Origin of the sequence: Providencia sp. PROV003 (assembly GCF_045040775.1) — a bacterium.
GTDB lineage: Bacteria > Pseudomonadota > Gammaproteobacteria > Enterobacterales > Enterobacteriaceae > Providencia > Providencia huashanensis.
This window is the reverse complement of the sequence record NZ_CP096369.1, coordinates 576,714-692,056: the sequence shown is the minus strand read 5'-3', so window position 1 is coordinate 692,056 and position 115,343 is coordinate 576,714. Positions and strand designations below refer to the sequence as shown.

The following is a 115,343-nucleotide window of genomic DNA, read 5'->3' as shown; positions in this document are numbered from 1 at the left end:
AAAACTTGTTAACGGCACATCCTACTGTCCAAGCGGTATTTGCTCAGAATGATGAAATGGCTCTAGGTGCTTTAAGAGCTTTACAAACTGCTGGTTATTCTGATGTTCTTGTTGTTGGGTTTGATGGCACTAATGATGGCATCAAAGCAGTAGAAAGCGGTAAATTAGGGGCAACCATAGCACAGCGCCCAGACCAAATCGGTATCGTTGGAGTACAGATAGCGGATAAAGTCTTAAAAGGTGAAAAAGTTGAATCTACGGTTCCAGTTGAATTGGAATTAGTGGTAAAACAATAAAAAATAAAAACCGCCGTTTACTATTATAACGGCGGTTCATTTAGTTTGTGGGTTATTACGTCACAATAAAAAGGAAATAAACGTTATGGCTACAGCAAAGCTAGTGGTTCTCGGTAGTATCAATGCTGATCATATATTAAATGTTAAGCAATTTCCGCAGCCGGGTGAAACGGTGAGGGGTGATCACTATCAAGTTGCATTTGGTGGTAAAGGCGCAAATCAAGCTGTCGCCGCGGGTAGAAGCGGTGCTGACATAACTTTTATTGCTTGTGTTGGTGATGATGGCATTGGTTCTAGTATTAAAAAACAGCTTAGTTTGGATAATATTAAAACTGAGTGTATTGATGCCATTCAAGATGAAACTACTGGTGTGGCATTGATTTATGTGAACCAACAAGGTGAAAACATTATTGGTATCAGTGCAGGCGCAAATGCACAATTGACGACAGAAAGGCTTGCTAGCTATCAACAAAAAATTATCGAAGCTGATGCTGTTTTAATGCAATTAGAGTCACCTCTTGATACGGTACAAATGGCTGCTGAAATTGCCAATAAAAATAATACACAGGTAATTTTAAATCCAGCACCAGCCCAGTCATTGCCAGATTCATTATTAACACTAGTCGATATCATTACACCAAATGAAACCGAAGCTGAGCATCTAACAGGGATTGCTGTTAATGATAATAAAGGAGCACAAGCAGCTGCACAGGTGTTGCACGAAAAAGGGATCAGCAAAGTGATGATAACGTTAGGGTCCCGAGGGGTTTGGTATAGTGAACAAGGCTCACAAGGGAAAATAATTCCTGCATTTAACGTAAAAGCAGTAGATACTATTGCGGCAGGTGATACATTCAATGGGGCTTATGTCACTGCACTATTGGAAGGTAAGGCAGATGAAGACGCAATTATTTTTGCTCATGCTGCCGCAGCAATTGCTGTAACTCGTCCTGGCGCGCAGCCATCGGTACCTTGGCGTAAAGAAATTGAACAATTTTTGACTCAACAGGATTAGCTTGTGGCAACAATGAAAGATGTGGCACGTTTAGCGGGGGTGTCGACATCCACAGTCTCTCACGTGATTAATCAAAATCGCTATGTTAGCGAAAGTATAACTCTGCGCGTCAAAAATGCGATAGAAGAGCTAAACTATGCCCCTTCAGCATTAGCTAGAAGCTTAAAAATGAATCGCACTAATACAATAGGGATGTTACTAACAACAAGTAATAACCCATTTTATGCAGAAGTAGTACGTGGTGTTGAACGTAGTTGCTACGAGCGCGGTTATAGTTTGATCTTATGTAATACTGAAGGTGACCTTCAACGTATGAACCATAGCTTAGAAACGTTATTACAAAAACGTGTTGATGGGCTATTAATTATGTGTACAGAAGTTCAAGGCCCATCGAAGGATGTGTTTACTCGCTACCCTAGCGTTCCGACCGTTATGATGGATTGGTCACCATTTGATTTAGTAGGAGATGTGATTCAAGATAACTCATTTCTTGGGGGGGAAATGAGTTATCTTATTGATTCGGGTTTTACCCGAATAGCCTGTATTGCGGGGCCTCAAGATAAGTCTCCAGCAAGGGCTCGTTATCAAGGTTTTATTCAAGCGATGGAACAGGCTAAAATTGAAGTTAATGAAGATTATATTATTTTCAGTGACTTCGAATTTGCTGGTGGTTTTGAATCAATGAATAAACTGCTTGAGCTATCAACGCCTCCACAAGCTATTTTTGCAGGGAATGATGCCATGGCTGTTGGGGCTTATCAGGCTATATTCCAAAAAGGAATCAAAGTGCCTGATGATATTTCAATCATTGGTTATGATGATATCGACCTTTCACCTTATATGATCCCACCATTGACGACGATCCATCAACCAAAAGATAAACTAGGCAAACAGGCTGTTGACCAACTTATTTATCGTATGGATAACCCTGAAGCAGATGCCAGTGTTTTAGTATTAACACCTGAACTTATTGAGCGTCAATCGGTCAGGAAATGCTAATTTTTAGCCTTTTTTGCTTTATTTTTTATTAAGTTATCCCCATCAGTCTTACTTAATAATAAAAAGACAAAAGCGGATATTAAGGTGATAGCACCGACAGTAATAAAGGTATAATGGAAATTATCGACGGTATTGCTGTTAGGCTGTCCACCATAGAAGTTCAATATTGCTGCGCTCACTGCAATACCGAAACTTATCGATAGCTGTTGAGTCACGGCTAACATACTGTTCCCCGCACTCGCATTATTATCTGTTAGGTCAGCCAAACATATCGTATTCATTGCGGTAAATTGTACAGACATTACCATACCTAAAATGAATAAAGGGACTATTAACAGATAAATCGACATACTTGGTGACTGCAAGGAAAATTGAGCAATCATTAATCCAATAATGATGGTGATAACAAATAATGTATTACGGTACCCATATTTAGTGAGTATTTTTGTAACAGCGGATTTTGCTGTGATTGAACCAATCGCTAATGGTGCCATCATCATACCAGCAACAACAGCTTCATAGCCAAAACCAACTTGTAGCATTAATGGCATTAGAAATGGAATACTGCCAGTACCTAGTCGAGTTGCAACATTCCCACTGATACCAATAGAAAAAGTGCGAGTTTTAAATAAATTTAAAGGAATAATGGCGTGCTTAATTCGTCTTGCATGGAAAATATAAAGAAATAGGAAAAGAAACCCAATTGCAACAAGAGATACTGGTATAGATGTAGGTAGCGATTTATCACCAAAGAAATCGAGGCTGACAGATAGCATTACTAAACCGAATCCAAACAATAAGAAACCGAGGGTATCAAATTTTCGCTTCGGCATTTTAAAATCAGGCATATGTTTTAACGCATAAAAAATACCTAAAACGCCAATAGGAATATTAATAATAAATATCCAATGCCATGTGGCGTAGGTCACTAATATACCACCTAGCAGAGGCCCTAATATTGGCCCAACTAATCCCGGTATTGTGACAAAGTTTAATATTGGCAATAATTCACTACGTGGATAGGCTCTAATTAGCGCTAAACGTGCAACTGGCATCATCATTGCCCCACCAACCCCTTGAATAACCCTTGACGTTACTAAAAAATCTAGGGAGGGTGAAAGTGCACACAATAAAGAACCTAAAGAAAATAATGAAACTGCTAAAATAAAAACACGCCGTGTCCCAAATCTATCAGCAAACCACCCACTTACAGGGATCAATAAGGCAACAGTTAATGTGTAACTGACTACTGCTGATTGCATAGCAAGGGGGGAGTGATGAAGGCTCTTGGCAATATCAGGTAAAGCCGTATTCAAAATAGTGGCATCAAGTGCTTGCATGAAAAAGGCCATGGCCGCAATCCATGGAAGACCAGACATATTTTTGGCTGTCTTGAACATCAGTTACCTATCTAAAAAATTGAATTCCAAAATCGGTGAGTTATCTCGTTAGTTTTATTTCTGAGTATTCGTTAATAAGCTATAGCAAAAATTAAGGGCATCTGCACTTTTGCCTTCAATAATTGCATTCGCGAGCTGTTGATGTGTATCAACTTCAATTACTTCATTATCAGTGATTACATCAAAATAACGCTGATAGATAGAGCGAAACAGATTAGCAAAAGAGATCAAAAAAGGGTTAGCGCAAGCTTTATAGATAGTTAAATGAAAATGGTAGTCAATTTTTATCCATCGTTCTCTATCAAATTCTTTTGCTAGTAATTGCATTTCACTCGCTAAAAGTTGTAAAGATTGTTTTTGTTCTTGTGTTGCATGTAATGCAGCAAGATAACAAGCTTGGGGCTCAATTGCGAGACGAACAACTTTAAAATGTTTAATAACAACGGACTGTTCTTCGCTATTCGACCACCACTTTAAAAGGTCTTGGTCCAAAAAATTCCAATTTGAAGAAGGCATCACACGAGTACCAATTTTAGGGCGGGCTAATACCATTCCTTTTGCCGCGAGTATTTTTATTGCTTCTCTTATTGCTGTTCTGCTTGCTTGGAATTGTTCTGATAAATCTAATTCATTGGGTAAAATGGAGTCAGGTAAATAGGTACTGCTTAAAATTAACTGTCCAAGATTCTCTGCAATAATATAAGAGCGGTTCTTCTGTGAGGCAGTTTGTTGCTTACTTAATTCCATAATTCATCTCAATACGCATTTCTTAGATACTTATATTACGCGAGTAAATGAATAATTGCTGCTGAAATAGTCAATATACAGACCTTATTTAACTTATAAAGCCTGTTTTGGCTAAAAAAAACGCGAACAAAATAAAAAAACAAAAAAACACTTGCTAGATTTTCTGGGCTCCCTATAATGCGCATCCGTTGTCACGATAAACCGGCTCGAAGAAAACCTCGAAGCCTTGTGATAACAGAGGTGAGAAAGAAAAAGTTGAAAATAAACGCTTGACTTTCTAAATAAAAAACGTAATATACGTCACCTCGCGACAACGACCTAAGTTAATAAAAACTGAGTCGAATTTCCAAAAGAAATGTCGCAACGCTCTTTAACAATTTATCAGACAATCTGTGTGGGCACTCACAGGACACTATCAAAAAAATATTTGATTTTAAGTCTTGAAGAGTGACTAACACGTTAATTCATATATATGAACTAATAGGTAATCTGGTTTCTTCGGAAATCAGGCGACAGTAAACATTCTTTGAGCATCAAACACTTTTAATTGAAGAGTTTGATCATGGCTCAGATTGAACGCTGGCGGCAGGCCTAACACATGCAAGTCGAGCGGTAACAGGGGAAGCTTGCTTCCCGCTGACGAGCGGCGGACGGGTGAGTAATGTATGGGGATCTGCCCGATAGAGGGGGATAACCACTGGAAACGGTGGCTAATACCGCATAATCTCTTAGGAGCAAAGCAGGGGAACTTCGGTCCTTGCGCTATCGGATGAACCCATATGGGATTAGCTAGTAGGTGGGGTAATGGCTCACCTAGGCGACGATCCCTAGCTGGTCTGAGAGGATGATCAGCCACACTGGGACTGAGACACGGCCCAGACTCCTACGGGAGGCAGCAGTGGGGAATATTGCACAATGGGCGCAAGCCTGATGCAGCCATGCCGCGTGTATGAAGAAGGCCCTAGGGTTGTAAAGTACTTTCAGTCGGGAGGAAGGCGTTGATGCTAATATCATCAACGATTGACGTTACCGACAGAAGAAGCACCGGCTAACTCCGTGCCAGCAGCCGCGGTAATACGGAGGGTGCAAGCGTTAATCGGAATTACTGGGCGTAAAGCGCACGCAGGCGGTTGATTAAGTTAGATGTGAAATCCCCGGGCTTAACCTGGGAATGGCATCTAAGACTGGTCAGCTAGAGTCTTGTAGAGGGGGGTAGAATTCCATGTGTAGCGGTGAAATGCGTAGAGATGTGGAGGAATACCGGTGGCGAAGGCGGCCCCCTGGACAAAGACTGACGCTCAGGTGCGAAAGCGTGGGGAGCAAACAGGATTAGATACCCTGGTAGTCCACGCTGTAAACGATGTCGATTTGAAGGTTGTTCCCTTGAGGAGTGGCTTTCGGAGCTAACGCGTTAAATCGACCGCCTGGGGAGTACGGCCGCAAGGTTAAAACTCAAATGAATTGACGGGGGCCCGCACAAGCGGTGGAGCATGTGGTTTAATTCGATGCAACGCGAAGAACCTTACCTACTCTTGACATCCAGAGAATTTAGCAGAGATGCTTTAGTGCCTTCGGGAACTCTGAGACAGGTGCTGCATGGCTGTCGTCAGCTCGTGTTGTGAAATGTTGGGTTAAGTCCCGCAACGAGCGCAACCCTTATCCTTTGTTGCCAGCGATTCGGTCGGGAACTCAAAGGAGACTGCCGGTGATAAACCGGAGGAAGGTGGGGATGACGTCAAGTCATCATGGCCCTTACGAGTAGGGCTACACACGTGCTACAATGGCGTATACAAAGAGAAGCGACCTCGCGAGAGCAAGCGGAACTCATAAAGTACGTCGTAGTCCGGATTGGAGTCTGCAACTCGACTCCATGAAGTCGGAATCGCTAGTAATCGTAGATCAGAATGCTACGGTGAATACGTTCCCGGGCCTTGTACACACCGCCCGTCACACCATGGGAGTGGGTTGCAAAAGAAGTAGGTAGCTTAACCTTCGGGAGGGCGCTTACCACTTTGTGATTCATGACTGGGGTGAAGTCGTAACAAGGTAACCGTAGGGGAACCTGCGGTTGGATCACCTCCTTACCATTGAAGTGTTTTTGTGAAGTGCTCACACAGATTGTCTGATGAAATAGAGTAGCAGTATCAATAGGCTTGTAGCTCAGGTGGTTAGAGCGCACCCCTGATAAGGGTGAGGTCGGTGGTTCAAGTCCACTCAGGCCTACCAAAATCGAATTGATGCAGCGTTATAAATCAGCTCGTTTACTCAAAAGTAAACGTCGCCAATTTATGCCTTGCCTAAATCCGATTTGTCATTTTAATGACTGAGATTGATACTGAAATTACCTTTATGGGGCTATAGCTCAGCTGGGAGAGCGCCTGCCTTGCACGCAGGAGGTCAGCGGTTCGATCCCGCTTAGCTCCACCATAAATTTTTCTGATTATTCAGAATAGATTAGTCAAATAGTCTATTGCGAATAATTATGCTCTTTAACAATCTGGAACAAGCTGAAAATTGAAAACAACGCACATTGTTTATCGCTTAAACAATGTGAGAGTCTCTCAAAAATCTCAACTTGAAGTGTTTTTCAAACACACAAACGAGTGGCATGAGCGAGCAGTGTGAAATCCAAGGCGGCTAGCGCACAGCAAGCGCAGCGTACAATAGTACGTGAGCATTGCGAGCACTACCCAACGAAGAAGTTCACCACGCACAGCCATGACGTTAAGTGTCGTCTGATAAGAAGACACCTTCGGGTTGTGAGGTTAAGCGACTAAGCGTACACGGTGGATGCCTAGGCAATCAGAGGCGATGAAGGACGTGCTAATCTGCGATAAGCGTCGGTAAGGTGATATGAACCGTTATACCCGACGATTTCCGAATGGGGAAACCCAGTGCAATTCGTTGCACTATCGTTTGATGAATACATAGTCAAACGAAGCGAACCGGGGGAACTGAAACATCTCAGTACCCCGAGGAAAAGAAATCAACCGAGATTCCCCTAGTAGCGGCGAGCGAACGGGGAGCAGCCCAGAGTCTTAATCAGCATTAGTATCAGGAGAACGGTCTGGAAAGTCCGGCAGTAAAGGGTGATAGCCCCGTATCTGAAGATATTAGTGTTGTGAACTCGACGAGTAGGGCGGGACACGTGTTATCCTGTCTGAATATGGGGGGACCATCCTCCAAGGCTAAATACTCCTGATTGACCGATAGTGAACCAGTACCGTGAGGGAAAGGCGAAAAGAACCCCGGCGAGGGGAGTGAAATAGAACCTGAAACCGTGTACGTACAAGCAGTGGGAGCCTTGATTTATCAGGGTGACTGCGTACCTTTTGTATAATGGGTCAGCGACTTATATTCTGTAGCAAGGTTAACCGTATAGGGGAGCCGTAGGGAAACCGAGTCTTAACTGGGCGAATGAGTTGCAGGGTATAGACCCGAAACCCGGTGATCTAGCCATGGGCAGGTTGAAGGTTGGGTAACACTAACTGGAGGACCGAACCGACTAATGTTGAAAAATTAGCGGATGACTTGTGGCTGGGGGTGAAAGGCCAATCAAACCGGGAGATAGCTGGTTCTCCCCGAAAGCTATTTAGGTAGCGCCTCGTGAACTCATCTTCGGGGGTAGAGCACTGTTTCGACTAGGGGGTCATCCCGACTTACCAACTCGATGCAAACTACGAATACCGAAGAATGTTATCACGGGAGACACACGGCGGGTGCTAACGTTCGTCGTGAAGAGGGAAACAACCCAGACCGCCAGCTAAGGTCCCAAAGTCATAGTTAAGTGGGAAACGAAGTGGGAAGGCTCAGACAGCCAGGATGTTGGCTTAGAAGCAGCCATCATTTAAAGAAAGCGTAATAGCTCACTGGTCGAGTCGGCCTGCGCGGAAGATGTAACGGGGCTAAACTATGCACCGAAGCTGCGGCAGCGATATGTAAATATTGTTGGGTAGGGGAGCGTTCTGTAAGCCTGTGAAGGTGTACTGTGAGGTATGCTGGAGGTATCAGAAGTGCGAATGCTGACATAAGTAACGATAATGCGGGTGAAAAACCCGCACGCCGGAAGACCAAGGGTTCCTGTCCAACGTTAATCGGGGCAGGGTGAGTCGACCCCTAAGGCGAGGCAGAAATGCGTAGTCGATGGGAAACGGGTTAATATTCCCGTACTGGTGATAATTGCGATGGGGGGACGGAGAAGGCTAGGCTGGCCGGGCGACGGTTGTCCCGGTTTAAGGATGTAGGCAGGTGAATTAGGCAAATCCGGTTCACTATATGCTGAGGTCTGATGACGAGTCACTACGGTGGCGAAGTAGCTCATGCCCCGCTTCCAGGAAAAGCCTCTAAGCTCTAGATTATCACTAATCGTACCCCAAACCGACACAGGTGGTCAGGTAGAGAATACTCAGGCGCTTGAGAGAACTCGGGTGAAGGAACTAGGCAAAATGGTGCCGTAACTTCGGGAGAAGGCACGCTGGCGCTAGGTGAAGTGGTTTACCCATGGAGCTGAAGCCAGTCGCAGATACCAGCTGGCTGCAACTGTTTATTAAAAACACAGCACTGTGCAAACACGAAAGTGGACGTATACGGTGTGACGCCTGCCCGGTGCTGGAAGGTTAATTGATGGGGTTATCCGTAAGGAGAAGCTCTTGATCGAAGCCCCAGTAAACGGCGGCCGTAACTATAACGGTCCTAAGGTAGCGAAATTCCTTGTCGGGTAAGTTCCGACCTGCACGAATGGCGTAATGATGGCCAGGCTGTCTCCACCCGAGACTCAGTGAAATTGAACTCGCTGTGAAGATGCAGTGTACCCGCGGCAAGACGGAAAGACCCCGTGAACCTTTACTATAGCTTGACACTGAACATTGAGCCTTGATGTGTAGGATAGGTGGGAGGCTTTGAAGTGTGGACGCCAGTCTGCATGGAGCCAACCTTGAAATACCACCCTTTAATGTTTGATGTTCTAACGTTGCCCCGTTATCCGGGGTGCGGACAGTGTCTGGTGGGTAGTTTGACTGGGGCGGTCTCCTCCCAAAGAGTAACGGAGGAGCACGAAGGTTGGCTAAGCATGGTCGGACATCATGCGGTTAGTGCAAAGGCATAAGCCAGCTTGACTGCGAGAGTGACGGCTCGAGCAGGTACGAAAGTAGGTCTTAGTGATCCGGTGGTTCTGAATGGAAGGGCCATCGCTCAACGGATAAAAGGTACTCCGGGGATAACAGGCTGATACCGCCCAAGAGTTCATATCGACGGCGGTGTTTGGCACCTCGATGTCGGCTCATCACATCCTGGGGCTGAAGTAGGTCCCAAGGGTACGGCTGTTCGCCGTTTAAAGTGGTACGCGAGCTGGGTTTAGAACGTCGTGAGACAGTTCGGTCCCTATCTGCCGTGGGCGTTGGAAGATTGAAAGGGGCTGCTCCTAGTACGAGAGGACCGGAGTGGACGCACCACTGGTGTTCGGGTTGTCATGCCAATGGCATTGCCCGGTAGCTAAGTGCGGAAGAGATAACCGCTGAAAGCATCTAAGCGGGAAACTTGCCTTGAGATGAGTCTTCCCTGACCCTTTAAGGGTCCTAAAGGAACGTTTAAGACTAAGACGTTGATAGGTTGGGTGTGTAAGCATAGCGATATGTTGAGCTAACCAATACTAATGAACCGTGAGGCTTAACCTGACAACACCGAAGGTGTTTTAGAGATTGAGAGATGAGGTTGATTCAATGAGCGTGAGAAGCCGAGAGGCGAGGGACACAGCAGCTTGTTCAAGATTACAGTTCTGGTTTAGTGACGAAATGTACTAAACGGGAACAAACCGAATTTGTCTGGCGGCAATAGCGCGGTGGTCCCACCTGACCCCATGCCGAACTCAGTAGTGAAACGCCGTAGCGCCGATGGTAGTGTGGGGTCTCCCCATGTGAGAGTAGGGAACTGCCAGACATTAAATTAGTGAGAAAGCCACCCATTGGGTGGCTTTTTTGCGTTTGGGGGGTAGGTGATGAGGCGTGGCAGTGTGGAGCGAAGAGTGAGGTGTTCAGTCTCAGGGCGACTCTGATTGTGAGGGCTCTGCCTAGGGTAATGAGGCATTGAGACCACTGCATATTTTATTATCCTGTAGGCTAACTTCTAACTGCTAACTTCTAACTTCTAACTTCTAACTTCTAACTTCTAACTTCTAACTTCTAACTTCTAACTTCTAACTTCTAACTTCTAACTTCTAACTTCTAACTTCTAACTTCTAACTTCTAACTTCTAACTTCTAACTTCTAACTTCTAACTTCTAACTTCTAACTTCTAACTTCTAACTTCTAACTGCTAACTGCTAACTGCTAACTGCTAACTGCTAACTGCTAACTGCTAACTGCTAACTGCTAACTGCTAACTGCTAATGTCTAGCTTTTAAATTAACAGTCTGATTAGCAGAGGACTAGGTTAACCCCTCATTACTACAGAGATATTCTTTTCCTGCCCATCTCGTTTTAACTTATTTATTCCTCAATCTTCAAGCTTTCGGTTGGTCGTGATTTGAGGCGGTGTTAATCCTCCCTCAACGGTGCAATAACATTGTTATGTTGAATAAGTGTGTGGAATTTAAAGTAGTAAGTAACAACTCACTTATCGGGGTGAGTTTAATATGCTGAAAAATAAAATTAAATCAATTACCTACGGGAGGAGCTAAGCTGGGAGTAGAGAAGTTTGGTACTAGTTTATGCGGAAAGTGTAATGATATTGGTGTGGTGAATAGGAGTGTCGTATTTAAAGTAGTGAGTAACAACTCACTGAGTTGGGGGGATCAAATGCAGTGTGAAGCTAGCGTGAGTTTGGCTGTAGAGTAAGGACTGAGCAAGGCATGAGGAAGTTGGGCATCAGTTCACTCTGAATGCACAGTGATATTGATGTGTTGAATGGGCATGTCGGATTTAAAGTAGTAAGTAACAACTCACTTATCGGGGTTAGTTTAATATGCTGAAAAATAAAATTAAATCAATTACCTACGGGAGGAGCTAAGCTGGGAGTAGAGAAGTTTGGTACTAGTTTATGCGGAAAGTATAATGATATTGGTGTGGTGAATAGGTGTGTCGGATCTAAAGTAGTGAGTAACAATTCACATTTCTAATGTAGTAACAGGAATGAGGAAAATTATTTGTCTTTACTGCTGATATGCCGCTAGCTTGCTTTATTGAGAGATAGATTATTTATAATTGATTAAAAATAATAATGACTAAATGAAACTACTTTACTTGTTTTTCCTTCTTTTGCCATAAAATATCTATCGGTTTAATGGTTTTTATGGTGTTAATTAGTTCATTAATAACGTCTGTTTTTTCATCAATAAACTCATAAATATCAATAGATAAAAATAAACTAATCAATTTTACTCATATAGAAAATTAATATTTCTTTAGCCAGTTTATGATGAAAAAAAACTCAATTGTTTATTTTTTTATATAAAAATTGTTAAATTGATGTTTCATTTACTTACATTTATACTATTTTAAAGCAGTTAATATCATTTCAAGTTATCACGTTATAGATGAAGTTTGCTTATAAATGAAATTATCAAAGGAAATAGTTAGCGTTCGGATACGAAAGATAATCGACTAAGCGCGCTGTATTTCTGGTTAACAATGTCTGTGTACCAAAGGTGGATCAGATGAATAAAACAAAAAGTGCGAATCAAAAAATTTTTGATCAGATCCTTTCTGTGAATAAGCAGAAAGAGAATGAATTTAACAATGGCCAAGATGGCGCCACGATCCTTTCCTTACTTGTGATGTTCTTTGTTCCATTTTTACTGCTAAATGTCGTAAGAAATGCTATTGGGATTGATTATAGTTTTGCTTCTGTTATTGGGATGCTGGCAATTAGTGGGATTATTACTATCGCACTGTTTAAGACATTAAAAATTAGCTCTCAATTTGCAGATAAACATATTGTTTTAGACCGATTGCTTTCTCGTTACACACCGAAAAATAAACAAGAATTCCAACAATTACAAGAGGAAAGAAAAACAAAATCTGCCGATTTTTATTCTCTTGTAGAAGATTGGGTTAATGTAGAAAAACAATACTATGCAAGATAGAACCGAATAACGATAATAAAAATATTCTTAAATATTATTAATATCCTTCTTTTCTCTACGCAGAAAGAAGGATTTTTTTTGTCTGACCTAAACCACTCACCTCCTTATGAGGCTGTCTTTTATACATAAGTCCTTCACATTATCTGAGAAATTTTTTTGAACTAAATGCTTAGCTTACGATCAGCTCTTCAACGGATTTAATTGGGGCTCCTGAGATGATGGAAAGTAATAATGAGCGGGCTAAAGAACAACGTGCACATACTAAACTTGGAGAACCAAAAAGACCGGTCAGGTTTGTAATAAATGGCCTCAAACTTGGCTCGGTATCCAAGTAAATCGGTAGTAAAATCGTTTAGCTCACTGGCCAGTATGGAGGGAGATAGGAACGTTAACATACCCGCAGAGAATATTAGTGAAGCCATTTTTAGTGCGACAGTAAAACTGGTCACTGCTATTCCTTTCTTCTCGCGATAGAAGATGCTACCAAGCTACAATCATCGTCCTACTCAAGCAGATTTAGGGTATGTGAACCAAGGTAATCATCATCGAGGTTTGCTTACTCATAGCCTTTTGTTGTTTGCTCCTAAAACACTTAATGTTATCAGGTTAATTGAACAATAAAGATGGTCGAAAGACCTGAGATATCCGTTGTAAGGGTTTAAAATGACCTTACAAAGAAAAAGAAGGTGATAAATGGGAAAGAGCATTATGTAATATCGCTGTTTATCTAGGCACCACGGTAGCTAATGTTATCGTGAAGCTGACGTCTAGAAAAAGAGGTAGATAAGTTTTACTCGAAAGATTGCTGATAGGGTTACACTATTAGCCTGTATCCTTATTGGAGCAATCACTGCGTGGTTTTAGTCTGACAATAACAAACGGCTCGATACACTGAACCGTTTGTTGTGGTAATAAAGTCAGATTTAGTGAGACTTACCTTGTTCAATACCCAAACCAATTTGTGAACGAATAAATTGCTCTTTAAAGCGTTCTCTTTCCATTTTCCCTTGTTCTGAATTGTCAGTAACAGAGAATAACCATGAGGCAACGAATGCAACAATCATGGAGAAGAAAGCAGGATATTCATATGGATAGATTGGTTTTTCATGATGAAGAATGCTGACCCATATAGTTGGACCTAGGATCATTAAGACAACGGCGGTAATCAGCCCTAACCAGCCTCCTGCTAATGCACCGCGAGTCGTGAGTTTGCGCCAGTACATTGATAGTAAAATAATAGGGAAGTTACAGCTTGCAGCGATGGAGAATGCTAAGCCGACCATGAAAGCAATATTTTGTTTTTCAAACAAAATACCAAGGCCAATTGCAACAAAACCTAAGATGACAACCGTAATTTTTGAAACGCGTAATTCATCTTTTTCGTCAGCCTTACCATTTTTCATTGCCATCGCATAAAGGTCATGAGATACCGCAGAAGCGCCTGCGAGTGTCAATCCAGCAACAACCGCAAGGATGGTGGCGAAGGCAACCGCAGAAATAAAGCCAAGGAAGAAATTGCCCCCAACAGCATCAGCAAGGTGAACTGCAGCCATATTAGTTCCGCCAATGAGCGCCCCAGCAGCATCTTTAAATGCAGGATTTGAACTGACAAGCACAATAGCGCCGAAACCAATAATGAAAGTCAGTATATAGAAATAACCGATAAATCCTGTTGCATAGAACACACTCTTACGCGCTTCTTTGGCATCACTTACGGTAAAGAAACGCATAATAATATGAGGAAGACCGGCGGTACCAAACATTAATGCCAAGCCAAGCGATAAGGCGGATATCGGGTCAGATACTAGGCCTCCAGGGCTCATAATAGAAATGCCATTCTTATGGATTTCTACAGCCTCTTTAAATAATGTATTGAAATTAAAGCCTACATGTTTCATGACCATAACCGCCATGAATGTTGCACCAGCAAGTAAGAGAATGGCTTTGATGATTTGTACCCATGTAGTTGCTAGCATCCCACCAAATAATACGTACAACACCATGAGAATACCAACGATAACCACGGCTACATGATAATTTAAGCCAAATAATAATTCGATCAGTTTACCTGCCCCAACCATCTGGGCAATGAGATAGAGTGCTACAACGACAAGTGAGCCAACAGCAGACAAAATACGAATTGGTCTTTGTTTTAATCGGTAAGATGCTACGTCAGCAAAAGTGTAGCGACCTAAATTTCGTAAGCGCTCGGCAATTAAGAATAGAATGATCGGCCAGCCAATTAAAAAGCCAATCGAGTAAATTAAGCCATCATAGCCAGAAGTATAAACAAGAGCGGAGATCCCCAAGAAAGAAGCTGCAGACATAAAGTCCCCTGCAATTGCCATCCCATTTTGGAACCCTGTAATTTTCCCACCGGCAGTATAGTAATCGGAGCGAGAACGTGTTCTTTTTGATGCCCAGTAGGTGATATATAACGTGAAGCCAACAAAAAGTAAGAACATGATAATTGCTTGAATATTGATAGGCTGACGTTCCACATCCCCTGTCAATGCGTCTGCAAACACGATTGATGAGGTAAAAAAGAGAATGAGTGAGAGCAATATTTTCATTTTTCTACCTCTTTTAAGATTTCTGCCGTTAAACGGTCATATTCACCGTTGGCACGAATAACATATAGCCCAGTTAATACAAATGAAATGACGATTAGCCCTACACCGACAGGGATCCCCCTTGTGATGTAAGAGCCTTCAGAGATAGGTGTACCTAACCAGCTTGGATCAAAAGCGATAAGAAAAATAAAACCTACATACAACACGAGCGTTATTATCGATAACAACCATGAAAAGCGACTACGTTTCCTGACCAATTCCTTGAAGCGAGGGTTATCCTCTACCTTTTCGTAAGCAGTAGCATTCATCAGAGTTCTCCTCTGTTATACTCGTCATACTTCAAGTTGCAGTGTCGTTGGCGGTGTTCACTCGTACTAGTCACATATCTATATATGCTCTTAGTGACTCATTCACTTGCCTTCTAGTTGCACCTCAAATTATTTAGAGTAAATCGTCTTATTGGGATGTATGTAAGGCCACCCGGTAAAGGCGGCCCTTTTGGCGTTATGACATACTCATAGACTGTTTTTCTTCGAGTAGTTTTTCGACAACACCTGGATCTGCCAGAGTGGAGGTATCTCCAAAGTTACTGGTATCTCCTGATGCAATTTTTCGTAGGATACGACGCATGATTTTACCGGAACGGGTTTTTGGTAATGAATCCGTCCAGTGAAGAACATCCGGTGTTGCAATTGGACCAATTTCTTTACGAACCCAATTGCGAACTTCTGTGTATAGCTCTGGAGATGGCTCAACCCCTGATATTAATGTGACATAAGCATAAATTGCTTGGCCTTTAATATTGTGAGGAATACCAACTACTGCGGCTTCAGCCACTTTTGGATGTGCAACGAGGGCTGATTCTATCTCTGCGGTACCTAAACGGTGACCTGAGATATTCAATACATCGTCAACACGACCTGTGATCCAATAATAGCCATCTTCATCACGGCGAGCACCATCTCCACTAAAGTACATACCTTTAAAGGTTGAGAAATAAGTTTGCTCGAAACGCTCGTGATCGCCAAATAAAGTACGGGCTTGCCCCGGCCATGAATCGACAATCACTAAATTACCTTCTGTAGCCCCTTCGATAGGCTCACCAAGGTTATCAACTAATGCAGGTCGAACACCAAAGAAAGGTAAAGTTGCGGAACCGGGTTTCAATGTTGTTGCACCGGGAAGTGGTGTGATCATGAAGCCACCAGTTTCTGTCTGCCACCATGTATCAACCACAGGGCAGCGGCTATTACCAATTTTTTTGTAGAACCATTCCCATGCTTCAGGATTAATGGGTTCCCCCACAGAGCCTAAGATGCGCAGAGAACTACGATCAGTGCCTTCAATGGCTTTATCACCTTCAGCCATTAACGCACGGATTGCAGTTGGTGCAGTGTAGAGGATATTGACTTGGTGTTTATCAACAACCTGACTCATTCTGTTTACTGATGGATAGTTAGGCACACCTTCAAACATTAAGGTTTTTGCCCCATTGGATAATGGCCCATATAACAAGTAACTATGGCCGGTAACCCAACCCACATCAGCAGTACACCAATAGACTTCACCTGGGTGATAGTCGAAAGTGTATTTAAACGTGAGCGTTGCATAAACTAAATAGCCCCCAGTGGTATGGAGGACACCTTTAGGTTTACCTGTAGAACCAGAGGTATACAGAATGAATAGGGGGTCTTCAGCACTGATTTCTTCAGGAGGACAGTCTGTACTGACACCTTTAACCACGTCATGCCACCATAAGTCACGTCCTTCAACCCAACTCGGTGGATTACCAGTACGCTGATAGACGATCACATTGGATACGGTGGTTACATGTGGGTTGGCTAGTGCATCATCCACATTTTTTTTCAGGGGGATTGCACGGCCTGCGCGTAGGCCTTCATCAGCAGTGATGATAAGCTTGGCTTTACAGTCAATGACACGACCAGAGACTGCCTCAGGAGAGAAACCCGCAAAAATGACTGTATGGATGGCACCAATACGAGCACAAGCTAGCATGGCTACAGCGGCTTCTACAACCATTGGCATATAGATAGCAACGACATCGCCTTTGCGGATACCTTGTTGCTTTAACACATTTGCAAACTGACAAACATCTTGATGCAATTCACGGTAAGTGACATTTTTTGACGATGATGGGTCATCGCCTTCCCAAATAATAGCTACTTGGTCGCCTTTTTCAGCCAGATGACGATCCAAACAGTTTGCACTTAAATTTAAAGTGCCATCTTCAAACCAACGGATATCGATATGTCCGGGGTCAAAAGACGTGTTCTTGACACGGGTGTACGGTTTAATCCAATCAACGATTTTTCCTTTTTCGCCCCAAAATCCTTCAGGGTCTTGAATCGAGCGTTGGTACTCATCGTTATACTGTTGTTCGTTTATCAGGGCATTTTTTGCAATTTCAGCAGGAACGGGATGTTTAGTTATTTGAGTCATATTATTATCTCCTTGCAGATGTTAATACTATGTCAAAAAATGGTTAACTAAAGCACGAAATATAAATTTGTTTTTCTTTTGCGCGGAAGATCACGTATTAATTGTAATGGGATTTGCAGAATTATCATTTGATGCTAAATATTAAATCAGTGTATTAACCTTAAAATATAGCAAATGTTAGAATTAAAGAAAAATAAAAGGCGGTGATATTGGTATTAGTTACTGTATAAGGGAGTTCTTGTAGCGAATGAGAAAACCCACATTTTTTTTATGGATTTGATAATGATTTTCATTAACAGTAAAATAACTATAATAGATAGTAATTCACAAGGTGCGAAGTTAAGCAAGTGCATACCCTATGAGCCTTGTGGTGAAAAATGAGAAACATAGCGGTATTTACGTCACTGGAGACAATAATATGAGTTATACATTACCTGCTTTACCTTATGCTTATGATGCGTTGGAACCACATTTTGACAAACAGACCATGGAAATCCACCACACTAAGCACCATCAAACCTATGTGACTAACACAAATACAGCGTTAGAAAAACTGCCAGAATTAGCAGGTTTGGACATCGATGTTCTGATTCAAAAATTAGATCAAATTCCAGCTGATCAGCGCACTTTTGTACGCAACAACGCTGGTGGTCACTCAAACCATAGTCTGTTCTGGAAAGGTTTGAAATTAGGTACTGAATTAAAAGGCGAACTGAAAGCGGCTATTGAACGCGATTTCGGTAGCGTTGATGCATTTAAAGAAGTATTTGAAAAAGCTGCTGCAACTCGTTTTGGTTCAGGTTGGGCATGGTTGGTTCTGAAAGATGACGGTAAATTAGCTGTTGTTTCTACAGCTAACCAAGATAGCCCATTGATGGGTGAAGCTATCTCAGGTACTTCAGGCTACCCTATCATTGGTTTAGATGTATGGGAACACGCTTATTACTTGAAATTCCAAAACCGCCGTCCTGATTATATTAAAGCGTTCTGGTCCGTTGTTAACTGGGACGAAGCTGCCGCACGTTTTGCAGCAAAAGCTAAATAATTAATTTTTTTATTAAATAGCGAGTGGGCGTAGCATCATAGGTGCTACGCCTTTTTATTTTCCGGTGTATTGGATTGTTATCTGTCTTGGCATTCTTTATGATGAGTCTCTATCGCTATTCAAATGGAGAATATCGTCAATGTCATGTTTACCCCAAGTTTTTATCGGTAAAGTCCAAGAGACTCAATCTTGTGGTCAAAGTGCGATCCATAAACAGGCTGCGGATGGTTTGCTGGCTTTAGGGCAATTAGGGCTAGAAGGGGATGAACAGGCAGAAAAACGTTTCCATGGTGGGCCAGATAGAGCCCTATGTCATTATCCACGTGAGCATTATCATTATTGGTTGAACGCTTACCCTGAGCTTGAGGATTTATTTGTTGCCTCTGCATTTGGGGAAAATATATCAACACAGGGTATGACCGAAGAAAACGTATTTATCGGGGATATTTTTGCATGGGGTAATGCGCGGATACAGGTCACGCAGCCTCGCTCTCCATGTTATAAGCTTAATGGGCTTACGGGGATCGAAAACTTTGCACAGTTGATGCAAGAGCGTGGTTGCTGTGGGTGGCTTTATCGGGTGATAAAAACAGGAAATGTCAGCGAAAACGAACCATTAACGCTATTAAGCCGTAATAGTGACGTTTCAGTACAAGAAGCGATTATGATTGCTTTTCATGCCCCCTATGATGAACAACTCTATCAGCGGTTGCTAAGTGCAGCAGGGTTATCCGCAAGCTGGAGTTTAACCATGCAAAATCGCTTAGAACACCACCAGATTGAAGAATTTAGCCACCGCTTGTTTGGAAAACGGGGCTAGGTTGCCGTATCTCAAAGTTAGACATGCCTAATTTTTAATTAGGCGTTTTTCTTTTTTTGGCGTTCCGTTAACTTTTTACTTTATTGTTTACTCAATTCACTACGTTTACTTTGTAGTTCGTTTTGTAATTGCGCTAATTCTGATTCAATTATAGGTATTGCCCTTTTTAAATGAGCTAGCTCTAATTTATAGATTGAAGGCATTTCATTATCGCTCAAGATACGCTGATTATTTGAGGTACTACCACGGATTAGCTTGTCATAATCGTTTTGTAATTTCTCTGTAAGCTGTGTTAATTGTGATTTTAACTGAGTTAATGCTTTAAATTTATTTGGGTTATGTTGATAACTTGAACTGAGTATATTATTTCTCGACTTTTCTATATCACTTTTTAATTTCGATAGGTTAGCCATTAGCCCTGAATATTCTTTATCATTTGGTCTCCAATACGGTTCTTTATATAAGTCATTAATAAATATATCAACTTTAGCTTTTATATTCTGGGTGTTTTCCTTAAGTTCAATAACTCTTTTTTGCTTTATCGTTTTATTTTTGGTCATTAGTTCAATGATATTGAGCGTATTGGCTCTTTGTGGCGCATTGCGTCTGAGCTCATGAATAGAGGCATCAGATAATTTATTAAATGCCATTGTGTATGCCTTATGGATACAGAGAGACTTGTTTTCAATAACGTTAGAGTGCTGAAGTGTTAAGGTTTTATTTAGTCTACTAACAGACTCTTGGATATTATAGTAATTGTTAACGGTAAGTTTTTCAGATGAATTGGAGATGTTCTTTAGGAGTTTTTTTATATCAGAATGGCTGATTTTTCCTTTTTTATCCGCTTGGTTAACAGCAGTTTCAAAAAAACACTCAAGTGATGAAGTTGATGGAGTCTGTGGTAATTCTGTACGCATGATATTCTCATTTTAACGGTAGAGGATAATTTTCATGTTTACATAAAATTATTAAAAAAGGCTTTCATTAATACCCCAAAATTATCTGTTTTTTATAATAGGGTCTTTGTTGGCTCGTACGATAAAGCTGAATATAGGTGTGAAAGAATAAATATCGAAGAGGACATTTTTTGAATTTTGAGTAAGATAACGATTTCAAACCTCCAAACACAAAGGTTGGTAAAAACGTATGCTGCAATATGATTTAAATGATCTCTATTACTATGTGAAAGTCGTTGAGCATGGTGGTTTTTCCCAAGCGGGTTTAGCTCTTGGGGTTCCTAAATCTAAGTTAAGCCGACGTATTGCAGATTTAGAGAAAAAGCTAAATGTTTCTTTAATTTATCGTTCAACTCGCCAATTTCATGTCACAGATGTAGGGCAGGTTTTTTATCAGCAATGTAAAAATGTGGTGGATGAAGCCGAAATTGCTCACGAATTGATTTGTTCTGTTCAGTCTCACCCGAAAGGTACGATAAAACTGTCTTGTCCTGTTGCATTGTTGCAAGTGTATCTTAATGAATTACTTGTTGATTTTATGGCGCAATACCCAGATATCGATATTCAGATATTGGCAGTTAATCGCCCTGTTGATGTGATCAGTGAAGGGCTGGATTTGGCAATTAGGGTGCGTTCTTTACCTCTTGATGACTCCGGTCTAATGATGAAAGTGCTGGGGTATTCTCGCAGGATATTGGTTGCAAGTCCGCAGTTATTTGTAGAACGAGGGGCACTCATTGAGCCTGAAAAGCTGGTGGATTACCCGATGTTAGCGAATACAGAGCACTCGCAAAACTATACGTTAACACTGAAAAATAGCGATGACCTGAGTTTTACACAGCATTTCACCCCTAAATTAGCCACAACTGATGTGTTAACGTTATACCGCGCGGCACTTAAAGGGATTGGCATTGCAAGGTTGCCTTATGGCGTGGTGGAAAAGGAAATTGCCTCAGGGGACTTGGTGGAGGTATTACCTGAATGGCGTTTCCCTGAAGATATTATTCATGCGGTTTATCCATCTCGCAAAGGGTTGTTACCATCAGTACAATTATTATTGAATTATTTAGCAGATAACATTTCACCGTCAGTAAAATAACCCCCCAATAGCCTAAGGTTATCGAGGGGTCATACATTATTTATTGTGTTTCAGGAATACGGCCAAATTTGCCGCTGTTGAAGTCATTTACAGCTTTATTAATTTCGTCCATGCTATTCATAACAAATGGGCCGTAACCAACAACCGGTTCGTCAATCGGGTCACCGCTTAGCAGTAATACTAAGGCATCTTCTGTTGCTTCTAGCACAATGTTGCTTTCTGTATTATCAAGGATCATCAGTTCACCTTCATTTAAGGCAGAACGCCCATCAACAAATATTGAACCGCGTAGCATGACTAACCCTACGTTACGACCTGATTTTGTCTGTATGCCAACAGTTTTTCCCTGATTGAGTTGTAAATCCCAAACATCTAACGGGGTATAGGTTTTGGCTGCCCCTTTGTGGCCTAAATAATCCCCTGCAATCACACGCAGTGTGCCTGCTTCGTTCGGCAGTGTGACTTTTGGCATAGTTTGGCTTTCCAATAACTGGTAGCCGGGTGCCGCTGATTTGTCTTTTGCAGGCAAATTGACCCACAGTTGCACCATATCAAGAGTGCCACCTTTTTTCATAAAGGCATCAGACTGATATTCTTGATGCAAAATACCCGATGCCGCAGTCATCCACTGAACATCGCCTGGACCTATCACACCGCCTTCACCAGTAGAATCATGATGAGCTACTTCCCCATCATACACTATCGTAACGGTTTCAAACCCACGATGAGGGTGCTCACCAACTCCTCGATTCTTTGCTTCTGAGCTGGGGAAATTGAAAGGACCTGCTCTATCGAGTAATAAGAATGGGTTGAGGTATTTCCCATGGTTATCGTAAGTAAACATTGAACGGACAGGAAAGCCGTCTCCTACCCAATGGCTACGAGGAGATTGATAGATACCAATAATTTTTTTCATGGTTTTGCTCCTAAACTGTTTTGATGACTGAATAATAAAGGAGCAAATCATTCGGCAGTAGGGGCAAAAATAGGTTTCATTGTTCCAATAAAAGAACAATCAAGGTTGAGGTTATTATCCTATTTATAGAACAGAGTTTATCAAAATCCAGACTACTCAGCTTAAAACTGATGAATTAATCTAAATAACACGAAAACGGAGCGGTTATCGTTCTATTTTTGATTCTAAATAAATTTCTGACTTCATCGATTGAGAGGTTTTATCATGAGTATTCCAGCAAACTTTAATGGCCAGCGCCCTGTTATTAACCCAAACGATGCTGTGATGTTATTAATTGATCACCAAAGTGGGCTTTTCCAAACTGTAGGTGATATGCCAATGACTGAATTGCGTGCTCGCGCATCTGTACTGGCTAAAATGGCTTCACTGGCAAAAATCCCAGTGATCACTACGGCTTCTGTACCTCAAGGCCCCAATGGTCCGTTGATCCCAGAAATTCACCAAAATGCACCACATGCACAATATATTGCACGTCGTGGCGAAATTAATGCATGGGATAACCCTGAGTTTGTGGCAGCGGTAAAAGCGACAGGCAAAAAACAACTGATTATTGCAGGTACCATTACTAGTGTTTGTATGGCTTTCCCTGCGATTAGTGCGGTGATGGATGGTTACCAAGTATTTGTTGTTATCGATGCATCAGGTACTTATAGCAAGATGGCACAAGAAATTACCTTGGCTCGTGTGGTTCAAGCAGGGGTTGTCCCTATGGATACAGCCGCGGTTGCTTCTGAGTTACAAGGCACTTGGAACCGTGAAGACGCTGCTGAATGGGCAATGGCCTACACGCAAATTTTCCCTGCTTATCAATTATTAATTGAAAGCTACAGCAAAGCGCAAGATGTTCTGAAAAATAATGAGCAATTAGATTCTGAACGTTAATTCGCGATAACCCCCACATTTAACTTACGAAATTAATTCAGGCAGCTTAATGACTGATAAAGCTGCCTATTTGTAATTGAATTTTAAGGAAATATGATGAAAAAGCTTACATTACCTTTGCTGGTTTCTTTGTTTGCGCTTGGTACAGCACAGGCCGCAGACTATAAATTAGATGCAACTCATACTAAAGCCGTGTTTTATATTGACCACTTTAATACTTCTACCAATAGTGGCGGTTTTCACAATATCACTGGAGATATGAGTTATTCTCCGGAAAAACAAACTGGTAGCGTCAGTGTAAAAATTCCAGCGGAGACCTTAAATACTGGGTTATCAGCATTTGATAATCATATTAAAAGTGAAGATATGTTAGATGTTGCAAAATATCCGACCATTGAGTTCAAATCGACTAAATGGAATTTTGCAGACAACAAACCTGTTTCTATTGATGGTGTGTTGACTATGAAAGGCCAATCACATCCAGTTCAGTTAAAAACTACCAAATTCGGTTGCTATTTCAGTCCAATTTTTAATGCTGATGTGTGTGGTGGTGATTTCGAAACCACTATTGACCGTACGCAATGGGGGGTTGATTTCCTAGTGAAGGATGGCATGGCCAAAAATGTCACTATCCAAATTCAAGCCGAGGCTATTAAACAGTAATTGATGGGGAGTTAAAGATTTATTATGTTGAGTTTTACACGAAAAAATACGTTTGTGACATCGACATTATTTGCTGTTGCACTGACTCTTGGTACCGCACAGGCGGCAGAATATAAAGCTAGCGATAAAGAAGGCCCAATTAAAATTGTGAACTTGGATGAATTAGAAAGCCAAGTTGCCAAAAGTATGGATAAAGGTGCTTTTGGTTATATTCGTGGTGGTGCTGAAGATGAATTGAATCTGAAGAAAAATACGCAACATTTTGATAATAAATATATTATACCAAGAGTGATGCAGGGAATTGAAATTTCAGATATCGACCTTTCAACTGATTTTTTAGGAATTAAACTAAAAACCCCTATTATTCAAGCGCCGATGGCGGCCCAAGGATTAGCACATAAAGACGGGGAAATTGCGACAGCAAAAGGTATGGCTAAAGCGGGTTCTATTTTCTCGTTAAGTACCTATGGTAATAAAACAATTGAAGAAGTTGCTGAAGTTTCAGGGGAAAACCCGTTCTTTTTCCAGCTTTATATGAGTAAAAATAATGCTTTTAACGAATTTACGTTGAAGAGAGCCAAAGAAAGTGGTGCTAAAGCGATTATTTTAACCGTTGACTCTCCAGTTGGTGGGTATCGTGAAGATGATATTCGTAATAACTTCCAGTTCCCGCTAGGCTTTGCCAACTTAGAGCTATTTGCTAAGCAAAATAGTGATGGTTCAAAAACAGGTAAAGGTGCAGGGATCAGTGAAATTTATGCGCAAGCAAAACAAGCCTTTACACCAGCAGATATTCAATACGTGAAAAAGTTATCAGGATTGCCAGTAATAGTTAAAGGTATTCAATCGCCCGAAGATGCTGATGTTGTGATCAAAGCAGGTGCTGATGCGATTTGGGTCTCTAATCATGGTGGTCGCCAGTTAGACAGTGGTCCCGCGTCTTTTGATGTATTGCCGTCAATTGCTAAGGTCGTTAATAAACGTGTTCCAATTGTATTTGACAGTGGTGTGCGTCGCGGTTCACACGTATTTAAAGCCTTAGCAAGTGGGGCAGATGTTGTGGCTGTAGGCCGTCCTATTTTATATGGCTTAAATTTAGGTGGTGCTGAAGGCGTAAACTCGGTGATCCAGCAACTGAATAAAGAACTTTCTATCAATATGATGCTAGGCGGGGCCAAAAATATTGAAGGAGTTAAAGCGACGAAGTTGTATACCGACAAAGATTTTCAATAATTAAAGTCAAACTCATTGGTTAATAAAAAACGGGAAAATTTTCCCGTTTTTTTATTCATTAATAAACCAATATCTAAGCTGTAAACCCACCATCGATATTTAAATTTGCTCCCGTTATATAAGCAGCAGCTGGGCTAGCTAGGTACAATACAAAATCAGCAATCTCATCAGCGCTAGCATAGCGTTTTAAAGCCATTATTTGTTTTAGACTATCTGCGAACTCGCTTTGTTCTGGATTCATATCAGTGTTTACAGGACCTGGCTGAACATTGTTGACAGTGATCCCTCTAGCAGCTACATCTCGAGCCATACCTTTTGTTAAGCCAATAATAGCTGATTTACTCATTGCGTAGGCAGCTCCACCTTCGAATGGAACCCGTTCTGAGTTAACACTACCAATGTGAATTATTCGTCCATTATTATTCATAACAGTTAGGGCTGATTGGCTAGCAATAAATAAGCTGCGTACATTTAGGGAATAGGAGCGATCAAATGATTCTAGAGGGAGAGTTTCTACTGAGCCAAATTCAAGAATACCAAGACTGTTAATTAAGATATCAATAGAACCAAATTTATCAAATGATTGTTTGATTGCAGCTGTAATTTCATATTCATTTGCACTATTGGCTTTTATTGCCATGACTGTACCGGAATACTGGGCTGTTTCAGTGATCAACAATTTTGCATTTTTATCTGATGAGGCGTAGGTGAAAGCAACATTTGCACCTTCTTTGGCTAGTTTTTTTACTATAGCAGCGCCAATACCACGTGATCCGCCTTGGACAATAGCATGTTTATTTTTGAATAACATAGAATGACCTTATTAGTTAAATAATTTAAAAATCACTAAATAAGGTATTTAATAGATAAAAGAGGATAGACTCCAGATAGAAAAGTAGAAGGAGTTTGTGAAAATAGTTGGCTATGTGTTAATGAAAGAAAGCGCTCACCCATTGATGAGTAAGCGCTTTTTATTTGATTAGCGTTATGGGCGTTTTACAAAACCAATAGCTTCATACACTTTATCTAAAGTTTGTTGTGCACGAGCAGACGCTTTAGTCGCTCCTTCATCCATGATTTGATTCAGAAGCGCTTCATTATCGCGGAATTCATGATAACGAGTCTGTAAGTCAGTCAACATGCCAGAGACGGATTCTGCAACAGCACCTTTAAGGTGACCGTACATTTGGCCTTCAAACTCAGCTTCTAGCTCTGCAATTTTTTTACCGGTGACACCTGACATAATATCTAACAGGTTAGAAACGCCAGGTTTGTTTTCTAAATCATAACGAATGCGTGGTGGCTCTTCTGAGTCCGTCATGGCCCGTTTGATTTTCTTCACAACCGATTTTGGGTCTTCGAGTAGAGCAATGACGTTATTGCGGTTGTCATCAGACTTAGACATTTTCTTGGTTGGGTCTTGCAGTGCCATAATTCGTGCACCGCCACCTGTAGGGATGAAAGGATCAGGAACAGTAAATATATCACCATAAATTGCATTGAAGCGTTGGGCTATGTCACGGCTTAGTTCAAGATGCTGTTTTTGGTCAATTCCAACAGGAACCTGATTAGTTTGATAAAGCAAGATATCAGCAACCATCAAAACGGGGTAGTCAAACAGGCCTGCGTTGATATTTTCTGCGTGACGCGCTGATTTATCTTTAAATTGGGTCATACGGCTTAATTCGCCGAAATAGGTATAGCAGTTTAATGCCCAACTTAATTGTGCATGCTGTGGGACATGAGACTGTACAAAAATGGTGCTTTTTTTCGGGTCAATCCCACAGGCTAAATAGAGCGCAAGTGTATCGAGGGTTCTTTTACGCAGTTCGACAGGGTCTTGGCGAACAGTGATAGCATGTTGGTCAACGATACAGTAAATGCAGTCATAGTCGTCTTGCATTTGTACCCACTGACGTAATGCACCCATATAGTTACCGATGGTTAATTCACCGGAAGGCTGTGCGCCGCTGAATACGATAGGTTTTTGGGGTTGCTGTAAATTTTCAGTGGGAGTGCTCATGTTTGTTATGTCCTTGCTTATTTTATTTCAGATAAACCAATTGTGGGTAACAAGCCTGCAAAGTGTGTCAAGACACAGTCAGGTTCGCTCAAAGCAATAGATTCACCGTAGTTATAGCCGTATGTCAGCCCGACACTCGGGCATCCCGCGCTTTGTGCTGCAATAATATCATTACGGGAATCGCCGACAAAAAGCAATTCTTCTTTACGTAAACCGAATGTGCCCATTGTTAAGTAAAGGGGAGCAGGGTGCGGTTTTAGGGCTTTTACATCGTCACTACCCAATACAAGAGAAAAATAGCTATCAATGCCTAATTTTTTTAGTAGTGGAGCAATAAACGGCGTAGCTTTATTTGTGACGATCCCCATCGGTATGTTGTGTTTTGCTAATTGTTCTAAGGTTTCTTTTACTTCAGGGAATAGCTGACTACCTGTTGTGACAGAAACTGCATAGAATTTATCAAAACTGGCTCGAGCTTTTTTTTGTAATTCAGCTGTGATGTCGGCTCCTGCCCAAGAAAGCGCGCGTTCAACGAGAACATCAACCCCGTTACCTACCCAAATAGAGACGCGCTCTTTACCTGCTGGAGGAAAACCAAACTCTTTGAGCATATTATCGATGGCTTCAGCTAAGCCACCGGCACTGTCAACGAGAGTACCATCTAAATCAAAGGCAATCGCTTTAATATCTTCTAATACAACTTGAGTCATTGAGATACCTTTTGTAGTTCGTTACGCATCGCATCGATGACTGTTTTATAGTCTGGTTGATCGAAGATGGCTGAGCCTGCAACAAAGGTATCCGCTCCAGCCGCCGCGATTTCTGCAATATTGTTCACTTTCACACCGCCATCGACTTCCAAACGAATATCATAGCCACTTTCATCAATAAGTTTGCGGACTTGGCGCAATTTATTGAGGGTTTGTGGGATAAAGGATTGCCCACCAAAGCCTGGATTAACTGACATCAGTAAAATCATATCCACTTTATCCATTACATAATCAAGGTAACTCAGTGGTGTTGCTGGGTTAAATACCAACCCCGCGGTACAGCCATGTTCTCTGATGAGTTGTAATGAACGATCAACATGTTCACTGGCTTCAGGATGGAAGCTTATATGAGTTGCACCTGCTTTGGCGAAGTCAGGGATAATCCTATCAACAGGTTTTACCATGAGGTGGACATCAATCGGCGCAGTAATACCGTAGTCACGCAGGGCTTTACAAATTGGAGCACCAAAAGTTAGGTTAGGAACATAATGATTATCCATTACGTCAAAATGCACGATATCAGCGCCAGCTGCAAGAACATTGGCGGTATCTTCGCCTAAACGAGCAAAGTCAGCAGATAAAATAGATGGGGCAATGAGAAAGTTTTTCATTATCGTCTCCGATTATTAATCGTTATCTGAGAGCCATTCAGCACTAGTCACAAGGCTTTGCATTTTTTTGTCAGTTTTTCTAGGAGAAGGGCTATTAGGTTCCCCCGTATATAAAGCCAGTAATTCATTGACTTTGCTACGGTTTAATATATTTCTACTAATGGTACGACGTACTTTTACAATATGTAATTGAGCTTGATGATACCACTCTCTGGTTAACGGGGTATCATGATTCGATATCAGCACTGGGATCCTGTTTTCCGTTGATAACTTCTGTGCCAAAATCGCTAAATTTTGTTGCTCGCTCGCATTAAAGGAATTGGTATGATAAGCCGTAAAATTGGCAGTATCAGATAAAGGAGCATAAGGCGGGTCACAGTAAATGACGGCCCCTTCTTTAGCATTGAGCAAGGTCTCGCCATAGTGCTGGGTAATAAATGTTGCTTTTTGCGATTTTTCAGCGAACCACAGTAATTCTTCTTTAGGGAAATAGGGCTTTTTGTAGCGACCAAAAGGCACGTTGAACTCACCGCGTGAATTATAACGGCATAACCCATTATAACAGTGACGATTTAAGTATAAAAAAAGGATACTACGTCTTTCAGTGTCATTGGATTGGTTAAAGGCTTCACGCATTAAATAGTATTGTTCTGAAGTATTATATTCAGGTGTGAAGATTTGCTGGGCCTCTTCGATAAAAGAATCAGCATGGTCTTTAACAGTATTATAGAGGTTGATGAGGTCACTGTTGATATCTGCCAGCATGTAAGAATCATAGCTAGTATTTAAAAACACTGACCCTGCACCAACAAAAGGCTCAATTAAGCAATCACCTTGTGGAAGATGTTTTTTTATTTCTTCCACAAGGGGGTATTTACCCCCAGCCCATTTTAAAAAAGCGCGTTTTTTTTTCATGCCGTCTTATTATTACAATCGTTTAGAGTAAAAACATTCATACTCTGTCAGGACAACACAATGCGCCCGGGGAAAAACGTTGTTATTTTTGATCCTGTTTGACTTGTTTCATATTTCTAACCCACGGCTTTTTCGCTTGAACAGCAGAAGGTAGAGTTGCTATTGCATTTTTTGCGTCAGTGACTGAATTATAATTACCGTGAATGAGAACATACCAAGTTTGCCCATTACGAATAGTTTTGTAGACCTTGTAATTGGCAAGTTTGTTTTCTTTAGCAAATGCTTCCAGCGTATCTGAACGGCTTGCACTACTAAGTTGCAGAGTGTAGGTACCCGCAGGAGCTGACATGACATTGCTGCCATGGTTATTGGCCGCAGCCTTAGTCGGTTGCTTAGGTTGTACCGGATGTTTTGGCTCAACCACTTTCGCAGGGGTTTTTTCAGGTGCTGTTGGCGGTGCCACAGGTTGCTGTTCTGCAGGTTTGATTGCTGGCGGTGTTACATTTTGTGGTTGTGTTGTTCCAGCGGTTGGTGTTTGGCCTTGATTTAAAGCATCTACCACATCACCTGGGATTTCGATCCGCTCACCCAAGCCATTAGGTTGAGTTTTTGGCTCACCTTGAGTTGGTGTCGGTGTGATTTGAGATCCTGAGATTTCTTGTGCCTGACCCGTCTGAGCTTGCTCTTGTGAGTTTGTCAAAGAGGATGAGTTAGACAAATCAATATTTTGTTGGTTGTTAGTGCCGGTTGTTTGCAACTTTTCATGCTCAGTAGGCGCTTTTAACGCAGAACTGATCGCAATAATGAGTAGTAATAAAACTAAAACACCGACACCAATCATAATATGTTGGCGTGAGAGTGCTAATTTAGGCTTTGTAGCAGCGGATTGGCGTGAACGCCCTGTCGGTCTATCTGATGTATCTGGCCTAAGATCATTTTGGCCTTGATTATCTGGTTTAAATTCGTCCATCTTCCTCTCCCGAATAAAATTTGCCTATAGTAGAGATAAAATGTCTCTTATCAGTACAACCTGTTAGCGACCAAGCAGAATATCGATGCTTATTTTTAAAGCATATATGCTTTCGTAATACCGTGCTAGCCATATTGGTATTGTGCATTTCCAGATTATTGTATCTAGGCGTAGGCATACCTTATAATTTAACGACTTTAGCGTACATCTACCAGTAACATTTTAAAACGCTTGTAAAAATTCAGGGTTTTCTCTGTTTTTGGTAACGTATCTGACCATTTTGTCATATTTTTATGGCATGCAGGAAGATATCGCTGCAATGACAGTTTGCGCATCGATGTCCGCGCGCATTTCTGAATGCCCGATAGTGGTAGGTAAAATTAAATGCAGTTTTCCACCCATTACTTTTTTATCGCGCATCATATGCGGTAGATAATCATCTGGCTTCATTTGTGAAGGGCCTTTGACAGGAAGTGATGCACGTTCTAAAAGTGCTATCACCCGTTGGGTTTGCTCCGGTGTAAATTGGCCTATCAATTCAGCAGTTCTTGCTGCCATAACGATACCTGCTGCAACGGCTTCACCATGTAACCAGACACCATAGCCCATATGAGCTTCAATGGCATGCCCAAAGGTGTGACCTAAATTGAGAAGCGCACGTAACCCACTGGTTTCTTTTTCATCAGCAGCAACGACTTGTGCTTTCAATTCGCAACAACGACGTATGCAGTAGGCCATCGCTTGGTTATCTAGCGCGACCAGAGCATCAATATTGTTTTCTAACCATGTAAAAAAGTCACCATCAAGAATTATTCCATACTTAATCACTTCTGCTAAGCCGGAGGCTAATTCCCTTTTGGGTAAGGTTTTTAAACAATCAAGGTCAATAACCACCGAGGCAGGTTGGTAAAATGCCCCAATCATATTTTTCCCTAGAGGATGGTTTACTGCGGTTTTACCGCCAACAGAAGAGTCCACTTGAGATAATAAGGTGGTAGGAATTTGGATAAAACGTACTCCGCGCTGATAGCTAGCAGCAGCGAAACCCGTAAGGTCACCGATAACCCCCCCACCAAGAGCGATGAGGGTAGTATCTCGGTTATGGTGCTTTTCAAGTAGTGCGGTAAAAACATCGTTCATGATGAATAGCGATTTGTATTGTTCGCCATCAGGAAGAATGATGCTGTCAACCTTTACGCCAGAAGATTCAAGAGCGTGTTTTACCTTTTCAAGATAAATTGGTGCAAGCGTTTCATTTGTCACTATCATTGCGCGTTGCCCAGTAGCTAATGGCCAAAATGCCCCAGGTTCGTTATATAAACTTGGCGCGATATTGATTGGATAACTACGTTCGCCCAGAGTAACAGTGACTTTTTCCATCTTGCTTTACCTTGAGTTCATTATTTTATGAAAATAACACCATGATTAATTAGTTTTTCTCTAATAGCTCAATGATTTGGCTTGCGACAACTTTAGCGCTTTGTTCATCAGTATGAATGGTAATATCAGCAATTTCTTCATACATAGGATTGCGCTCGTCAGCCAGTTTTTCCAGTACTTCACGTGCCGGTTCGTCAACTTGTAATAGAGGACGCTTTTTGTCACGTTGTGTACGGGATAATTGTTTCTCAATGGTCGTTTCAAGATAGACAACGACTCCACGAGCGGACAAGCGATTACGGGTTTCTTTGGACTTAACAGAACCGCCACCCGTTGCTAATACGATGCCTTGTTTCTCAGTGAGCTCATTGATGATTTTTTCTTCGCGATCGCGAAAGCCTTCTTCACCCTCAAGGTCGAATACCCAGCCTACATCTGCGCCAGTACGTTTTTCTATCTCGTGATCAGAGTCGAAAAACTCCATATTAAGCTGTTGAGCCAACTGACGGCCAATAGTGCTTTTGCCAGCACCCATCGGTCCAACCAGAAAGATATTGCGTTTCTCTGCCATGTTTTTTGGTATTACTACGATTATTCGTTAATGATCACCCGCCCCGCCAATCGAATTAGCGGCGGGACCTATAAACTGAAACCTCATTAGTGATGATGTGAGATCAGATAAGAAAATTATCTCAATACATCAACCCGAATTGCAACTATATAAATGCGGCACTAAGCGAACAAAGTGCCACATTTAAAATTACAGGTCTCAATGTTTGAGCCGTCTATATTGCCTAATGCATTGTTTAGCATAGTTTTAACAGGTTTTGCCTATAGGTAGTAGCGCATGATTTCTGTTATTTTTAGAGCAAAATTGTTGTAGCTGTTTTATAAGCGACTGACAGCTTGTTCTTTAATCTACGGATAGTTAGAACACTCAATGGATAACCTTGTATGCTAAAACGACGCCAGCGTCAAATTTATCCGGTAGGTTTATAGCATAAAAATATTTTTTTTGACTAATCTTTGGCTTATTGTTTATTCAACTCATTGAAGTATATGCGTTATTTTATTCGCGTTAAATATTGATAAGTTTTGGCGTTATAAAAACAATAAGAACCCTTCTATCTATATGTTCCGCAGTATTTGTAAATAATGACCCTAAGAGAGGAATTTGAGAGATAAATGGTAAACCTGTCTCTGTTTTTTCTTGTTTTTGCTGAAAAATACCACCTAATATTAGGGTTTCATTATTTTTAATAGTGACGGATGTTGATATTTCTTGCTTATTTATTGCTAAATGGTGACTTTGGCTACTGGTTAGCGCGGTATCTGGCGAGTTATGGCTAATTTTTAGGTTCAACTCTACTTTTTCATTGCGGATAATGGTCGGGGTGACATCCATACCTAGTACAGCATCTTTAAATTGTACGTGAGTTTTCTTTTCATTGCTTGTGACATAGGGTATTTCTGTACCTTGTTGAATACTCGCAGGTTGTTGGTGTGAGGCGATTAACCGAGGGCTAGCAATAATGGAGAGTAAATTTTCTTTTTCTAAAGCGTTTAATTTTAATTCAAGTAACCCATCGCTTAGTTTTAACACATTAAACGAAAATTGCCCCGGTGCGGAATGATAACGGTTATAACGGTTAAGATGACTGTTGGCTGTATTCCCCGCTAATATTCCCCACTCAAGCCCTAATTCTTGTAATGCGGTTCGGCTACTACTAATAATATGCGCTGTTATTTGAACTTGTTTATTGGGTTTATCTTTTTGTTTTATCCACTCTTCTAGTAAGGCTATTCGCTGTTGATTATCTTTGACTATCACACTATTTGTGGTGTGGTCATGATGAATAGATGCATTTTTTGATAACAATAAAGTTTTGGGGTGCTCTAGTTGAGTGCGTATTTCTAGAGCATCGATTGAAATTAATTGAAAAATTTTTTCAATTAAAGGGTCTGTATGTTGAGAAGATAGGCTCGTAGCCATCACTGGACTAGACTGTGTTTGTTCCTCTACGGGATGTAAAGGCGCAAATGGGTCTCGTATTTCTTGAGCTGATAGCCAAAAAGCAGGCAAAAAGAAACACCCTATGATAGCTACGAGTATCGGTGTGTTAATTAACTTTCTATTCATTACTATTATCATCCTTGATAGCGAAAGTGTGGTTAATTGATGAAAAAGTGACTGATGCGAGTATGGCACCTTGCTTTGAAGTTAATTTTATATCTGAGTAACGGTATCGTTGAGTATTAGGCAAAGTGAGAAGTTGCTCTATAAAGCGATAGACACTGATGAAATCCCCTTGAACTTCGAGGAAATAGCCATGGCTACTCGTTGGTTGTAGTTGGTTTAATATGACAGTTGAATGGTTCAGTAATGTATTAAGTTGTGAAAGTAGTTCTAGTGGTTCACCTTTAGCATCGACAATTTGCTTTAGAACATCTGCTTGCTGTTCTAATAGATGTAAGGGCGGAAAGTGCTGTAATTGTCTGGTTTCTTTTGTTATTTTTTCAATTAAACTATTGTTTTCCGATTCTAATTCAAGACGTAGTATTTCATTTTCTTTCCAGTATGAAAAATAGCCTGCAAATAAAAATAAACTGATAAATAGCCAAATGGGTATGGTTTGCTGCCAAAAAGGGCGATACCAAAAAGCATGAAGTGATTCACTCATTAGCTTCTCCTTGGCGTATAGCGGTTAAATGTAACCGGTGTACTTGGTTTGTACGGCTGAGCTTTTTTAATTGGATGTGGTTTAGCCCTCGCTCTTTAAGCTTAGGGCTTAGTAAGCTAACATTTTGGAAGTCATAACTGTGGGCTTTTATTTCTATTTTATTATCAACTAATTGGACGGTAGTAAGCCAACTTTTTAATGGTGTGATTAATGGCAAGTCTTGTAATAATTTGAGTAAAAACTGGTTATTGTTTATAACCTCATCCAATCTGTTTTTTTGGTTAATCAATTCGAGGAGTTGTTTTTTCTGGAGAGATACTCGTTGTGCTAACTGTTGCGTTTGCTCATATTGTTGTTGATGGTGATATTTTATTTTTTGTTGCTTTTCAATTTCCAATTGGTGAAAAAAGACTAAAAAGCAACAAGTGATAAGCACTGAGCAACCAGCAAAAAAATAATAAATAACCGTTGTTTCTTCGCAATTTGCTGCTGCCGCCAAGGCAGAAAGTTAACTTGATATAGTTTTGATAACCCCATGAGTTAAATATCTCCATGCCGTAATGCTAGCCCTGCTGCTATCACAAAATCCCCTAACTGATGGGGGATTTTAAGATTGTTATGCTGAAAAGCTTGGCGTAACTCCCAGCTATGTATTGCTTCAATGCTATGTTTATCATGAATGTTTTGATGGTCGGTAATGAGGTAAATGGGTAATATCGGTGATGACTCTTCTTGGTTGAGTAAAGACAATAATGCAGATAGCGTCTGGGTTTCGGTGTCGGGTAGATGGTTATAGTTGGCGGGTTGACTAATAGGGCCAGACCACAGCCACTCACCTTGCCTATAGTGAACTAGCCAGCTTTCATCGGGTAAGCCCGCATGGCGAGCAACATAACGCAGCGCAACGGGGGCGACATCAATTGCCAGTAGATTGAATCCGCTTTCTGCTAATAATTTTTGCCAAAAGTTAATTTCTGATTTTCGAGCCCCATTAAAATAAACGTGTTGATTGATTACTCTATAATCCATTGCCAGTTCTTGAGCATGCATAGGAAAACGTTTTTCAGCTTGCAGTTGTAGGTACCAACCTAATTCTGGTTGCTGTAGATTAATTTGGCTAGGTAATGCAAATTGTTGTTTTAGTGTCCTAACTGCAGGTAATGCGATAGATACAGAACAGTTTTTAGGTAATTTCTGACGCCATTGTATTAAAATATTCAGTAGAATCTTGTATTGTTCATGGTCTGATTTGTCAGCAATTTCGAAGGGAAGTTGTTGTTGCCAGCATTCACACAAAGACCAGTGTTTCTTGCGACGTTTAGCGGCAACTAGCTGAATTTTGCTTTGATATAGGTCGATTCCAATGTTCCATTTTGATGTGTACATAGTTAATTTCCTTATCATTAACCAATAAATTACATTTTCTATTGTGCTGTATAAGCTTTATACTATGCGTTAGTGATATCTAAACCCTCTTGTTTGCCAGGCATGGGAATTTTCAGGTGAAGTTCGTAAAATATTTTTTTATTCTTGTTTTCTGTTGCATTTTTTTGGGAACCGCTTCGATATATGGCATGTATAAATATGTTGAAGGTGAGTTGCCTGATGTAGCAACAATGAAAGACATCCGTCTGCAAATTCCAATGCAGGTATACAGCGCTGATAATGAACTGATTGCTCAATACGGTGAAAAACGTCGTATTCCATTACCGCTGACAGAAATTCCACCATTGATGGTAAAAGCATTCATCGCAACCGAAGATAGCCGTTTTTATGACCACCACGGCATCGACCCAATTGGTATTTTTCGGGCTGTTTCGGTGATGGCTTCATCGGGTCATGCATCTCAAGGGGCGAGTACGATTACTCAGCAACTGGCGAGGAATTTTTATTTAAGCCCTGAAAAAACCCTTATGCGTAAAGCTAAAGAGGCTTTCTTGGCGATTCGTATTGAGCAGCTTTTTACTAAAGATGAAATTATGGAGCTATACCTAAATAAAATTTATTTGGGTAACCGCGCTTATGGTGTTGGGGCTGCTGCTTATGTGTATTTTGGTAAAACTGTTGATGAGTTGACGCTCAGTGAGATTGCAATGATTGCAGGTTTGCCTAAAGCACCATCAACGTTTAACCCTCTTTATTCGTATGATCGCGCGGTAAACCGCCGTAATGTCGTACTTTCTCGTATGTTTGAAGAAAAATATATTACGCGAGATCAGTATGAACAAGCGAAAAATGAGAAAATAGTTGCTTCTTATCATGCACCAAAAATAGATTTTTCCGCACCTTATTTAGCCGAGATGGCTCGCCAAACACTGTATGATAAATACGGTGAAGACGCCTACACTGACGGGTATAAAGTATATACCACGGTGATCCGTAAAGATCAGGAAGCGGCAACAACCGCGGTACGTAATAACTTGATCGATTATGATACTCGCCATGGTTATCGTGGCCCTGCTGATGTGTTATGGAAACCAACAGAAACAGCTTGGGCATCAGATAAAATTATTGAAAAATTGAAAAAGATGCCAGTCTATGGCCCTTTGATGCCAGGGGTTGTTGTATCGGCAACAGGGTCTGAAGCTCAGGTCATGTTGGCTGATGGTTCGCAAATTTCAATTACGATGGCTGGTGTACGTTGGGCTCGTAAGTTTATATCGGATACGCAACAAGGCGCCTCACCAAGAGCCGTTAATGCAGTGGTACAAGCTGGCGAACAAATTTGGGTGCGTAAAGTTAAAGACAACTGGTGGTTAGGGCAAGTACCAGATGTTAATGCCGCATTTGTTGCATTGAATCCTAACGATGGGGCTATTATTGCCCTTGTTGGTGGGTTTGATTTTAATATGAGTGAATTTAACCGCGTTACTCAATCTTTACGCCAAGTTGGTTCAAATATTAAGCCGTTTCTTTATACCGCAGCAATGGATAAAGGCTTGACGTTATCATCATTATTAAATGATGTGCCGATTAGCCGTTGGGATGCGGGTGCGGGCTCAGATTGGCGTCCAAAAAATTCCCCTGCTCGTTATGATGGTCCTATCCGTTTGCGTCAAGGGTTAGGGCAATCTAAAAACGTAGTTATGGTGCGAGCAATGAGGGCTATGGGCGTTGATTATGCAGCCGATTATTTGACTCGCTTTGGTTTCCCACCTGAGAATATTAACCGTACAGAAGCGTTGGCATTAGGTGCACCTTCATTTACGCCAATGCAAATGGTACGTGGTTATGCTGTTATGGTGAATGGGGGTTACCTTATTGACCCATATTATATTTTGAAGATCGAAAATCATAATGATGAAGTCATCTTTGAAGCGAAACCAAAATTAGCTTGCCCAGATTGCACTCATATTCCAGTTATTTATGGTGATACAGAACGTACGATTGCGATTAAAGGCATTGATGATGAATCAACAGAGGAAGTGACACAATCCGGTAATAACGCAGTGGTACAAGAGCCTACAATGGAGCTGGCGACTGCTGGGAATACTGACGCAAATTCTGATGACCGGTATGCACCGCATGTGATAAATACGCCTCTCGCTTTCTTAATTAGGGATGCGATGATGACGAATATCTATGGGGAACCTGGCTGGTCTGGAACTGGCTGGCGTGCGGCAAGAGATTTAGGTGGTCGCCGTGATATTGGTGGGAAAACAGGAACAACCAATAGCTCAAAAGATGCTTGGTTCTCTGGTTATGGCCCGGATGTAGTCGCATCGACGTGGATTGGTTTTGATGATAATAAACGAACACTCGGTCGCGGTGAGGCAGGGGCGAAAAGTGCCCAGCCGATGTGGGATGATTTTATGAAATCCATCTTAGAGGGGGTGCCAGTGAAAACAATGAAGCCACCTAAAGGTGTGATTTCGGTATCGATTGATAGTCGTACAGGTAAATTAGGCTCTTCCCGTAGAGAATACTTTATTGAAGGAACCGAACCGAAAGAACATGCAATACAAGAAGTTGGAACAACAATTTCAACAGAAAGTGGCTCTACTCAAGAGTTATTTTAGGGTTATTGCCTTGTTTAACGCACCCCATTGTTGACTAAGAACATGGGGTGTTTTTTATCATGAAAGTTAAGGTAGGCATGAAAAAAATACAGAATATATGTATTATTACTTACTACTTTTTAAGTAACGCTCAAGGTAGAAAAGTGCGCTAATATTCCTTGCCTCGTTGAAGTCAGGGTGCTCTAGCAACTCCATCATGCGTGATATAGGCCAGATTATTTGTTGTAGTGGTTCCGGCTCGTCACCTTCGAGTTTTTCGTGGTATAAGTTTTCAGCTACGAGGATATTCATTTTACTTGAAAAGTAAGAGGGGGACATGGTGAGCTTGGCTAGCTGAATAATATTATTAGCACCATAACCAATTTCTTCTTTAAGCTCACGCTGTGCAGCTTCTAGAGCGACTTCGCCGGGGTCTATAGCGCCTTTAGGGAACCCTAATTCATAGTTTTCAATCCCGACTGCGTATTCGCGGATTAGGATTAGGTTATCACCCATAATAGGAATAATAAGAACAGCTTCGCGTTTTGCTGGGCGCATTCTTTCATAGACTCGTTTTTCACCGTTGCTAAATTCGAGATCAACTGACTGGATGCTGAATAATTTTGATTGAGCAACATCTTGAATATTCAAGATTTTAGGTTTTTTTAACTCTGTCATAACGATTTCCGAACAGGATGAGTGAAATCTATTGCTAAAAGCGTATTTCATTTATTTATGTGGCACATTTACCTAGTACTCTAACTATGACCTATATCAAAAAAAAATGATAGATATTATCGAGTAGATAAAATGCTGCTAGTATAACCATCGCATAAACATAGCACAGATAAATAAATAAAATATTTTTTTACAACATATTGTAATTTAAAACAAAAACCATAAATAGAATAGGAATTGGCTTATTTTGAGAAAGCAGCAGGGTTGCTATGCTTTTCTTATTCATTTTTCATTGGGGAAACAATGCTAAACCATGTCATTATAACGGCTATAATTGTTATTAGCCTAACTATAATGGCTTCCTTCCTTTATTTCAGGCGGGGGCGGCGTTCTGCTGTCTATCAAATACCCTCAGTAGCAGCTCCTTCCTTCAGAAAAATGATTGATTCAGACTACCAGATAATATCCCAGTACTTAAATTATTGTTTATCTGTATCAATGACTCCCTCTCAACTTCCGTGGCAAATCAAAAAAAACTCGATTATTGCGACCGTTTGCCATTCACTGACGCGTTTTAATTTACGCCAAGAGCAAGGGAATAGTTGGCGCTATTTTATTGATACGATTGAGGTTCAGTTACCTTCACAGCTCGAACCTTTCTTACAACGTCAAAATGTTATGGAAATTGTGGAGACCGATCACTTACCGTTAATTATCTCCATCAATAGTCATTCCTTAAGGGATTTTAGTCACGAGTGGCAGGAAGAACAAAGTTTGGGTTCAGACTGGCCTGAGGCAGCTATTCAAGAACGTGGTCAACAAAATATCGAGCGGCTACGGGTTCGTAAGGAAACAGTTGAAGAGCATCGACTTCATAATTCTACAGGCTGGCTTGGTGCCGCGATTGTTTGTTTAAGCTTTTTGTTTGGCTATTTAACGCTGATTTCTATTCCTTTGTTACAGGAGTGGGGCTTGGTGATTACGATTATTTGTTTTGTTAGCGGGCTGCTGGTCTTATTTCGCTCAAGAATGTTTCCTCGTAAATACCAAGATATTCAGTGTATTCACGGGGAACCAAAGCGTTGGGAACTCTATGGTGAGTTAGATAAAAAATATTCTACGAACACCTCAATTGGCGGTATTGATTTACATTATCCAGCTCATTGGGAAAACTATTTAAAATATGAATCAAATCAACCTGTTAATATTGATTTTTATGCATCGGGTGAGGTTGTCAGACATGGAAAATACCTTTCTTTGCATGAAGAAGAACGTTATTACCCTTACAAACGATTCAAAAAAAATGTGTTGATGCTAATAGGTGCCTTGTTTGCCATAGTATTAGTTTTCTCATATCAATCAATGAGTTTACCTATAAAACTAGGTTTTGCTTGGTTTGGCGGCACAGAAGAAATTACCGTTGAAAACCCAAGTGACCTCGCTTCCCGCCAACTTAAAATTGGGGATACGTTAGTGGCTCAAGGGAAAGGGATGTGTTACCGACCTCCTAATTTGAATAAAGAAAACCAAGCACAGTTTGTGCCGTTTGATTGTTCAGGTCTTTATTGGAGCGATGTCCGTTTACTAACAGAGCCCCAGTCTGAGGTGGTTGAACAGTCAATTTTATTACTCAATACGGTTAAAAGCCAATTACACCCGGATAAAAACGCCGTTGGTGTTAACCCTAGATTACAGCGTGATATCATGAAATCAGGTATGAATATTATCTTTGATTTCTCTGCCATTATTCTGAATACCGAACAGCTGTGTCATACTTCTAATCGCTGCCTAAAGCTAAAAAGTGCCTTAATGAATCTTGGAAGCACTGAGGATTGGCCAACTCTGGTGAGTAAAGCTTCTGCTGGAAAATTGAACGGAGCGCATGTTTTATTACGCGCAGGAAGTGCAGAGGCCTTGGAAAACATCGTAGAAGACACCACATATGAATTTATTAAGGCAGAAATAGACAGAGAAGTACGGAAAATTAATAGTCCGCCACCTGGAGGCGTGTTATTGATTAGCGATGAGAATAAGCCTTTAGTTGATTTGATATCAGGGGCTTCCTTTAATGAACTGTCACCGTTGCAGCGTTGGTATGAACTACAAAGGTTATCGAGCCTTCTGAGTAATACACCTTTTAATATTGAAGGTATAATTACCAATCTGTCTACGGATGCTAATGGCACATTGCACATTACTTTACATGAGGAGCCAAATGCAGCTGTGGTATCCCAGTATGTATGTAGCTCGCTTTTTGTACTGTTTTTGATGGCTTGTGCATTGCTCAATGGCTCACTGATTGTGCTGCGTATTTTGAATAATAAGAAGCGTTTGCGTAATATTACACAATATTATGATAAGTGCTTTGAGGCTAATAATCCTTCCTATCGTCGATAGTGTTATCCCGAAAATAGTGGGAGCCTCAACTTAGTTTGATTCAGACTGATTTTGAGGAGGCACTATGAATCAACCTTCTGTAGAACCTGTACGCCTCGATAAATGGCTGTGGGCTGCGCGATTTTATAAAACCCGTGCAATTGCTCGAGAGATGATTGAAGGCGGCAAAGTACATTACAATGGGCAGAGAACAAAACCTGGCAAAATTGTTGAACTGCGAGCATTAATTAAGCTTAGGCAAGGTAATGATGAGCGAACAGTTGAAATTATTGAAATTAGCAGTCAACGCCGAGGAGCTCCGGATGCACAGCGACTTTACTGTGAAACAACAGAAAGTATTGCTCAACGGGAAAAATTAACGCAAGCGCGGAAAATGAATGCGCTGACGATGCCACACCCAGATCGGCGCCCGGATAAAAAAGAACGGCGCACTCTGTTAAAGTTTAAACATACAAATTCTCATGAGCCGTCTTAATGATGGCCAGAGTAATAGAGAGATATTATGGCAAAGCAAGATTTACTCCATCGTTTTCTATTTGAACAACATTCTGTTCGTGGGGAAATGATCAGTGTCGATGACACTTTTGAACGTATTTTAGAAAATCATGACTATCCTGCCGCAGTAAAAGGCTTATTAGGTGAATTACTCGTTGCAACTAGCTTATTAACAGCAACATTAAAGTTTGATGGTGATATTACTGTTCAAATCCAAGGTGATGGGCCAGTTAAGCTAGCGGTTATCAACGGTAATAACTTACAGCAAATGCGTGGCGTTGCCCGTATTGATGGCCCTGTTGTTGCTGGTAGCACACTGAAGCAAATGGTTGGCAACGGGTTTATTGTGATCACCATTACACCGACCCAAGGTGAGCGTTATCAAGGTATTGTTGCGATTGAAGGCGACTCTATTGAGGAAAGTATTGATGCTTATTTCCGCCAATCTGAACAGCTACCGACTCGTTTATTTATTCGTGTAGGTGAGGTAGACGGTAAAGCGACTGCTGGTGGGATGTTGTTGCAAGTTTTACCCGCGGCTGACGAAACCAGCCATGATATTTTTGACCATCTTGTGCAACTCACTGCGACAATTAAAGGTCAAGAGCTCAGCACATTAGATGTGAAAGAGGTTTTACATCGTCTTTATCATGAAGAAGATGTCACCTTGTATGACCCTCAAACTGTGGAGTTTCGTTGTACATGTTCAAGGGAGCGTTGCGAAAGTACATTAGCAACTTTACCAAAGGAAGATGTTAAGGATATTTTGCAAAAAGATGGGAAAATTGATATGGAGTGTGAATTTTGTGGCTCACACTATGTATTTATTGAATCCGATATTCAAGGGTTAAATAATGAGCTAAATCAGCAACTTCACTGATACGATTTAGCAACCTAATTATGTGACAAGGGTGCAATTCTGCACCTTTTTTTTATAATTTTAAAGCATTATTACGTGCTCTAAGTCTCATTATGAATTAAAAAAAATTATACATTTTCAATTCTTTGATAGCAATCGCTGTTAATTAGTCGTAAAGAATTATGATCATCCGCAGATTAATTATGTTTACCAGGAGCAATATAATGAGCGCTAAAAGCATTACCCTGAAGGAACTTGAAAAGTACGGTATTCATGATGTGGCTGAAGTGGTTTATAACCCAAGTTACGAGCTATTATTCACGGAAGAAACTAAGCCCGGGCTTGAAGGTTATGAGCGCGGTACTGTGACCACCTTAGGTGCAGTTGCGGTTGATACAGGTATTTTTACCGGTCGTTCACCAAAAGATAAGTACATTGTTCGTGATGATGTGACTCGCGATACAGTGTGGTGGGCAGACCAAGGTAAAGGTAAAAACGACAATAAGCCAATGTCACAAGAAGTTTGGGCGGATCTCAAGCATATCGTGACAGAACAGCTGTCAGGTAAACGTTTGTTTATCATTGATGCATTCTGTGGCGCTAATGCCGACACTCGTCTAAAAGTCCGTTTCATCACTGAAGTTGCTTGGCAGGCACACTTCGTTAAAAACATGTTCATTCGCCCATCAGATGAAGAGTTAGTAGGTTTTGAGCCTGACTTCATTGTGATGAACGGTGCTAAATGTACTAACCCTAACTGGAAAGAGCAGGGGCTAAACTCTGAAAACTTTGTAGCGTTCAACCTGACTGAGCGTATGCAGTTGATCGGCGGCTCTTGGTACGGCGGCGAAATGAAAAAAGGGATGTTCTCAATGATGAACTACCTTCTGCCGTTGAAAGGTATTGCTTCTATGCACTGCTCTGCTAACGTCGGCGAAAAAGGCGATGTTGCTATTTTCTTCGGTTTATCAGGAACAGGTAAAACCACACTGTCGACTGATCCAAAACGTAAGTTAATCGGTGATGATGAGCACGGCTGGGATGATGACGGCGTATTCAACTTCGAAGGCGGTTGCTACGCGAAAACTATCAACCTGTCTAAAGAAGCAGAGCCAGATATCTATGGTGCTATCAAACGAGATGCACTGCTTGAAAACGTCATGGTGTTAGCAGATGGTACGGTTGATTTCAATGATGGTTCAAAAACAGAAAACACCCGTGTTTCTTACCCGATTTACCACATTGATAACATTGTAAAACCTGTTTCTAAAGCAGGCCATGCGACAAAAGTTATCTTCCTGACGGCGGATGCATTTGGGGTTTTACCACCAGTTTCTCGTTTGACGCCAGAACAAACTCAATACCATTTCCTTTCTGGTTTTACCGCCAAACTCGCGGGTACAGAGCGTGGTGTGACTGAGCCAACGCCTACTTTCTCAGCATGTTTTGGCGCTGCATTCTTATCGTTGCACCCAACACAATATGCAGAAGTATTAGTTAAACGTATGGAAGCAGCAGGTGCGAAAGCATATTTAGTGAATACAGGTTGGAACGGTACGGGTAAACGTATTTCAATTAAAGATACCCGTGCAATCATTGATGCTATTTTAAGCGGTGATATTGAAAAATCTGACATGATTAAATTGCCCGTCTTCGATTTAGAAGTCCCAACAGCATTACCTGGTGTGGATACTAATATCCTTGACCCTCGTAATACTTATGCAGACAAAGCACAGTGGGATGAAAAAGCCAAAGATTTAGCTGAGCGTTTCGTGAAGAATTTCGATAAATATACGGATACCCCAGCGGGTGAAGCATTAGTTAAAGCAGGTCCGAAACTGTAATCGTTGAATGTATATTTTCATGAAAAAGGCTCTACCTTAGGTAGAGCCTTTGTTGTTTTAGGCGTGTTATTCAGCGGCAGGTAAATCAAATAATAAGATTTCGCTGTCTTCATCTGCTTTAATCGTTAGGCTGTTTTCTTGCCAAATTGCTAAGCCGTCGCTAGTTGTGGCTTGTTGCCCATTGACTTCTACAGTCCCTTTTACCACTTGAATCCATACAACTCGTTTATCTGCAATGTTGTGAGTTTGTATTTGATCCGCGGGCAATGCCCAACGCCATAATTGCATATCTTGATAGACTTTTAATGAACCATCTTGCGCATTTGGTGAAAGCACAAGTTGTTTGCCATCTTTTGAATCAAAACGCTTTTGTTCATAACGTGGTTCAATGCCTGTTTTTTCAGGGATAATCCAAATTTGGTACAAATGCAGTTCTTTTTCATTGTCCGGGTTATATTCTGAGTGACGAATACCGGTGCCTGCACTCATAATTTGAAATTCACCTGCGGGAATTTGCTCCATATTGCCCATGCTGTCTTTATGTTCCACCGTGCCATTAAGCACATAGGTTAAAATTTCCATATCTTTGTGCGGGTGTGTCCCAAAACCTTGGCCTGCAGCAATAAAGTCTTCGTTAATCACCCTTAGTGCTGAGAACCCCATAAAATTTTCATCATAGTAACTAGAGAATGAGAAAGTGTGCCAACTATCGAGCCAACCATGATTAGCATGACCTCGTTCATTTGCTTTACGTAGATAGATCATAGTGTTATCTCCTTTACGGACTTCAACTTTGGTTGAACTCACTCTTAATGTATTGATGACAGTTTAACCTGTTTTCACTTAGAGAAAAGTAGCTACAATTAACCATAGAGTTCAAATAATTTGAATAAGTATGCCATTGTTGGATGAGATAAATCGTTAGATGAGGAAGATTCGATAGTGAACATATTACAGAACTGCTGTATCAGGTAAAAAAATAGCCAGCGCAAGGCTGGCTAAAGTAAACACTGGAAGCAATGTGAGCAATGTCGTACCCCCAACAAAAGGTGACTAAGTAACCGTATTGAGGAGGTGATGATAATGATAATAGTTATCACTATCGTTTGTAAAGCATTATTTTTGACCAAAATGATATATCTTATAATTAATAACGCAATTATATGATTTATATGAGATTAAAAATTTAACCATTATTTTTCAATGGATTAAGTATATTAGTATTAGTCGTAAAAAATAATTTTCTATTTAAAATATCTTGAATTAGCAAATACCTAATCGATATGCCCATTTGACGAGCCCCACGGAGCTGTGTGTACCTAGTTTTCTCATTAAGTTAAGACGGTGTGTTTCAACTGTTTTTATGGTGATTTTTAAATCTTCTGCAATATCGCGGTTACGGCGTTCTTCTGAGATTAGCTTTAATATTTGCCTTTCCCGAGTTGTTAGTCGTACTGGTTCTTTAGTTTGGGTTAACTCAAATATTTGAGCTTCACTTAAAGAAGGGTCAATAAAAACTCGATTCATAAAGACAACAGATTGCAAGGCTGATAATAAGGTTTGCTGAGAGCTATTCTTTAAAACATACCCCATAGCGCCCGCATTCAGTGCAGAACAGGCCCGATGCTCCACCCGATCTGCTGTCAGTACAATGATATTGAGGTCATGCCAACGTTGTTTTAGCCGACAAATGACGTCAATACCATCCATGCCAGGTAAGCCTAAGTCTAATATAACAAGATCGGGATTTAATTTCTGACAGGTTTCATAGACCTGTAAGCCATTACAGACAACACCGATAACTTCATACTCAGGAAGATATGAAAGAAAATGCTTAATACCAGCACTTAATAGTTCATGGTCTTCGACTAATAAAACTTTTTTCTTCATATTAAAAGTATAGATTCAATTATTATTGATTACATTTTTATCGATAAATAGCTATGGATGTCAAATAATATTTTTTATTTAAATTAATATATATAAATAAAATATTTAATTTATATTCTATTTTTATTTAATAAATATACTAGCCAATTATCATCATTAATCATCTCCCACGTTGCACCTTGGGATAAAAGTGATTGAGCTAACCGCTCTCTGAGTTCCGTAACTTCAGGGTTCGGGCTAGCTAACAGTAACCCACGAATGGAATTAAAATCAAAACAGCAAGATTCTAATTCGTGAATAAATTTAATAAATGAAATGGTTGCCATTCTTTTATTTTTTGAATGTGCTGTGGAGGAAAAATCACAAATTATTAGTTCTTTATCATTTAACCTATAAGTTAATTCAAAATGAGTGAACTCAACCTTCCAACCAATAAAAACACTGCTATTATTAAAGAAAGCTTTTTGAGGCTGCTTCCCTTTTCTATATAAATACTCGGTGACTGCATCTAATTGAGCCATATTTTGTATTCTTTCTTAATTTAGTATAGTCATTATTCTATTTGCAATATTTACATTCTTACAGAGGATGTAATTCTTTCTTGTAATGATATAATTTCGCGTGTTATATCTAACATACGTTTTGACGCTTCAGAGGCTTTATCGGCTGTATTTGAGAGCAATTTATGGTACTCAATCGCTGAGTTAGACTGAAAATCGCCTAATAATTGTTTTTTTTGTGCATCACGAGTTGTACTCGCCATACTTACTGATACCGACCCTTCTACCATTTTTCCAATCCCGTTAGTCCCTGCGGAAATAAACTCACCACCTAGACTTGCCCCCTTAGCCATGCCGAAGCCTGCACCACCGATACTGACGACGCCTGAAGTTGTTTTTGCAATAGCGTTGGATAAAGCTGCTTTATAATTAAGTTGTATTGAATCCTGTTTGGTCGATATTGCCGTGAGCTCTTTTTTGAATGCGGTGCTTTGTTGAGATGCAAAGAAGTCACGTTGCATATCGCGAATGTCACTATTCATTTTTTGTAGCATTGAAATGATGGCATCCATCATGGCATAAACATTCGTTGATGAGGATATCGAAGCGTTTTTTATATCAGATTGATTTGGACATATTTGTTCTATATCTATTGTATTTGAGTTGATGTTATTCATTTTTAATCCTTATTTAAGGTAATTAGTTATTTTCTAGAGAAATTTAAATAAGCGTTATCATTATTGCTAATTGCCGATGCAATTAACCCGTCATCTATGTTAATAAAACAGCTTGTGTCATTAATTAATGACTTAATTGTATTAGAGTCAATAGACTCTAATGAGTCTAGTATGGAATGACTGATGTTGGTAATTTGATTACCTAATTCAGTATAGTCATTTAATTGTTGGGCGAATACTTGTTGTATGGAACTCACCCCCTCATTTAAAACTTCACTTTTGCATGAAGTCGTTTTATTTATTTCTGGAATAGTCACTGTTGGATGGTTTTTATTTTCTGGGGAGTAATGATAATTCACTCCTGAGGTTGATATTTGTTTTAGTGCATCAGTAAATACTTGTTTACTGGAATTTATTGTACTCTGGTTAATTAACTCGGCACTCATATGGCCTAATGCATAATTTACCATATATACAGTACATAAAAGAGGTAGCACTTGCTCTCCTCTTTTGCGCATACTTTCACCAACTTTTCCTATTAATTCAATTAATAATGAAGTGATATCTGTAAACCTTGTTTTATTACAATGTGAATTTATTGGTTTAATGGCATCGTTCCAATCTGCATTTTCGGGTATACAGTTGGAAAAACTACCGGGAGCTGCCTCTTCTAATTGAGATAATAATATTTGCTGTTGGGGAAGGTTGTTTCTGACAGTATTTAATGCAATAGCGACTTCACTCAGTGCCACCTCGATAAGTTCTGAACTTAATGGTTTTTCGCTTAAGTTTCTAAGTAAAGGTGCTAATAAGCTCCCGTTAGAAACGAATATTGCGTTTGATTGATTTTCCTCTCTTTTCGTTGAAAAATAATCAATAAATTCACTATTCGGGTGCTCATGAGTTATTGAAGTGGTATGCATAGCATTAAACCATTGAAGAAGCGATATGTGCTTGGGTTGATGCTATCGTACTTAGTAATTTAGTACCATCTTGAACTACAGCGGCTTTGTCTTCTTGCAATGAGCGTACTTTTTTTACGGTTTCTTCTTTTTCTCTTTCAAAGAATTCAAACATATTTTGCAGCCAAGTTTGATCTAGCATTAATTGGTCAATTTGTTTTTGTAATTTTGCCTTTTGGATTTCTAAAGACCCTATCGTTACTTGCTGTGTGCCTGATATCACACCTCGGGATGTTTGCAAAAACATATCAACGCGAGATACTGATGCTTTACTGACGGCTTTTAAAACATCTTTTTGTATTTGTCTGGTAGTATTGCTAATCAATTGCTCTGTGGTTAGTTCTATTCCATCTTTAGCCACTTTTTTAGCTGCTTTCTTTGCCGCTTTTTCAACGGATTTAGTGACAAGTTCTTCTATTGCTTTTTGTGAAAATGAATCAATCATTTTATTAAATATTGTTTTTCCTGCTTTTTCAGCAGCTTGCTTCCCTAGTTGATTGATAATTTGATTACCAATTTGCGTACTGACTTCTTGGCCAACTGATTTAGCTATCCCTTTAATGGCTGTTTGACTGCCTTCTTTTATTGCCACATTTAGTGCTTCTCCTGCTCCTTCTTTTAAGACTTGAGTTGCCACTTTTGGAACAATTTTAGTCGCGATTGCATTACGCACTGCACTGGTAATATCAATAGCCGCCCCCATAAGTTCAAATGACATCTGTGTAATAGCAAACTTGTTGGCCGCAGCATGATATTTTTCAGCGTTATTGGGGTCTATCAGCGCCATGGTATTGGCTACCGCTTTGCCAATACCTGCAAGCCCAGCCATGAAGTCCATGCTTCCACTTGCAGCCATCATGGCATTACCTGATAAGAAGCCACCAACCATTTTGGTCACACCGACGACAACTTCTACTGCGGCAATAACCCAGTCAAAAATAACACCAAAAACACCGGCTTTTCTGGCTTTATCTTGTTGTTCAACGGCTTTTTCCATTTGCTCGCGAATATTTTTGACTTCTTCCATTCGTAGCATGTCTTGTTTTTTGGTCAGAATTTCAAGCATTTCCCCTTTAGTTGAGGCAATGTCCCCTAAAACCTGACCAACGAGTAATAATGATGCGGCAAACATTGAGTTCATTGGTAACCCTTCAATTTTGGCTAAAGACATATTTAGCATAGGGTTAGATGTATTATTTCTTTCATTATCAGGAGAGAGCTGCTGTAATGTTTGGAATACCTCTTCTAGATCAGAAGCAGCTTGTGTTTGAGAAACCTCTTCTTTACTGGCTCGTGGAGTTGCCAGTTTTATCATTGGTGTATTTTGCGCTGTAGCAACATTATTTAACTCACCAAATTGCAAAGGGGTTGTCTGATGAGTACTTTTAGGTAAAGTGGTCGATATATCATGTAACCTATTTTCTGTAGATATATCTGTTCGATAAAGAGAACGCTCAAGAAGCATTGTCATTGTGATATCTCCGATATTGGATTTAGCATTTTTTGAGCACTTTGTTTGATTTCTTGATACTCTTTTAAGTCATTACACCAGCGAATGGCAGCATGAAATGCTTTATTTGCGTATTCAGTATTACCCAGCAAGTGATAACTGAGGCCTGTAAAAAAGGCGGGGCGAGGGTCATCTATTTTAATCGTCCCTGCACGTACGAAGTTATTTATGGCATTTTCATGTTCACCTAAACGTTGATGGCATAACCCTAGAGCAAGTAAATTTTCGGGGTTCCATTGTTCTAAACAAGTTAATAGATAATAAATATTGCGTGCAGCGGAAAAATCATTGGCATTAAACAATTGGTTGGCATATGCATAGAGTCGTTCTAATTGCTGGCTATCTAAGCCAGCAATTAGTTTTAAAGAACCACCACGCGCTAAAAAATGCTGCAAATTGTCGCTATTTTCATTTTGTGACAGAGTGCTAACTGTTTTTGGCATATAAATCTCATGATGATAAAAGTATCAAAACGTTAATTAGACGAAAGTACGATATTGTTTTTTAACTACACTTTTGTTTTTTTCTGGTGAAAAAAGGTCTCTGTTTTGACCCGTATTTTCAACAGAAAGTTGTTTAAATTGTTTGCTTAATTGATTAAAAATCAGTTTTACTTCTTCTGATTTTTTAATGATTTTTTCTGCTCCAATATCACTTTGCATTACATCATTAAATTTCGCTAACTTACGTAAAGCAATTGGGTCCTTATCTGCTTTTTTATGTAACTCGCTAATTTCATTCTGTAGTACTTTGAATTCATTAATTTGCTTTTTAACATTTATTCTGCAACGTTGCAGTTCGTTAAGCATGCTTTGAAATTGATCTAATTGTTGCATCTTTAATCCTACGATATTTGGTTTTATAGATAGCTATCAATTTATTTTTAGGCTGTTAACGAATAGATTGAGCGATTGATTTAGTTGATTCAGCATTCATGCTTTGGATACTGTTTGCCATTGTGACTGCGGTATTAAAGTTTTGCATGAGTTGCTGTAGTTTAAGTTGGCTTTGTTGAACAAAATCAGAAGCACGACCGGAAGCTGATTCTAAAGCTGATTTAACGGCAGTGAGGTCACCTTTATCTAATTTGCCATTTTTTCCTTGCATAAAGTCATCAATATTTTGGTTGCCATCAATCATGATATTGTTAACGCGCATATAATGAATGACATCAGGTGGAAGCTCTCCAGTAGAGTCTGGTTTATCTAAATCAGCAATAATACGGTCAACTCGATTCGCCATATCTTGTGCATCACGAGAAACTTCTGTTTTCTTTGACATGGCTTCAAATTTAGAATTTGCTAATTCAGTAAATAACAACATAATGTTTTCCATTGTGACCATGGCTGTTCCCATAAGAGAATGATTTGTCATGGCACTTCGATAATTATTATTTTGAATACTGTTATTGTTATTATTTTGAATGCCATTATCACCATTATTTACTATCACATCACCTGTTGAGGGAGTGGTTGGTGTATAATAGCTATTTTGACCTTCATAATACCCGTTTTGATCGAAATCTATATAAACCATGTTATTACCCTTTTTGTTAAAGTTAAAATATAAAAATTTCTTAATTTAGAAGTTAGATAATAAATATTTTAATTTTGAATTTTTTCAAATTTACATGGAAACTATCATTTTTGATTTTACAATTATGATGTTATATGTAATTTATATGCTTAATTATTGTTTTAATGAGGAACAATGATGTCAGGTTAATACCTTATATTTTCTCATGCGTTTTTACTAGAAAATAAACGAATGTCTTTTTATTAATAAGGGTAATGTATGTCTGCGATAAAGTTTATTATCAGCAAAAACTCAGGTCAGTTATCTTTGAATGGAAAAACCTATACATTCCCAGAAAATTGTTTAGTCATTACCAATGATGAGGCAATTATAGTAGAGTCGATATTAAAGAATCAGCTATTATCTGTAGACTTTGATTCGAGCAGTTTACATAAGGTTTACCCTGAAATAATTAACCTATTGCTTCCTCAAGAAAAAATAACTTATTCAATTGAACCCATTAGAATTATTCGAGCAGAAAGGAATGTATTGGATGTTTTTACCTATCTATTGCAGCTTTCAGAGGATAATTTTTTACACTTTGCTTATACTTATTGTTTAGGGTTAGATAACGTATATTTTTCCTCTCTACTTTATAAATATATTTCAGGTAATAAAGACTTTTGTAGTTTTATTGAAAACCATTTTATGCGTCAGTGGTCCGTTGTTCGCTTAGCTCAGGAATTTGATTTACCTGTGCGTAAGTTTAATGAGTTATTTTTATGTACATATGGTCAAACAGCTAAACGCTGGTTGTTGGAGCGACGGATAAAACATGCAAAGAAACTGTTAAGTACAACATCCATGAGAGTCATTGATATTGCCATAGAATGCGGGTTTTCAAGTCATGCCCATTTTACGGATAGATTCCGTCGTTACATAAATTGTAGTCCAAAGCAATTTCGCAATCGTTCGCTTCAAATAAACAGCTATAACACGAGGGAGTAACTATGGACATAGAAGCGATTACTAACCAACTTTCGCAACTCGTTGATAAAGCGGGTAATGAAGTGCAATCAAAGGTGACCGCAGCTGACCTTAATGACCCAGCAAGGATGTTACAGGCACAATTTGCGATACAACAATATTCTGTTTTTGTGAGTTATGAAAGTGCGATTATGCGGGCAGTGAAAGATATGTTGTCAGGGATAATTCAGAAGATATGAATTTATTAGATTTCAGTATGAGGCAACTTATTATTGAAAGTGGATTAGCGGCTGTAAATAATGGGCTTTATATTCAAGCTGAAGCTATTCGTCATGTATTACCATATCTGACGGAAAATGAAAGTGCCTGTAATATTATTGATGCAACCATACTTATTGGAATGAATAATTTATATCTTGCCGAAGAAAAATTACAGAGTGATAAGTCTCCAGAAGCAGAGCTACTAAAGCAATTTATTGAATATATAACAATAAGCAATAATTGATTGTTATACTCATAATATATTAAAAATAGGATATTAATACGATGGATATTACATCTGTATCTACTGCCGGTGTACAAACATTAACAGAAAAACTCCCCTTCATTGAACGAGCTGAGGATGTCGATTTATTTACAAATATGCTTTTTGAACAACCCACACTTAACCCAGAAGAGATGATAATCGCTTCATTACAAGATAAATCATTGTCAATTTCAAATACAATTAATAATGCACGAGCAACTGTCGATGTTCTGAATAACCCGGCAACTATGTTAACGGCACAATCTTTTCTTAAAAATGCTATGGTGGAAGTGGATTTAATTGCAAAAGTGACAGGGCAGCTATCTCAAGGAATTAATAAACTGGTAAGTATGCAATAATGAAGTTTTTTATTCGTTTTAGTTCTATCGTGTTAATTTTATTTTTTTTAACGGGTTGTAAAGTTGAGCTTTATAGTGACTTATCTGAAGAAGAAGCAAATCAGATGATTGCTTTATTGATGCTGAGAAATATTGATGCAGAAAAAAGCATTATTAAGGGAAGCGGCGTTACTATTAATGTAGAAAAAGATGATTTTGCCAATGCAGTTGAAGTATTACGCCAGCAAGGTCTACCTAATAAACGAACAGAAAATATTGCTGATTTATTTCCTCCGGGGCAGTTAGTCACTTCTCCAGCACAAGAACAGGCAAAAATAACTTATTTAAAAGAACAAAATATAGAAAAAATGCTACTGAGTATGGATGGGGTTATTATTGCTCAAGTTGCTATATCGGAAAGTACCAATGTAAATCGTCGTGAAATACCGCCGCCTACCGCTTCAATATTTATTAAGCATGCGCCGGGTATCAATATGCAAAGTAGAGAGCCAGAAATTCGTAGAATGGTCCAAAAATCTATCTCAAATTTAACAGTAGAAAATATCAGTATCGTTATGCAAATGGCTGATTATCGACATAAACAGGCGAAGTTTCTGGATAAGACCAAAAATGGCTGGGAATGGCGAAAGTACCTTCCCTGGATAGTTGTGGCAGCCATAATGACCAGTGCTATTGTATTATTAATTGTATTAAGAAATAGACCTAATATATGAATAATATTATTGAGGTTGAACAACAACGATTACATGAGTTGGTATGGCGTCCAGGTAAATGGATGCATGCATCTTGGTGGAGAGCATTCGAGTTATCTCAATGGCAACAGGTGTATCAGCAATCTCCATCTTGCCAAGGCGCAATAGATAACATGATTCTTCGCCGCAAAGACTTATCTTTTTCTCCTATATTAAAGCAGCTTGAACCACGTCAGTATCAAATTTTGGCATTAGAAACACGTTTAATGAAGTTGTTTCTTGCGATGGGGATTCTGGTATTAGCTTGCCCTGATTATCTGGTACTTCGTCGATATCGTTGCCGTTTGACGGATATTTTCGGTGAGCAGGGTTGTGAGCAGCTATTGGCAATAGGGACCTTCTATCATTCTCCTTCTCAGGTTATTTATTCTGAAGAGGATTTCATCGAGAAAGCCCAAGGGATAGGACTAAGTTGGTGGTATGCAGAGAAAACCGATTGTGTGGTCTATCACGCGTTGAAAACAACCTTTCCAAATTACCCGCCCCAAGAAGCCCCCCGTCTTGGTAGTATTTTTCCTTGGCTATTACGTATTGGGCGTTTTTTATGAAGGTGATTTCAGTTCCTGTAATTTCATTGCCTGACTTACCTGTATTTGGGCCTATTATTCCGACAGAGGAGTTAATAAACTGTTTTTCTGCAAACAATATTATAGAAATAGCCCAACAAAAAGCTCAAATTATCTATCAAGAGTCTCAAAAATATCTAGATGAAACAAAACAGGAATGTCAGAGCTTACGAGAACTAGCTTATCAAGAAGGCATGGCTTTATTGGAAGAGGAAGCTCCATTGATTAGGCAGAAGATTGCTACTGAGTCTATTGAGTGGTTAGTGTCAGAACATCAACTAGAACAAAACATTTTAATGTGCTTGGAACCACGTTTAAGGGAAGTGCTAGTTAGCGTGCTTGATATGTTTTTTATTGAAAATGATAGTACTGGGTTATTGTTCAATCAGCTTCGCGCTAAACTAGAGGAAATAAAGAATGAAAAGTCAGCAACGCTTTATATTCATCCTAGTCAGTACAATAAATTAATAAAGCTTTTTTCTGGTTACCCGTGGCTACATATTCAAGTTGATGAGACGAAAGACAAAGATGAGGCATTGCTTTCATCATCTTTATTTAATCTCCATATTAATCTGAAAGAACAATTAGAATCAATTTGTGCACATTTGTTATTAGCTGAAGAGGAAACATGTAATGTCTGTTAAAGTAGAATCTATAGACCCGCGACTCTCTTTAGTGAAAAACCAGCAATTGGCCCAACAAAATATTGAGTTGACGCGCCAAAATGAACAAAGAAAATTAGTGACGCAAGTCATCCCTGCACAATCAGCTCTTGAAATAGCGCAAAATCAATTGAATACAGAAGTTCCTGAACTTGATAGTTATCTCTCTGATGGTTATTTGATACAAGAAACCCAAGGAAATATTGGGTTAGCCATTGGCAACTTTGTGCGAATGAGAGGTGGTCATAACCCTAGAGTATCTGAACGTCCAACCCGCAGCATGTTGCAGCGTCTAGCCAAAAACTTAGAGGATTCAGACCCTACAAGTGTGGGAGAGTTGCGCCATCGAATTGGCGGAGTAACTAAGGTTGAAGAGATTGACGACCTTCTGAATAGTTTTCAACGGCATCATTTAGATACTGCCGAATGTATTTTGCTACTTGCTAGTATGTTAAATGAAAAAGAAAATGATCAATCCTCTAGCCATGTACTGAAACAAACACTAGAAAAAGTGATGGCAGGAGATAATGAGTGGGTTTTAAAACTATTTACGCATTTAGAGTGCGGTGCTGTTACCCCACAAGCATTAGGTGAATTACGTTTTTTATATCAGCAAGCAACAAGTAACCAACCTGAATTGCTTTATTGGTTTAAACAATTTAGTCAATTTGAAGGTAGTCAACAACAGCTAAGAACACTTATTCGTACTTTATCTTTTGAGCTCTCAGCAGGTTATAAGGCAACGGATATTCGCCTAGCGGCAGTGATTACTGATTTAAAATGGTTATTGCAGTTTTTAACTATCGAAGTACAAAGCAAACATTTAGCAAACTCCCTAGATTTACCAAATATAACAGATAAGCATGTGACCTGCTTATTATTGGAAATAGTACAACAATCTTGGTTATATTCTGATTGGCTAGAAAGTAAAATTAGTTTACAGACATCAGAAAAACAGTATAAATATGCTAGAGGATTAATGGAGTTAATCAAATTATTACCGGATGACTGCTTTTCGGATTACGACCAACGAGAAATGGTTATTAGTGTATTTATTGAATACTTACAACAATTAAATGAATTAGAATAGTGACTTTTTTCGTTTTTATCAGGTAAATACCTGATTATATCTATCTAAGTTTTATTAGAATATGTTAATCATAATGAAAAATACCTTTATTTTAAATTTCTTTTTAAGAATGTAGATGGAATTACAAACAAAACGGTGGTTAGAAAGGTTTTTGCAGCTGGTTGAATTACCTAGTGATGGTATTTCTGCAAAAATGGAGTTTTTACATCCATGTTATCGTTTTTATATTGAATATATCAACAATAATATCATTCTTACCGTAGGTAAAAAGGTAGAGCTTGTTTATCAAGAAAATATATTAGAGAAATTATTAACACAATGCATCCCTGCGAGGACTAAGGGGACATTATTACGTCCTTGGGTAGGGGGAGGTTATCAAATGCTAAGTTGTAAATTAAATACAACGAGCTCTATTTCTCATTGGGTTTATTGTTTTAAAACAATGCAACGCTTACTTGATGAGGCTATCGGATTAAAATAATGGAATTTATTAGGCAATTTTTAATCGTTATTTCTCGCCGACAAGATATTTTTCTCGTTATTTTGTTGTTAGTCGCTATATTTATGATGATTATCCCGTTACCAACAGGGCTAATTGATTTCCTTATTGCACTGAACCTAATGATATCCATTCTCTTAATGATGATGGCCATTTATATTAAAAGCCCATTAGAATTCTCGACTTTTCCTGCGGTGTTATTAATTACCACTTTGTATCGCTTATCTTTAACAATTAGCACGACTAGGCTGATCCTCTTACAAGCAGACGCCGGCGATATTATTGATACATTTGGTAAATTTGCTGTTGGTGGTAATTTAGGCGTAGGGCTTATTGTTTTTATGATCATTACTATCGTGCAGTTTATCGTGATAACTAAAGGCTCTGAGCGTGTTGCCGAAGTTAGTGCTCGTTTTTCATTGGATGCAATGCCAGGTAAACAAATGAGTATTGATGGTGATTTACGTGCAGGTACTATTGATGCCGATGAGGCACGGAGGTTACGCGGTTTAGTCCAAAAAGAAAGTCAGCTTTTTGGTGCTATGGATGGTGCTATGAAATTTGTTAAAGGCGATGCTATTGCGGGTATTATCATTATATTGGTGAATATATTAGGAGGAACAGCTGTTGGTGTGATGGTGCATGATATGAGTGCTAGTACTGCATTTTCTACTTATGCGATTCTTTCTATTGGTGACGGTTTGATCAGCCAAATACCTGCTTTATTAATATCGATTACTGCTGGGATTATTGTGACCCGTATATCTGGAGAAGAAAAAAATAACCTTGCGGGTGATTTGGTTATGCAAATAAGTAAGCAATCGCAAGCAGTCGTATTAACTTGTGCTATTTTACTGGTATTTGGTTTTTTACCTGGTTTCCCAACGGTTTATTTCTTTATTCTATCAGCTATTGTCTTTGCAATTTCATTTTTTACTAAAAAAAGAACGGCGACAGAACAGGATGAATATATCAATTCAGATTTAAGTGGTAGTTCAGCTAACCAAACTATCAGCCCCGGTTCAACCCCATTAATTATCCGGATGGCTAAAGATTGTTGCAATAAGAATATATTGGCTTCTCAAATTGATATCTTCCGTTTCCAAAAGTTTGAGCAAATTGGTATCCCTTTACCGGAGATTAATTTACAAGTAGATAATAATTTACCCTCTGGTTCTTTAAAGATTTTATTATATCAGGAGGTTGTCCTCGATATCATTTTACCTAAAGGCCTGATGTTAGCCGATATTAGTTCACCAGATATTACCCAAGCTAAACAGAGAGATAAACTATCGTTCGGTGGTAATCAATCATTACAGTGGGTTTCACCTGATAATAAAGACGTATTATCAGCCATGAATATTACGCTTTATCAAGATGAAGCGACAATTATTCATTGTTTATCAATTGTAGTCGACCGCAATGCAAAAGAATTTATAGGCGTGCAGGAAACACGTTTTCTGATGGATGCAATGGAAGGGAAATATGCTGATTTAGTTAAGGAAATACAGAGGCAATTACCTATTGGGCGTATTGCAGATATACTTCAGCGTTTAGTTTTAGAAAATATATCTATTCGTGATCTACGCACAATCTTTGAGTCATTGATTGAGTGGAGCCCTCGAGAAAAAGACCCTGTCATGATAACTGAGTATGTGCGAATTGGCTTACGTAGGCATATTATCGCTAGACATAGTATAGGGCAGCCGTGGATCAGTGGTTGGGTTATTGGTGATAATATTGAGAATCATATTCGTGAAGCTATTCGGCAAACTGCTTCAGGTTCTTATTCTTCATTAGAGCCTAACTTTAGTGAAAGGCTAATAGAAAAGATTAAAGAGGTGACTCAGAATAATTATCAAACTCAAAATGTGCTAATAACGACAATTGATGTGAGGCGTTTCCTCCGTAAAGTTATTGAACGGGAGTTTTATGGGTTAAAGGTACTCTCATTCCAAGAGCTTGGTGAAGATGCTGAACTACGTATTATTGGTAATATTGATCTTATTGGGGAACATGAGTAATGCGTCAGCCCGATTATAATATTATTTATAATACATTGTTTGAACGTTTAAAGTTCCCTGTAAATAGCGAAAGCTTAAGTGTTCGACTAACGGGGAAAATCGTTAAAATTGGCCCAACATTGTTACGTGCATCATTACCAGGTGTCAGCCTTGCTGAGTTTTGCCACTTAAAACCTAGCGGTATTGATGCTGAGGTCGTTTCTATTGATGGTGATTATGCATTGTTATCCCCTTTTTCTGAGCCTCTGGGAGTTACCGTTGGGTCGGATGTTATTCCTACAGGGCATTGTTACCAAATTTGTGTTGGTGACTTTTTGCTTGGCCGTGTACTTGATGGTTTAGGTCGACCGCTTGATCACTCCAATCTACCTCAATATGGAGAGTATCGAACTCTGAACGCTGATGTACCCAATCCTCTCCTTCGGCAAATTATTGACACGCACTTGCCATTAGGTGTGCGTGCGATTGACGGGTTATTGACTTGTGGGATAGGGCAGCGAATAGGTATTTTTGCGGCGGCAGGGTGTGGCAAAAGTACCTTGTTAGGCATGATTAGTGAAGGGTGTGAGTCTGACATTATTGTATTGGCTTTGATTGGTGAAAGGGGACGAGAAGTTCGTGAGTTTTTAGAGCACACTTTAACCCCGCAAGCATTGAAGCGTTGTGTGATAGTTATTGCGACCTCTGATAGATCTGCGCTAGAGCGTTTGAAAGCTGCATATACGGCAACAACAATCGCTGAATATTTTCGCGACCAAGGGAAAAATGTGTTGTTAATGATGGATTCCTTAACACGTTTTGCCCGCGCATCAAGGGAAATAGGGCTTGCTGCGGGGGAGTGTGCTACATCGGGTGGATATCCCCCCAGTTTTTATGCTCAATTACCCCGTCTATTAGAGCGAGCTGGGCGAGCTGAATCAGGAAGTATTACCGCTATTTATACTGTCCTTGTTGAGGGCGATAACATGAATGAGCCCGTTTCAGATGAGGTTCGTTCAATTCTAGATGGACATATAGTTCTTTCGCGAAAACTAGCGCAGGAAAATCATTACCCTGCGATTGACATCAATGCGAGTATTAGCCGAGTTATGGGGCAGGTTACCAGTGAGCAGCACCGTAAAAATGCAGGAAAATTGAGAAAATTACAAGCTGCTTGGAAAGACATTGAACTGTTAGTCCGTGTTGGTGAGTATCAAACAGGGCAAGACCCTGAATCCGATGAAGCATTAATGAAAAGGCCAATAATCAGGGAGTTTCTTTGCCAACCAACCGATGAGCGGGTTAAGTTCCAAGATACACTGGATATGTTATGCAAAATTATCAAACAACCTTAACGGCTTTATTTGCTTTAAAAAAGCGCCGTGAAACGCGACTTCGTTCTATTTTAACGCAATTAAATCAACAGATAAGTGAGCAAATTCAGGTTAATGAAAGTTTGATGAAACTCAGGGAGGAACTCTGTGAGCAATGGAAACATTATGGTTCACATGAACAATTACTGACACCCAGTGCTATTAGAGAGTATCGCACTACGTTGACAAATTATTACCTGCAAGATCAGGCAATTCTACAAAAAAGTAGTATGACTAAAAGAATATACAGTGAATTACAGATAGAAAAAGAACAACAATTAAGTTTATTACAAGAAAATATAATCGAGCAAGAAAAACTAAAACTCCTAATGGAATAAACTATGTGTACTAAAGTAATGTCATCACGCCGCAATGTTATTATATTAAATAATGGTATGGACGATACGGCATCTCACCAAGATGCTCAACATCAGTTTGAAGAATTATTGACTATTCCAATAAAAGGAGGGGGCAATAATAATGATATAACACAAGAACGAAAGTGTTTAAGTTATATTGATGTGTCAAATAGCGCTGAATTATGTGAGCAGTTACTGAAAAAATTATCGTTGAATTGTTCTAACAATCAAAATAATCAATTAAAGTGGTGTTTAACAAATGGTCCATTAGCAGGGATGATTATTGAGGCTGATTATAATGAGGTAGGTATATCTATTTGTCTTTATTTGAATACTTCTTTATATAATCAAGAGTTGAATAAAATTATTGAGCAAATAAAAAGGGGGCTTTCGATAAAATTTAATTGCTCGATTTTTTTAAAGGTTAATCATGCCGATACCTGAAATTAATAATAGAACAGCAAAACTTATTCGTGCAGTAGGTACAGGTTGTCAATTAATCGGCGATGAAGGAACTCTATCTTTAACATTTGAGCATCGGAATTTGGCAATCGGTTTGTTACTGACAACTTGTATAAATGGTAATTCTATTGATTTTTGGGTAGATGAAAATGAATGGTGTCAATGGGTTAGTCCAGTACTTGCTATTCCATCATTTTCTATGGTTTCTGATGAGTTTAAGGACGTACTCGCGATATGGACAATAGATACTCTCAAGGCATGCATTGATATTGATGATTTTCAGTGGCCAACAGTTAAACAGATAAGCACGGGCTCTTTACCGCAAGGCGTGGGGTGGCAGTTGTGTGCGAAACATCATAATAGAATACTTAATTTTCACGTTATTGAAGCCCCTGATAGCTGGTTAGAGGTACTCATAGAGAACGGTTCGATAACTGATGAACAAGAAATAAGCTCGCCAATTATGATTGGGGCAAAGTTAGTGGCGGGTTGGTGTTTATTAAATAGTCAGCAAATATATTCTATACAAGAAGGTAATGCGCTGGTGCTTCAACAGCAAGCAGAGATTACCCGTGGAGAGTTTTTTCTTTTTACTCATCGTCCACTTGCCATTGTTTGTCAAGATGGCGAGTCAGGCATATTTAGCGTGGAGACATTAATGGATACTTTTGATGACTGGATTGATATACCTACAGATAGCTTAGCCAATACAGATAATCAAATTTCAAATACATTGATTCCTGTTTCAGTGGAAGTTGCTAATTTGAATATTTCAATTAATGAGCTAAGCCAGATCCGGCCGGGGTACTTATTTGAAAGTGAAAAACAATATAATACACCTGTTTCATTAAAAGTTGGTCATCGTATTTTTGCTTTTGGTACACTATTACGCATAGGGGAACGATTAGCGGTTAGAATAGATACATTATGCTAATTGATTTTATAGTGGCAGGTTAAGCTTGACTGCTTGTTGAGGCAATAGGCTAACAAGCAGTCAATAAATTAAATTTCATCATCAGGTGATAAATGATGATTGTCTGTGGGCGGTGATGATAAAAATAATGAAATTAATTTATTTGCTATATTAGTGTTATTTTCTGATATTGGTTCAATATCAAGTAATTCATCTGCTTCGTCATCTTCATTAAATTTATATATATCATTTCTCTCCTCTGAAACCTTATTTAGATTTATATTGTCGATATTTTTTTCTTTATTAATCAATGTGTTGTTTATTTTATTTTCAAGGCTATTATTATATTCATCTAAATTTGACTCCATAATTTTCAATTCGGAGTTGGAAGAGATTTCGTCAAAAAACTCACTCCAGGTTAAAGTGTTTTCCGTATTTTTATTGTTTAAATTCAATGTGTTATCATCAATTAATGGACGCTCATTATTAGGCTCTTTTTTTACGGTAGTACAAGCGATTAGCGCCATACACGGTATTATTAAAAGAATGAGTTTAATCTTCATTTTTGGGGTTTTCTTTTTCATAGCTTAAATTCATAACCATACGCAAAATATTAGCGACAGGTTCAAATAAGCTTGGGTGAATATAATGACCTACTGAGGTTTTCTTCGCTAATGCACGGGCTAAATCAATACTCTCTACAATAGGTACTCCTGATTTCTCTGCAAACCTAATAATATTTAAGGCTCGGCTATTAAAGCCGACTTCAATGACTTTCGGTAATGGTGTTTCATTAATTTTATAATACAGACATACTGCAACATGTGTTGGGTTCTTAATCACGACCGTTGATTTAGCGACATTTTTAGATAAGCTCCCACTTTGAATTTCTCGGTGTATTGCTTTTCGTTTGCTTTTTAATTCAGGGTTACCTTCACTATTTTTATATTCTTTTTTAATTTCATCAATAGACATCATCAATTTCTTGGTGTTGTTATATCTCTGAAATGCGAAGTCAGCAATACCAAATATAATATAGAATCCAATTAGAGTTAAAATCATCCAGTAAAGTAAATGAATACATAAAATAACGCCATTAATAACAGGGTTCAAAGGTAAAAACTGTATTGAATTAGTGTTTTGAGCTAGTAACAAGTAAAAAATAAGTGCTAGTGTTACTGTTTTAAATATAGATTTAACAAATTCAAATAGATTCTGCATTGAGAACATCTGTTTTGAATTAGATAATATATTGAGTTTTTTAAATGATGGTGTTAACGCTTCTGTTGCCAATAATGGCCCAACTTGAGCCATTATGGTAAAAACAGACGTCAATATGATAACGCCGGCTAAACCACCAGTAAAACGGATCACGATAGAAGAGAAAGTATTTAGCCACTGGCCAATCGCTAAATGACTATCATTGTTAATAAAATTAATATTAGTATTAATCATCAATTTTAAGGCATTCCAAAGTTCAGGGCCTTCAAAACTAAAATAAGTCAGTAAAATGACTAGCTGCATACCGCTGGTTATTTCATTACTTTTCGCTACTTGGCCTTTTTTTCGCGCATCTTTGATTTTCTTCGATGTGGGCTTTTCTGTTTTCTCACTCATTGAAAAAGTCCCATAAATTTAGGCTGATATTCAAATAGTCTAGGCTATAGGCCAATAAATGTTGGAACGCAAAACTGAAGCAGATAATCAGCATTAATAAGGAGAATGCACTTTTGATTGGCATCGCTAAGAAGAAAACATTAAGTTGTTGCGCTGAGCGGTTAATTAACCCTAAAGCCATATCAACTAAGACGATGACGACTATGGCTGGCATTGCAAAGCGAATACCTAGTTCATACATGAGTTGCCATAAACTGGAGATAAAAGAAAAAGCATCAATATGATAATTTAATGTACTGGCTGGTGGGATAGAAATATAGGAATTATAGATAGCCGCTATTAGTTGGTTAAAACCTCCACTAATAAGAAAAATAACATTAAATACTTGGCTAAATAACACTCCAAATAGCGAGGATTGTTGCCCTAATAATGGGTTAATGATACTTGCCATTGAAGAACCGCGCATGGTATCTATTATTGTTCCTGCTGCATCCATTGCCCAAAAGGGAATTGCAGCACAAAAACCGAGTATTAACCCAATGCTCACCTCACTAATAATTAACCATAAGTATCCACTAATATTAAGGTTAGATTGGGTCCAATTGGGGTACATATAAGCAATAGGTAATATAATCACTAAAAGTAGTGAGTTCCTAACTAAAGTACCGCCTAGGTTAGAGCTATTCAGCAAAGGAACAAGAAGAAAAACACCTAAGCAGCGTAACATGCTTAGTCCAAGGATGGGTAGGTATTCAATCCAGATGGTCAAGAGCTTACTCCCTCATATGAAGTATCATGTCAAAAACTTGATCTGCATAAGTAAGAATTACGTCACCCATCCAGCGATAGCTGATTGCAAGTGTAATAGAAACAGCAATTAACTTGACAAGAAATTGAATTGTCTGTTCTTGTATTTGGGTTAATGCTTGTAACAAACTAATTAAAATTCCCACACATGATGCGACGACGACGACAGGTAAAGATAAAAGTAAAACAAGCCACATCATTTGTTTTGCTAATTGGATTACCATAGTTTCACTCATTATTTATGGCCTTAGTGTTACGAAAATGAAAGAATCAGTTGCCTAAGTAATTTTTCCCAGCCCCCCATCAATACAAAAATTAATAGTTTTAAGGGCATAGATATTGTCATCGGCGAAACCATCATCATTCCCATTGCGAGTAATACATTGGAAACAATTAAGTCGATTGCAATGAACGGTAGGAATAACAATAAACCTATTTTAAAGGCTTCAATAAGTTGGCTAACGGTAAAAGCGGGGAGTAGGATAAGTAAAGATTCATCTGGAATTTTATCATGATACTTTTCAGGCCAAATTTGATGACCGATATTGGCAAAAAAAAATTGTTGTTCAGGGTCTGTATTTTTTTTAAGAAACTCTCTATAAGGTAATAATATATTTCTTTCAACTTTCTGAATAAATAGCGGTGATTCTATTTCTATAGGCTCATTAATTAAATTACTTTGGATAGCAAGAATAATAGGGGCCATTGTAAATAAGGTTAAGACGAGTGCTAAGCCATAGATTGCGATATTTGGTGGTGTTTGCTGGATACCTAATGCATTACGCAGTAAAGAAAATACAATCGCTATTTTTAGGAATGACGAACCTAATACGAGAGCTAAAGGAAAAATAGATAGCATAAATAATATAAGAATCAATTGTAATGGCTGGTCTAATAAAGGCATCTAAAAATTCCAGAAATATTATGTGAATGATATTATGAGGTTGGATGCTGTTTTTGAGTATAAGGTAAAAGCCTGAGTTTATAAGGCTTTTAGTTCCCTCACCATTGTTCAATGTTTATTTTTTATGGATAAGTTGTTAATTTATATGGTTGGTTACGCTAAAGTGTAACTGTATATTAATATAAATATCGTATTTTTATTTATGCTAGAAATAATTCCATGTTTTATTTGTGATATTATCCTGATTAAAATGTTTATGAGGTGAATGTAATTATAGTTAACAGTTAAATATAGTAATTGTTTTGTGTGTTTCAATAAAGTAATTACAAAATTAATTTTATCATTTCTATATTGATAAGTTATATTAGTGATATTTCAAGTATATTCAAACATTACTTTTTTGTTGCTTTTTTAAATTTAATCATAATTAAAATTCATGTTGTATACTTATTGATAATTTCATTTTTTTACAAGGAATGATATTTATCAAGAAAATTATCTGGCGGGTGACATATTATTTAATTTTGTTTTGTTACTATTTGTATTTGTGAATGATTTATTGTTTTGTATTATACCAAAAATGTATGGGAGAAAAATTAATTCTGACTGAATATCTCAGGGCTATAGATTATTAGATGATATTTTTATAATCTCTGTCTGTAAAATTATAGGTAAACCAATGAAAAAAGATCATATGGCTGAAATAAGCGAAAGTATTATTCATGAAATAAGAACCCCGATGAATGGTATTATTGGTGCTTTAGAGTTATTGCAACAGACATCACCAACACATCAGCAACAAAATTTATTAGCAATCATGCGTACATCTGCTGATTATATGCTAGATGTTATTAATAATTCATTCAATTTTAAAGAGATAAACTATAACTTAGGTTATGAATTGGTTGATTTATTTGAGCTTATTGATAAGGTCATGGTCATTGTTAGTTTTGAGGCAAAAAGAAAAGGATTAGCGTTATCAACGTATATTTATCCAGATACTCCTAAAAAGGTAAGGGTAAGCCAAATAAGTTTAATGCAAATACTTATTAATCTAATTGGAAATGCGATTAAATTTACAACTGAAGGTTCTATAAAGATTAAAGTAGGTATAGATAAATCTAATTTAGTTTTCGATATTATTGATACTGGAATAGGTATTGATATCAGCCAACAAAATAAAATATTTAAACCATTCTTTAAGGTGAATTTAAATGAAAATGGCAGTGGGTTAGGGTTAAGCATATCAGCAAATCTTATTAAGCTAATGAAAGGTAAAATAAAAATACAAAGTCAGTTAGGGAAAGGAACTCATTTTAAATTATATATTCCAATGAAAAGCGATGAGTGTTTAAGGAAAGTGTTTAATTCATCAGCTATAAAATATATTGGCTTTGGTCAACAATTACGTTTATGGGAAATTAATCTGAACTTAGGAAAGAGAAAGTTATTAGACTATTCAGATTTTAATGTCCCATCTGGCTTTTTTTGTAATAATTCATCTGGATTTAATAGGAAACATAAAGGGAAGCAACATAACTTAGCGTCTTCTACTTTATGGTCATTAAAAATTTTGGTTGTTGATGATGTTTCTCTGAATCAAAATATAATAAAAATAATATTGGAAAATATGGGGCATCAAGTAGATTTAGCAAGTTCTGGTTCTATAGCTATTGATTTAGGCAAAAAAAACATTTATGACATGGTTCTAATGGATTTGAATATGCCAATGCAAAATGGGTTTGAAACGCTTTTACGTTGGAGAACATTAGAAAATGAAATATTAGACAATGACACTCCTATTATTGCCACAACAGCGGGGGATAGAGGTATACAGTATAATGATAATACAAATGTGAAGTTTAATGATTGTTTATTGAAGCCATTTAATATTGATAGATTATCTGATCTTATTGAAAAAGTTATTATGATTCAGTTGGGAAGGGGGATTGAATTAGCTCAAAATAAAAGAAAAAATGATGCCATAATTAATATCAATGAATGTGATGATTTGAGGTCTAGGTTTAAATCAACATTTGAACAGTTTTCAACGCAAATTGAAATTGCATGGCATGAAAAACAGGGAAATAAATTTTTAGCAGTATTGCATTCAATAAAAGGGTGCGCAGCGTTGACAGGTATAAATGGTATTTATGATGCTTGCCAGTACTTAGAGAGCAAAGTTAAAATTGGTGAATGGTCTGAGAAAGATAAGCATATTTTATTAGAGCAAATATCTCTTTATTGCTAATTTTTATTTATTTAAATTAATATGTAAATGATAAATGATTTATCGACTAATCATTTATCATTTTAAATGTATTTTTATATTTTAAATATAAAAAAACGGGCGAAGTTATAATGAAATTTCTATTTTGTTTTACTGTTTACATAAATTAATAATTTTACTCATGAAAGAGACGAAAGTATTTATTGCATCTGCTGCGGATTCTCCATTTTTTAAAGCAAAAGGTGAAAAAACAGCTCTCAATTCTATATAGTCATTAATATTTAATAAGGCAGGCTGCCCAAAGTAAAAATATTGGTTAGTATTATCCATTAATTTTGACAATATTATTTCACTATGTAAAGCAGTATTCAGTTCATCTTTGGGGCTTAATACTGACCATATCATGGGCATCTCATCTACCGTGAATATATTAATGTCAGGCATCTCATGTAAACTAATAGTGATTGCAGAGTGGTTATCAATTTTATTATTTTGAAGTATATCTTCACGCCCTATATGGCTAATTGCACTAGTAACTAATTCAGCTAAATCAATATACATTCAGTACCTCCGGATGATAGCGTTTCCATATTATGACAATGATTTCTTCTACTTGGTAATGAGAGTTTAAGATATGGTATATTTTCTCTCTCAATATTGAATTGTTTGTTTCATTCAGTCTATTAGTCAGGTCTTCTTTAGAAGCATTGATTCTGAATAATAGGCCATCACGATAGCCACCTGATTTATCTTGTTTTAATTTACGTTCTAAACTCGTTAACTGTGACATTTTTTTATATTTAAAGGTTAATTGGAATTGATAAAAAATTTTGTTTATATATTAACATTAGAGTATTCATACTGAGAGAATACACCTTATAGCCATTTGGTAAAATACTTCCTTTATATAGTCTCATATTGTTAGATAGTTGTAGGTAAATATATTCATCATTACCTCCAATACTTATAATTTTCCCAGGTAAAAATTCATCAATAATATTTTTGTTAGGAATGTTTTGATAGTTTATTTTCATTCTTGTTTTTTGTGACTTATTGAAATCACTAATGATAATATTTAATTTTTCTAAATCTTTATCTGGAACTTTTCCGCTAACTAATAATTTATTATTTTCAATTGAAATATTCAGTCCCTCTAAAAGTGATTCTGAATCAAGAAAATGGAGTGTTTTTTTAAATTCTTCTGAGCGGTCATTAATGACAACCCAACTTTTTAATAAACTAATTTGATTTATTTGAGTTTGTGTTTGCTGCCAATGATTATCAAATTGAATATCACCATAAATTTTCACGCTATCTAAGCTATTACCTTGAGTAATATCAATATCATGATAACCATTCATTTCTAGTGTTTGACGAACTAGGTTATGTAGTGTGCTAACATCGATGCTTTTATTATAAAAGGAGAAACCAAATTGGGCTAATTGCTCTTGTAGTTGATAAATCGTATTTTTTGAAACTGATACGCCGCTGAGATGAATTATGCCATTATTATCAAAGCTTGCTTGCAAACCTAGGTGATCTGGTTGTTTCATTTGTTGCTCTAACCAAATAACTTTATCAAATGGCTCCTCATTTTCTGGAGATATGTCAGTTGAGATCCCTATAGCAAGGAGTACTAAGAATAAAAAAATGATGGCTATTGTTAGTGTAACAACGTGAGTTTTATTTTTATTTCTTCTTAGCGGAATTGCTAATGTTGGTAATGGTTGTTCTATATCTCCAAATATAAAGACTAATCCAGCGAGGTCTATCACTCTTTTTTGAGGCAATAGCTCATTAGTTTCCCAAGGCAACCCATCTACCCAAAGGGGAACAGGCTGAGACAAGCGAATGCCTTGTTCATTCACGATCAATAGTGTTTCCGCATTTAACTCTAGTGGTAAGGCGATATCAGGTGTTTCTCCCCCTAAGCGAATTTCACCGAGTGGGAGTGCTAATTCTCGACCCGCTAATATTCCACTTAGCCATTTTAATTTATAAAGAGGTTTCATCATTGGTATAGGTTGGCTGGCTGTGCTTTAATAAGAAACAAGCGTATTGTGCTACGATTATTTTTTTGAGAAGAGTTAAATAAACCTCCAATAATAGGAATATCACTAAGCAATGGGATTCTGCGTTCACCCTCACTATGCTCATCTTGTACAAAACCACCTAATAATAAGCTTTGCCCAGCTTGCAAAAGAGTTTGGGTAGAAACTTCAGAACTTAGTGTTTGAGGTAGTGGTTCTAATTCACTAGTTGAATGGATTTGCCTACCATCTTGAATTGATAGGGTTAGCATGATTTCTTTTTTTCCCTGCTCTTCAATTAGCCGAGGTGTTACCCGTAATAATGAGCCTGTTGATATCGAGTCCAATTTTGCTGTATTGTCAGCTATGAGTTTTGTATGGAATGTGATACTCCTATCTAGAACAGCTTGGTTATTATCTAATGTTACAATTGAAGGGCGAGATAATATTTGTGCTTTAGCATTTTGCTGAAGTGCATTGAGTTTAATCATAAAATTACTAGTATTAGAAACGATAGAAGAGAAGCTGCTGGTATCAGGTATTCCGTTATTATTTAAGCTTATATTTCCACCGCCAATTTGGGCGGATGCTGACCAATCAATGCCCAATGTACTTAAGTCTTCGGCATTAACATCAACAATGAGCACTGATATTTCGATAATAACTGGTTTTTTATCTAATTGAGTTATGAGTGAGGCATAGCGTGGCATTGTTAGTTTTCTATCACGAATAATAATTGCATTTTGTCTTTGATCTACAGAAAACATAGGAAGATTGCTATCTGTTGGAGATGGTTGCCCTTGGTTTTGTAATAATGGTAATGTTCGGCCCTGAGCCATATCTTTTAGGACACTAATAATGCCGGGGACAATAATTTTTTGGCCTCGATATTCATAATTTCCATCCGCTGCATTAGCGTACTTGAGAGGAAATACACGGATCTCTTCTTGGTTTTGGTCTTGATTTAATTTTTGTGCATCAATACGGGTTGCCATTGTCTCAATGCGTTGAATACATATGGGAACACCTTGTATTTGTAGGGTATTAGATGCAGAAATAATACTAGCTTGGCAGTAAGGTTGACCTAATATATTACTGTTTTTTAATTGCTGAATAAAAGTATTTATATTTAAATAAGTTGGAGCTATAAGTTCGGAGCTTACTTCTTGAGCTTTGTAGAAATAAAGTGCTTGTCCATCATAGTACCAAGCGAGCTTATGCATACGAGAAATCTTATTTAATGCTAATTCAGGGAGCATTTTAGGGATGGTCCCGACAAAAATATCATCTATTTGATTACTCACAATTACAGGAATATTATAATTTGCTCCGAAATCACGTAGGACTTCTGAAAGCTTACTTCCTCTACTCGAAATAAAAAAAAGTGAGTCATTTTTCCATGGTATTGTCGATGCTAAAGCCCCATAGCAATGTAAGGCAGCTATTGTTATAAAAACAAATAATATTCTTATCATTATATTAGTTCTAATTATCGGTTAATATCGTGTTTGTATAGTGTTTAAATAGCCATTTAACTAGTTTAGTCTGTTGATATATTAGCTTTTTATACTGCTGATGATTTAGTTCTTTGCTGTAATGACGTAGTAAATATAAACGGTTAGATTCTAAAATAAGGCTATCATCAGTAAAACTGCACTTAGATGCCAGCCATAAACAAACATGCATTAGCCATTTTGTATTTATATTTTGTAAGCCAGTATCTATCGCTAAGCACATACCATAAGCATAGTTCCCCACCCACGCTGGGGTACCATTAATATCAAGGAGCACTCTATCGGTTAGTGAAGTTATCTGTTTTATGTTTTCTTGGGCTATGAATGGAGCTGGGAGTTTCATATAACCTCTACAATGATAAAAATAGAAGCGTATTTTGAAGCGTTTTAGAATTTAAGATATAAGGTAATACCCTGAATTATATTTATTTATATTTCAGCCAGTTTTATTTTTTAGTATAAAAATATAATATTAATTAACTTTCTGATTAGCAAAAAATATTTCACTATAAATTATTATCTTAAATATATAGGGGCTATAGATATTCCACTGGCTTTTCATGATAAGTTTTAGATTAAATATGTGATTGGAACGATATCATCAAAACATATCAATTTATTTGTACTGTCTTTTTATGGCAACTTAATAAAACCTATATGAAGGATAACGGGTAAATGCTTTTATCTTTACCGTGTGATTGATAAAAATAGGGAGACAGTAGATGTCTATTATTCACCAATCTGTAATCGTCATGCTGCCTATAAATTTCTCAAAGGATATTAAAAACGTATGCCTTGGGGCTGCAATCAAAAATCGTAAATACCGATAAGCACGCCGTTTTAATTAAAAGGACTAATTATGCCAATATCAGCGTTGCAGTACAGAGTTACAGCAGGAGCTTATCAGAATAAGCTGCACAATAGTTTTAGGATGAACCCTATAGAACATACTCGGGGCATAAACTCTGACCATTCAGCCATTCCGGATGAAACACACCTTTTAGGACGAAGTATTAGCAGAGTTGTCAATTCTCATGAACAGTTGAGCAGATCATCGTATCAGACTACAAATCCGCGACAGGGTATAGCAGCCCCACTGCTAATGTTGCTAACCGAAGTTCAGTTAACCTATACCCCTGTTGTTGCAACTAGCCCAACAACGGTATCCGAGAGCGAAATGAAACCTTCAATGTCTGAAAATGTTGAGCAATCGGCTAACAGTAATCACTTCTGGGAGACCATCCAAGAGGCCAGTGTATTACCTGCAGCAGGATATCAAGATAAAGAAAAAAAGCTGCCTATAAAAAATCGGTCATCTAGATATGCGGTTTTTAAACAGAAAACGACGACCCCTCCACCTGAACCTGATGATGTTAAAACCGTAAAGTTGGATTCTTCGTGTTTTGAAAAAAGACAAAACTTATCCCGCCCAGATGTATTCAGACAGATTGGTGAAACTTTAAGGAACCCAGTAAGTGAACTTGCAAAGGAATCTCAGGTTATTCATTATTATAATAATAATTACGGATGCCCAACCCCAGAAGAAAGGGTAAATCTTTTATCGATAACCTCAAAGGTAGACAAAACGATATCGGCAATTACAGCATTGCTACCTGGTAGTCAGCCACTTGTGGTTACACAAAGATTGGGTGGGGCTCTATTCAGAATGATAGCGGATAGCATCGATAATAAACAACTGAATACGGATGATTTATTTGAAGTAAATGACCAACTTATTACTTTGGGTAAAAGCATCGTAGCTACCTCCCCAAAAGATTCAAAAGGACAAACAATTGAAGGTCAGTTAAGGGTGCCTGAGGGCTTATCTTTTAAAAATAACAAATTGTCAGTTAATATTAAAGGGACTGACAGAGAGTTTATTATTAAAAATGGTAGATATTTTACTAATATCGATGGTAAGCACCGAAGAATATCTTACTCTTTGAAAAATAAGCAATGGGTAAGAACTCCCAAGTACATTAAAACATCAGGTGAAAAAGTTTACTTCCCATTTAGGATAGGTAAACTATTAAATGGGAGCATAGACAAAAAAACACTGGTTTCAATAAGCCCAAATCAGCATGGTATCTATACCGTAACAAGTCAAACATCTGCAGGATCCTTTCATGCAATAAAAATTGGTTATGAGTTCTATCGTTACATCCCAGAAAATGGAAGGAGTGCGAGTTTAAGTGGTGTTATAAAAACTGACAGTGCTGACATAAAGGTGTCTCGGTTCGGTAAAAGATATTTCATTGTCAATGAAAAGAAGAAATTATCCGTAAACTACTCACCATGTCGACTGGGGCGATCACCGGGTTCTTCGTGCTTACATTTTTCTGACGGGCTGATAAGCAAGCTTAATGAGAACAGGAATAATGGGGTCCCCGAAAGACGAATCCGAGGGATTAAACCATCTGAAACTAATCCTGGATTATATGAGTCGGAAAAAGGGACACTTTATCTAAAATACGATAATGTTTATTTCAAGTTAATTAGCTCACAGGGTTGGATAGATGAGCCACAGTTTATGGTTACGGGTAAAAAAATATTTGGTAGTAAGAAAATAACCCCTGTTTGTTTTAGTAGGGAACGAGGATTTAATTATATAAATACGCCTCTAGAAAATATGATGGAAAGTGTTGGCATGCCAGAAAAAGTGGCAATGTCTCATATAAAAAACCAATCTAAGATACAACCAGTAGTCATTGGTACAGGAAGTTTAAGTGAGGTTTATGATATAGGGGATGGGTTTGTTAGCAAAATCTATAAGAGCAGAATTAATAAGACTCACAAAAGTAGGCTCTCTTCAGCAAAAAAAAATGCAGAAGGATTTAATCGGTATTATGGAAAAGGTTCAGGTACAGTAAGAGTTACTCCATACAAAGATGGTTCTGCAACGGTGTCAGTGAAATTGAAGAAAATAGATGGGTATGTATTAAGTAGTATTAAAGACTTATCTAACCCTGAGTTATTAGAAGAAATAGAGACGGCAATTAAAACGAGTAAACCATCTGAGAAACTATCTTCTTTATTGCAAAGTCATGGGATCTCACATAACGACATAAATAAGGGGAACATCATATATAATAATGGCGAGTTCTTTGTGATAGATTTTGACTCAGCCGATTTTTTACCAAAAGGTGAGATAGTTAGTGAGTCAAAAACTAATACTATGAGAAATAGTTTCGACCGTATCTTTAATGAAATCTTAAGAGAGATAGGAAACCGCAGAAAGGAGCACTAAAGGCAGGAACCTTGTGAGGGCCTGTGCCTGATAAATGGGCTATCCGTGCGGGTAATGAACCGGTATTGATATCCGATAAGGGGTTCGGATATCAATCAATATTTCTATAGTGGTTATAAATATATTTATAATATTAAATCAAGCACACTAACTATTCGTTTATGATATGAAAGATAATTTAATGATTGCTGCTAATGGCTGAGGTCTATTTTTAAAAGTGAGTTAGATGTAAAGCCAGTTATGGTAATGTGTGTATCTAATCTAGCTATTCGGTTGATTTTAGGGAAGATGGATAGCTTCTCCTAAATGTATGAATAATATTGATATTTAATATTTGTTACTTTTTATTTTTTGTTTAGAACTGTTAATCGTTTTATATTGTTTCACCTTAAATTTAGATGATGTTAGTCACATTTCTACACAGATACATACAAGGTTATAAATCAACGCAATGGTGATTTTATGTTAAAAAAAGCAAAGTTAATCAATATTCCAATTGAATATATAGAAAAATATCAATACTTTAAAAAAAACGGATATACTTCCTTATCTCTTAGTTCCTTTATTATTGAGGCAACTAGAAAAGCACTTGATGAAAACAAAGTAGAGGATCAAAATGAAATGTTAAAATCGCGCACTCGAATTACTCTAACTCGATAATACTATCTCAGTATTTTATAATGACACCGATAGCCCCGAAAGGGGCCATTTAATATAAAAAATATAAATTTAATATCTAAAAAACATATTTTAAACTAACTAAATATTATTGATAATAAGTTAATGTCTAGAAATCTCACTCTTATTTATAATTTAAATAGGGTGTAAATGGTTTTTTACTGTATGTGTAGATTACACATTTTTAATAGTTCAACCGCTGTGAGTTTAAAGCTGGTTAAGCACCCAAGTAATGAACGAAAGTTTGAATATAAAAAAATATCTAAACTTATAGAACTGTCTTTAGGTTATATATAATAAAGGAATAATATAGATAATGGTTTTTTACATGACTTCCTAACATGAAAGGTTAAAAAAGAGTTTCATGGGAAAATCTCAAGGATAGTTATGAATATGGTTCTTTGTTAAGTAAGGGCTTTATTGGCTGTCTTAGACAGTGCTGATTGAGTATAGTGAGAATTAAAAACCCGAGTTCTATGGCGTAACCTAACCACCTTAAAGCGTTTAGAATTATTAGAGCTATCTAATTATAAATTTCAATTTCGAAAAATTTAAATTGGGGGTTAAGTGTACGGCGGTTCTGTCTTCCGAGATGATTGCTTATTTTAATTCGACCATGACCTCGGCCGCGCTTGGGACTTTTCGGTGATGGCTTTAATCAAGCAATGAGCAGATTGTTTTGGTTGATGGTGAGCAATATCACGCTCACCAATTCGGATGACCGTATTTTTATGTGTTCATCTTAAGGTAAATTTTCAGCACATGCTGCTGCTGAACTCCATGCCCACTGGAAATTATAGCCGCCTAACCAACCCGTCACATCCATGACTTCACCAATAAAATACAAGCCAGATACTTTAAGCGATTCCATCGTTTTAGATGAAATTTCATGTGTGTCCACTCCACCAAGTGTAACTTCAGCGGTACGATAGCCTTCAGTCCCATTAGGTTGTACCTGCCATTGATGTAAGGTGTTATGTAGTGCTTCAACCTGAGGGTGATTAAGTTGCTTTAGTGGACACTCAGGGATTTGCCCTAGCGCCTGTAATACCTCGATTAACCGTTTTGGTAATAATTTAGCCAGTGTATTTTTAAGTGATTGGTTAGGGTGTTTTTGTTTTTCCACCATAATAAAGTCAGTTAATGAAAGGTTAGGAAGTAAGTTAATACTTACATACTCGCCAGGAAGCCAGTAACTAGAAATTTGCAAAATTGCAGGCCCAGAGAGACCACGGTGGGTAAACAAGATATTTTCTTTAAATACGGTCCCATCCATTGCTGTAACCTCAGCAGGAACGGATATACCTGAAAGTACTTGTAATGCTTCTAACAGTGGCTTGTGTAAAGTAAAAGGCACTAATGCTGCGCGTGTAGGAATAATGGTATGCCCAAACTGTTCTGCGAGACGATAACCAAAGGGTGTTGCACCGAGACCTGGCATAGATAACCCTCCGGTTGCAACAACGAGTGAGTGGGCACTCACATTTTCCCCGTTGATAGTAACTAAGAAACCATTATCTGTTTTTTCGACGGTGGTGACTTCACTGCGTAGCTTGATAGCCACATTTGGTAAATCACATTCAGTTTTTAGCATATCGACGATATCTTGTGCGCTATTATCACAAAAAAGCTGCCCTAATGTTTTTTCATGGTAAGCAATATTATATTTTGCGACCAAGGCAATAAAATCCCATTGTGTGTAGCGAGCAAGTGCTGACTTACAAAAGTGAGGGTTACTTGAAAGGTAATTGCTATGTTCTGTGTACATGTTTGTAAAATTGCACCTGCCACCCCCGGACATCAATATTTTTCTGCCGAGTTTTTTTCCGTTATCAAGCACCAGCGTATTTAAGCCTCGTTTGCCAGCGAGTGAGGCACAAAATAAACCTGCTGCACCTGCACCTAAAATAATAACGTCAATATTTTTCACAATAAGGTTCTCTATATATTTGATTTTAAGCATAATTACATTATGAACATAGATATTTTACGTCATCTTGTCATGATTGTAATGTAAAGCTTTGAGGTAGAACTGATGAAAAGTATGTAGGACGTATTATAATTAGAGAAATTCGGCAAAAAATAGCAAATGATGATTATTTTCTGGAAACATCGTTAAAAAGTTGCAAAAATTCAGAATAAATTTGTTTAAGCCAATCTATTGAAATATATGGGGTAATTACTATGAGGTACTTTTTTGATGGGTAGTTAAATCAAAAAAAGGTTAGATTTTGCTTCCACCGCCAGCGTTTGTCACTGATAATGCGCCGCGTTCATGTCCAACATATAATGGCTTAACGTCTATGCTACATCTTTTTACAGGTTTAGAATTTCATACAGGTCTATTATTAGTTCTAGCACTGTTATTTGTGCTGTTCTATGAGGCTATAAATGGCTTCCATGACACCGCTAACGCGGTAGCAACGGTTATTTATACCAGAGCAATGCGGGCTCAGTTCGCAGTTGTCATGGCAGGGGTTTTTAACTTTTTCGGTGTCTTGCTGGGAGGGTTGAGCGTTGCGTATGCAATTGTCCACCTCTTACCAACAGACCTCTTGCTTAATGTGAGCTCAGCTCACGGCCTTGCAATGGTTTTTTCATTGCTTCTGGCTGCAATCATTTGGAACCTTGGAACGTGGTACTTAGGTATCCCTGCTTCAAGTTCACATACGCTGATCGGGGCGATTATCGGGGTGGGTTTAACCAACGCGATTGTAACTGATTCATCTGTAGTTGATGCCTTGAACGTACCGAAAATGATCAGTATTTTCATGTCATTGATTTTATCTCCCGCAATTGGTTTTGTGATAGCTGGTTTGATGATTTTCTTTTTGCGCCGTTATTGGAGTGGCACAAAGAAACGTCGTCGAATTCACTTAACCCCAGCAGAACGTGAGAAAAAAGATGGGAAGCGTAAGCCACCATTTTGGACGCGTACTGCATTGATTTTATCTGCGGTTGGTGTCAGTTTCTCCCATGGTGCGAACGATGGCCAAAAAGGCATCGGTCTTATCATGCTGGTGCTAATTGGTGTTGCGCCAGCGGGCTTCGTGATGAATATGAATTCAAACGGCTATGATATCGCTAAAACGCATGATGCGGTTGTCCACCTGCAACAATACTATGAAACACATAAACCAGCGTTAAACCATGCGATAGAAAATGCCCCTGTGGTGGCTGAAAGCAGCGATGAGCCCGGTGGTGAATTCCACTGTGATAGTTCCCGTACTGGTGCGATTTTAAATCAAGCGCAAACCATGCTGGATGGCATTCAAAGCTATGAAGAGCTAACGCCTGATCAACGTAATCATGCACGTCGTTTATTGATGTGTATCTCTGATACCGCAAATGCTGTTGCTAAGTTACCAGAAACGAGTTCGAAAGATGCGAGTTTACTGAAAAAATTGAGTAATGATTTGCTGTATACCGTTGAGTATGCGCCACTTTGGATCATCATTGCTGTTGCCTTAGCGTTATCGTTAGGTACCATGTTTGGCTGGCAGCGCGTTGCTGTTACCATTGGTGAGAAAATTGGTAAGAAAGGCATGACTTATGCGCAAGGTGTTTCCGCGCAAGTCACGGCGGCGGTTTCCATCGGTGTTGCAAGTTACACTGGGATGCCTGTTTCAACGACGCAAGTTTTATCTTCAGCAGTCGCTGGTACCATGGTTGTCGACGGTGGTGGTGTGCAAACTAAAACCATCAAGAGCATTGCTTTAGCGTGGCTACTGACTCTGCCTGTCTCAATTGTGTTATCTGGCGGTTTGTACTGGCTATCATTGCTGTTTATCTAACAGCGCTTAACTTGGCTTCATATCGTTTGTATGGGGCCTTTAAACGTTACATGAACATAGTAATATAAATATACGAAAGAGTGATGGCCTTACGGCCATCACTCTTTTTTTATCGTTAGGTGGGTGAATATTATTAACCTGTCACTAATAAGTAGATTAGGCTTACAGCAACAAGAATGCTAAGTCTACTTATCATCATAAATTGCTTACGAATTCGCTCACAGCGTAAAATGACTTCTGGGTCGTAGTGGTCAATATATTGTTTATTATTGATGTACCTAACCAATCGCAGCTGTTTGTTCAGTTGACCATGGGTGGTAAAAAACCCATTACCATCAACGGATTGGTAGAGCAGAGGGTCTGAATCCCTTAAAATGGACAATAAAACACGAATTGAAGAAAAATACCGCATCATATTCAAGATACATAAAATACATAATGCCCAAAACAATGCAATCATACTGAACATAATCCCCTCCTTAGAACCTAGGGGCTATTGACCTTTTGATTGGTTCTCTCAGCAGCAAAGCTATCGCTTTACCGTAATGCTATTGATTTTCATGCCTTGTATTAATGAGAAGTGACCAGCAAAGTTCAACTGCGCCTAGCTCACTGCAATTGTCACAAAGGAAATACAGCAAAACGTTGCACTTAAACTAAGTTTTTTTATTGTAGGATATATTCTTGCTTAAAAAAAGTGCAGCGGGCACAAAATTATGATGACTATTTGTTTATATTGAGAAAATTGTCAGTAGTTTCTATGTATGTTCGTCTAAAATATAAAAGAGCATGGGAGAATGTTTTACGCAATTTTAGTGTATCCTTAGCTCAAATTGTTTAGGCAAATATATTAATATTGAATGAATGATGTTATTGTTTTATAAAATGTTATATGAACTGATGATTTAAAGGTTAATCTGCTTAGATGTGATCAAAGCAACACTTAATAATCACAATTTGCAGGTATAGTATTCATAAAGATGTGGTGAAGGCATAACCACTGGATAATCAGCATTTGGAAGGAGTTTACTTATGGCTTACAAACATATTCTTGTGGCGGTAGATTTATCACCTGAAAGTAAAGTATTACTGGATAAGGCTGTCTCTATGGCAAAACCTTACGGGGCCAAAGTATCCATGATCCATGTTGATGTGAACTATTCGGACCTATACACAGGTCTTATTGATGTCAACCTTGGTGACATGCAACAGCGTATTACGGATGAAACTCGTAACGCTCTGAAGGACTTGTCTGCAGGTGCAGATTATGAAATCCAAGAAACTCTTAGCGGTAGTGGTGATTTAGGCCAAGTACTGGTTGATGCGATTAAAAAATATAATATGGATTTAGTCGTCTGTGGTCATCACCAAGATTTCTGGAGCAAGTTAATGTCATCTGCTCGTCAGCTAATCAATACAGTTCATGTGGATATGTTGATTGTGCCATTAAATGACGATGAAGAATAAGTCACATCGCTAAATTAGAAAAATTATTCACTAAAAACGCTTGCTTATGCAGGCGTTTTTTTTGTTACAAAATATGTACTTCGAGGTGGTTATTGGCAGGTCAAGCGATTTATTTTGCATTACAGTGAAAAAAAACCTTGAATTTAGAATACAAACTAATGATATATTCAATAGGCAAACACAAATCAACCTCACATTTCCTAAAAATAATGACAAGAAAGAGTGAGGCACATCACAACAACTACATGTTAAAAAGGAAGACATAGATGACACAATCACTATCTTCGTTCTTGGAGTCTGTCCAAAAAAGAGATCCTTCACAGCCTGAGTTTTTACAAGCTGTGCGGGAAGTATTCACTTCTCTTTGGCCTTTTTTAGAACAAAATGCAAAGTATCGTGACCAAGCATTACTTGAACGCTTCGTTGAACCTGAGCGCGTTATTCAGTTCCGCGTATGTTGGGTTGATGACCACGGCAAAGTGCAAGTGAACCGTGCTTGGCGTGTTCAATTCAGTTCAGCCATTGGGCCATTCAAAGGTGGAATGCGCTTTCACCCATCCGTTAACTTATCAATTCTGAAGTTCTTAGGCTTTGAGCAAACACTGAAGAATGCGTTAACAACATTACCGATGGGCGGAGGCAAAGGGGGGTCTGACTTCGATCCTAAAGGGAAAAGCCATGGTGAAGTGATGCGTTTTTGCCAAGCCTTGATGACTGAATTATATCGCCATATTGGCTCAAACACTGACGTACCTGCTGGGGACATTGGTGTGGGTGGACGTGAAGTCGGTTTCATGACCGGTATGATGAAAAAACTGTCTAACGACACCTCTTGTGTATTTACGGGTAAAGGTCTGTCTTTCGGTGGGAGTTTGATCCGCCCAGAAGCGACTGGCTATGGTTTAGTTTACTTTACTAATGCGATGTTAAAACGCCATGGCTTAGGTTTTGATGGTATGCGAGTTGCTGTTTCTGGTTCAGGTAACGTAGCACAGTATACGATTGATAAATGCATGGAACTGGGTGCTAAAGTTGTCACAGCTTCTGATTCAGGCGGTACTGTGGTGGATGAAGCTGGTTTCACAACAGAAAAACTGGCTCGTTTAGAAGAAATCAAAAATAACTATGGTCGCATTGAAGAGTATGCCAAAGAGTTTGGTTTAACTTACTTAGCGGGTCAGCAACCGTGGAATGTGCCAGTGGATATTGCGTTACCTTGTGCAACACAAAATGAGCTAGATATTGATGCTGCAAAAGTGTTGATTAAAAATGGGGTCAAAGCAGTCGCAGAAGGGGCGAATATGCCAACAACCATTCCGGCAACGGAGTTGTTCCTAGAAGCGGGTGTTTTGTTTGCGCCAGGTAAAGCCGCGAATGCGGGTGGGGTGGCAACGTCAGGTTTAGAAATGGCGCAAAATGCGGCTCGTCTCAGTTGGAAAGCTGAAAAAGTAGATGCTCGCTTACATCACATCATGCTGGATATTCACCAACACTGTGTTGAATTTGGGGGTGAGGAGAAACAAACAAACTATGTTCAAGGCGCTAACATCGCAGGTTTCGTGAAAGTCGCAGATGCAATGCTTGGGCAGGGTGTGTTGTAATTCTCTGACCTGTAAACGTACGCGAAAGGGCGGCTGTATTATATTGATAATTTCACCTGTACATACGCCCTTCGCCGTTACGTTTTAGTCACTATTTTTAATGCACGGATATATATCAAATCGATGGCTTTTTGTCGTAATTGCTGAAGGCGCTTTTTGTCCCGCTAGGGGCTCTGCGTAATCAGGGCGTTTAACAACCACTCTTCGTTTTGCTAAGGCGATAGCTGGTGCGAGTAAGGAATCCGCATCATCATCAGCCCCTACCAATGACTGAAACACTCGCATTTCTTTCTTAACTAAAGCGCTTTTTTGCCGATGTGGATACATTGGATCAAGGTAAATAACATCGGGTGCGTGAGTCACTTCTTTTAAAGCAGTAATGCTAGAAGCATGGATCAAAGACATACGCTCTTTTAACCACTCTCCAATTTCAGCGTCTTGATAGCCCCGCTGTAGGCCATCATCTAATAATGCAGCTACAACAGGGTGGCGTTCTAACATACGGACACGGCAGCCTAGAGAGGCTAAAACAAAGGCATCACGGCCAAGGCCAGCCGTCGCATCTATCACGTCAGGAAGATAATCTTTTTTAATTCCAACAGCTTTGGCGACAGCTTCACCACGACCACCACCAAACTTTCGTCGATGAGCCATGGCTCCTGACACAAAATCCACAAAAATCCCCCCGAGTTTGGGTTCATCCAGTTTACGTAGTTGTAAGTTTTCAGGGGTTAGTACCAGAGCCATCACCGCGTTAGGGGTATGAGAAAGCTGCCATTTTTCAGAAAGTTGGGAAAGGGCGCCGCGATCGGCACCCTCTTCACAGATCAATTGGATCGCAGTGCTATTAGCCATGAATACCATAGCTCTTTAACATCGCGTCTAGTTCTGGTTTACGGCCACGGAAGCGCTCAAATAGCGCCATTGGTTCTTCAGAGCCGCCGCGGCTTAAAATATTGTCAAGGAATGACTGACCAGTTTGGCGATTAAAAATACCTTCTTCACTGAAACGTGAATATGCATCTGCGGCTAAAACATCTGCCCATAAATAGCTGTAATAACCCGCAGCATAACCCCCTGCGAAGATATGGCTGAAGGCATGCGGGAAGCGTGCCCATTTAGGTGAAGGCACTACCGCGACTTTATCTTTAATGGCGTATAAGGTTGGCATAACTTGAGCCCCTTTAGCTGGGTCATATTCAGCATGCAAGGTGAAATCAAATAAACCAAACTCTAATTGGCGTAGCACAAACATTGCAGATTGGTAGTTTTTCGCAGCCAGCATGCTACTTAGCATTTCTGCAGGTAATGGTTCGCCTGTTTCATAATGCCCCGAAATAAACTCGAGTGCTTCAGGTTCCCAGCACCAGTTTTCCATAAACTGACTTGGTAGTTCTACCGCATCCCATGGTACCCCATTGATCCCTGCTACATCAGCAACATCAATCTTCGTTAACATATGATGTAAGCCATGACCAAACTCGTGGAATAGTGTGATCACCTCATCATGGGTAAAGAGTGCTGGCTTATCACCTAATGGTTTGTTGAAGTTACAGGTTAGATAAGCAACTGGGTTTTGTAATGAACCATCTTTATGCACCATACGGCCCATGCAGTCGTCCATCCAAGCTCCACCACGTTTGTGTTCACGTGCATAGAGGTCTAGGTAGAAGCTACCGCGTAAAGTATTGGTATCATCGTATAACTCAAAGAAACGCACATCTTTATGCCATGTTTCTACATCATTGCGTTCTTTTGCCGTTAACCCATAAATACGGTGAACGACTTCAAATAAGCCATTAAGGACACGTTGCTCCGGGAAATAAGGGCGTAGTTGCTCATCACTTAATGAGAATTTATGCTGTTTCTGCTTTTCGCTATAATACGCTAAGTCCCAAGACTCTAGGGTATCGACACCATAATGCTGTTTTGCAAAGGCGGTTAATTCAGCAAGTTCATCTTTACCTTGCTGGTGGGCGCGTTGTGCTAAGTCATTTAAGAAGCCTAATACTTGCTCTGGTGATTCTGCCATTTTTGTTGCCAGAGATTTATCAGCGTAGTTTTTAAAACCTAATAATTGTGCAAGTTCATGGCGTAATGCCATTAACTCATCAATGAGTTCGCTGTTATCCCATTTACCGGCATTTGGCCCTTGGTCTGAAGCACGAGTGCTATATGCATGGCTCATTTCACGGCGCAATTCTGCGTTGTCGGCGTAAGTCATGACAGGTAGGTAGCTTGGCATATCGAGGGTTAATAGATAACCTTCTTCACCTTTGGCTTCTGCCATGGCTTTAGCTGCCGCGATGGCGCTTTCTGGCATACCCGCTAATTCTTTTTCATCTTTAATGAGTTTCGTCCACCCCATGGTGGCATCAAGCACATTATTGCTAAATTTAGAGGCAATCTCTGACAAACGCGCAACAATTTCACCATAACGTTGCTGTTTTTCAGGGGGTAAGCCAATTCCAGATAGCTCGAAATCACGTAAAGTATTCTCGATAGATTTCCGCTGTGATTGGCTGAGTGAGTTAAATTCAGCGCCTTCTTTTAATGATTTATAGGCTTGATATAAAGGTTCGTGCTGACCCATCCACGTACTGAATTCAGACAGCAGCGGTAAACATTGTTCATAGGCTTCACGCAATTCAGGGCTATTTTTTACCGAATGCAGGTGGCTCACTGGCGACCAAACTCTGGAGAGTTTATCGCTGGCTTCTTCTAACGGTTGGCACAGGTTATCCCAAGTATATTGGTCTGTGGCATCAAGGAGGTTTTCAACTGTTTGACGGTACTCGGTGAGTACGTGCTCGACAGCAGGAAAAACATGTGCAGGCTCTATAGTAGAAAAGCGAGGTAGGGCAGAATCGGTTAATAATGCATTTGTCATAAAACATCCTGTGATTGCAGGCTTGTGCTCGTAGGCCAAGGCTTACTGTGTTGACAATAAAAGTTAAATGGTGAATTTATACCCAAATACGATTGGTGTATGGGACATAAAATTAGCGCACCATTATGAATATAAGAAAGTATATGGGGGCAGAAATGTAAACCTCAATATCAAGATAACGTTTTTTCTTATCAGCGCTTATCAATAAGTGGGGTTTTTATTAGCTTTTATCAATAAAGGTGATAGTTGCAGTTTCAATGCTTTAGAAAATAATGGATTCAGTCTATAATCATGCTCCAATCTATAGGTTATAGAGGAAGATCGTCGTCTCCGGTGAGGCGGCTGGATTTCAAATCCAGTTGGGGCTGCCAGCAGTCCCGGGCAGGTTCGACTCCTGTGATCTTCCGCCAAACGCAGTTTCTGAACTTCTTCCAAAAGCCATATCTTCTTTGAAAATCAATAAGATTAACCACCTCAAAGTCTGTCTGATTCTCCCCTTGTTTACTGGTTTCTACCCCTGTTTGGGGGCAAAATTGGGGGCATAATTTTCCCCTATTTTTGGATGCCCCCACAATGAAGCTTTACGCCTGCCAGGTAGCGGCCTCAAGGCCAATGGTAACCCCCTATAAAATGACCGATGGAGGGGGGACACACTAGTTTCATTAGCTGATGCACGAAAAAATTGCTGGTTCAAAATAAAGTTCAAGTAAATAAAAACATTTAGCCTCTGAAAGTACCTTTGAAGCAGTAGCTCGTGAATGGCACACTTCTAAAGCAGATCTCTGGTCACTACGTTATCGTGATGAAATTATTGATACTATTGAAAAGGATATCTTTCCTTATATTGGTGAGCATCCGATAGCAGAGATTAAACCCCTAGAGCTACTTGAAACCTTACATAAGATGGAAAAACGCGGAGCCTTAGAGAAGATGCGCAAAGTCCGCCAGCGCTGCGGTGAGGTCTTTCGCTATGCCATTATTATGGGTCGAGCGCAATATAGCCCAGTTCCTGATCTGGCTTCTGCTCTAACTCCACCTAAAAAGCAACACTTCCCATTCTTAACAAATCAAGAACTGCCATATTTCCTAAAAGATTTAGCTGGTTACACTGGCAGTATCATCACCAAAACAGCGACTGAAATTATTTTGCTAACGGCTGTTAGAACGCAAGAACTCCGCTTTGCTCGTTGGCAGGATATTGATTTAGAAAAAGGGGTTTGGGAGATACCAGCTGAAGTAATGAAAATAAAGCGACCGCATGTTGTACCGTTATCAAAGCAGGTTATCGAGCCATTTAATTCACTCAAACTACTATCAGAGTGTTATGAGCTTGTGTTTATAGGCCGTAATGACCATAGAAAACCAATCAGTAAGGAAAGCGTAAATCAGGTTATTGAGTTGCGGATTTTGTTAATGACGCACAACTGAACTTTCGTTTGAGGATAGATACAGTTAATAGCATCAGGAAAGCTGGTTAGCCCATCAGTACCGATAAGGCTAGGCTTATGATTGCTAAAGTATTCCAACAGGGTACCGTGCTTTATTTATCGATAACTTCACCTATATGTTCTTCAATGAAGTGAACCTGTATAAGATGTTTTGCGATATCGGCGACAACGGGGGGATTTCATGTTGTGGGCCCTCTAGTCATTAGGGAGCTTTATTCATTTCGTACTGGGCACAATGATGTCAGAAGTGTGTGAGGATCTTCACCTCATCAGCCGAACCCTTCACCGCTCTCAAATAGTTGGGATGCGTTCATCTCATTTTTCAAGAACTAGCCTAAAAACGAGTATTAAGATTATCAATAAGTCAAATGACACCAACTGTCTGGAGATTTAAGGGGGCGGTTTAGTTAGATGAAATTATTAACACGCGTAACAAGTGTAAGTAATTGCAAAAAAGTAATGGTTGATGTATGTGAAAGAAATGTTGTTAAGTATGAATTAATAACACATTATTTGTAACCTATTGATTTTTATCGGGTAAAAATAATTGTAGTATGAATAAATATGACAAGAAATAACTGACTATTAAACTTGGTATATTCGATAGATTTCTCCTGCTTTACAGCCTATGTGAGTAATTATAGTATTTATGTGAGCCAGAGTTCAAAAGACAAAAAGATTTAATTACCGTATTCATAAATATATAGTGGTTTTATCTAGGTAAATTTAGCTATATTCCGTATCTAAAATTTAATTCTATTGTGATTAATATTTAATCACAGGGCTTCTTTTTAATTTTTTCTTTAAATTACGACTTAGTTGAGGATTTACCCAGTGAAATTAAATAAAACTCTTATGGCTATTGTAGTAGCGACAACGATGGTTATGGTATGTCTGGTCACTTCAGTTAAAACATATAGTGGCGCATGTCTTGGGCTCAAGGAGCCGTAAGAGCCAGCAAAAATTATTAAGGTGGCTTTCTAAGTTTGATATTCAGTTTTGGTGTACCGATAATTACCTAGCATACCAGTTATTACCAAGGGAAACTCACTCGATTGGTAAACGATTTACACAGGGAATAAAACATCAAAATTTGAACTTAAGAAACAAGATAAAAAGGCTGAACAGAAAAACATAGAGGTATTCAAGAACTGTTGAAATGATTGACAAAATCATTGGTACTTTCATTGAAAGAGAACATTACATTTAACCAAATTAATACATTGAATACTCGACCCAAAACTAGAAAAAGTGGTGGCTACATTTAAATAATCACTAAATAACTAGCCATATAGCGACTTATTTTTATTGGAGTTACAATTCCTTACAATATTTAGCGTAAGTAAAGCTTGAGGGTTTTATTAACAAAAATTTAACACGGTTATTTGTATATTGTTGTTTGATAATTGTTTTTTTATACCTTTTTATTTTTAACAACCTTAATTAGTAAAAAAATACCTATTAACTTTGTAGCTAATTTTTTTAAATAATTAATTTATTTTTTTGTTTTGGTTTAACTCAGATTTTTTGTATCCTATATTGAGTTAAACGATTGGTGTCTTATTTCATTTAATACGTCAACGTCAATGGTGCTTTAATGAGAAATGAAATTTTCAATTCACTTTCTATTCTAAGTGATAGAGATAACATAGTTAATGTCGTATCAAAAAACATTGGAAAAAAAATAAAAAAACTTAGATTGAAATATAACTTAAGTGGCTCTAATTTAGCTAAGGTTATTGGCATATCGCAACAACAATTATCTCGGTATGAGAACGGTCAAAGTGATATATCAACATCAAAAATAATGATTATTTCAATTTATTTTAATGTTGATGTTAGCTATTTTTTTGATGAATAAAAATCATACAACACCATGTGTTAAAGCTTAATGAATTGGAGCCTATTACAATGAAAATTAAAGGCTATTTACGAAAAGATATTGGTTCGTTTTTAAGGTATACCCGTAAAAAATCATTATTCTTCAATCAAGTTGGTTATCTAGTTCATTTAAGTTAGCAGCAGGTTTCTCTCTATGAACTTGGTATTACAATAATTAGTGTAGAGATGTTGAAATTTTTTAATTGCATTAGATAGAAATTGGTCGGAATTACTTTTCAAGGTAATGGCTGACCGTTCTGATTAAATAAGAAAAATTAAAAATAAGTTACCATTAGAAACAATTTTAATTAAAAAATTTAAATTAGAAGGTTAGCCTTCTATTTATTAGTCGCCTTTTCTTTAAGTCTAGGCAAGGGAAACCTTTCCCATTTTATGAGTGACTTTGTCATTTGATATTAGTAAGCGTTCAATATATTAAATCTATTTACATATTAAGGAAATAATAATGAAATTATCTCAATTAGCTGTTGCTACTGTATTTGCTGCATCTGTTATTCCATTTAGCTCAATGGCTGATAACACAGGAACAATTGATTTTGTTGGTTCAGTTGTGAATACACCATGTAACATCCAACAATCATCATTAAAACAAACTGTTGATTTCGGCCAATTATCTCGCAAAGCCTTACAAAGCGGTAAAGCGGCAGAAGCAAACTTTGATATTAAATTAACTGGTTGTGATTTCGCTAATTTCGGTGAAGTTGATAGCGAAAGCGGTAATGCTGCTGGTGTTAAAACCATGGACTTAGTATTTACTGGCCAAAACTATGTGAATGGCGGTGAAATGCTTTCTACATCAACAGGTAACGCAAATAACTTAGGTATCGTGATTGATGGCTTCAAATTTGGTGTTGCAAAAGATGTATTACCTACCGGTAACACTGATGGCGATGTGACTTTATCTTTCAAAGCATTAGCTAAAGCAATTGATAAAACTAAAGATGTTGCAGAAGGTAAATTTACCGCTGTTTCAAACTTCCGTATTACTTATCAGTAAGCACTTTGAATAGCCGCCAATTTTTGGCGGCTACTTAATGCATATAAAGGAAAACAAAGTGCTTACTTATCTATTTGATATTCGAAAATTTGTGCCTGTTCTACTCATCTATTTTTGTGGATGCTTCACCGTATTTGCAGAAAAGGACATAGGGGTACGACATGAAGGAACGACTCAGATGATTGGCAGCGTTATAGCGACACCTTGTTCGATTATGATGAAAGACCGTTTTCAAACGGTAAATTTTTCATCATTAGCATTGAATTTATTATCAACAAAGGTATCCCGAGAAGAACGCAACCAGCTTTTTGAGATTGAATTAAGTAATTGCGGTAGCCTGTTTTCCTCTCTTGATAGCAAAACATGGGTAATACGTTTTGATGGCCATCGTGCAAACCAGATGAATGCTTTTGTCTTACAAGGCCCCTCTGAAGGACTAGGCGTTTCTGTTCTTGACAGCACAATGCAAGCCTTAATCCCTGGGGAAAGCTATTCACTATTCGGCAGCGTATTAAGACAAGGTAAGGCAGGACAATCACTTGTGCTTCGCTATTTTTTACAACTTGAGCTAACGGGAAAGCCTCTCCAAGCAGGCCGTTATCAAGGGTTAATTCGTTTTTTCATCGATTATCAATAAAACAAAGATAAAAACAGTCAATCCTATTGCATTGGCTAGTATTTCTTGTTGTTCTCGGAGTGGTATAAGCATGAAGTTCACATATTGTAAAGTTGGGCTGGCCATCTTAGTGGCATTAAACTTTAGCACGTTGACTGCTTATGCCTCAGAGTTTAATACGGATGTATTAGATGCTGAAGATCTCCAAAACGTCGATATGAGCCAATTTGCTGTCGCGGGGTATGTCCCCCCAGATAATTATGTCCTAACTATTTTTGTTAATGGGCAGCGTTTAGGCGCACCTCGGGATATTACGGTTTTTGAACAAAGCACCCCCGAGCAAACCTTGCTACAAACAACGTGTCTACCTGCTGATTTGCTTGATCTCATTGGGCTAAAAGAGACAGCAAAAGAAAAAGTCCATCTTTCGAATAATGACCAGTGCTTGAATTTATCAGCCCTAACAGGAGTCCAACTAAAAATTGAACTCGCAACATTATCCTTAAAAATGACAATCCCTCAGTTTTGGATGGAATATCGTGATCCTGACTGGGTGCCACCTGCATTATGGGAAGAGGGTGTTAATGGTGCCTTAATCGACTACAGTGCAAACATTTCTGTCACAAAAGAAAATACAGGAAGCAAACGCACTTATGCTTCGACGAGTGGAACCGCTGGCATAAATTTAGGCGCTTGGCGTTTTCGCGGTGATTATAATGGCACTTACCAGAAGCAGCAAGGAAATCGCCAATCATCACAAGAAACAAAGCAATTTGATTTTAGTCGCTTGTATGCATTTACTTCTATTAAGTCTTTATCGGCTATTTTGACATTAGGTGAAAACTATTTTTATTCTAACGTCTTTGAGTCTTGGCAATACACCGGACTTTCATTAGAAAGTGATGATCGTATGCTACCCCCGAAACTGGTGGGATACGCCCCAGAAATTATTGGGGTTGCAAATACCAATGCAACAGTTATTGTTCGCAGCAAAGAACGTGTTCTGTTAGAAACAACCGTACCACCTGGGCCATTCCGTATCCAAACACTGGATAGTGGAGTTCGTGGGGTTTTGGATATCACCGTCCGTGAAGAAAACGGTGAAGAAAAGAAATTCAGTTTAAATACGGCCTCACTACCTTATTTAACCCGTCCAGGGCGACTCATTTATAAATTTGTTGCAGGTAAAACGCGACTTAGCGGTCATCAGCTAACAGGAAACCCTGTTGCAGGTGGGGAATTATCATATGGTTTATCAAATGAATGGTCACTTTATGGTGGCTCCCAACTTAATACTGATTACCAAACCGCTGCTATTGGTATTGGGCGAGACCTATTCGCGTTTGGGGCACTGTCATTCGATGTGACACAGTCAGTTGCACGCTTTACTCAAGAAACCCTGCAAGGCCGCTCATATAGGTTAAATTACTCAAAATCTTTTGATGCATTACGCACAGATATTACCTTTGCGGGTTATCGCTTCGCAGATAAAAACTACCGAACACTCAGCCAATTTATGGATGAAGTCAGTTCAGGTTATGTCTCTCGTGCACCAAAAGAAAATTATCAAATCTATTTGAATAAATATTTCGATAATTTTAATTTTTCACTGAATTACCAATATAGCACGTATTGGCATGACAAATCACAAATGCAATATGGCTTATATGCAAGTACCAATATCAGTCTTCCTGCACTTTCCCAGCAAGATGCGACGATATCGTTATCTGCAATTCGCACTGAGCGAGACAGTGGCTATAAAGATGATGCAGTGAACCTTTATTTAAGTATTCCACTTTATAACGGTCACAGTGTGTCATTGTCTGAATCTTATACTAAGACGGGAGAGTATAACCAACATAACCATAGCGCTAGTTATAGCGGCTATAACGATCGTGATAGTTACAATGTCACTGTGGGTTATAACCATGGGCAATTATATGATAGCGAATCGAGCATCAGTGGTTATTACTCCCGAGATCTCTCCCAAGCTAATATTTCAGCAAATGCAAGCTATGTCCCTCAACAATATCGCAGTGTTGGTCTGTCTATTAATAGTGGGATAACCGCGACTTCACATGGTGCTGCACTGCACCGAGGTTCAAGTGGAGATACTCGATTAATGATTGAAACTCCCGGTGTTGGTGATGTGCCACTCGATAATGGCACGATAAAAACGAATCGATTCGGTTTAGCTGTTATCCCTAATGTTAGCAGTTACCGTAAAGCTAACGCATCAATTAATACCAGTAAATTGCCCGATAATTTAGAAACGTTGGGGGCATCAACGGACATCACTCTCACAAAAGGTGCGATTGGCTACCGGAGTTTATCCGTAATGAAAGGAGAAAAACTCTTCGCTATTTTATCATTGGGCAATGATAAAACGCCGCCATTTGGTGCCAGTGTTCGCAACCACAATAACCTTGAATTAGGCATTGTCGGGGAAGATGGTGTGACTTGGTTAGTGGGAATATCGCCTAAGGAAAATTTACTTGTTTATTGGGGAGGGCAAGCACAGTGCCAATTGTCACTTCCTGAAAGTTTAGATACATCAACCAATATGTTGTTACTGCCCTGTGTATCAATAAAGAAATAACTATTCGAATCTATTTAAAACCATTCGGATTAGCTGCACACATTTAATTTATTTATGAGGTTTATTATGTTGAGTTTGTTTTTACGTTCGTGGGTATTTCCCTTTTTTCTGCTTACGACAGTATTTTTATCCGTTAGCGCACACAGCGCTGTGACATTGGATAGGACACGAATTATTTTTCCTGCATCCGATAAATCAATTAATGTCACCATTACAAATGATAATCCAGAAGAAGCTTATCTTGCACAAAGCTGGATTGAAGATATTGAAGGGAATAAATTGACTAAAGGCGCAATTTTAGCGACACCGCCATTACAGCGCATTGAGCCGACGAGTAACAGTTTGGTCCGTTTAAGCACCACGCCTGAGCTGAGCAAATTACCGCAAGATAGAGAATCTGTTTTTTATTTTAACTTACGCGAAGTGCCACCTAAATCGAATGACGGAAATATATTGCAAATCGCATTGCAATCCCGAGTGAAATTATTTTATCGCCCAAAAAGCATTTTATCGGAATCAGAAACTAAGTGGGCACATAAAGTCACTTTAACAAAAATCGCTAATGGCTATCGTCTCAATAATACCACCCCATTCAACTTAACTGTGATTGGCTTTGGCAATAGCAAAAATCAAGCAGAAAAAAATGCGTTTAATGTTGTCATGGTGCCACCAAAATCTGACCACGACATTATATCACCATCATTATCAACGCCTTATCTAACTTATATTAATGATTATGGTGGTAAACCTACGCTCGTATTTCAATGCCAAGGTTCAATCTGTACTGTTTCTGGAGAGGAGTAACATTGAGTGAAAGCTAGCATATTAATAAGGAAAACAAACATGAGCAGCCCGCGAAAAACACCTCTAGGACTGTTTATTATCATGATAGTACTGTGTTTTCTTTCTAGCATAAAACATGTCGCTGCTAGCTTGCCACCTAACTCAATCAGTTACGGCCAGATTCAAGTATACGCGCAATTGATGAATACAGCTTGTAACCTAAGTATACGCGGTGCAAAAGAGGTCACGCTGACAAATTGTGGTGCTGGTAGTGCATTTGATGATCTTAATTTAATCAATTCAGCTGTACATACCCCTGTCACCTTACAATTTTACGATACCGAAAAATCGTTATTTTACCCAAGCTATCTCACTTATTTAACAAACGGTGATAATAAAATAGCCTTACCACAGCAAATTGATTACCACAATACCTTAAGATTTGAGGTGAGCTATGAATAGAAAAAGCCGATTGAATTGGGTATTTTATCTCTTGTTATTCACTTTCCCTGCATTAGCTTATAGCGAGGAAGGACTTGATATGGAGTTTCGCGGTGAGCTTGTCAATACAGCTTGTCAAGTTACAACCGAATCTTTAAATCAAAAAATAAAAATTTATAACCTACGCTTAAAGACAATTAATGAAGGAATACCGAGCGCAACAGAACCTTTTTCAATTTTTATTGAAAAATGCAGCGAAACAGATTTAAAAAAAATAATCAAGTTAACATGGAAAAGTAATAAATTAACCAATATTGATGGTGATTCTTTTTTAAATACGCAGGGTGATAGCGGTGTTTTATTGGGGATAACAGATAAAGATGATTCTTTGATTGTTTGGAATCAACAAATTAACTTTGGTATCGTGCCTGAAGTAGGAAATACACAAGAACTTAATTTTGGTGTTTTTGTTCGTAAGCCTAAATCCGGAGATGCAAAGACAGGTGATTTTTTAGCCTCAGTAACCTTTACTGTGGAGTATGAATAATGGATATCATTAAAAAATATTTTAAATTCTGGGTTGGTATACTTTATTTCTGCACCTTCTCTTCCCTTGCTGTTGATGTTCCAATAAAAATATCAGGTACTGTCAAAGTACCACCTTGTATTATTAATAAGAATGAAAAAATTATTTTTAACTTTAAAACCGTACAAATAGATAAAGTTAATAACCATGATAACTCAATCACTAAAGAAATATCTATTGATTGCCAATATTACCAAGGAAAGCCTTATATCAATGTTGTCGGTGATAAATTAGCGAATGCGCCTAATAATGTATTAAATACTAAAGGAAATACAGGGTTAGGGATTGCTTTATATCAAGGAAATTCAGTTAATAATACTTACCCGCTTATTATTGGAAACAATATAAACAGCCTAGGAAATGAAATTATTAATGGATTAAGTGGAAAAGGTCAAAAAAATGGGATCTTTTCTATAACTGCAGTTCCCTATGCATTAAATACTAGTAATTTAGCACCGGGTAAATTTGAATCTACTGCAAAAATAGTCATCACCTACAATTAATAATGACTTGGAATTGACATGATACTTAAACCTCATTTTTTTATCTTAATTTTATTAAACATATTATTTTTCCCTGTCACCAGTATTGCTGGGGATTATCGCCATTTTATTTGGACAATGACAAGTCCAGTAAAAACAAACGATATGTTGATTAATTATAATGATATGACTACCTCTGCATCATCAATAATGTCTGGTGGGCTGAATGGCCTTTATAATGCAAGAAGTGTCTATACAAGATGTAAAGGAACTAATGACAAATTAAGTGCAACCCAAGAAAAAACCGCTTGGCTTATTATGCAAAATAGAGTGTACGTAAATAATGTCCCTATTTCATTGAATATCGACTCTTATAACAGTTGGACCTATCCAGCACAGTCGCAAATTTCAGGATATATTTCCAAGATAAACCAAATTACAATTAAGACCGATGTCGGGGGCTGTTGGACTCTTGGCTCAATGATACCTGTAGACTTTCATTGGCGTAGTGCAAGAATAACAGCAACCTTATCGCAAGGTAACCTCGCTCCAGGGATCTATAGGGTTCCCGTGGCCTATTACTATGCGTTTGAAGAAAATAAATTTACAACTCCTGAAGAGAAAGGCCCCTCAGCAGATGTGCCCAATTTAATCGTAGGAGGCCTTGGCCGACGTGATTCATTTACATTAATTATTGATGTAAAATCTAAGTGTGATTTCAACAGTAACCAACTGCAATTAACTCATGATATTACATTAGGGGATGAGTCTAGCTATAAAAGTAACGTAACAAATTACAGTATCTCTTGCAGTGCATCAACGCCAGTAAAAATGGAATTAATTGGGACAAATAAACCCACAGGGAAAAGTGCTAACTTCACTAAATGTGGTGAAGGAGATTGTGAGTTACAATTTAGCGATGGAAAAACAATCAGTGAGGAGAAAGTCACAGGGAAAAAAGACTACCTTATTAATTCAACATTTCACCCTGACGATAAAACCAAAACAGGCTCATTTCAAGGAGCAGGGATTTTAAGAGTCACAATACAATAAAAAATAAGGTTAAATACCAAAAAGTTCTATTTTGTTGAACTTCCTAGTGCTTACTTTCCTATTTATAAGTAGTTGTTAGGTACTATCATGGATTGGTATTGGCAATTTTTTTAGGATAATATTCCTATCGCGCCATGAAAATCTTGAGAAAAGTATAGAGAGTTATTATAACCAACTGGCCATGTATGTTTTCATAAGCAAGCGCCTCGTCTGAGCGAGGCGATAACCTTAATAGGCTTCGTTTAAAGAGCGAATGAAATAACCGAAATACTATTAAGAGAAAAATAGTGAGTATGCAGGTAGATTATATGATTTTTTGAAACGTATAATCTACTGTGTATTATGATGGATTATGATTACTAGATGTGAGTTAGTTAAAAATATTGTTTTTGTATAATAACCATACCCACAACCCACTCATTAACCTCTTAATCAGATTATGAATTTAGGTATGATTTTTGTCTTGGGGGCATTAATGAGGGCAATGCTATTTATCCAACTAAGTAAACCCATTTAATATCAACGTCATTACCTATTAAATACGACTCCTGTAATAGCCATTCAAGTTCAATATACCTCCATTGAAGGCAATTAAATCCTTTAAATTCAATGCAGATTTAGATATATTTGATAAATAATATTAAATATAAACACACAAAATAGAGGGGCTTATAACTAACACCGCCCTAATTTAAGAATCCTGTTTTATTAACTTATCGATATACGTAAAGAAATTTATACTACGAACATGATAGAATTATTAAATAGTGTTGTTCGTTACCCGATTAAAAAATCATCGGGTAATTTTTTTTGGGTATTTAACAGGCATGAATTTACCATAAAAGTGAACTATGCTGATATAAAATTATCTACAGGTTCGATTTTTATCTAAAAACACTTGTATTATATACTTCTGCATATTTTTAATTATTTAAAAATTAAAGTATGTTAAATAAGTTAATATTAAATATACTCAAAAATTAAGACCCCACCACCACTGATGTTGCCAAAAGATACATTGGATCTACTTTTTCCTAATGTAATTCCTATATCTAGTGTTTTATTAGTAATACTTTGAAGTGTCGTGATTAATTGCTTTTTACCATCAACTGCCAACTCACCGTACCAACCAGATGACACATTTCCTAAATCTAAACCTGTACGAGTTGGATTTGCACTATCAATAGGTTTTGAGGGCTGGTAAGTTACTTTAATATTTCCAGGATAAGTACAGCTAACGGTTATACTTTTAGTTAGATTTACTCCATCAGCTATTGATTGTGGTAAAGAACCAAAATTAAAATCTAGTTGAGTCTTATCTACACGACAAGTATTAATAACAGTTACATTAAAAGTAAGTACAGCTGAGTTTTTAGGTTGGATAAGCGCAACAGAACTTAACCATTTAGCTGGTATATTTGGGTTTCTGACACCAAATAAAGTCGTGTTTACTTTAATAATATGCGGTGTATTTCTAATTGGGAGATTAGTATTACTGATTAATGTAATAGGAGTTTCTCCACTAAATGATTGTGGCGTATAAGGGGTTCGCGAACAGGTTGCACGGCCAACATTACCTGAGCTTTGCCCTATCTGTGCATATTGTGTATTTGGATATCCATTGATTGTACCTAATGATTGGGGTAATAAAATTCTAAAAGTAAATTTTTCATTGGTAATAGGATCTACATAATCCACTGTATTTGGTGCAATCACATATTGCATATTAGTTGAATTAGGTGAATTCCCGTATGGAGGACATGCACGAGATCCCCATGCATACTCAGTCATTTTTCCTCCCATACTACTTAGCTTAGCTCTTAACGTTAAATTGACACCATTAAAGTTAGCGCCCGTCCAAGTTGTATCAGCTGTAAATTGAGTACCACTATACCCCATGACTGTCCAGTCATCTGGATCACCAGCATTGCTAATACTAGAAATAGCCAGTAGTGAAGCAGGTAACAAATAAAAAACGGTTTTCATCATAAAATATAATCCAAATTATAAATAACTCATTAGGATAGCAACAGTACTATCGAAGCTACCTTCCGTTAATAGTAATTTATTGGGGGTAATTAACGAAGCTCGAAGGATAAATGAGCCTTGTAGCTCATTACTACCAAAAGGAATCCATTTATTTAAATCAAGATTAGCATTACTCTTGGTTAAAGAGATTCCCAGTCCATTCTTTGATGTTCGTAATACGTTGTTACCAACTTGTGTATAGACACCATATTTAGTTGGATATAGATACAAGTTCATAACTTTATTAGCTGGAACTGAATTTCCTGTACAGTTATATTTTAACTGAATATCCTTATAGGCTGTTCCATTTTCAACTTCAGAGAAGTCAACATTATCAAAATTTATAAATAATGGTGATTCATTATTTTCACCTAAAATAGTACAAACAGGAGCAACTATAGTTGCTGTAATATTAATTTTTACATCAGCACGGCCATTATTAAAATCAGCAGCAGTTACTACTCTAGAAAAAAGTAATAATAATAAGAGCGACTTTCTTATTTTCATTATATAACTTCCTATTATTAGTTATAATTAACCATAATGCTTGCAGTTCCATGTACGGTTCCTGGTCTAGCAAAGTCACCTTTTTTTAGATATGTATTCAGTACTAACTCTGCTTTATTTTCTGAACTCACTCTAACCTCAAGTGGTTGATTAAACGAAATTAGTTCGCCATCAAGGCTCTCAAGACCAACGATTAGACCTGTTCCTCCTTGTGTTGTTAAATAATCAATTCCATTTTGTTTATATATATTTGTAGAAGATAATGAAATTTTTATTATTTTATCCATCATAGTAGGCGTACAGTTTTCAAATTCAATTTTTAATGGTTTTTTATCTGAAATATTGCCATTAACCTCAATATAACCTAGTGAATAAGGAATGAATTGAATGGTTATCTCTGACTGTTTAATTTCACATTTTTTATCAATTAGATTTCCATTGAAATTAATAAGCAAATCACTCGAAAAAGCAATAGGAGTCATAGTAATAATTAATATGGAAAATATGAATTTAATCATAATTTAACTCCATGATAGCTGAGCTGCCTTTAGTATTTTTATTTTGTATATAAAGTATGTTTTTACCAGAATAAAGTGGATGATAAATATCATATACTGTAGTTGTTATGTTGTTTTTTTCGATCAATTTAGCCTTGGCTTGTAAAGGTATTTTAATATTTTGATTATTTACTAAACATTGTTCTAGTTCAATAAAAAAAATATCGTTATTATATTCATCATCCAAAATAACGCACGGAGAGTACATTAATCCTACTTTAAAATGCAGTTTTCCACTTAAACTATCCATTTTAATAGCCGATGTTACATCATGTGATGGAAAAGAACGATTTTCATCATATTGACTAGCTACACTGCTTAATGAAATAAAAAGTGAGAAAAATACTACAGAAAAATATTTCATTGTACCCTCATTTTATAACTGGCTATTGTTGACTATCAGCTTTGCATACTGATGATTTGCAGTTAAAGGAAACAGTTGGTCTACCACCGTAATCATTTATGTAGGTTAAGTACGGTTTCTGGAAATGTGTACTTTTAACTTGATGACTTCCAAAAGGGTCAATCATAAATGAATCAAATGCGCCATTTTCAGATTTGTTTTTGTCACCCGCTAACCCAATGACCGTTAAATAAAATGGAGAGGTATTTTTAATAATATACCCATCATTTACTGTATTCAGCTCTAGATCTAAGGCCCAATCAGTTTTTGCTTTATCTAAAATAGGCTCTGGGCGATAAAATAATTTAATTCTTGATTGTAATGCAACCTGCATTACGTTTGGCTTATCGCTTTTCGGTGGTATCTCTCTTAAATTAAAATAATAAATAGACTCTCTATCTTTAGGTAATTTAGATACATCCGTAGTTGAAATTCTAATCATACTTTTTATATTCGGTTCTAAGCGCTGAACTAACGGTGTCGCAATTAATGGTCCTGTTGTAATTTTATTTCCATCTTTATCGTCAATCCAAGCTTGAGCTAAATACGGCAAGGTGTCACTCTGGTTTTCGATATTAATAATTACAGGGGTAGAATCACCTTCTACTATTGCTCTGGTTCTATCAAGAGATACTGCCGCTATGCTATTTTGTGCTACCAATAATAGCGGAAGTAATAAAAATTTATTTTTCATAAAATTCTCTACTTTTTGCAAATTAAAATAATTTGGTTTGCATTATCTAAATTGGGTAATGTTGTATTACACTGATTTTTATTAGACCAATTGATATTTAGCCTTTCTTCAGATTGAACAGCTGTTAACCATACTAATCCGTTATCGCTAATTATCCCGACTTCTCTACCTTTTTCATTTAGTACTTGAGCACCAAATGGAGGAGAACCTGAATTATCTGCCATTTTAATAGTTGCAAATAACTTGAATCCCTTATCTGCACTTATTTTTCTGTATCCAATTGCACCTTCTGTTAATGCAATATCATATATCGTATTTGATGACTCAATATTATCTGGTAATTTACTCATATCAACATTATAGCTATTTTTGTAATAGCTGGTCATATTCGGAATAACTCCGATCCCTATTCCATTTGTTACTGTTGAACCATTATTTAAAGGAACATCAGCGATATTATTTGTATCTATCATTAACCTAGCTGCAGATGAATATGATGAGCTATGTAAAGCAATACCATGCTGTGTTAATGTTACACCACCATTTAACCCCATACCTAAGCTAGAATCACCTTTATCTGAGATTGAAATATTACTATTTAAAGACGCATAACGAGTTGATAAATCATACATACCAGCTAGCGTACTTTGTTTTTTAGCATCCTTACCATAACTTGTTGATGCGCTTAAGTTATAGTAATCATTATCCTCAGTTAAGGTAGATACAGAAACACGCGAATTATAGGTGTCATTATATTTCATTGTGTCAAAAGTGTAGAACTGCTTGCCAAATGGAACTGAAAGCATCAAGCTAATTTGGTCATCATATTTATTTTGGTAATAACTTCTATTTGCTGATAGCGTTATACTTCCTCCTTGTAAGTTTAAATAAGGAATATTAACGCTTTTACCTATATTTAGGCCGTATTGATGAGTTTGACCTCGATCCCAATACTGTTGTAATTGATAATTTAAATTTATATTAAATTCACCTAGACGCTTTGAAAGACTTATTTGATAGCGTTCTTTTTCATTATCAATAAATTTATTATTTCTTAAATCTAAATATTGAGACATAGTATAAAATTTTCTATCAGTAAAACGATACCCCGCAAAAGTTAGATCCATATCGTAATCATCAAAAGTTTTAGAGTAATTAATACTATATGAGTTACCTGATGGACTATCATGATCTAACTGCGAAAAAGAGCGAGCTATATTTACAGATAAAGCACCAAACTGATTCATAAATCGGCCAAAGCCTAATGAAACTTGTTGATAACCTTGGCTTATATCTGAGGCTGCATTTAATGACCAATTATTATTTAAACCATGTGAGACTTCTCCTCTGAAGAAAAAAACGCCTCTATATACTGAATGGTCTCGTTTAATTGGTTGCCCTGCAGTTACATTATATCGAGTAGTTCCAGGACGAGTTAAATAAGGCACATTGGAACTATTAACAATAAACTGTTGTTCAGACCCATCTTGCTCAATAATTTTTACGTGTAATTCACCACGAGTACCACTATTCAATGATTGAATTTTAAATGGACCAGCAGGTACATTGCCATCATATATTACCCTTCCTAATTGAGTAATAACAACGCGAGAATTAGTTTTAGCTATTCCTGTAATTTCAGGAGCATATCCTCTTAGTCTAGGAGGTAACATTGAATCGTTTGTAAATAAAGATAATCCTGTAAATCTAAAAGGTTCTAGTATCTGTGATGGTGTTGTACTTTCACCCACGACTAATTTAGCATCTAATGCTTTAATATTTCTATATAAATAAATTGCATTAAATAAAAAATTACGAATTGTTGATGTTTGGCTATTTGACTCTTGTCTTTGATAATTACCATAATATTCACTTCGTAAACGCCAAGCACCCATATTAGCACCAAGATATCCACTGATCGATGCAATTTGATTTTTTAAACTGTCATTATCGCTATATTGATAGTTGGCATTGTAATCTAATAATAACCCGCTGATCCCTTCATCCCAAAGGGTTTTGGGTAACCAGTTTACATCCATATACTCTAAATATAATTGAGGTATATTTATGATTACCGTTCCCTCAGGTAAATTAGGAGTAACACTAACACCCTTCAAAGCCAAGAAATTAATACATTCCCCGTTATTCCAATAGGTCAGTTCTTTCACATATTTTTCTTTAAGGCCTAAACTATTAATATAGTCTTTATCAATACATATATCACTCACAGAATCATCATTATCATTAGCTATAATTTTAATAGGAGAGGCCGATTGAGTTAATTGAGTACTATTAATAATTATATTAAAAAAATAAGTTCCAGGAAGAATAAAATTTGGATTTTGAAACCTTGATACGTCAATATTCGCTTTATCTGTGCTATCAAGTATATCTGTATTGAACTCTACAGAATAGGATACTTTGTTAAAAAAAAGCATCGACACCATTAAAATGGTCATTTTTTCTTTTATTGATAACATCGTAAATACTCATTAAATTAATAGTAATCAATATCAAATGTAATGATACTTGAAAATTCTCCTACTTGTGGCCTAAGCCCATCATCAACAACAATTTCAGATAAAAAGTTTAATTGTTGTTCATTGACTGATTTCGTTTTGCCTGCAACTCTTTTTAAATCATAAATGGGATAATATTCATTAGGCTTGACAATGTTATTTCCGTTTAATATATAAATAGCCAAACCATCGGCATCATTAAATTTAAATCCATTAAAGTTGCTTGTTACTGAACCTGAAAATTTTATTCTTATAGGTGATTTCTCATCCTCAAAATAAGAATTTGATAGCTGACAGTTTTTTAATATTATTTTAAATGGTTTGATTATCTTTTTATCTTTAATTCTACTTAAAGGGTAATCACCAAATTGAATAATTTGATCTTTACTTGTTAGTTGCATTGAACAACCCGAGGCTAATATTTCACCTTTAACTGTTGCTTGTCCCCAATTCATTGCTGCAAATGCTGGAATGCTAAAAAAATGAGCAAAAAAAGTGGCAATAATTAACAAGTTTTTCATAATAATATTCTTTTTCAGGTAATATACTCCTCCACATAATAGTGAAGGAGTGTATATAACTTACTGGTATGCGATTTCGAAGGTAGAAATAGTTGTGAAATCGCCCGCTGTTACAGCAGCAGCACCTGCTTTTTTAACAAAAGCAGAGTAAGTTAATGTATTGTCACCATCGCGCAAATTTAAGTTAGCAGGAGTACCAAAAGTAATATCTTTAATACCTACAGCAACGTTTGCAGCACTGCCTGTAGTTGCTAAAAGATTTTGACCTGCAATTTTACTTACACCATCAAAAGTAATAGTTGCTGTTTTAGTTACTGTAGTTGGATTTTGTGGATCGCTGTTATCAATTGATGTTAATTTACAGCCTTTCAGATTTAAATCGAAGTTTTTATACTTTGAATCTCCATCATTTAATTGACTTAATGATAGTTGGCCAAAATCAACAATTGTAGCAGTACCACCTTGTCCTGCATCTAAGTTACAAGGCGTATCGCGAACTTCACCTTTGAAAGTAACAGTACCAGTATTAGTATCTGCAATTGAAGCAAATGACGTTGTTAACATTGCTGCTACTAATACAGACATATATTTGTTATGTTTCATACTATTTCCTAATATCATTGTTAAGATGTTAATATTTATGTTTTTGAGAATGGAATTATATTAATTTCATTGACTAACACAGATAAGTATATCTGTATAAGAAAGAGTTTTTGCTATATAAATTTCTTTATTATACAGGAATATGAATAATGTATTATTATTTGATAATGTAGTGTTTACTCATTACTAAAATTTTATTTCTCTCATTTCAAATAGGATGAGTATGAAACAAAATCTGAAAATGATGCATTCATAATTGATAAAATAAATATCAAATCTGGTAATGATAGGCCATTTGAACCTCGTTCATATCGTGATATTTGCTGTTGACTTACTCCTACTAATTTACCTAATTGTGCACCAGTTAATCCATTTTTAAGTCTGGTTTTTCTTATAAAATCACCAATTTCTAGGTTTATATTTTTTACAATGAAATTTTTTTGGGTGCTAATCATAATAAATTCCTCAATAATTTATTTAATTAAACTAGTGAAGTTATAATTTCTTACTGATTTAATTTTCATTTAATCTAGCTTTTATTTTTATTTATTTAAAGATGTTTATATCGATCGATTAGTTAACTTTGATAGGCTAACTCTATCAAAATGCTGTTATTGATCGGTTATTCGGATCAAAATGTGACTTTAACTACTATTTAAAGAACATAACAATATGATTTTATGGTTTTTTTTTGATTCGATATTATGTTGTTAATTTCGAGCAGGACTATAATTTATTTATTTACATTACAACTTACGTATTAAATAAAAAACATTTTGTTACATATAAGTACGTATTTATTATATTTTGTTTCATAATAATATTGTTACATTTTAAATTAATTACAGTAAAAACTATAACGTTAGGGTTATTTTGATTTTATATTAGGGTAAGATTATTCTTAGTATCGTTTGTCTTTTTAACTAACATAATAGTATATACATTTTACATTTTAGAGTGTTAAATAGAATGAAAGAGTTATAGATGTTTTTAGAATTAATGTAGTCCTCTATAACATAAAGCTTAGATTTTATATGAGTTTTATTCGGGTTTAATAGTTTCTCTATTTAAATTCTCTTCTTTTCATTTTTCGTAGAGTATGATAATTGCCGTTACTACTAGCTATGATGAATTTTGCTATAGCGGTTAACTATTAGAGTTTACATTGTTTACTCGATTATCAATGAAGTTACATGACATGTATATTCGCCCAATGATAATACTTAAGCTTATTGAGGGTGATTTTAACGACTGAGTCATTGACTTCAATTGATATCTTTAGCATGAAAATAGAGTTTATCTACTGCTGTATTACGTTCAGAGTTAGAGCGCTTAGGCAGTAAATCATAAATTGGCAAAGTATGTTAAAGAGGGGCTTCTCTCACTAGAAGTCAGTCTTAGAAAAACCAGTCATACCATCCAGCCCCATTTCACGACCTAATGCCGTCATGGGATGGACAATGACCAGCCCTCGCACGGTTTTTTTCAGCTTACCAAGATCAGCTTGTTCTTTCTTCGTAATAGGGCGTTTGAATGGCATATCAACCAATTTTTGCGCTTCTTTACTTAATTTTTTGTTACGTACCTCTTTTAGACGAGCGATTTCAATTTCCAGCGTCGCTTTTTCTTTCTCTAGCTCGGCGTATTTTTCTGCTTCATTCGTCAATTGCATACTGGTCATTTGGTGACGAATAAGGTCTAAACGGTCGCTAAGAAGCTTAATTTGTGTTTTTTCGATTTCTTTCATTATTTATTAACCGTGGATAAATTTTATTGTGGGCAAGTATACACTATTGCGGGAAAGAGAGGGAAAAGAGATGCTGGCTAATGCCCCTTTGAAGTTACCTTTATCGTTCATCATCCATGTGATGAAAACAACATAACTACCTTATAAATCAACTTATCACTCAACTATCCATCGTATTTTATTCTTTTATGTCTTAGTGACATCATGATTAAGTGCTTGCATTGCGGTATCATCACTGCCCTTTCTGACATATTATATTTAATTTTCTAAAAAATTATTATTTTTAGTTAATTTATCGTTGGTATATAGCGAAATATAACGAGGTATAGATGAGATCATAATGACTAAACGTAAATTTATTACACGTACAGAAGTTAATTCTTTATTGGAGGCTACAAAGCAAGGTCGCTATCCTAATCGCGACTATTGTTTGTTATTAATGAGCTTTTTGCATGGGCTAAGAGTGAGTGAGCTCACTCATATCACAATGTCTGATATTGATTTGGTGCAGAAAGTGATATTTATTAGGAGACTAAAAGGAGGGTTGTCTACCGTACAGCCTATAATTCCCGAAGAGTTTACTGTGATTGAAAAATGGCTAGTTGAACGAAACTCTTGGAAAACAGCAGGATCAGATTGTTTATTCATTTCACAGAAAGGAAGCCAAATTTCTCGTTATCAAATTTATCGTTTATTTGAACAGTATGGAAAAATAGCAGGGCTTCCTGTAAAGCTTCATCCTCATATGCTAAGGCACGCATGTGGTTATGCATTAGCTGATTTAGGTAGGGATACACGATTAATCCAAGACTATTTAGGGCATCGAAATATCGCTCATACTGTCATTTATACTGCTAGTAATGAAAAAAGATTTAGCGGTATTTGGTCGAATAAATAAGCAATTTAATGACTTGTGTCAACATAAAGCTAACATTAAACATAATAATATGAACTAAACACCAAGAATACCTCAGTTATTTAGGCAATTGATATGATAAAGCTGAGGTATTCTTATGCATATTAAGGGCAAAAATTATTTTTAAAGCCATAAATAAGATGTTCAAATGACTTATTTTCCAACCTCTAAAAATAAAATTAGTTAATAATTTCATCTATTCTTTTTTTTTGAATTATCATAATTTAATTACTCCAATTAAGGGTATCAGTAACCCGCTTGCGTTGTTAACTAATTGTTATCATATTTTAATCATTTCTTTTACAGTGATAGTCTATTTTGGATTGTCTAATAAAGTTTCTCTGTTAAATGGCGTGTTATAAGCGAGGTTTTTTAGATGATAAATTTATATTTTTTGTTTTTGTAAGATTAAAAATCTATAGTTTGTGGTTTTTGATGTGTTGACGCAGTATGTAATAAGAAAATTAATCAATTATCGATGATAATCAACTGAATGAATAAAATGCCTATAAAAATCAAGCTACAACGCAACATAATAAATCAAAATGTTTAAATTACCTAATAAGTATAATTATCAGGCTAACCAAAATCAAATAGCATAAAATTCTGTTACTGTAATGCATTTTAGAGGTAATTATTAATTAATGTAAAAAATTGTCATTAACAACAAAAAGTTATCATTCATGATTTTTATATGCAATAAAACCAACCAGTCAAATAATCTAACTCTACCAGTTTAGTAGATATATTAAAGATTTTAATTCTGACGATTCTTATATAAAAAACAATTTGTCTAAAACTTATTTAACGCAACATTTTGATTTATTTTGTTGCGTTTTTTTTCATGTAAAAAATGAATTGTTTGTTTTATGAGCAGCTCTGATTGTTTTGCCACATTACACAAGGCTTTATTGGTGAGATATGAAAAGTAATAAATTAAAGACCAGTATAGATAGCTTTCAGAAAATACTAACCGAACAAATTGGCATGGAATTATCCTATCTTAGAAAGGAGAAAGGGCTTAGTGGTAGTGAGTTAGCTAAAAAATTAAAGATATCACAACAACAAATATCTCGTTATGAAAGAGGAATATGTAGCATTAACTGTGGAATGCTATTTTCAATTTTATTCTATCTAGAAATCAGCCCGAGTGCATTTTTTGAAAGTGTATCATTGAAAATAAATGAAAAACATCCTAGTGCTAATTCATTTATTCATAATAGTGAGTGTTTGTCCGATGGAAAGGATAACTACCATTATATTTTTAATCGACAAACAGAAGTTATTTTAAATTCTTTATACAGCAAATAGTTATTTTAAAAATAATAAATTCTAACTATGCCCTACATCATGTCGGGTAATCATCACGTTGTTATATATAAATGAGGTTCAAATGAAAAAAGTATTTTTAGCCGCACTAGTTTCTGCCGCTATTGCATCTCCAGCACTGGCTGACCAAGGACATGGTAAAGTCACCTTTAAAGGTGAAATTATCGATGCACCTTGCTCAATTAGTTCAGATTCTATTGACCAAACAGTATGGTTAGGCCAAATCGCGAACTCTATTTTAGCGAATGGTGGTACTTCTAGCGCTAAACAATTCAATATTGAATTGGAAGACTGTGTATTCCCGAAAGATGCAGATGACAAAGTGTACAACGATAAAGTGAGTATCACATTCTCTGGTTCTAGCGCTGCTTTCAACTCTAAATTATTGGGTGTAACAGGTTTAGATGCAACAGACCCAACTATTGCTGGCAACGTAGGTATTCAATTAACGGATACTAATGGTGCAGCATTAGATATGGGAGTTGCAACAGCTCAAGAACACCAATTACAAGCGGGTGATAATACATTGCGTTATAGCGCTTATGTACAAGGTGCGAATGTTGCGGTTGATAAAATTCCATTAGGTAAATTTGAAGGCGTAACTAACTTTACCTTAACTTATAACTAATTGATTAGTTTAAGAGGAATACCTTTGTGTTCCTCTATTAATCACCAAACTAAGTCAGAGGTTAAAGTGAAAGGATTTATCTATTTGCGAAGAAAAGCATCATCTCTATTTCTTCTAACATTATTTCTTTCGCCACAAATGGCAGCATCATCTCATGGATGGGGAAAAGTCACGATGAATGGCGAAATAGTCGATACTGCCTGCGCAATAGATATTGGGTCTAGGGATCAGACCATTAATATGGGGGTGCTTCCAACAAGCTATATTCGTGAAGTTGGGAAAGGCCCCATAAAAGAATTCAATATTAAGCTCATTGATTGTCGTTGGGAAAAATATTCGAAAGATAATAACGAATGGAATTCACTCGAAGTCACTTTTGATGGCCCATCTGAAGGTGATTTTTTCACACTCTCGGGTGAAGCAAAAGGAGTGCAATTGGCATTGCATGATATATCTGGATATTCCATTACACCAGGAAAGCCATTACCTGTATTAGGAATTACGCCAGGGACAATGATCCTGAAATATCAAATGCAATTAGTCACCAATTATCATCCTGTTAAAGCGGGTAATTACCAAACCTTATTAAGGTTCAAGGTCGATTATTATTAATTCTAAGAAATTATATTGGTGTTTTAGGGATGTTTTTTATGTTTTTTAAACAACACAAAATAAATATAATAACGACAACGATAATGATTACATTTGGAACATTATCCGCTCAGTTATATGCTGCTGATACTATACAATTTAATACGGCGTTATTTGATTTAGAAGACAAAAAAAACATTGATATTAAGCAATTTTCACGTGCAGGCTATATTATGCCTGGCACCTATCCCCTCAAAGTACAAGTCAATAAAGAAACTTTACCTGAGCAACGGTTTTCATTCTATGCGCCAGAGAATGACCCTGAAGATAGCCTCGTTTGTATCACACCAGAACAAGTCCAACAGCTAGGGTTAACAGCCAGTTCGTTGAAGCAAATTACGTGGTGGCATAATAATGAGTGTCTTGATTTATCCAGCTTACCCGGCTTTCAAGCTCGAGGGGATTTATCTGACTCAACATTGTATCTGAGTATACCTCAAGCCTACCTTGAATATAGAACAGCTAATTGGGACCCGCCCTCTCTGTGGGATGAAGGGGTTTCAGGGGCTATTTTAGACTACAATATAAACGCAAGAGTGAATAAGCCTCATGATAACAATAGCAACTATAATGTGACAGCAAATGGTGTCGCAGGTGTGAACCTTGGTGCATGGCGTTTCAGGGGAGATTGGCAGGGACGTGCTCAACGAGAAAATGGCTCGAACAGTAAAAATGAGCATGATTTTCAATGGAGCCGACTATACGCCTATAAAGCGTTAACCAGTATTAAAGCGAAATTGACCTTAGGTGAGGACTATTTTAACACGGATTTATTCGACAGTTTTCGATTTACAGGTATTGGCTTACGCTCTGATATCTTAATGTTGCCGCCTAATTTACGTGGCTATGCACCTGAAATAACGGGTGTTGCGACGACAAATGCGACGGTGATTGTTAGCCAACAAGGGCGGATTATTTATCAAGAACAAGTCGCTGCGGGTCCTTTCCGTATCCAAAATTTAAGTGATGCGACGACGGGAAAACTGGATGTTCGAATCGAAGAGCAGGATGGTTCGGTTCAAGAATATCAGGTTGAAACAGCCAATATCCCTTATTTAACTCGACCAGGCAGTATTCGATATAAATTAGCGATGGGTCGTCCAACGGATATGGATCATCATGTCAATGGAGATACATTTGCGAGTGGTGAAATGTCGTGGGGTGTCACTAATGGTTGGTCATTGCTTGCAGGCTCATTAAATAGCCAAGACTATAATGCATTCAACGTGGGTGTAGGCCGAGACTTACTGGCATTTGGTGCCTTATCTTTCGATATTACGCATTCAATTGCAAATATTCCTAATGATAAAAAACTCACGGGTAATTCTTATCGAATAAACTATTCAAAACGTTTTGATGACTATGATAGCCAAGTTCAATTCGCGGGTTACCGATTCTCAGAACGCAGCTTTATGACTGTAACCGATTTTTTAACGGCTAAAGATTCAGGTGAGCGTCAAGGTAGTAATAAAGAAATGTATGTGATTTCTTTAAATAAAAACTTTAGGGAATCGAGAATTACAGCTTATTTAAACTACTCGCACCAGACTTATTGGGATAAGCCAGAAAGTAATCGCTACAATTTAATGGTGACAAAAGCCTTAGATTGGGGAAGCCTGAAGAACATTAATATTTCGTTATCGGCTTATCGCAATAAATATAATGAAACAAATGATGATGGCCTGTATATCTCAGCGTCAATGCCTTGGGGAAATGGTGCAAATATTGGTTATTCATTGCAAGCAACACGTGATGATACCGTTAATCGAGCAACCTATTATGACAAATTGTCCGATAGAACCAATTATCAAGTCAGTGCAGGTTCGACCAACAAAGGTGGAACCGCAAGCACCTATATTACCCATTATGGTGATAATACTAAGTTAACTGCAAATGCCAGCTATATTCACAATAATTACACGTCATTTGGGGTAGGGGCACAAGGCGGGTTTACCATGACTTTAAATGGTGCGGATGCTCACCGAGTCTCAAATATTGGCGGAACTCGTTTACTGATTGACACCGATGGTGTGGCTAAGATCCCTGTATCAGACCGAGGTATCCCTATTGCATCAAATGCATTTGGTAAAGTGGTTGTTCCTGACTTAAATAGTTACTACCGCAGTAAAGTTAAAGTTGATTTAAACGCATTACCGAATAATGCCGAAGTAACGGATTCTATTGTTCAAGCGACATTAACAGAAGGTGCGATTGGCTATCGCAAATTTAATGTACTGTCTGGTGAAAAGATGATGCTTTCAATGCGTATGTCTGACGGTTCTGCACCGCCATTTGGTGCTCAGATTACGAATTTGAAAGGAAAAGAAACGGGAATAGTCACCGATAATGGATATGCCTATGTTAGTGGTATCAACCCAAATGAAGTCATGATTATTCATTGGGGTGGCGAAGCACAATGTGAAATTAATTTTCCAGAAAATTTAGAAACAATTCATCAAGGATTATTTATTCCTTGTAAACCATTATCAAATAAACGTAATGAAGCAGATAATAATCTGTAGATGAGTGATTGCTATGAAAAAATTAACTAATTTATATATCAGTACTATTTTACTAAGTTGTTTAGTTAGCGGAAGCGCATTCTCGGCAATTGCTTTAGATAGAACCCGAGTTATTTTTAATGGCGATCAAAAAAGCGTTTCAATTACTATTACTAATAAAAATAATCAACTGCCTTATTTGGCTCAAGGGTGGGTTGAAAATATTCAAGGGGTAAAAATTACTTCACCGTTTGCAGTATTACCTCCGGTGCAAAGAGTTGAACCCGAAAAATCAAGCCAAGTCCGTATTGAAGTGCTCCCTGAAATTAGTCAGTTACCTCAGGACAGAGAAAGTGTTTATTACTTTAATTTAAGGGAGATCCCACCAAAAAGTGATAAGCCGAATGTTTTGCAATTGGCGTTACAAAGCAAAATTAAATTATTTTATCGCCCTAAAAGTATCATGCTAAGTGAAACAGAAATGCTGAATAACCCTTGGCAAGAAAAAACACAGCTTATTAAGCAAGGTGACCAATATATCATTAAAAATCCAACTCCCTTTTATATCACGATTATTGGTGCAGCTGAACGTAAAGATTCACCAGTAAATCAGAATTTTAAGGCAGTTATGGTTGCACCATTTAGTGAAGAAAAATTAGGGGTTCCAAGTTCTACTGTGGGATCAAACCCAGTATTGACCTATATAAATGATTATGGCGGCCGACCAAAACTTCAATTTAAATGCCAAGCAAACACATGTCAGGTTGTTCCTGAAAATAAATAGAGAGGAAAATGATGATTAATCAAAAAAGCTTTTCCCTACTCTTTGGATTATCTCTCATATTTCATTCATCTGTTATATATGCGGCATCAAATAATGCCTTTTATAACACGACAGGAAATTGGGATGTTGAAGGTGCAAATGGCAAAATTTTCGTTTATGGCTCGTTAACGGAAAGCGCCTGCCATTTATCGATGGATTCTGCATTTCAATCTGTTGATTTAGGTAACATTGAAACGGCATCATTAAAAACAATTGGGGCTCAAGGCCACAAGACACCGATAAACATCGAATTATTGGATTGTATCGAAACCCCAACTGTTTTGCGAAACAATAAATCAGGTAATGTTACATGGAGTATTTCTCAGCCTGGCATGAAAATTAGGTTTATCACGCCAGTTGTTCCTTTTAGGCCGAACATAGCGAAAGTTGAAGGTGTGAATGGACTTGGATTACAGATAACTAATCCTAAAGGGAAAGAAATTGCTTTTGGTGAGTATAGTGAACCTGAGCTTATTTCTACGGGGCAAAATATTTTAACTTATTATGTAGCACCCGTAAGAATTGCAGAGAAATTACAAGCAGGGGCTTATCGAAGTGTTATTTCTTTTCAAATAACGTATGAATAATCTTAATAGATTGTCTGATATAGCATTGAAGGTATTTATATGAATAACTTAAATTTCAATTTTTATAAATTTAAAAAAATAATACTCTCCATGCTATTTAGTTTGTTATTTTTTTCGTTACCGAGCCATGCCAAAAATGGCCAAATAGGTGAAATTAAAATACGAGGGCAGCTTGTCGCTGAAGCTTGTACAGTAAGGCCTGGTGATGAAAATATCATTGTGGACTTTGGTACTATCGTTAATAAGTACCTCTATATTAACCAAAAAACGCCACTTGAAAATTTTAATATTCATTTAGATGATTGTGATAATAGTATTTTTAAAACGGTGACCGTTAAATTTACAGGAAGCGAAAATACTCATTTACCTGGCCTTCTTGCATTAGATTCTGGCAGCATGGCTTCGGGGATCGGAATTGAAATCTTAGAATATAGTGGTAAAAAAATCCCCATTAATAGTTCGACATCTGCATACAATCTAGAGAATGGTACGAATATTTTAAGTTTTAATGCAAATGTACAAGGGGAACCCGACGCAATAAAAAATAAAAGTATTGCGTTTGGCCATTTTACTGCAACCGCTGTTTTTAGTTTAATTTATGATTAAGGTATCAGTAACAATGAAGATATTAATATTACTTCTCGCAACCTTATTATTTTCTCCGGCCATTTTTGCATTCCAGTGTAAAACTAACGGGGGACAAGAAGTTGGTGGGGGAACGCAAAGCATTTATGATGTTCCTCTCGATAATGATATTTTTGCTGTACCTAATCGTATAAATGAATTCGCGGATGTGAGTGATTTTATGACCTGCCGTAATGAAGCCCCCAATGCTTATGTCGATTATTTAAATGTGACTGGTGCTGACCTTGGCCCTGTATTTAAGAATAACCCTGAATTAAAAGCGGGTGTCGTCGTGCGCGGTGCTTATTATTTAGCACCATTTAGCGGTAAAGAAATTCAAGTATTTCGTTTAACTACAGCAAGTGAACCTTTACAAATTAAATTATATTTACAGGTAAATGTTAAACCAACGCCATCAGTATTGGTTAGAAAAGGCGATTTGCTGATGACATTAGATCTCCATAAATATGCGACATTTGTAAATAGTAATCAGCATATTGACCACGCTTATTTTAAATGGAATTTTTATGCAGGTAACGACGTGGTTGTTGGAACAGGTACATGTGATATTAATGATAACCAAATCATCATTGTTGATTTTGAAACAGTAAATGCATCGGGTATTTCAACGGTGGGGAGTGCAAGCCGTTTTCAACGTAACGCAGAAATCACTTATAGTTGCGAAGATAATAATCTGACAGCGCCAATAAAGATGATTATTAGCGGAGAAACGTCGACTTTTTCATCTGATGCTTTACTTGTTAGAACTGGAGATATTGGTAGCCAAGGTCCTATTATGCCTGGATTGGGTGTTGAGATTTATCATCAAGGGCAAAGAGTTTCCCCTATGAATGGGCACTTCGATTCAAAAATAGAAAATGGGCATGGTAGAGATACATTAATGTTTACGCTAGTTAAAAAACCTAATTTATCTCCAAATGAATTGATAGAAGGCCAGTTTAGTTCAGCAGCGACCATTATTATGTCCACCCCGTAGCAATTAAAGTAGAGAGGTTTTTATGTTGATGAAAGCCTCTAACTTTTCTCGTCAACTCCCTATGGTTACTGAGTAAATTGTGTATATAAGAAAATAATTTTTTATAGACACATTTTGGATTAGACAAAATAAGTTAAATACACCAAATTTTGAATTGTCATCGTTATTATATTTTCTTAAATATCATCACATAATTTCTCCACCAATGAAGCTCAAAACCTATCAGGTCTCAGCAGCTACAGGTATAATCACATAATTATCTGATAGATTTAGAGGCAAAGATGGCAAAACTTACCTTACAAGAGCAAATGTTAAAAGCGGGATTGGTGACAAGCAAGAAAATGGCCAAAGTCCAAAGAACAACAAAAAAGTCACGGGTCCAAGCTCGCGAAGCCAGAGAGGCTGTTGAGGAAAATAAAAAGGCACAACTAGAGCGTGATAAACAGCTAAATGAGCAACAGAAACAAGCGTTGTTAGCAAAAGAATATAAGGCGCAAGTGAAACAATTGATTGAAATGAATAGGATTAATATTGCAAAGGGCGATATTAACTTTA

General features: G+C 37.7%; 109 protein-coding genes, 3 tRNA genes, 3 rRNA genes and 3 pseudogenes (2 of these 118 cut by a window edge). 64 read left to right on the top strand and 54 right to left on the bottom strand.

The window, feature by feature from the left end; all coding sequences use genetic code 11:
* The 3 genes from rbsB to rbsR all read left to right on the top strand — a co-directional run.
* Window positions 1–296, top strand: partial view of a ribose ABC transporter substrate-binding protein RbsB gene (gene rbsB / locus M1F14_RS03025; protein ID WP_042846816.1) — the 3' portion only. The gene continues 595 nt to the left of window position 1, outside the view; only the last 296 of its 891 coding nucleotides appear in the window; the start codon falls outside the window, past its left edge; its stop codon occupies window positions 294–296.
* An 85-nt stretch (window positions 297–381) separates the two neighbouring features.
* The gene (gene rbsK / locus M1F14_RS03020) at window positions 382–1,311 is read left to right on the top strand and encodes a ribokinase (protein ID WP_042846817.1); all 930 of its coding nucleotides are present in this window, start codon (window positions 382–384) and stop codon (window positions 1,309–1,311) included.
* Between the two features lie 3 nt (window positions 1,312–1,314).
* Complete coding sequence (gene rbsR / locus M1F14_RS03015; RefSeq protein WP_181468914.1) at window positions 1,315–2,310, top strand: ribose operon transcriptional repressor RbsR; 996 nt, start codon at window positions 1,315–1,317, stop codon at window positions 2,308–2,310.
* On the opposite strand, the gene mdtD is transcribed toward rbsR, so the two are convergent.
* Both mdtD and M1F14_RS03005 read right to left on the bottom strand, forming a co-directional pair.
* Window positions 2,307–3,710, bottom strand: coding sequence for a multidrug transporter subunit MdtD (mdtD, locus tag M1F14_RS03010; RefSeq protein WP_042846818.1), 1,404 nt, complete (start codon window positions 3,708–3,710; stop codon window positions 2,307–2,309). The genes rbsR and mdtD overlap by 4 nt on opposite strands.
* A gap of 54 nt (window positions 3,711–3,764) precedes the next feature.
* A complete protein-coding gene (locus tag M1F14_RS03005; RefSeq protein WP_042846819.1) occupies window positions 3,765–4,457 on the bottom strand; it encodes a FadR/GntR family transcriptional regulator in 693 nt (230 codons plus the stop codon).
* Window positions 4,458–5,001: 544 nt separating this feature from the next.
* On the opposite strand from M1F14_RS03005, the gene M1F14_RS03000 reads away from it, so the two are divergent.
* From M1F14_RS03000 to M1F14_RS02970, 7 genes and pseudogenes are all read left to right on the top strand, one after another.
* A 16S ribosomal RNA gene (locus M1F14_RS03000) occupies window positions 5,002–6,541 on the top strand.
* A 65-nt stretch (window positions 6,542–6,606) separates the two neighbouring features.
* Window positions 6,607–6,683: transfer RNA gene (locus M1F14_RS02995), tRNA-Ile, on the top strand.
* A 125-nt stretch (window positions 6,684–6,808) separates the two neighbouring features.
* Window positions 6,809–6,884 (top strand) — tRNA-Ala (locus tag M1F14_RS02990).
* A gap of 336 nt (window positions 6,885–7,220) precedes the next feature.
* Window positions 7,221–10,129: ribosomal RNA gene (locus M1F14_RS02985) — 23S ribosomal RNA — on the top strand.
* Window positions 10,130–10,275: 146 nt separating this feature from the next.
* Window positions 10,276–10,391: ribosomal RNA gene (rrf, locus tag M1F14_RS02980) — 5S ribosomal RNA — on the top strand.
* Together the 16S, 23S and 5S rRNA genes with 2 tRNA genes alongside form the textbook arrangement of a ribosomal RNA operon.
* A gap of 1,714 nt (window positions 10,392–12,105) precedes the next feature.
* Window positions 12,106–12,534 (top strand): hypothetical protein, encoded by a 429-nt coding sequence (locus M1F14_RS02975; protein ID WP_042848646.1) that lies wholly within the window; start codon window positions 12,106–12,108, stop codon window positions 12,532–12,534.
* 215 nt (window positions 12,535–12,749) lie between these two features.
* Window positions 12,750–13,288, top strand: a pseudogene (locus tag M1F14_RS02970) (IS4 family transposase); the annotation flags it as partial.
* Between the two features lie 169 nt (window positions 13,289–13,457).
* On the opposite strand, the gene actP reads toward M1F14_RS02970, so the two are convergent.
* The 3 genes from actP to acs all read right to left on the bottom strand — a co-directional run bounded on the left by actP (window position 13,458) and on the right by acs (window position 17,567).
* A complete protein-coding gene (gene actP / locus M1F14_RS02965; RefSeq protein ID WP_048605606.1) occupies window positions 13,458–15,107 on the bottom strand; it encodes a cation/acetate symporter ActP in 1,650 nt (549 codons plus the stop codon).
* The gene (locus tag M1F14_RS02960; RefSeq protein WP_004906633.1) at window positions 15,104–15,415 is read right to left on the bottom strand and encodes a DUF485 domain-containing protein; all 312 of its coding nucleotides are present in this window, start codon (window positions 15,413–15,415) and stop codon (window positions 15,104–15,106) included. Before M1F14_RS02960 ends, actP begins: the two co-directional genes overlap by 4 nt.
* Before the next feature lie 196 nt (window positions 15,416–15,611).
* Window positions 15,612–17,567, bottom strand: a complete 1,956-nt coding sequence (gene acs, locus M1F14_RS02955; RefSeq protein ID WP_042848644.1) for an acetate--CoA ligase — start codon at window positions 17,565–17,567, stop codon at window positions 15,612–15,614.
* Between the two features lie 418 nt (window positions 17,568–17,985).
* Between acs and sodA the strand changes: the two genes are divergently transcribed.
* Both sodA and yiiM read left to right on the top strand, forming a co-directional pair.
* Complete coding sequence (sodA, locus tag M1F14_RS02950) at window positions 17,986–18,612, top strand: superoxide dismutase [Mn] (protein WP_048605623.1); 627 nt, start codon at window positions 17,986–17,988, stop codon at window positions 18,610–18,612.
* Between the two features lie 139 nt (window positions 18,613–18,751).
* On the top strand, window positions 18,752–19,432 hold the full coding sequence (gene yiiM, locus M1F14_RS02945) for a 6-hydroxyaminopurine reductase (RefSeq protein ID WP_042848643.1): 681 nt from the start codon (window positions 18,752–18,754) through the stop codon (window positions 19,430–19,432).
* Between the two features lie 80 nt (window positions 19,433–19,512).
* On the opposite strand, the gene M1F14_RS02940 is transcribed toward yiiM, so the two are convergent.
* Entirely contained in the window at window positions 19,513–20,349 is an 837-nt protein-coding gene (locus M1F14_RS02940; RefSeq protein WP_048605603.1) for a hypothetical protein, read from the bottom strand.
* Between the two features lie 232 nt (window positions 20,350–20,581).
* Between M1F14_RS02940 and M1F14_RS02935 the strand changes: the two genes are divergently transcribed.
* Entirely contained in the window at window positions 20,582–21,487 is a 906-nt protein-coding gene (locus M1F14_RS02935) for a LysR substrate-binding domain-containing protein (protein ID WP_042848667.1), read from the top strand.
* A 40-nt stretch (window positions 21,488–21,527) separates the two neighbouring features.
* Here M1F14_RS02935 and M1F14_RS02930 read toward each other — a convergent pair whose 3' ends face one another.
* Window positions 21,528–22,403, bottom strand: a complete 876-nt coding sequence (locus M1F14_RS02930; protein WP_042848640.1) for a pirin family protein — start codon at window positions 22,401–22,403, stop codon at window positions 21,528–21,530.
* 264 nt (window positions 22,404–22,667) lie between these two features.
* On the opposite strand from M1F14_RS02930, the gene M1F14_RS02925 reads away from it, so the two are divergent.
* The 3 genes from M1F14_RS02925 to M1F14_RS02915 all read left to right on the top strand — a co-directional run bounded on the left by M1F14_RS02925 (window position 22,668) and on the right by M1F14_RS02915 (window position 25,241).
* Window positions 22,668–23,345: a hydrolase gene (locus M1F14_RS02925; RefSeq protein WP_042848639.1), complete on the top strand. Its 678-nt coding sequence runs from the start codon at window positions 22,668–22,670 to the stop codon at window positions 23,343–23,345.
* A gap of 96 nt (window positions 23,346–23,441) precedes the next feature.
* On the top strand, window positions 23,442–24,008 hold the full coding sequence (locus tag M1F14_RS02920) for a YceI family protein (protein ID WP_042848638.1): 567 nt from the start codon (window positions 23,442–23,444) through the stop codon (window positions 24,006–24,008).
* 24 nt (window positions 24,009–24,032) lie between these two features.
* A complete protein-coding gene (locus M1F14_RS02915) occupies window positions 24,033–25,241 on the top strand; it encodes a lactate oxidase (RefSeq protein ID WP_042848637.1) in 1,209 nt (402 codons plus the stop codon).
* Between the two features lie 73 nt (window positions 25,242–25,314).
* On the opposite strand, the gene M1F14_RS02910 is transcribed toward M1F14_RS02915, so the two are convergent.
* The 13 genes from M1F14_RS02910 to pilM all read right to left on the bottom strand — a co-directional run bounded on the left by M1F14_RS02910 (window position 25,315) and on the right by pilM (window position 35,977).
* Complete coding sequence (locus M1F14_RS02910; protein ID WP_042848636.1) at window positions 25,315–26,052, bottom strand: 3-oxoacyl-ACP reductase family protein; 738 nt, start codon at window positions 26,050–26,052, stop codon at window positions 25,315–25,317.
* A 174-nt stretch (window positions 26,053–26,226) separates the two neighbouring features.
* A complete protein-coding gene (gene trpS, locus M1F14_RS02905; protein ID WP_042848635.1) occupies window positions 26,227–27,264 on the bottom strand; it encodes a tryptophan--tRNA ligase in 1,038 nt (345 codons plus the stop codon).
* A gap of 17 nt (window positions 27,265–27,281) precedes the next feature.
* Complete coding sequence (locus M1F14_RS02900; protein ID WP_042848634.1) at window positions 27,282–27,974, bottom strand: phosphoglycolate phosphatase; 693 nt, start codon at window positions 27,972–27,974, stop codon at window positions 27,282–27,284.
* On the bottom strand, window positions 27,971–28,645 hold the full coding sequence (gene rpe, locus M1F14_RS02895; RefSeq protein WP_004263207.1) for a ribulose-phosphate 3-epimerase: 675 nt from the start codon (window positions 28,643–28,645) through the stop codon (window positions 27,971–27,973). Before rpe ends, M1F14_RS02900 begins: the two co-directional genes overlap by 4 nt.
* A 15-nt stretch (window positions 28,646–28,660) precedes the next feature.
* Window positions 28,661–29,560: an adenine-specific DNA-methyltransferase gene (gene dam / locus M1F14_RS02890; RefSeq protein WP_042848633.1), complete on the bottom strand. Its 900-nt coding sequence runs from the start codon at window positions 29,558–29,560 to the stop codon at window positions 28,661–28,663.
* An 82-nt stretch (window positions 29,561–29,642) separates the two neighbouring features.
* Complete coding sequence (locus M1F14_RS02885; protein WP_042848632.1) at window positions 29,643–30,530, bottom strand: SPOR domain-containing protein; 888 nt, start codon at window positions 30,528–30,530, stop codon at window positions 29,643–29,645.
* Window positions 30,531–30,821: 291 nt separating this feature from the next.
* Window positions 30,822–31,910, bottom strand: coding sequence for a 3-dehydroquinate synthase (aroB, locus tag M1F14_RS02880; protein WP_042848631.1), 1,089 nt, complete (start codon window positions 31,908–31,910; stop codon window positions 30,822–30,824).
* Window positions 31,911–31,959: 49 nt separating this feature from the next.
* On the bottom strand, window positions 31,960–32,481 hold the full coding sequence (gene aroK / locus M1F14_RS02875) for a shikimate kinase AroK (RefSeq protein WP_004906592.1): 522 nt from the start codon (window positions 32,479–32,481) through the stop codon (window positions 31,960–31,962).
* Window positions 32,482–32,988: 507 nt separating this feature from the next.
* The gene (locus tag M1F14_RS02870; protein ID WP_072065726.1) at window positions 32,989–34,050 is read right to left on the bottom strand and encodes a secretin N-terminal domain-containing protein; all 1,062 of its coding nucleotides are present in this window, start codon (window positions 34,048–34,050) and stop codon (window positions 32,989–32,991) included.
* Complete coding sequence (locus M1F14_RS02865) at window positions 34,043–34,591, bottom strand: hypothetical protein (protein WP_166686987.1); 549 nt, start codon at window positions 34,589–34,591, stop codon at window positions 34,043–34,045. The genes M1F14_RS02870 and M1F14_RS02865 overlap by 8 nt, the downstream gene beginning before the upstream one ends.
* Entirely contained in the window at window positions 34,584–35,027 is a 444-nt protein-coding gene (locus M1F14_RS02860; RefSeq protein ID WP_181468915.1) for a PilN domain-containing protein, read from the bottom strand. The genes M1F14_RS02865 and M1F14_RS02860 overlap by 8 nt, the downstream gene beginning before the upstream one ends.
* Window positions 35,003–35,128: a hypothetical protein gene (locus tag M1F14_RS02855; protein WP_269750016.1), complete on the bottom strand. Its 126-nt coding sequence runs from the start codon at window positions 35,126–35,128 to the stop codon at window positions 35,003–35,005. Before M1F14_RS02855 ends, M1F14_RS02860 begins: the two co-directional genes overlap by 25 nt.
* Before the next feature lie 3 nt (window positions 35,129–35,131).
* Window positions 35,132–35,977 carry a pilus assembly protein PilM gene (pilM, locus tag M1F14_RS02850; protein WP_181468917.1) on the bottom strand — a complete coding sequence of 282 codons (846 nt, stop codon included), beginning with the start codon at window positions 35,975–35,977 and terminating at the stop codon, window positions 35,132–35,134.
* Between the two features lie 116 nt (window positions 35,978–36,093).
* Here pilM and mrcA point away from each other — a divergent pair, with 116 nt between their 5' ends.
* Window positions 36,094–38,610 carry a peptidoglycan glycosyltransferase/peptidoglycan DD-transpeptidase MrcA gene (mrcA, locus tag M1F14_RS02845; RefSeq protein ID WP_071547564.1) on the top strand — a complete coding sequence of 839 codons (2,517 nt, stop codon included), beginning with the start codon at window positions 36,094–36,096 and terminating at the stop codon, window positions 38,608–38,610.
* Window positions 38,611–38,715: 105 nt separating this feature from the next.
* Here mrcA and nudE read toward each other — a convergent pair whose 3' ends face one another.
* Window positions 38,716–39,267 (bottom strand): ADP compounds hydrolase NudE, encoded by a 552-nt coding sequence (gene nudE / locus M1F14_RS02840; protein WP_071547565.1) that lies wholly within the window; start codon window positions 39,265–39,267, stop codon window positions 38,716–38,718.
* A 303-nt stretch (window positions 39,268–39,570) separates the two neighbouring features.
* Here nudE and M1F14_RS02835 point away from each other — a divergent pair, with 303 nt between their 5' ends.
* The 4 genes from M1F14_RS02835 (at window position 39,571) to pckA (ending at window position 44,862) form a co-directional block, all read left to right on the top strand.
* On the top strand, window positions 39,571–41,664 hold the full coding sequence (locus M1F14_RS02835; RefSeq protein ID WP_042848624.1) for an IgaA/UmoB family intracellular growth attenuator: 2,094 nt from the start codon (window positions 39,571–39,573) through the stop codon (window positions 41,662–41,664).
* A gap of 64 nt (window positions 41,665–41,728) precedes the next feature.
* Window positions 41,729–42,139, top strand: a complete 411-nt coding sequence (gene hslR, locus M1F14_RS02830) for a ribosome-associated heat shock protein Hsp15 (RefSeq protein ID WP_129467228.1) — start codon at window positions 41,729–41,731, stop codon at window positions 42,137–42,139.
* A gap of 27 nt (window positions 42,140–42,166) precedes the next feature.
* On the top strand, window positions 42,167–43,039 hold the full coding sequence (gene hslO / locus M1F14_RS02825) for an Hsp33 family molecular chaperone HslO (RefSeq protein ID WP_042848622.1): 873 nt from the start codon (window positions 42,167–42,169) through the stop codon (window positions 43,037–43,039).
* Between the two features lie 203 nt (window positions 43,040–43,242).
* Window positions 43,243–44,862: a phosphoenolpyruvate carboxykinase (ATP) gene (gene pckA, locus M1F14_RS02820; protein ID WP_042848621.1), complete on the top strand. Its 1,620-nt coding sequence runs from the start codon at window positions 43,243–43,245 to the stop codon at window positions 44,860–44,862.
* Between the two features lie 66 nt (window positions 44,863–44,928).
* Here pckA and M1F14_RS02815 read toward each other — a convergent pair whose 3' ends face one another.
* From M1F14_RS02815 to M1F14_RS02775, 9 genes are all read right to left on the bottom strand, one after another.
* Window positions 44,929–45,627: a pirin family protein gene (locus M1F14_RS02815; protein WP_048605591.1), complete on the bottom strand. Its 699-nt coding sequence runs from the start codon at window positions 45,625–45,627 to the stop codon at window positions 44,929–44,931.
* 498 nt (window positions 45,628–46,125) lie between these two features.
* Window positions 46,126–46,752, bottom strand: coding sequence for a two component system response regulator (locus tag M1F14_RS02810; RefSeq protein ID WP_042848619.1), 627 nt, complete (start codon window positions 46,750–46,752; stop codon window positions 46,126–46,128).
* A gap of 110 nt (window positions 46,753–46,862) precedes the next feature.
* Window positions 46,863–47,273, bottom strand: coding sequence for a secretion protein (locus M1F14_RS02805; RefSeq protein WP_181468918.1), 411 nt, complete (start codon window positions 47,271–47,273; stop codon window positions 46,863–46,865).
* A 50-nt stretch (window positions 47,274–47,323) separates the two neighbouring features.
* A complete protein-coding gene (locus M1F14_RS02800; RefSeq protein WP_042848618.1) occupies window positions 47,324–47,929 on the bottom strand; it encodes a hypothetical protein in 606 nt (201 codons plus the stop codon).
* Window positions 47,930–47,955: 26 nt separating this feature from the next.
* On the bottom strand, window positions 47,956–48,852 hold the full coding sequence (locus tag M1F14_RS02795; RefSeq protein ID WP_042848617.1) for a hypothetical protein: 897 nt from the start codon (window positions 48,850–48,852) through the stop codon (window positions 47,956–47,958).
* Window positions 48,853–48,856: 4 nt separating this feature from the next.
* Window positions 48,857–50,362, bottom strand: coding sequence for a type III secretion system translocon subunit SctE (gene sctE, locus M1F14_RS02790; RefSeq protein WP_181468919.1), 1,506 nt, complete (start codon window positions 50,360–50,362; stop codon window positions 48,857–48,859).
* The gene (locus M1F14_RS02785; protein WP_042848616.1) at window positions 50,359–50,844 is read right to left on the bottom strand and encodes a SycD/LcrH family type III secretion system chaperone; all 486 of its coding nucleotides are present in this window, start codon (window positions 50,842–50,844) and stop codon (window positions 50,359–50,361) included. Before M1F14_RS02785 ends, sctE begins: the two co-directional genes overlap by 4 nt.
* A 36-nt stretch (window positions 50,845–50,880) precedes the next feature.
* Window positions 50,881–51,237, bottom strand: a complete 357-nt coding sequence (locus M1F14_RS02780) for a hypothetical protein (RefSeq protein ID WP_048605587.1) — start codon at window positions 51,235–51,237, stop codon at window positions 50,881–50,883.
* Between the two features lie 55 nt (window positions 51,238–51,292).
* On the bottom strand, window positions 51,293–51,937 hold the full coding sequence (locus tag M1F14_RS02775; RefSeq protein ID WP_080750936.1) for a hypothetical protein: 645 nt from the start codon (window positions 51,935–51,937) through the stop codon (window positions 51,293–51,295).
* Window positions 51,938–52,195: 258 nt separating this feature from the next.
* Here M1F14_RS02775 and M1F14_RS02770 point away from each other — a divergent pair, with 258 nt between their 5' ends.
* From M1F14_RS02770 to M1F14_RS02705, 14 genes are all read left to right on the top strand, one after another.
* Window positions 52,196–52,924 (top strand): helix-turn-helix domain-containing protein, encoded by a 729-nt coding sequence (locus M1F14_RS02770; RefSeq protein ID WP_042848615.1) that lies wholly within the window; start codon window positions 52,196–52,198, stop codon window positions 52,922–52,924.
* Between the two features lie 2 nt (window positions 52,925–52,926).
* Window positions 52,927–53,142 carry a type III secretion system needle filament subunit SctF gene (gene sctF / locus M1F14_RS02765; protein ID WP_042848614.1) on the top strand — a complete coding sequence of 72 codons (216 nt, stop codon included), beginning with the start codon at window positions 52,927–52,929 and terminating at the stop codon, window positions 53,140–53,142.
* Window positions 53,139–53,408, top strand: a complete 270-nt coding sequence (locus M1F14_RS02760) for an EscG/YscG/SsaH family type III secretion system needle protein co-chaperone (protein ID WP_042848613.1) — start codon at window positions 53,139–53,141, stop codon at window positions 53,406–53,408. Before sctF ends, M1F14_RS02760 begins: the two co-directional genes overlap by 4 nt.
* Window positions 53,409–53,449: 41 nt before the next feature.
* Complete coding sequence (sctI, locus tag M1F14_RS02755; protein WP_181468921.1) at window positions 53,450–53,788, top strand: type III secretion system inner rod subunit SctI; 339 nt, start codon at window positions 53,450–53,452, stop codon at window positions 53,786–53,788.
* Window positions 53,788–54,501: a type III secretion system inner membrane ring lipoprotein SctJ gene (gene sctJ / locus M1F14_RS02750; protein ID WP_042848612.1), complete on the top strand. Its 714-nt coding sequence runs from the start codon at window positions 53,788–53,790 to the stop codon at window positions 54,499–54,501. The genes sctI and sctJ overlap by 1 nt, the downstream gene beginning before the upstream one ends.
* Window positions 54,498–55,088, top strand: a complete 591-nt coding sequence (locus M1F14_RS02745; protein ID WP_048605583.1) for a type III secretion system domain-containing protein — start codon at window positions 54,498–54,500, stop codon at window positions 55,086–55,088. The genes sctJ and M1F14_RS02745 overlap by 4 nt, the downstream gene beginning before the upstream one ends.
* Complete coding sequence (locus tag M1F14_RS02740) at window positions 55,085–55,750, top strand: HrpE/YscL family type III secretion apparatus protein (protein WP_042848610.1); 666 nt, start codon at window positions 55,085–55,087, stop codon at window positions 55,748–55,750. Before M1F14_RS02745 ends, M1F14_RS02740 begins: the two co-directional genes overlap by 4 nt.
* Window positions 55,740–56,858 (top strand): TyeA family type III secretion system gatekeeper subunit, encoded by a 1,119-nt coding sequence (locus M1F14_RS02735; RefSeq protein ID WP_071547571.1) that lies wholly within the window; start codon window positions 55,740–55,742, stop codon window positions 56,856–56,858. The genes M1F14_RS02740 and M1F14_RS02735 overlap by 11 nt, the downstream gene beginning before the upstream one ends.
* Window positions 56,859–56,973: 115 nt before the next feature.
* Window positions 56,974–57,339 (top strand): hypothetical protein, encoded by a 366-nt coding sequence (locus M1F14_RS02730; RefSeq protein WP_042848609.1) that lies wholly within the window; start codon window positions 56,974–56,976, stop codon window positions 57,337–57,339.
* Entirely contained in the window at window positions 57,339–59,381 is a 2,043-nt protein-coding gene (locus M1F14_RS02725) for an EscV/YscV/HrcV family type III secretion system export apparatus protein (RefSeq protein WP_042848608.1), read from the top strand. Before M1F14_RS02730 ends, M1F14_RS02725 begins: the two co-directional genes overlap by 1 nt.
* On the top strand, window positions 59,381–60,715 hold the full coding sequence (sctN, locus tag M1F14_RS02720; protein ID WP_042848607.1) for a type III secretion system ATPase SctN: 1,335 nt from the start codon (window positions 59,381–59,383) through the stop codon (window positions 60,713–60,715). Before M1F14_RS02725 ends, sctN begins: the two co-directional genes overlap by 1 nt.
* The gene (locus tag M1F14_RS02715; RefSeq protein WP_042848606.1) at window positions 60,691–61,071 is read left to right on the top strand and encodes a hypothetical protein; all 381 of its coding nucleotides are present in this window, start codon (window positions 60,691–60,693) and stop codon (window positions 61,069–61,071) included. Before sctN ends, M1F14_RS02715 begins: the two co-directional genes overlap by 25 nt.
* Window positions 61,072–61,074: 3 nt before the next feature.
* Window positions 61,075–61,536: a hypothetical protein gene (locus M1F14_RS02710; RefSeq protein ID WP_042848605.1), complete on the top strand. Its 462-nt coding sequence runs from the start codon at window positions 61,075–61,077 to the stop codon at window positions 61,534–61,536.
* Entirely contained in the window at window positions 61,523–62,488 is a 966-nt protein-coding gene (locus tag M1F14_RS02705) for a FliM/FliN family flagellar motor switch protein (protein ID WP_129467235.1), read from the top strand. The genes M1F14_RS02710 and M1F14_RS02705 overlap by 14 nt, the downstream gene beginning before the upstream one ends.
* A 68-nt stretch (window positions 62,489–62,556) precedes the next feature.
* On the opposite strand, the gene M1F14_RS02700 is transcribed toward M1F14_RS02705, so the two are convergent.
* Genes M1F14_RS02700 through sctR form a run of 5 tightly spaced genes read right to left on the bottom strand, consistent with a single transcriptional unit; the run spans window position 62,557 to window position 65,795 of the window.
* Window positions 62,557–63,051, bottom strand: a complete 495-nt coding sequence (locus tag M1F14_RS02700; RefSeq protein WP_181468923.1) for a hypothetical protein — start codon at window positions 63,049–63,051, stop codon at window positions 62,557–62,559.
* Window positions 63,020–64,084 carry an EscU/YscU/HrcU family type III secretion system export apparatus switch protein gene (locus tag M1F14_RS02695; RefSeq protein ID WP_042848602.1) on the bottom strand — a complete coding sequence of 355 codons (1,065 nt, stop codon included), beginning with the start codon at window positions 64,082–64,084 and terminating at the stop codon, window positions 63,020–63,022. Before M1F14_RS02695 ends, M1F14_RS02700 begins: the two co-directional genes overlap by 32 nt.
* A complete protein-coding gene (sctT, locus tag M1F14_RS02690; protein ID WP_042848601.1) occupies window positions 64,077–64,853 on the bottom strand; it encodes a type III secretion system export apparatus subunit SctT in 777 nt (258 codons plus the stop codon). Before sctT ends, M1F14_RS02695 begins: the two co-directional genes overlap by 8 nt.
* A 4-nt stretch (window positions 64,854–64,857) precedes the next feature.
* Window positions 64,858–65,127 (bottom strand): type III secretion system export apparatus subunit SctS, encoded by a 270-nt coding sequence (sctS, locus tag M1F14_RS02685; RefSeq protein WP_042848600.1) that lies wholly within the window; start codon window positions 65,125–65,127, stop codon window positions 64,858–64,860.
* Window positions 65,128–65,144: 17 nt separating this feature from the next.
* Entirely contained in the window at window positions 65,145–65,795 is a 651-nt protein-coding gene (sctR, locus tag M1F14_RS02680; protein WP_042848599.1) for a type III secretion system export apparatus subunit SctR, read from the bottom strand.
* 679 nt (window positions 65,796–66,474) lie between these two features.
* Here sctR and M1F14_RS02675 point away from each other — a divergent pair.
* Complete coding sequence (locus M1F14_RS02675; protein WP_181468925.1) at window positions 66,475–68,046, top strand: ATP-binding protein; 1,572 nt, start codon at window positions 66,475–66,477, stop codon at window positions 68,044–68,046.
* Window positions 68,047–68,175: 129 nt separating this feature from the next.
* On the opposite strand, the gene M1F14_RS02670 is transcribed toward M1F14_RS02675, so the two are convergent.
* The 4 genes from M1F14_RS02670 to M1F14_RS02655 form a co-directional block, all read right to left on the bottom strand.
* The gene (locus M1F14_RS02670) at window positions 68,176–68,586 is read right to left on the bottom strand and encodes a hypothetical protein (RefSeq protein WP_048605565.1); all 411 of its coding nucleotides are present in this window, start codon (window positions 68,584–68,586) and stop codon (window positions 68,176–68,178) included.
* Window positions 68,587–68,825: 239 nt separating this feature from the next.
* Window positions 68,826–70,040, bottom strand: a complete 1,215-nt coding sequence (sctD, locus tag M1F14_RS02665) for a type III secretion system inner membrane ring subunit SctD (RefSeq protein ID WP_048605564.1) — start codon at window positions 70,038–70,040, stop codon at window positions 68,826–68,828.
* Window positions 70,037–71,530, bottom strand: coding sequence for an EscC/YscC/HrcC family type III secretion system outer membrane ring protein (locus M1F14_RS02660; RefSeq protein WP_072065725.1), 1,494 nt, complete (start codon window positions 71,528–71,530; stop codon window positions 70,037–70,039). Before M1F14_RS02660 ends, sctD begins: the two co-directional genes overlap by 4 nt.
* A 10-nt stretch (window positions 71,531–71,540) precedes the next feature.
* A complete protein-coding gene (locus M1F14_RS02655; RefSeq protein ID WP_042848594.1) occupies window positions 71,541–71,912 on the bottom strand; it encodes a hypothetical protein in 372 nt (123 codons plus the stop codon).
* 351 nt (window positions 71,913–72,263) lie between these two features.
* Between M1F14_RS02655 and M1F14_RS02650 the strand changes: the two genes are divergently transcribed.
* The 3 genes from M1F14_RS02650 to M1F14_RS02640 all read left to right on the top strand — a co-directional run bounded on the left by M1F14_RS02650 (window position 72,264) and on the right by M1F14_RS02640 (window position 75,476).
* Window positions 72,264–72,353 (top strand): hypothetical protein, encoded by a 90-nt coding sequence (locus tag M1F14_RS02650; RefSeq protein WP_220129033.1) that lies wholly within the window; start codon window positions 72,264–72,266, stop codon window positions 72,351–72,353.
* A gap of 75 nt (window positions 72,354–72,428) precedes the next feature.
* Window positions 72,429–74,816 (top strand): hypothetical protein, encoded by a 2,388-nt coding sequence (locus M1F14_RS02645; RefSeq protein ID WP_181468926.1) that lies wholly within the window; start codon window positions 72,429–72,431, stop codon window positions 74,814–74,816.
* Between the two features lie 462 nt (window positions 74,817–75,278).
* Complete coding sequence (locus M1F14_RS02640) at window positions 75,279–75,476, top strand: hypothetical protein (RefSeq protein WP_042848593.1); 198 nt, start codon at window positions 75,279–75,281, stop codon at window positions 75,474–75,476.
* Between the two features lie 760 nt (window positions 75,477–76,236).
* Here the strand turns inward: M1F14_RS02640 and M1F14_RS02635 are convergent.
* Window positions 76,237–77,424, bottom strand: coding sequence for an NAD(P)/FAD-dependent oxidoreductase (locus tag M1F14_RS02635; RefSeq protein ID WP_181468928.1), 1,188 nt, complete (start codon window positions 77,422–77,424; stop codon window positions 76,237–76,239).
* A gap of 373 nt (window positions 77,425–77,797) precedes the next feature.
* Here M1F14_RS02635 and pitA point away from each other — a divergent pair, with 373 nt between their 5' ends.
* Window positions 77,798–79,288, top strand: coding sequence for an inorganic phosphate transporter PitA (gene pitA, locus M1F14_RS02630; RefSeq protein ID WP_042848657.1), 1,491 nt, complete (start codon window positions 77,798–77,800; stop codon window positions 79,286–79,288).
* 133 nt (window positions 79,289–79,421) lie between these two features.
* Here the strand turns inward: pitA and uspB are convergent, their stop codons facing one another.
* On the bottom strand, window positions 79,422–79,757 hold the full coding sequence (gene uspB / locus M1F14_RS02625; RefSeq protein WP_042848591.1) for a universal stress protein UspB: 336 nt from the start codon (window positions 79,755–79,757) through the stop codon (window positions 79,422–79,424).
* Window positions 79,758–80,320: 563 nt separating this feature from the next.
* On the opposite strand from uspB, the gene uspA reads away from it, so the two are divergent.
* Window positions 80,321–80,755, top strand: a complete 435-nt coding sequence (gene uspA, locus M1F14_RS02620; RefSeq protein ID WP_042848590.1) for a universal stress protein UspA — start codon at window positions 80,321–80,323, stop codon at window positions 80,753–80,755.
* A 266-nt stretch (window positions 80,756–81,021) separates the two neighbouring features.
* Complete coding sequence (gene gdhA, locus M1F14_RS02615) at window positions 81,022–82,356, top strand: NADP-specific glutamate dehydrogenase (protein ID WP_048605562.1); 1,335 nt, start codon at window positions 81,022–81,024, stop codon at window positions 82,354–82,356.
* Between the two features lie 84 nt (window positions 82,357–82,440).
* Here the strand turns inward: gdhA and rsmJ are convergent, their stop codons facing one another.
* Complete coding sequence (gene rsmJ, locus M1F14_RS02610) at window positions 82,441–83,211, bottom strand: 16S rRNA (guanine(1516)-N(2))-methyltransferase RsmJ (protein WP_048605560.1); 771 nt, start codon at window positions 83,209–83,211, stop codon at window positions 82,441–82,443.
* Window positions 83,204–85,246 carry an oligopeptidase A gene (gene prlC / locus M1F14_RS02605; protein ID WP_042848587.1) on the bottom strand — a complete coding sequence of 681 codons (2,043 nt, stop codon included), beginning with the start codon at window positions 85,244–85,246 and terminating at the stop codon, window positions 83,204–83,206. Before prlC ends, rsmJ begins: the two co-directional genes overlap by 8 nt.
* Window positions 85,247–85,561: 315 nt before the next feature.
* Between prlC and M1F14_RS02600 the strand changes: the two genes are divergently transcribed.
* Window positions 85,562–85,656, top strand: a tRNA-Sec gene (locus M1F14_RS02600).
* Between the two features lie 322 nt (window positions 85,657–85,978).
* Window positions 85,979–86,647: pseudogene (locus M1F14_RS02595) on the top strand (tyrosine-type recombinase/integrase); the annotation flags it as partial.
* Between the two features lie 80 nt (window positions 86,648–86,727).
* Here the strand turns inward: M1F14_RS02595 and M1F14_RS02590 are convergent.
* Window positions 86,728–86,852 (bottom strand): annotated as a pseudogene (locus M1F14_RS02590) (IS110 family transposase); the annotation flags it as partial.
* 761 nt (window positions 86,853–87,613) lie between these two features.
* Here M1F14_RS02590 and M1F14_RS02585 point away from each other — a divergent pair.
* From M1F14_RS02585 to M1F14_RS02540, 10 genes are all read left to right on the top strand, one after another.
* Window positions 87,614–87,832 (top strand): IS1 family transposase, encoded by a 219-nt coding sequence (locus M1F14_RS02585; RefSeq protein WP_371025696.1) that lies wholly within the window; start codon window positions 87,614–87,616, stop codon window positions 87,830–87,832.
* Between the two features lie 459 nt (window positions 87,833–88,291).
* Window positions 88,292–88,555, top strand: a complete 264-nt coding sequence (locus M1F14_RS02580; RefSeq protein WP_042848586.1) for a helix-turn-helix domain-containing protein — start codon at window positions 88,292–88,294, stop codon at window positions 88,553–88,555.
* A 486-nt stretch (window positions 88,556–89,041) separates the two neighbouring features.
* A complete protein-coding gene (locus M1F14_RS02575; protein WP_042848585.1) occupies window positions 89,042–89,593 on the top strand; it encodes a fimbrial protein in 552 nt (183 codons plus the stop codon).
* A 58-nt stretch (window positions 89,594–89,651) separates the two neighbouring features.
* Window positions 89,652–90,230 (top strand): fimbrial protein, encoded by a 579-nt coding sequence (locus M1F14_RS02570; RefSeq protein ID WP_220129034.1) that lies wholly within the window; start codon window positions 89,652–89,654, stop codon window positions 90,228–90,230.
* 70 nt (window positions 90,231–90,300) lie between these two features.
* Window positions 90,301–92,808 (top strand): fimbria/pilus outer membrane usher protein, encoded by a 2,508-nt coding sequence (locus tag M1F14_RS02565; protein ID WP_048605557.1) that lies wholly within the window; start codon window positions 90,301–90,303, stop codon window positions 92,806–92,808.
* A 66-nt stretch (window positions 92,809–92,874) separates the two neighbouring features.
* On the top strand, window positions 92,875–93,612 hold the full coding sequence (locus tag M1F14_RS02560) for a molecular chaperone (RefSeq protein ID WP_048605555.1): 738 nt from the start codon (window positions 92,875–92,877) through the stop codon (window positions 93,610–93,612).
* A 39-nt stretch (window positions 93,613–93,651) separates the two neighbouring features.
* On the top strand, window positions 93,652–94,053 hold the full coding sequence (locus M1F14_RS02555; protein WP_181468930.1) for a hypothetical protein: 402 nt from the start codon (window positions 93,652–93,654) through the stop codon (window positions 94,051–94,053).
* Window positions 94,046–94,579 carry a fimbrial protein gene (locus M1F14_RS02550; RefSeq protein WP_042848582.1) on the top strand — a complete coding sequence of 178 codons (534 nt, stop codon included), beginning with the start codon at window positions 94,046–94,048 and terminating at the stop codon, window positions 94,577–94,579. The genes M1F14_RS02555 and M1F14_RS02550 overlap by 8 nt, the downstream gene beginning before the upstream one ends.
* Window positions 94,579–95,121 (top strand): fimbrial protein, encoded by a 543-nt coding sequence (locus tag M1F14_RS02545; protein ID WP_042848581.1) that lies wholly within the window; start codon window positions 94,579–94,581, stop codon window positions 95,119–95,121. Before M1F14_RS02550 ends, M1F14_RS02545 begins: the two co-directional genes overlap by 1 nt.
* 18 nt (window positions 95,122–95,139) lie before the next feature.
* Window positions 95,140–96,153, top strand: a complete 1,014-nt coding sequence (locus tag M1F14_RS02540) for a hypothetical protein (protein ID WP_042848580.1) — start codon at window positions 95,140–95,142, stop codon at window positions 96,151–96,153.
* A 963-nt stretch (window positions 96,154–97,116) separates the two neighbouring features.
* Here M1F14_RS02540 and M1F14_RS02535 read toward each other — a convergent pair.
* The 10 genes from M1F14_RS02535 to M1F14_RS02490 form a co-directional block, all read right to left on the bottom strand.
* Window positions 97,117–98,142 carry a hypothetical protein gene (locus M1F14_RS02535; protein WP_181468931.1) on the bottom strand — a complete coding sequence of 342 codons (1,026 nt, stop codon included), beginning with the start codon at window positions 98,140–98,142 and terminating at the stop codon, window positions 97,117–97,119.
* A gap of 15 nt (window positions 98,143–98,157) precedes the next feature.
* Window positions 98,158–98,688: a fimbrial protein gene (locus M1F14_RS02530; protein WP_232370504.1), complete on the bottom strand. Its 531-nt coding sequence runs from the start codon at window positions 98,686–98,688 to the stop codon at window positions 98,158–98,160.
* A gap of 17 nt (window positions 98,689–98,705) precedes the next feature.
* Window positions 98,706–99,206 (bottom strand): fimbrial protein, encoded by a 501-nt coding sequence (locus M1F14_RS02525; RefSeq protein ID WP_042848575.1) that lies wholly within the window; start codon window positions 99,204–99,206, stop codon window positions 98,706–98,708.
* On the bottom strand, window positions 99,199–99,609 hold the full coding sequence (locus M1F14_RS02520) for a hypothetical protein (RefSeq protein WP_042848574.1): 411 nt from the start codon (window positions 99,607–99,609) through the stop codon (window positions 99,199–99,201). Before M1F14_RS02520 ends, M1F14_RS02525 begins: the two co-directional genes overlap by 8 nt.
* A 22-nt stretch (window positions 99,610–99,631) precedes the next feature.
* Complete coding sequence (locus M1F14_RS02515) at window positions 99,632–100,342, bottom strand: molecular chaperone (RefSeq protein ID WP_042848572.1); 711 nt, start codon at window positions 100,340–100,342, stop codon at window positions 99,632–99,634.
* Window positions 100,343–100,350: 8 nt separating this feature from the next.
* Window positions 100,351–102,822 carry a fimbria/pilus outer membrane usher protein gene (locus M1F14_RS02510; protein WP_042848571.1) on the bottom strand — a complete coding sequence of 824 codons (2,472 nt, stop codon included), beginning with the start codon at window positions 102,820–102,822 and terminating at the stop codon, window positions 100,351–100,353.
* A gap of 17 nt (window positions 102,823–102,839) precedes the next feature.
* Window positions 102,840–103,382, bottom strand: coding sequence for a fimbrial protein (locus M1F14_RS02505; protein ID WP_048605548.1), 543 nt, complete (start codon window positions 103,380–103,382; stop codon window positions 102,840–102,842).
* A 60-nt stretch (window positions 103,383–103,442) separates the two neighbouring features.
* Window positions 103,443–103,985: a fimbrial protein gene (locus M1F14_RS02500; RefSeq protein WP_042848569.1), complete on the bottom strand. Its 543-nt coding sequence runs from the start codon at window positions 103,983–103,985 to the stop codon at window positions 103,443–103,445.
* Between the two features lie 203 nt (window positions 103,986–104,188).
* On the bottom strand, window positions 104,189–104,440 hold the full coding sequence (locus M1F14_RS02495; RefSeq protein WP_042848568.1) for a helix-turn-helix transcriptional regulator: 252 nt from the start codon (window positions 104,438–104,440) through the stop codon (window positions 104,189–104,191).
* A 929-nt stretch (window positions 104,441–105,369) separates the two neighbouring features.
* On the bottom strand, window positions 105,370–105,732 hold the full coding sequence (locus M1F14_RS02490; protein WP_042848564.1) for a YibL family ribosome-associated protein: 363 nt from the start codon (window positions 105,730–105,732) through the stop codon (window positions 105,370–105,372).
* 340 nt (window positions 105,733–106,072) lie between these two features.
* Here M1F14_RS02490 and M1F14_RS02485 point away from each other — a divergent pair, with 340 nt between their 5' ends.
* The 10 genes from M1F14_RS02485 to M1F14_RS02440 all read left to right on the top strand — a co-directional run.
* Complete coding sequence (locus tag M1F14_RS02485; RefSeq protein WP_042848563.1) at window positions 106,073–106,630, top strand: tyrosine-type DNA invertase; 558 nt, start codon at window positions 106,073–106,075, stop codon at window positions 106,628–106,630.
* Between the two features lie 939 nt (window positions 106,631–107,569).
* On the top strand, window positions 107,570–107,959 hold the full coding sequence (locus M1F14_RS02480) for a helix-turn-helix domain-containing protein (protein WP_042848562.1): 390 nt from the start codon (window positions 107,570–107,572) through the stop codon (window positions 107,957–107,959).
* Window positions 107,960–108,041: 82 nt separating this feature from the next.
* Entirely contained in the window at window positions 108,042–108,605 is a 564-nt protein-coding gene (locus tag M1F14_RS02475; RefSeq protein ID WP_042848561.1) for a fimbrial protein, read from the top strand.
* Window positions 108,606–108,671: 66 nt separating this feature from the next.
* Entirely contained in the window at window positions 108,672–109,217 is a 546-nt protein-coding gene (locus tag M1F14_RS02470) for a fimbrial protein (RefSeq protein ID WP_225833133.1), read from the top strand.
* A 29-nt stretch (window positions 109,218–109,246) separates the two neighbouring features.
* Window positions 109,247–111,778 (top strand): outer membrane usher protein, encoded by a 2,532-nt coding sequence (locus M1F14_RS02465; protein WP_181468933.1) that lies wholly within the window; start codon window positions 109,247–109,249, stop codon window positions 111,776–111,778.
* Between the two features lie 13 nt (window positions 111,779–111,791).
* Window positions 111,792–112,541, top strand: a complete 750-nt coding sequence (locus tag M1F14_RS02460) for a fimbria/pilus periplasmic chaperone (RefSeq protein ID WP_181468935.1) — start codon at window positions 111,792–111,794, stop codon at window positions 112,539–112,541.
* Window positions 112,542–112,549: 8 nt separating this feature from the next.
* Complete coding sequence (locus M1F14_RS02455) at window positions 112,550–113,167, top strand: fimbrial protein (RefSeq protein WP_048605542.1); 618 nt, start codon at window positions 112,550–112,552, stop codon at window positions 113,165–113,167.
* A 39-nt stretch (window positions 113,168–113,206) separates the two neighbouring features.
* On the top strand, window positions 113,207–113,773 hold the full coding sequence (locus tag M1F14_RS02450) for a fimbrial protein (protein ID WP_042848558.1): 567 nt from the start codon (window positions 113,207–113,209) through the stop codon (window positions 113,771–113,773).
* A gap of 13 nt (window positions 113,774–113,786) precedes the next feature.
* Window positions 113,787–114,788, top strand: coding sequence for a fimbrial protein (locus M1F14_RS02445; RefSeq protein ID WP_225833140.1), 1,002 nt, complete (start codon window positions 113,787–113,789; stop codon window positions 114,786–114,788).
* A 281-nt stretch (window positions 114,789–115,069) separates the two neighbouring features.
* Window positions 115,070–115,343 carry the 5' portion of a DUF2058 domain-containing protein gene (locus M1F14_RS02440; protein ID WP_042848556.1) on the top strand. 266 nt of this gene lie beyond the right edge of the window, so 274 of the gene's 540 nt are visible here — the first part of the coding sequence; it begins with the start codon at window positions 115,070–115,072; its stop codon lies off the right edge, out of view.

Coding starts and splice junctions, on each gene's coding strand:
- M1F14_RS02915 (WP_042848637.1), top strand. CDS start 24,033: ATGTTGAGTTTTACACGAAAAAATACGTTTGTGACATCGACATTATTT.
- M1F14_RS02800 (WP_042848618.1), bottom strand. CDS start 47,929: ATGAATAACATCAACTCAAATACAATAGATATAGAACAAATATGTCCA.
- M1F14_RS02975 (WP_042848646.1), top strand. CDS start 12,106: ATGAATAAAACAAAAAGTGCGAATCAAAAAATTTTTGATCAGATCCTT.
- M1F14_RS02865 (WP_166686987.1), bottom strand. CDS start 34,591: ATGAGTGAATCACTTCATGCTTTTTGGTATCGCCCTTTTTGGCAGCAA.
- M1F14_RS02485 (WP_042848563.1), top strand. CDS start 106,073: ATGACTAAACGTAAATTTATTACACGTACAGAAGTTAATTCTTTATTG.
- pckA (WP_042848621.1), top strand. CDS start 43,243: ATGAGCGCTAAAAGCATTACCCTGAAGGAACTTGAAAAGTACGGTATT.
- M1F14_RS02780 (WP_048605587.1), bottom strand. CDS start 51,237: ATGCAACAATTAGATCAATTTCAAAGCATGCTTAACGAACTGCAACGT.
- M1F14_RS02445 (WP_225833140.1), top strand. CDS start 113,787: ATGAAGATATTAATATTACTTCTCGCAACCTTATTATTTTCTCCGGCC.
- M1F14_RS03005 (WP_042846819.1), bottom strand. CDS start 4,457: ATGGAATTAAGTAAGCAACAAACTGCCTCACAGAAGAACCGCTCTTAT.
- sctF (WP_042848614.1), top strand. CDS start 52,927: ATGGACATAGAAGCGATTACTAACCAACTTTCGCAACTCGTTGATAAA.
- M1F14_RS02450 (WP_042848558.1), top strand. CDS start 113,207: ATGAATAACTTAAATTTCAATTTTTATAAATTTAAAAAAATAATACTC.
- M1F14_RS02900 (WP_042848634.1), bottom strand. CDS start 27,974: ATGACTCAAGTTGTATTAGAAGATATTAAAGCGATTGCCTTTGATTTA.
- M1F14_RS02740 (WP_042848610.1), top strand. CDS start 55,085: ATGAAGGTGATTTCAGTTCCTGTAATTTCATTGCCTGACTTACCTGTA.
- M1F14_RS02695 (WP_042848602.1), bottom strand. CDS start 64,084: ATGAGTGAGAAAACAGAAAAGCCCACATCGAAGAAAATCAAAGATGCG.
- hslR (WP_129467228.1), top strand. CDS start 41,729: ATGAATCAACCTTCTGTAGAACCTGTACGCCTCGATAAATGGCTGTGG.
- M1F14_RS02910 (WP_042848636.1), bottom strand. CDS start 26,052: ATGTTATTCAAAAATAAACATGCTATTGTCCAAGGCGGATCACGTGGT.
- M1F14_RS02930 (WP_042848640.1), bottom strand. CDS start 22,403: ATGAAAAAAATTATTGGTATCTATCAATCTCCTCGTAGCCATTGGGTA.
- M1F14_RS02835 (WP_042848624.1), top strand. CDS start 39,571: ATGCTAAACCATGTCATTATAACGGCTATAATTGTTATTAGCCTAACT.
- M1F14_RS02675 (WP_181468925.1), top strand. CDS start 66,475: ATGAAAAAAGATCATATGGCTGAAATAAGCGAAAGTATTATTCATGAA.
- sctJ (WP_042848612.1), top strand. CDS start 53,788: ATGAAGTTTTTTATTCGTTTTAGTTCTATCGTGTTAATTTTATTTTTT.
- M1F14_RS02960 (WP_004906633.1), bottom strand. CDS start 15,415: ATGAATGCTACTGCTTACGAAAAGGTAGAGGATAACCCTCGCTTCAAG.
- M1F14_RS02515 (WP_042848572.1), bottom strand. CDS start 100,342: ATGAAAAATAAATTTTTATTACTTCCGCTATTATTGGTAGCACAAAAT.
- rpe (WP_004263207.1), bottom strand. CDS start 28,645: ATGAAAAACTTTCTCATTGCCCCATCTATTTTATCTGCTGACTTTGCT.
- M1F14_RS02660 (WP_072065725.1), bottom strand. CDS start 71,530: ATGATAAGAATATTATTTGTTTTTATAACAATAGCTGCCTTACATTGC.
- nudE (WP_071547565.1), bottom strand. CDS start 39,267: ATGACAGAGTTAAAAAAACCTAAAATCTTGAATATTCAAGATGTTGCT.
- M1F14_RS02460 (WP_181468935.1), top strand. CDS start 111,792: ATGAAAAAATTAACTAATTTATATATCAGTACTATTTTACTAAGTTGT.
- M1F14_RS02700 (WP_181468923.1), bottom strand. CDS start 63,051: ATGAAAAAGAAAACCCCAAAAATGAAGATTAAACTCATTCTTTTAATA.
- M1F14_RS02575 (WP_042848585.1), top strand. CDS start 89,042: ATGAAATTATCTCAATTAGCTGTTGCTACTGTATTTGCTGCATCTGTT.
- gdhA (WP_048605562.1), top strand. CDS start 81,022: ATGACACAATCACTATCTTCGTTCTTGGAGTCTGTCCAAAAAAGAGAT.
- M1F14_RS02940 (WP_048605603.1), bottom strand. CDS start 20,349: ATGCGTACAGAATTACCACAGACTCCATCAACTTCATCACTTGAGTGT.
- M1F14_RS02760 (WP_042848613.1), top strand. CDS start 53,139: ATGAATTTATTAGATTTCAGTATGAGGCAACTTATTATTGAAAGTGGA.
- sctR (WP_042848599.1), bottom strand. CDS start 65,795: ATGCCTTTATTAGACCAGCCATTACAATTGATTCTTATATTATTTATG.
- pitA (WP_042848657.1), top strand. CDS start 77,798: ATGCTACATCTTTTTACAGGTTTAGAATTTCATACAGGTCTATTATTA.
- sodA (WP_048605623.1), top strand. CDS start 17,986: ATGAGTTATACATTACCTGCTTTACCTTATGCTTATGATGCGTTGGAA.
- M1F14_RS02545 (WP_042848581.1), top strand. CDS start 94,579: ATGGATATCATTAAAAAATATTTTAAATTCTGGGTTGGTATACTTTAT.
- M1F14_RS02855 (WP_269750016.1), bottom strand. CDS start 35,128: ATGGGGTTATCAAAACTATATCAAGTTAACTTTCTGCCTTGGCGGCAG.
- sctN (WP_042848607.1), top strand. CDS start 59,381: ATGCGTCAGCCCGATTATAATATTATTTATAATACATTGTTTGAACGT.
- M1F14_RS02560 (WP_048605555.1), top strand. CDS start 92,875: ATGTTGAGTTTGTTTTTACGTTCGTGGGTATTTCCCTTTTTTCTGCTT.
- M1F14_RS02805 (WP_181468918.1), bottom strand. CDS start 47,273: ATGGCTCAATTAGATGCAGTCACCGAGTATTTATATAGAAAAGGGAAG.
- M1F14_RS02920 (WP_042848638.1), top strand. CDS start 23,442: ATGAAAAAGCTTACATTACCTTTGCTGGTTTCTTTGTTTGCGCTTGGT.
- M1F14_RS02705 (WP_129467235.1), top strand. CDS start 61,523: ATGCCGATACCTGAAATTAATAATAGAACAGCAAAACTTATTCGTGCA.
- dam (WP_042848633.1), bottom strand. CDS start 29,560: ATGAAAAAAAAACGCGCTTTTTTAAAATGGGCTGGGGGTAAATACCCC.
- rsmJ (WP_048605560.1), bottom strand. CDS start 83,211: ATGGCTAATAGCACTGCGATCCAATTGATCTGTGAAGAGGGTGCCGAT.
- M1F14_RS02525 (WP_042848575.1), bottom strand. CDS start 99,206: ATGATTAAATTCATATTTTCCATATTAATTATTACTATGACTCCTATT.
- M1F14_RS02580 (WP_042848586.1), top strand. CDS start 88,292: ATGAGAAATGAAATTTTCAATTCACTTTCTATTCTAAGTGATAGAGAT.
- M1F14_RS02555 (WP_181468930.1), top strand. CDS start 93,652: ATGAGCAGCCCGCGAAAAACACCTCTAGGACTGTTTATTATCATGATA.
- pilM (WP_181468917.1), bottom strand. CDS start 35,977: ATGTACACATCAAAATGGAACATTGGAATCGACCTATATCAAAGCAAA.
- mdtD (WP_042846818.1), bottom strand. CDS start 3,710: ATGTTCAAGACAGCCAAAAATATGTCTGGTCTTCCATGGATTGCGGCC.
- M1F14_RS02505 (WP_048605548.1), bottom strand. CDS start 103,382: ATGAAAAACTTGTTAATTATTGCCACTTTTTTTGCTCATTTTTTTAGC.
- M1F14_RS02520 (WP_042848574.1), bottom strand. CDS start 99,609: ATGAAATATTTTTCTGTAGTATTTTTCTCACTTTTTATTTCATTAAGC.
- M1F14_RS02640 (WP_042848593.1), top strand. CDS start 75,279: ATGTTAAAAAAAGCAAAGTTAATCAATATTCCAATTGAATATATAGAA.
- hslO (WP_042848622.1), top strand. CDS start 42,167: ATGGCAAAGCAAGATTTACTCCATCGTTTTCTATTTGAACAACATTCT.
- M1F14_RS02870 (WP_072065726.1), bottom strand. CDS start 34,050: ATGAATAGAAAGTTAATTAACACACCGATACTCGTAGCTATCATAGGG.
- acs (WP_042848644.1), bottom strand. CDS start 17,567: ATGACTCAAATAACTAAACATCCCGTTCCTGCTGAAATTGCAAAAAAT.
- sctS (WP_042848600.1), bottom strand. CDS start 65,127: ATGAGTGAAACTATGGTAATCCAATTAGCAAAACAAATGATGTGGCTT.
- M1F14_RS02770 (WP_042848615.1), top strand. CDS start 52,196: ATGTCTGCGATAAAGTTTATTATCAGCAAAAACTCAGGTCAGTTATCT.
- M1F14_RS02490 (WP_042848564.1), bottom strand. CDS start 105,732: ATGAAAGAAATCGAAAAAACACAAATTAAGCTTCTTAGCGACCGTTTA.
- uspB (WP_042848591.1), bottom strand. CDS start 79,757: ATGTTCAGTATGATTGCATTGTTTTGGGCATTATGTATTTTATGTATC.
- M1F14_RS02715 (WP_042848606.1), top strand. CDS start 60,691: ATGCAAAATTATCAAACAACCTTAACGGCTTTATTTGCTTTAAAAAAG.
- sctD (WP_048605564.1), bottom strand. CDS start 70,040: ATGATGAAACCTCTTTATAAATTAAAATGGCTAAGTGGAATATTAGCG.
- M1F14_RS02795 (WP_042848617.1), bottom strand. CDS start 48,852: ATGCATACCACTTCAATAACTCATGAGCACCCGAATAGTGAATTTATT.
- aroB (WP_042848631.1), bottom strand. CDS start 31,910: ATGGAAAAAGTCACTGTTACTCTGGGCGAACGTAGTTATCCAATCAAT.
- M1F14_RS02645 (WP_181468926.1), top strand. CDS start 72,429: ATGCCAATATCAGCGTTGCAGTACAGAGTTACAGCAGGAGCTTATCAG.
- aroK (WP_004906592.1), bottom strand. CDS start 32,481: ATGGCAGAGAAACGCAATATCTTTCTGGTTGGACCGATGGGTGCTGGC.
- yiiM (WP_042848643.1), top strand. CDS start 18,752: ATGTCATGTTTACCCCAAGTTTTTATCGGTAAAGTCCAAGAGACTCAA.
- M1F14_RS02500 (WP_042848569.1), bottom strand. CDS start 103,985: ATGAAACATAACAAATATATGTCTGTATTAGTAGCAGCAATGTTAACA.
- M1F14_RS02480 (WP_042848562.1), top strand. CDS start 107,570: ATGAAAAGTAATAAATTAAAGACCAGTATAGATAGCTTTCAGAAAATA.
- M1F14_RS02565 (WP_048605557.1), top strand. CDS start 90,301: ATGAAGTTCACATATTGTAAAGTTGGGCTGGCCATCTTAGTGGCATTA.
- trpS (WP_042848635.1), bottom strand. CDS start 27,264: ATGAGCACTCCCACTGAAAATTTACAGCAACCCCAAAAACCTATCGTA.
- M1F14_RS02745 (WP_048605583.1), top strand. CDS start 54,498: ATGAATAATATTATTGAGGTTGAACAACAACGATTACATGAGTTGGTA.
- M1F14_RS02475 (WP_042848561.1), top strand. CDS start 108,042: ATGAAAAAAGTATTTTTAGCCGCACTAGTTTCTGCCGCTATTGCATCT.
- M1F14_RS02465 (WP_181468933.1), top strand. CDS start 109,247: ATGTTTTTTATGTTTTTTAAACAACACAAAATAAATATAATAACGACA.
- M1F14_RS02670 (WP_048605565.1), bottom strand. CDS start 68,586: ATGTATATTGATTTAGCTGAATTAGTTACTAGTGCAATTAGCCATATA.
- sctI (WP_181468921.1), top strand. CDS start 53,450: ATGGATATTACATCTGTATCTACTGCCGGTGTACAAACATTAACAGAA.
- M1F14_RS02925 (WP_042848639.1), top strand. CDS start 22,668: ATGAGTATTCCAGCAAACTTTAATGGCCAGCGCCCTGTTATTAACCCA.
- M1F14_RS02495 (WP_042848568.1), bottom strand. CDS start 104,440: ATGATTAGCACCCAAAAAAATTTCATTGTAAAAAATATAAACCTAGAA.
- M1F14_RS02815 (WP_048605591.1), bottom strand. CDS start 45,627: ATGATCTATCTACGTAAAGCAAATGAACGAGGTCATGCTAATCATGGT.
- prlC (WP_042848587.1), bottom strand. CDS start 85,246: ATGACAAATGCATTATTAACCGATTCTGCCCTACCTCGCTTTTCTACT.
- M1F14_RS02455 (WP_048605542.1), top strand. CDS start 112,550: ATGATGATTAATCAAAAAAGCTTTTCCCTACTCTTTGGATTATCTCTC.
- M1F14_RS02510 (WP_042848571.1), bottom strand. CDS start 102,822: ATGTTATCAATAAAAGAAAAAATGACCATTTTAATGGTGTCGATGCTT.
- M1F14_RS02530 (WP_232370504.1), bottom strand. CDS start 98,688: ATGAAAATAAGAAAGTCGCTCTTATTATTATTACTTTTTTCTAGAGTA.
- actP (WP_048605606.1), bottom strand. CDS start 15,107: ATGAAAATATTGCTCTCACTCATTCTCTTTTTTACCTCATCAATCGTG.
- rbsK (WP_042846817.1), top strand. CDS start 382: ATGGCTACAGCAAAGCTAGTGGTTCTCGGTAGTATCAATGCTGATCAT.
- M1F14_RS02540 (WP_042848580.1), top strand. CDS start 95,140: ATGATACTTAAACCTCATTTTTTTATCTTAATTTTATTAAACATATTA.
- M1F14_RS02655 (WP_042848594.1), bottom strand. CDS start 71,912: ATGAAACTCCCAGCTCCATTCATAGCCCAAGAAAACATAAAACAGATA.
- M1F14_RS02810 (WP_042848619.1), bottom strand. CDS start 46,752: ATGAAGAAAAAAGTTTTATTAGTCGAAGACCATGAACTATTAAGTGCT.
- M1F14_RS02535 (WP_181468931.1), bottom strand. CDS start 98,142: ATGATGAAAACCGTTTTTTATTTGTTACCTGCTTCACTACTGGCTATT.
- uspA (WP_042848590.1), top strand. CDS start 80,321: ATGGCTTACAAACATATTCTTGTGGCGGTAGATTTATCACCTGAAAGT.
- M1F14_RS02775 (WP_080750936.1), bottom strand. CDS start 51,937: ATGGTTTATATAGATTTCGATCAAAACGGGTATTATGAAGGTCAAAAT.
- M1F14_RS02550 (WP_042848582.1), top strand. CDS start 94,046: ATGAATAGAAAAAGCCGATTGAATTGGGTATTTTATCTCTTGTTATTC.
- M1F14_RS02725 (WP_042848608.1), top strand. CDS start 57,339: ATGGAATTTATTAGGCAATTTTTAATCGTTATTTCTCGCCGACAAGAT.
- sctE (WP_181468919.1), bottom strand. CDS start 50,362: ATGACAATGCTTCTTGAGCGTTCTCTTTATCGAACAGATATATCTACA.
- M1F14_RS02730 (WP_042848609.1), top strand. CDS start 56,974: ATGGAATTACAAACAAAACGGTGGTTAGAAAGGTTTTTGCAGCTGGTT.
- M1F14_RS02885 (WP_042848632.1), bottom strand. CDS start 30,530: ATGGACGAATTTAAACCAGATAATCAAGGCCAAAATGATCTTAGGCCA.
- M1F14_RS02785 (WP_042848616.1), bottom strand. CDS start 50,844: ATGCCAAAAACAGTTAGCACTCTGTCACAAAATGAAAATAGCGACAAT.
- M1F14_RS02710 (WP_042848605.1), top strand. CDS start 61,075: ATGTGTACTAAAGTAATGTCATCACGCCGCAATGTTATTATATTAAAT.
- M1F14_RS02735 (WP_071547571.1), top strand. CDS start 55,740: ATGTCTGTTAAAGTAGAATCTATAGACCCGCGACTCTCTTTAGTGAAA.